General features: G+C 65.6%; 102 protein-coding genes and 1 other RNA gene (2 of these 103 running past the window's edge). 48 read left to right on the top strand and 55 right to left on the bottom strand.

The genetic code is table 11. The features are described 5' to 3' along the window. From AC07PE_RS04885 to AC07PE_RS04875, 3 genes are all read right to left on the bottom strand, one after another. Nucleotides 1-73, bottom strand: partial view of an ABC transporter ATP-binding protein gene (locus tag AC07PE_RS04885; protein ID WP_498762115.1) — the beginning only. Its footprint begins 1,724 nt before the window's first position; 73 of the gene's 1,797 nt are visible here — the first part of the coding sequence; the start codon lies at nt 71-73; its stop codon lies beyond the left edge, outside the window. Further along, a complete protein-coding gene (locus AC07PE_RS04880) occupies nt 63-1,814 on the bottom strand; it encodes an ABC transporter ATP-binding protein (RefSeq protein ID WP_498762113.1) in 1,752 nt (583 codons plus the stop codon). The genes AC07PE_RS04885 and AC07PE_RS04880 overlap by 11 nt, the downstream gene beginning before the upstream one ends. Nucleotides 1,815-1,917: 103 nt before the next feature. Next, nucleotides 1,918-2,700 (bottom strand): phasin family protein, encoded by a 783-nt coding sequence (locus AC07PE_RS04875; protein ID WP_498762111.1) that lies wholly within the window; start codon nt 2,698-2,700, stop codon nt 1,918-1,920. A gap of 174 nt (nt 2,701-2,874) precedes the next feature. On the opposite strand from AC07PE_RS04875, the gene AC07PE_RS04870 reads away from it, so the two are divergent. The 3 genes from AC07PE_RS04870 to AC07PE_RS04860 all read left to right on the top strand — a co-directional run bounded on the left by AC07PE_RS04870 (nt 2,875) and on the right by AC07PE_RS04860 (nt 5,401). Next, nucleotides 2,875-4,155 carry an amidohydrolase family protein gene (locus AC07PE_RS04870; RefSeq protein WP_498762110.1) on the top strand — a complete coding sequence of 427 codons (1,281 nt, stop codon included), beginning with the start codon at nt 2,875-2,877 and terminating at the stop codon, nt 4,153-4,155. A gap of 202 nt (nt 4,156-4,357) precedes the next feature. Beyond that, nucleotides 4,358-4,888, top strand: coding sequence for a GNAT family N-acetyltransferase (locus AC07PE_RS04865; protein ID WP_498762108.1), 531 nt, complete (start codon nt 4,358-4,360; stop codon nt 4,886-4,888). Between the two features lie 6 nt (nt 4,889-4,894). Continuing rightward, nucleotides 4,895-5,401, top strand: coding sequence for a GNAT family N-acetyltransferase (locus AC07PE_RS04860; RefSeq protein ID WP_498762106.1), 507 nt, complete (start codon nt 4,895-4,897; stop codon nt 5,399-5,401). A gap of 29 nt (nt 5,402-5,430) precedes the next feature. On the opposite strand, the gene AC07PE_RS04855 is transcribed toward AC07PE_RS04860, so the two are convergent. From AC07PE_RS04855 to AC07PE_RS04845, 3 genes are read right to left on the bottom strand one after another with little or no spacing between them, the layout of a single operon-like run. Further along, on the bottom strand, nt 5,431-6,501 hold the full coding sequence (locus AC07PE_RS04855; RefSeq protein WP_498762104.1) for an alpha/beta hydrolase: 1,071 nt from the start codon (nt 6,499-6,501) through the stop codon (nt 5,431-5,433). A gap of 24 nt (nt 6,502-6,525) precedes the next feature. Further along, nucleotides 6,526-9,441, bottom strand: a complete 2,916-nt coding sequence (locus AC07PE_RS04850) for an alpha-L-rhamnosidase-related protein (protein ID WP_498762103.1) — start codon at nt 9,439-9,441, stop codon at nt 6,526-6,528. Nucleotides 9,442-9,482: 41 nt separating this feature from the next. Continuing rightward, the gene (locus tag AC07PE_RS04845) at nt 9,483-11,357 is read right to left on the bottom strand and encodes a glycoside hydrolase family 13 protein (protein WP_498762101.1); all 1,875 of its coding nucleotides are present in this window, start codon (nt 11,355-11,357) and stop codon (nt 9,483-9,485) included. Nucleotides 11,358-11,884: 527 nt separating this feature from the next. Between AC07PE_RS04845 and AC07PE_RS04840 the strand changes: the two genes are divergently transcribed. Together AC07PE_RS04840 and AC07PE_RS04835 are read left to right on the top strand one after the other, a co-directional pair. Beyond that, nucleotides 11,885-14,653, top strand: a complete 2,769-nt coding sequence (locus AC07PE_RS04840; RefSeq protein WP_498762099.1) for a TonB-dependent receptor — start codon at nt 11,885-11,887, stop codon at nt 14,651-14,653. An 86-nt stretch (nt 14,654-14,739) separates the two neighbouring features. Continuing rightward, nucleotides 14,740-16,272: a tryptophan halogenase family protein gene (locus tag AC07PE_RS04835; protein ID WP_498762097.1), complete on the top strand. Its 1,533-nt coding sequence runs from the start codon at nt 14,740-14,742 to the stop codon at nt 16,270-16,272. On the opposite strand, the gene AC07PE_RS04830 is transcribed toward AC07PE_RS04835, so the two are convergent. The 4 genes from AC07PE_RS04830 to AC07PE_RS04815 form a co-directional block, all read right to left on the bottom strand. Next, nucleotides 16,223-16,642: a (R)-mandelonitrile lyase gene (locus AC07PE_RS04830; protein ID WP_498762095.1), complete on the bottom strand. Its 420-nt coding sequence runs from the start codon at nt 16,640-16,642 to the stop codon at nt 16,223-16,225. The genes AC07PE_RS04835 and AC07PE_RS04830 overlap by 50 nt on opposite strands. A gap of 2 nt (nt 16,643-16,644) precedes the next feature. After that, nucleotides 16,645-17,400: a carboxymuconolactone decarboxylase family protein gene (locus tag AC07PE_RS04825; protein WP_498762093.1), complete on the bottom strand. Its 756-nt coding sequence runs from the start codon at nt 17,398-17,400 to the stop codon at nt 16,645-16,647. Then, the gene (locus AC07PE_RS04820) at nt 17,381-17,857 is read right to left on the bottom strand and encodes a (R)-mandelonitrile lyase (RefSeq protein ID WP_498762977.1); all 477 of its coding nucleotides are present in this window, start codon (nt 17,855-17,857) and stop codon (nt 17,381-17,383) included. Before AC07PE_RS04820 ends, AC07PE_RS04825 begins: the two co-directional genes overlap by 20 nt. 90 nt (nt 17,858-17,947) lie before the next feature. Continuing rightward, nucleotides 17,948-18,847, bottom strand: a complete 900-nt coding sequence (locus AC07PE_RS04815; protein ID WP_498762091.1) for a LysR family transcriptional regulator — start codon at nt 18,845-18,847, stop codon at nt 17,948-17,950. Nucleotides 18,848-18,963: 116 nt separating this feature from the next. Between AC07PE_RS04815 and AC07PE_RS04810 the strand changes: the two genes are divergently transcribed. From AC07PE_RS04810 to AC07PE_RS04780, 7 genes are all read left to right on the top strand, one after another. Beyond that, the gene (locus tag AC07PE_RS04810) at nt 18,964-20,772 is read left to right on the top strand and encodes a DEAD/DEAH box helicase (RefSeq protein ID WP_498762089.1); all 1,809 of its coding nucleotides are present in this window, start codon (nt 18,964-18,966) and stop codon (nt 20,770-20,772) included. Nucleotides 20,773-20,919: 147 nt separating this feature from the next. After that, nucleotides 20,920-22,239, top strand: a complete 1,320-nt coding sequence (locus AC07PE_RS04805; protein ID WP_498762975.1) for an MFS transporter — start codon at nt 20,920-20,922, stop codon at nt 22,237-22,239. 84 nt (nt 22,240-22,323) lie between these two features. Further along, a complete protein-coding gene (locus AC07PE_RS04800) occupies nt 22,324-23,955 on the top strand; it encodes an alpha-D-glucose phosphate-specific phosphoglucomutase (RefSeq protein ID WP_498762087.1) in 1,632 nt (543 codons plus the stop codon). 24 nt (nt 23,956-23,979) lie between these two features. Then, complete coding sequence (locus AC07PE_RS04795; RefSeq protein ID WP_498762085.1) at nt 23,980-25,653, top strand: alpha-amylase family glycosyl hydrolase; 1,674 nt, start codon at nt 23,980-23,982, stop codon at nt 25,651-25,653. A 97-nt stretch (nt 25,654-25,750) separates the two neighbouring features. After that, complete coding sequence (locus AC07PE_RS04790; protein ID WP_498762083.1) at nt 25,751-26,437, top strand: hypothetical protein; 687 nt, start codon at nt 25,751-25,753, stop codon at nt 26,435-26,437. Between the two features lie 102 nt (nt 26,438-26,539). Then, nucleotides 26,540-27,541 (top strand): alpha/beta fold hydrolase, encoded by a 1,002-nt coding sequence (locus AC07PE_RS04785; protein ID WP_498762081.1) that lies wholly within the window; start codon nt 26,540-26,542, stop codon nt 27,539-27,541. 2 nt (nt 27,542-27,543) lie between these two features. Next, nucleotides 27,544-28,212, top strand: a complete 669-nt coding sequence (locus tag AC07PE_RS04780) for a cupin domain-containing protein (RefSeq protein ID WP_498762080.1) — start codon at nt 27,544-27,546, stop codon at nt 28,210-28,212. A 1-nt stretch (nt 28,213) separates the two neighbouring features. On the opposite strand, the gene AC07PE_RS04775 is transcribed toward AC07PE_RS04780, so the two are convergent. Continuing rightward, the gene (locus AC07PE_RS04775; protein ID WP_498762078.1) at nt 28,214-29,431 is read right to left on the bottom strand and encodes a YeeE/YedE family protein; all 1,218 of its coding nucleotides are present in this window, start codon (nt 29,429-29,431) and stop codon (nt 28,214-28,216) included. Between the two features lie 160 nt (nt 29,432-29,591). On the opposite strand from AC07PE_RS04775, the gene AC07PE_RS04770 reads away from it, so the two are divergent. The 6 genes from AC07PE_RS04770 (at nt 29,592) to AC07PE_RS04745 (ending at nt 37,723) form a co-directional block, all read left to right on the top strand. Beyond that, entirely contained in the window at nt 29,592-30,038 is a 447-nt protein-coding gene (locus AC07PE_RS04770) for a MarR family winged helix-turn-helix transcriptional regulator (protein WP_498762077.1), read from the top strand. Then, entirely contained in the window at nt 30,035-31,534 is a 1,500-nt protein-coding gene (locus tag AC07PE_RS04765) for an MDR family MFS transporter (protein WP_498762075.1), read from the top strand. Before AC07PE_RS04770 ends, AC07PE_RS04765 begins: the two co-directional genes overlap by 4 nt. Nucleotides 31,535-31,576: 42 nt before the next feature. After that, nucleotides 31,577-33,439, top strand: coding sequence for a glucokinase (locus AC07PE_RS04760; protein WP_498762074.1), 1,863 nt, complete (start codon nt 31,577-31,579; stop codon nt 33,437-33,439). Nucleotides 33,440-33,447: 8 nt separating this feature from the next. Further along, nucleotides 33,448-34,176 carry a hypothetical protein gene (locus AC07PE_RS04755; RefSeq protein ID WP_498762073.1) on the top strand — a complete coding sequence of 243 codons (729 nt, stop codon included), beginning with the start codon at nt 33,448-33,450 and terminating at the stop codon, nt 34,174-34,176. 292 nt (nt 34,177-34,468) lie between these two features. Continuing rightward, nucleotides 34,469-36,268, top strand: a complete 1,800-nt coding sequence (locus AC07PE_RS04750) for an FAD-dependent oxidoreductase (protein ID WP_498762071.1) — start codon at nt 34,469-34,471, stop codon at nt 36,266-36,268. A 9-nt stretch (nt 36,269-36,277) separates the two neighbouring features. Continuing rightward, nucleotides 36,278-37,723, top strand: a complete 1,446-nt coding sequence (locus AC07PE_RS04745; RefSeq protein WP_498762069.1) for a nitrilase-related carbon-nitrogen hydrolase — start codon at nt 36,278-36,280, stop codon at nt 37,721-37,723. Nucleotides 37,724-37,771: 48 nt separating this feature from the next. On the opposite strand, the gene AC07PE_RS04740 is transcribed toward AC07PE_RS04745, so the two are convergent. Both AC07PE_RS04740 and AC07PE_RS04735 read right to left on the bottom strand, forming a co-directional pair. Next, complete coding sequence (locus AC07PE_RS04740; RefSeq protein WP_498762067.1) at nt 37,772-40,495, bottom strand: alpha-1,6-glucosidase domain-containing protein; 2,724 nt, start codon at nt 40,493-40,495, stop codon at nt 37,772-37,774. A gap of 21 nt (nt 40,496-40,516) precedes the next feature. Beyond that, nucleotides 40,517-42,070 (bottom strand): POT-type proton-dependent oligopeptide transporter, encoded by a 1,554-nt coding sequence (locus tag AC07PE_RS04735; protein ID WP_498762973.1) that lies wholly within the window; start codon nt 42,068-42,070, stop codon nt 40,517-40,519. Between the two features lie 303 nt (nt 42,071-42,373). On the opposite strand from AC07PE_RS04735, the gene AC07PE_RS04730 reads away from it, so the two are divergent. Both AC07PE_RS04730 and glk read left to right on the top strand, forming a co-directional pair. Further along, the gene (locus AC07PE_RS04730) at nt 42,374-44,011 is read left to right on the top strand and encodes an alpha-amylase family glycosyl hydrolase (protein ID WP_498762065.1); all 1,638 of its coding nucleotides are present in this window, start codon (nt 42,374-42,376) and stop codon (nt 44,009-44,011) included. A gap of 3 nt (nt 44,012-44,014) precedes the next feature. Beyond that, the gene (gene glk, locus AC07PE_RS04725; protein ID WP_498762063.1) at nt 44,015-45,862 is read left to right on the top strand and encodes a glucokinase; all 1,848 of its coding nucleotides are present in this window, start codon (nt 44,015-44,017) and stop codon (nt 45,860-45,862) included. Nucleotides 45,863-46,147: 285 nt separating this feature from the next. Here the strand turns inward: glk and AC07PE_RS04720 are convergent, their stop codons facing one another. The 8 genes from AC07PE_RS04720 to garD all read right to left on the bottom strand — a co-directional run bounded on the left by AC07PE_RS04720 (nt 46,148) and on the right by garD (nt 55,635). After that, on the bottom strand, nt 46,148-47,410 hold the full coding sequence (locus AC07PE_RS04720) for a glycerate kinase type-2 family protein (RefSeq protein ID WP_498762061.1): 1,263 nt from the start codon (nt 47,408-47,410) through the stop codon (nt 46,148-46,150). A 29-nt stretch (nt 47,411-47,439) separates the two neighbouring features. After that, the gene (gene glxR / locus AC07PE_RS04715; RefSeq protein WP_498762059.1) at nt 47,440-48,333 is read right to left on the bottom strand and encodes a 2-hydroxy-3-oxopropionate reductase; all 894 of its coding nucleotides are present in this window, start codon (nt 48,331-48,333) and stop codon (nt 47,440-47,442) included. A gap of 25 nt (nt 48,334-48,358) precedes the next feature. After that, complete coding sequence (garL, locus tag AC07PE_RS04710) at nt 48,359-49,153, bottom strand: 2-dehydro-3-deoxyglucarate aldolase (RefSeq protein ID WP_498762057.1); 795 nt, start codon at nt 49,151-49,153, stop codon at nt 48,359-48,361. Nucleotides 49,154-49,174: 21 nt separating this feature from the next. Then, entirely contained in the window at nt 49,175-50,515 is a 1,341-nt protein-coding gene (gudD, locus tag AC07PE_RS04705) for a glucarate dehydratase (RefSeq protein ID WP_498762055.1), read from the bottom strand. A 10-nt stretch (nt 50,516-50,525) separates the two neighbouring features. Continuing rightward, a complete protein-coding gene (locus AC07PE_RS04700; RefSeq protein ID WP_498762971.1) occupies nt 50,526-51,818 on the bottom strand; it encodes an MFS transporter in 1,293 nt (430 codons plus the stop codon). 158 nt (nt 51,819-51,976) lie between these two features. After that, on the bottom strand, nt 51,977-52,894 hold the full coding sequence (locus AC07PE_RS04695; protein ID WP_498762053.1) for a LysR family transcriptional regulator: 918 nt from the start codon (nt 52,892-52,894) through the stop codon (nt 51,977-51,979). Nucleotides 52,895-52,904: 10 nt separating this feature from the next. Continuing rightward, complete coding sequence (locus AC07PE_RS04690; protein ID WP_498762052.1) at nt 52,905-53,984, bottom strand: porin; 1,080 nt, start codon at nt 53,982-53,984, stop codon at nt 52,905-52,907. A 94-nt stretch (nt 53,985-54,078) separates the two neighbouring features. Continuing rightward, complete coding sequence (gene garD, locus AC07PE_RS04685; protein ID WP_498762050.1) at nt 54,079-55,635, bottom strand: galactarate dehydratase; 1,557 nt, start codon at nt 55,633-55,635, stop codon at nt 54,079-54,081. 91 nt (nt 55,636-55,726) lie between these two features. On the opposite strand from garD, the gene AC07PE_RS04680 reads away from it, so the two are divergent. Continuing rightward, nucleotides 55,727-56,485, top strand: a complete 759-nt coding sequence (locus AC07PE_RS04680) for a FadR/GntR family transcriptional regulator (protein ID WP_498762048.1) — start codon at nt 55,727-55,729, stop codon at nt 56,483-56,485. A gap of 30 nt (nt 56,486-56,515) precedes the next feature. Here AC07PE_RS04680 and AC07PE_RS04675 read toward each other — a convergent pair whose 3' ends face one another. From AC07PE_RS04675 to AC07PE_RS04660, 4 genes are all read right to left on the bottom strand, one after another. Continuing rightward, entirely contained in the window at nt 56,516-56,983 is a 468-nt protein-coding gene (locus tag AC07PE_RS04675) for a hypothetical protein (RefSeq protein ID WP_498762046.1), read from the bottom strand. Between the two features lie 71 nt (nt 56,984-57,054). Next, entirely contained in the window at nt 57,055-57,888 is an 834-nt protein-coding gene (locus AC07PE_RS04670) for an alpha/beta fold hydrolase (protein ID WP_498762044.1), read from the bottom strand. A 37-nt stretch (nt 57,889-57,925) separates the two neighbouring features. Then, nucleotides 57,926-58,903 (bottom strand): acetoacetate decarboxylase (ADC), encoded by a 978-nt coding sequence (locus tag AC07PE_RS04665; RefSeq protein ID WP_498762042.1) that lies wholly within the window; start codon nt 58,901-58,903, stop codon nt 57,926-57,928. Nucleotides 58,904-58,976: 73 nt separating this feature from the next. Continuing rightward, a complete protein-coding gene (locus AC07PE_RS04660; protein WP_498762040.1) occupies nt 58,977-59,420 on the bottom strand; it encodes a MerR family transcriptional regulator in 444 nt (147 codons plus the stop codon). Between the two features lie 124 nt (nt 59,421-59,544). Here AC07PE_RS04660 and AC07PE_RS04655 point away from each other — a divergent pair, with 124 nt between their 5' ends. From AC07PE_RS04655 to AC07PE_RS04645, 3 genes are read left to right on the top strand one after another with little or no spacing between them, the layout of a single operon-like run. Continuing rightward, the gene (locus AC07PE_RS04655; RefSeq protein WP_498762039.1) at nt 59,545-60,780 is read left to right on the top strand and encodes an NADH:flavin oxidoreductase/NADH oxidase family protein; all 1,236 of its coding nucleotides are present in this window, start codon (nt 59,545-59,547) and stop codon (nt 60,778-60,780) included. A gap of 20 nt (nt 60,781-60,800) precedes the next feature. After that, complete coding sequence (locus AC07PE_RS04650; RefSeq protein WP_498762037.1) at nt 60,801-62,231, top strand: coniferyl aldehyde dehydrogenase; 1,431 nt, start codon at nt 60,801-60,803, stop codon at nt 62,229-62,231. Nucleotides 62,232-62,240: 9 nt separating this feature from the next. Then, nucleotides 62,241-62,591, top strand: coding sequence for a DUF3147 family protein (locus tag AC07PE_RS04645; RefSeq protein WP_498762035.1), 351 nt, complete (start codon nt 62,241-62,243; stop codon nt 62,589-62,591). Between the two features lie 21 nt (nt 62,592-62,612). On the opposite strand, the gene AC07PE_RS04640 is transcribed toward AC07PE_RS04645, so the two are convergent. The 4 genes from AC07PE_RS04640 to AC07PE_RS04625 form a co-directional block, all read right to left on the bottom strand. Beyond that, a complete protein-coding gene (locus AC07PE_RS04640; protein ID WP_498762033.1) occupies nt 62,613-63,473 on the bottom strand; it encodes a hypothetical protein in 861 nt (286 codons plus the stop codon). Nucleotides 63,474-63,647: 174 nt separating this feature from the next. Next, complete coding sequence (locus AC07PE_RS04635) at nt 63,648-65,735, bottom strand: putative bifunctional diguanylate cyclase/phosphodiesterase (protein WP_498762031.1); 2,088 nt, start codon at nt 65,733-65,735, stop codon at nt 63,648-63,650. A gap of 113 nt (nt 65,736-65,848) precedes the next feature. After that, nucleotides 65,849-67,996: an NHL repeat-containing protein gene (locus tag AC07PE_RS04630; RefSeq protein ID WP_498762029.1), complete on the bottom strand. Its 2,148-nt coding sequence runs from the start codon at nt 67,994-67,996 to the stop codon at nt 65,849-65,851. 38 nt (nt 67,997-68,034) lie between these two features. After that, nucleotides 68,035-69,240 (bottom strand): MFS transporter, encoded by a 1,206-nt coding sequence (locus AC07PE_RS04625; RefSeq protein WP_498762027.1) that lies wholly within the window; start codon nt 69,238-69,240, stop codon nt 68,035-68,037. A gap of 55 nt (nt 69,241-69,295) precedes the next feature. Here AC07PE_RS04625 and AC07PE_RS04620 point away from each other — a divergent pair, with 55 nt between their 5' ends. After that, entirely contained in the window at nt 69,296-70,084 is a 789-nt protein-coding gene (locus AC07PE_RS04620) for an AraC family transcriptional regulator (RefSeq protein ID WP_498762025.1), read from the top strand. Between the two features lie 123 nt (nt 70,085-70,207). On the opposite strand, the gene AC07PE_RS04615 is transcribed toward AC07PE_RS04620, so the two are convergent. Further along, a complete protein-coding gene (locus AC07PE_RS04615) occupies nt 70,208-70,654 on the bottom strand; it encodes a hypothetical protein (RefSeq protein ID WP_498762023.1) in 447 nt (148 codons plus the stop codon). A 57-nt stretch (nt 70,655-70,711) separates the two neighbouring features. Then, nucleotides 70,712-70,864, bottom strand: a complete 153-nt coding sequence (locus tag AC07PE_RS04610) for a hypothetical protein (protein WP_498762021.1) — start codon at nt 70,862-70,864, stop codon at nt 70,712-70,714. 202 nt (nt 70,865-71,066) lie between these two features. Here AC07PE_RS04610 and AC07PE_RS04605 point away from each other — a divergent pair, with 202 nt between their 5' ends. Then, the gene (locus AC07PE_RS04605) at nt 71,067-71,276 is read left to right on the top strand and encodes a hypothetical protein (RefSeq protein WP_498762019.1); all 210 of its coding nucleotides are present in this window, start codon (nt 71,067-71,069) and stop codon (nt 71,274-71,276) included. Here the strand turns inward: AC07PE_RS04605 and AC07PE_RS04600 are convergent. The 3 genes from AC07PE_RS04600 to groES form a co-directional block, all read right to left on the bottom strand. After that, nucleotides 71,266-71,688 (bottom strand): hypothetical protein, encoded by a 423-nt coding sequence (locus AC07PE_RS04600; protein WP_498762018.1) that lies wholly within the window; start codon nt 71,686-71,688, stop codon nt 71,266-71,268. The genes AC07PE_RS04605 and AC07PE_RS04600 overlap by 11 nt on opposite strands. A gap of 92 nt (nt 71,689-71,780) precedes the next feature. After that, nucleotides 71,781-73,427: a chaperonin GroEL gene (gene groL / locus AC07PE_RS04595; protein WP_498762016.1), complete on the bottom strand. Its 1,647-nt coding sequence runs from the start codon at nt 73,425-73,427 to the stop codon at nt 71,781-71,783. A gap of 38 nt (nt 73,428-73,465) precedes the next feature. After that, complete coding sequence (groES, locus tag AC07PE_RS04590; protein WP_498762014.1) at nt 73,466-73,756, bottom strand: co-chaperone GroES; 291 nt, start codon at nt 73,754-73,756, stop codon at nt 73,466-73,468. 263 nt (nt 73,757-74,019) lie between these two features. On the opposite strand from groES, the gene AC07PE_RS04585 reads away from it, so the two are divergent. From AC07PE_RS04585 to AC07PE_RS04570, 4 genes are all read left to right on the top strand, one after another. Continuing rightward, nucleotides 74,020-74,271 (top strand): hypothetical protein, encoded by a 252-nt coding sequence (locus AC07PE_RS04585; protein WP_498762012.1) that lies wholly within the window; start codon nt 74,020-74,022, stop codon nt 74,269-74,271. Further along, complete coding sequence (locus tag AC07PE_RS04580; RefSeq protein ID WP_498762010.1) at nt 74,268-74,579, top strand: cell division protein ZapA; 312 nt, start codon at nt 74,268-74,270, stop codon at nt 74,577-74,579. Before AC07PE_RS04585 ends, AC07PE_RS04580 begins: the two co-directional genes overlap by 4 nt. A 44-nt stretch (nt 74,580-74,623) precedes the next feature. Continuing rightward, nucleotides 74,624-74,805: non-coding RNA, 6S RNA (ssrS, locus tag AC07PE_RS04575), on the top strand. Between the two features lie 60 nt (nt 74,806-74,865). After that, on the top strand, nt 74,866-75,330 hold the full coding sequence (locus AC07PE_RS04570) for an EVE domain-containing protein (RefSeq protein ID WP_498762008.1): 465 nt from the start codon (nt 74,866-74,868) through the stop codon (nt 75,328-75,330). Here AC07PE_RS04570 and AC07PE_RS04565 read toward each other — a convergent pair. The 5 genes from AC07PE_RS04565 to AC07PE_RS04545 all read right to left on the bottom strand — a co-directional run bounded on the left by AC07PE_RS04565 (nt 75,323) and on the right by AC07PE_RS04545 (nt 78,953). Continuing rightward, nucleotides 75,323-75,526 (bottom strand): hypothetical protein, encoded by a 204-nt coding sequence (locus AC07PE_RS04565; RefSeq protein ID WP_498762006.1) that lies wholly within the window; start codon nt 75,524-75,526, stop codon nt 75,323-75,325. The genes AC07PE_RS04570 and AC07PE_RS04565 overlap by 8 nt on opposite strands. Nucleotides 75,527-75,645: 119 nt before the next feature. Further along, nucleotides 75,646-76,722 carry a serine hydrolase domain-containing protein gene (locus tag AC07PE_RS04560; RefSeq protein WP_498762005.1) on the bottom strand — a complete coding sequence of 359 codons (1,077 nt, stop codon included), beginning with the start codon at nt 76,720-76,722 and terminating at the stop codon, nt 75,646-75,648. A gap of 16 nt (nt 76,723-76,738) precedes the next feature. Beyond that, nucleotides 76,739-77,560 carry a prolipoprotein diacylglyceryl transferase gene (gene lgt / locus AC07PE_RS04555; RefSeq protein WP_498762003.1) on the bottom strand — a complete coding sequence of 274 codons (822 nt, stop codon included), beginning with the start codon at nt 77,558-77,560 and terminating at the stop codon, nt 76,739-76,741. Nucleotides 77,561-77,562: 2 nt separating this feature from the next. Then, nucleotides 77,563-78,447 (bottom strand): LysR family transcriptional regulator, encoded by an 885-nt coding sequence (locus AC07PE_RS04550; protein WP_498762001.1) that lies wholly within the window; start codon nt 78,445-78,447, stop codon nt 77,563-77,565. Between the two features lie 281 nt (nt 78,448-78,728). Continuing rightward, on the bottom strand, nt 78,729-78,953 hold the full coding sequence (locus tag AC07PE_RS04545) for a TIGR04438 family Trp-rich protein (protein ID WP_498761999.1): 225 nt from the start codon (nt 78,951-78,953) through the stop codon (nt 78,729-78,731). Between the two features lie 139 nt (nt 78,954-79,092). Here AC07PE_RS04545 and AC07PE_RS04540 point away from each other — a divergent pair, with 139 nt between their 5' ends. Next, on the top strand, nt 79,093-79,401 hold the full coding sequence (locus tag AC07PE_RS04540) for a c-type cytochrome (RefSeq protein WP_498761997.1): 309 nt from the start codon (nt 79,093-79,095) through the stop codon (nt 79,399-79,401). 68 nt (nt 79,402-79,469) lie between these two features. Here AC07PE_RS04540 and AC07PE_RS04535 read toward each other — a convergent pair whose 3' ends face one another. From AC07PE_RS04535 to folD, 6 genes are all read right to left on the bottom strand, one after another. Beyond that, the gene (locus AC07PE_RS04535) at nt 79,470-80,612 is read right to left on the bottom strand and encodes a branched-chain amino acid ABC transporter substrate-binding protein (protein WP_498761995.1); all 1,143 of its coding nucleotides are present in this window, start codon (nt 80,610-80,612) and stop codon (nt 79,470-79,472) included. A gap of 134 nt (nt 80,613-80,746) precedes the next feature. After that, a complete protein-coding gene (locus tag AC07PE_RS04530) occupies nt 80,747-81,214 on the bottom strand; it encodes a DUF2486 family protein (protein WP_498761993.1) in 468 nt (155 codons plus the stop codon). Continuing rightward, nucleotides 81,211-81,636, bottom strand: a complete 426-nt coding sequence (locus tag AC07PE_RS04525) for a DNA polymerase III subunit chi (RefSeq protein ID WP_498761991.1) — start codon at nt 81,634-81,636, stop codon at nt 81,211-81,213. The genes AC07PE_RS04530 and AC07PE_RS04525 overlap by 4 nt, the downstream gene beginning before the upstream one ends. A gap of 14 nt (nt 81,637-81,650) precedes the next feature. After that, nucleotides 81,651-82,343, bottom strand: coding sequence for a glutaredoxin family protein (locus tag AC07PE_RS04520; protein WP_498761989.1), 693 nt, complete (start codon nt 82,341-82,343; stop codon nt 81,651-81,653). Between the two features lie 20 nt (nt 82,344-82,363). Then, a complete protein-coding gene (locus AC07PE_RS04515; RefSeq protein ID WP_498761987.1) occupies nt 82,364-84,448 on the bottom strand; it encodes a M3 family metallopeptidase in 2,085 nt (694 codons plus the stop codon). A gap of 18 nt (nt 84,449-84,466) precedes the next feature. Beyond that, nucleotides 84,467-85,375, bottom strand: a complete 909-nt coding sequence (folD, locus tag AC07PE_RS04510) for a bifunctional methylenetetrahydrofolate dehydrogenase/methenyltetrahydrofolate cyclohydrolase FolD (protein WP_498761985.1) — start codon at nt 85,373-85,375, stop codon at nt 84,467-84,469. A 337-nt stretch (nt 85,376-85,712) separates the two neighbouring features. On the opposite strand from folD, the gene aceE reads away from it, so the two are divergent. From aceE to AC07PE_RS04485, 5 genes are all read left to right on the top strand, one after another. Continuing rightward, a complete protein-coding gene (gene aceE / locus AC07PE_RS04505; protein ID WP_498761983.1) occupies nt 85,713-88,409 on the top strand; it encodes a pyruvate dehydrogenase (acetyl-transferring), homodimeric type in 2,697 nt (898 codons plus the stop codon). Between the two features lie 115 nt (nt 88,410-88,524). Then, nucleotides 88,525-89,859, top strand: coding sequence for a dihydrolipoyllysine-residue acetyltransferase (gene aceF, locus AC07PE_RS04500; protein WP_498761981.1), 1,335 nt, complete (start codon nt 88,525-88,527; stop codon nt 89,857-89,859). 12 nt (nt 89,860-89,871) lie between these two features. Beyond that, the gene (gene lpdA / locus AC07PE_RS04495; RefSeq protein ID WP_498761979.1) at nt 89,872-91,707 is read left to right on the top strand and encodes a dihydrolipoyl dehydrogenase; all 1,836 of its coding nucleotides are present in this window, start codon (nt 89,872-89,874) and stop codon (nt 91,705-91,707) included. Nucleotides 91,708-91,797: 90 nt separating this feature from the next. Continuing rightward, nucleotides 91,798-92,514 carry a hypothetical protein gene (locus tag AC07PE_RS04490; RefSeq protein ID WP_498761977.1) on the top strand — a complete coding sequence of 239 codons (717 nt, stop codon included), beginning with the start codon at nt 91,798-91,800 and terminating at the stop codon, nt 92,512-92,514. Between the two features lie 40 nt (nt 92,515-92,554). Then, nucleotides 92,555-93,793: a vanadium-dependent haloperoxidase gene (locus AC07PE_RS04485; protein ID WP_498761976.1), complete on the top strand. Its 1,239-nt coding sequence runs from the start codon at nt 92,555-92,557 to the stop codon at nt 93,791-93,793. 17 nt (nt 93,794-93,810) lie between these two features. Here the strand turns inward: AC07PE_RS04485 and AC07PE_RS04480 are convergent, their stop codons facing one another. Together AC07PE_RS04480 and AC07PE_RS04475 are read right to left on the bottom strand one after the other, a co-directional pair. Further along, nucleotides 93,811-94,095: a hypothetical protein gene (locus AC07PE_RS04480; protein WP_498761974.1), complete on the bottom strand. Its 285-nt coding sequence runs from the start codon at nt 94,093-94,095 to the stop codon at nt 93,811-93,813. Between the two features lie 129 nt (nt 94,096-94,224). Beyond that, nucleotides 94,225-94,980: an SDR family NAD(P)-dependent oxidoreductase gene (locus tag AC07PE_RS04475; RefSeq protein ID WP_498761971.1), complete on the bottom strand. Its 756-nt coding sequence runs from the start codon at nt 94,978-94,980 to the stop codon at nt 94,225-94,227. A 155-nt stretch (nt 94,981-95,135) separates the two neighbouring features. Between AC07PE_RS04475 and AC07PE_RS04470 the strand changes: the two genes are divergently transcribed. Then, a complete protein-coding gene (locus tag AC07PE_RS04470) occupies nt 95,136-96,020 on the top strand; it encodes a LysR family transcriptional regulator (RefSeq protein ID WP_498761969.1) in 885 nt (294 codons plus the stop codon). Nucleotides 96,021-96,022: 2 nt separating this feature from the next. Here AC07PE_RS04470 and AC07PE_RS04465 read toward each other — a convergent pair whose 3' ends face one another. After that, complete coding sequence (locus AC07PE_RS04465; RefSeq protein WP_498761967.1) at nt 96,023-96,457, bottom strand: potassium channel family protein; 435 nt, start codon at nt 96,455-96,457, stop codon at nt 96,023-96,025. Nucleotides 96,458-96,721: 264 nt separating this feature from the next. Here AC07PE_RS04465 and AC07PE_RS04460 point away from each other — a divergent pair, with 264 nt between their 5' ends. The 6 genes from AC07PE_RS04460 (at nt 96,722) to AC07PE_RS04435 (ending at nt 102,467) form a co-directional block, all read left to right on the top strand. After that, nucleotides 96,722-98,275, top strand: coding sequence for an ATPase domain-containing protein (locus AC07PE_RS04460; protein ID WP_498761965.1), 1,554 nt, complete (start codon nt 96,722-96,724; stop codon nt 98,273-98,275). Next, nucleotides 98,272-99,507, top strand: a complete 1,236-nt coding sequence (locus AC07PE_RS04455) for a sensor histidine kinase (RefSeq protein ID WP_498761963.1) — start codon at nt 98,272-98,274, stop codon at nt 99,505-99,507. The genes AC07PE_RS04460 and AC07PE_RS04455 overlap by 4 nt, the downstream gene beginning before the upstream one ends. A gap of 87 nt (nt 99,508-99,594) precedes the next feature. Further along, nucleotides 99,595-100,473, top strand: a complete 879-nt coding sequence (locus tag AC07PE_RS04450; RefSeq protein ID WP_498761961.1) for an NAD(P)-dependent oxidoreductase — start codon at nt 99,595-99,597, stop codon at nt 100,471-100,473. Nucleotides 100,474-100,481: 8 nt separating this feature from the next. Next, the gene (locus AC07PE_RS04445) at nt 100,482-101,303 is read left to right on the top strand and encodes a hypothetical protein (RefSeq protein WP_498761960.1); all 822 of its coding nucleotides are present in this window, start codon (nt 100,482-100,484) and stop codon (nt 101,301-101,303) included. Nucleotides 101,304-101,312: 9 nt separating this feature from the next. After that, nucleotides 101,313-101,828 carry a DUF1993 domain-containing protein gene (locus AC07PE_RS04440; protein WP_498761959.1) on the top strand — a complete coding sequence of 172 codons (516 nt, stop codon included), beginning with the start codon at nt 101,313-101,315 and terminating at the stop codon, nt 101,826-101,828. A 222-nt stretch (nt 101,829-102,050) separates the two neighbouring features. Further along, nucleotides 102,051-102,467: a VOC family protein gene (locus AC07PE_RS04435; protein WP_498761957.1), complete on the top strand. Its 417-nt coding sequence runs from the start codon at nt 102,051-102,053 to the stop codon at nt 102,465-102,467. On the opposite strand, the gene AC07PE_RS04430 is transcribed toward AC07PE_RS04435, so the two are convergent. The 6 genes from AC07PE_RS04430 to AC07PE_RS04405 all read right to left on the bottom strand — a co-directional run bounded on the left by AC07PE_RS04430 (nt 102,464) and on the right by AC07PE_RS04405 (nt 107,295). Beyond that, on the bottom strand, nt 102,464-103,678 hold the full coding sequence (locus AC07PE_RS04430; RefSeq protein WP_498761955.1) for a diguanylate cyclase domain-containing protein: 1,215 nt from the start codon (nt 103,676-103,678) through the stop codon (nt 102,464-102,466). The genes AC07PE_RS04435 and AC07PE_RS04430 overlap by 4 nt on opposite strands. Before the next feature lie 82 nt (nt 103,679-103,760). Next, the gene (locus AC07PE_RS04425; protein ID WP_498761954.1) at nt 103,761-104,579 is read right to left on the bottom strand and encodes a LytR/AlgR family response regulator transcription factor; all 819 of its coding nucleotides are present in this window, start codon (nt 104,577-104,579) and stop codon (nt 103,761-103,763) included. Continuing rightward, nucleotides 104,576-105,709, bottom strand: a complete 1,134-nt coding sequence (locus AC07PE_RS04420; RefSeq protein WP_498761952.1) for a sensor histidine kinase — start codon at nt 105,707-105,709, stop codon at nt 104,576-104,578. Before AC07PE_RS04420 ends, AC07PE_RS04425 begins: the two co-directional genes overlap by 4 nt. A 38-nt stretch (nt 105,710-105,747) precedes the next feature. Then, nucleotides 105,748-106,161: a DUF2141 domain-containing protein gene (locus tag AC07PE_RS04415; RefSeq protein ID WP_498761950.1), complete on the bottom strand. Its 414-nt coding sequence runs from the start codon at nt 106,159-106,161 to the stop codon at nt 105,748-105,750. A gap of 187 nt (nt 106,162-106,348) precedes the next feature. Then, nucleotides 106,349-106,534, bottom strand: coding sequence for a hypothetical protein (locus AC07PE_RS04410; protein WP_230019913.1), 186 nt, complete (start codon nt 106,532-106,534; stop codon nt 106,349-106,351). Nucleotides 106,535-106,629: 95 nt separating this feature from the next. Beyond that, nucleotides 106,630-107,295, bottom strand: a complete 666-nt coding sequence (locus AC07PE_RS04405; protein ID WP_498761948.1) for a TetR/AcrR family transcriptional regulator — start codon at nt 107,293-107,295, stop codon at nt 106,630-106,632. A 116-nt stretch (nt 107,296-107,411) separates the two neighbouring features. On the opposite strand from AC07PE_RS04405, the gene AC07PE_RS04400 reads away from it, so the two are divergent. The 4 genes from AC07PE_RS04400 (at nt 107,412) to AC07PE_RS04385 (ending at nt 112,271) form a co-directional block, all read left to right on the top strand. Continuing rightward, on the top strand, nt 107,412-108,605 hold the full coding sequence (locus AC07PE_RS04400; protein ID WP_498761947.1) for an HlyD family secretion protein: 1,194 nt from the start codon (nt 107,412-107,414) through the stop codon (nt 108,603-108,605). A 9-nt stretch (nt 108,606-108,614) separates the two neighbouring features. Continuing rightward, nucleotides 108,615-110,204: a DHA2 family efflux MFS transporter permease subunit gene (locus AC07PE_RS04395; RefSeq protein WP_498761945.1), complete on the top strand. Its 1,590-nt coding sequence runs from the start codon at nt 108,615-108,617 to the stop codon at nt 110,202-110,204. Nucleotides 110,205-110,341: 137 nt separating this feature from the next. Next, nucleotides 110,342-111,817 (top strand): efflux transporter outer membrane subunit, encoded by a 1,476-nt coding sequence (locus AC07PE_RS04390; protein ID WP_498761944.1) that lies wholly within the window; start codon nt 110,342-110,344, stop codon nt 111,815-111,817. 124 nt (nt 111,818-111,941) lie between these two features. Continuing rightward, nucleotides 111,942-112,271, top strand: coding sequence for a TM2 domain-containing protein (locus tag AC07PE_RS04385; protein WP_498761942.1), 330 nt, complete (start codon nt 111,942-111,944; stop codon nt 112,269-112,271). Between the two features lie 12 nt (nt 112,272-112,283). Here the strand turns inward: AC07PE_RS04385 and AC07PE_RS04380 are convergent, their stop codons facing one another. Next, nucleotides 112,284-112,550 (bottom strand): hypothetical protein, encoded by a 267-nt coding sequence (locus AC07PE_RS04380; protein WP_498761940.1) that lies wholly within the window; start codon nt 112,548-112,550, stop codon nt 112,284-112,286. A 72-nt stretch (nt 112,551-112,622) separates the two neighbouring features. Here AC07PE_RS04380 and AC07PE_RS04375 point away from each other — a divergent pair, with 72 nt between their 5' ends. Continuing rightward, nucleotides 112,623-113,231, top strand: the 5' portion of a protein-coding gene (locus AC07PE_RS04375) for a WD40/YVTN/BNR-like repeat-containing protein (protein ID WP_498761938.1). The gene runs 450 nt beyond the window's last position; 609 of the gene's 1,059 nt are visible here — the first part of the coding sequence; it begins with the start codon at nt 112,623-112,625; the stop codon falls past the right edge of the window.

Raw genomic sequence — 113,231 nt, 5'->3', positions numbered from 1 at the left:
GCTGCGCGGCGCGGCGCAGCAGGCCGGCGGCCTGTTTCGCCTGGGCCGGCGTCGTTTTTTCTTTAGACTGCATCGAGGCTGGCCTCCAGTTGTTGATAGCGCCACTGGCTGGCGTACCAGCCGTCCAGCTCGAGCAGGGCGTCGTGGCTGCCCGATTCGACGATTCGGCCGTCCTTCAGCACGATGATCAGGTCGGCCTTGACCACGGCCGACAGACGGTGGCTGGCGATCACCGCGGACAGTTCGGGACGCGAGGCGCGCAGTTCGTCGAGGTGCTCGAGGATGCGGGTCTCGGTGCCGGTATCGACCGCGGATAAGGCATCGTCGAGCAGCAGCAGCGGGCTTTGCGCCAGCAGCGAGCGCGCGATCGCCACGCGCTGGCGCTGGCCGCCGGACAAGGTGATGCCCTTTTCGCCGACCGGGGTGTCGTAGCCGTCCGGGAAGCGCAGGATGTCGTCGTGGATGTCGGCCATGGTCGCTGCATGCTCGATCTCCGTGCGCGAGGCGCCGGGCTTGCCGAGGGCGATGTTCTCGGCAATCGAGGCCGAGAAGAGGAAGGATTCCTGCGGCACCCAGCTGATGCCGGCGCGCAGCGTCGCCAGTGTGTATTCGTCGAGGGCGTGGCCGCCCCAGCTCACGCGCCCGTGCTGGGGCTCGGCCTGGCGCAGCAGCACGCGCAGCAAAGTGGACTTGCCGGCGCCGGTGGGGCCGACCAGGCCCAGGGTCTGGCCGGGCTCGAGGCGCACCGACACCTGCTTCAGCGCGGGCGTCTGCTGGCCGGTATAAGCGAAGCTGAGGTCCCGCAGCTCCAGCGGACCGCGCCGCAGCTGCTCGAGGGTGCCGTGGTCGTCGATTGTCAGCGGCGCCTCCAGCAGCGGCTGCAGGCGCGCCAGTGCGGCGCGTCCGCGTTCGATCAGGGACAGTACCCAGCCGGCCGCGAACATCGGCCAGATCAGCTGCCCGAGGTACATCGTGAAGCTGGTGAGCGAGCCGATGGTGAGCTGGTTGTTCCACACCAGGTAGCCGCCCAGGCCGAGCGTGAGGCCGGTGGCGGCCGTCAGGGTCAGGCCCACCGCCGGCTCGTAGGCCGCTTCCCATTTCTGCGCGGTCAGGCTGGCCCTGGCGGCGTTCGCGGCCAGTTCGCCGAACTGCTTGGCGCTGCGCTGCTCCAGGCCGAGGGCGCGCAGGGTGCGCACGCCGGACAGGGTCTCCTGCACGTGATCGTTCAGCGCGGAGAAGCGTTTCAGCGAATCGCTGGACGCGGTGTGGATATGGCTCGAGATGCGCCAGAAGGCCAGCGCCATCAGCGGGAAGGGCAGCAGGGCGATTAGGGTCAGGCGCCAGTCGACGCCGAGGAACATGATGCCGAGGACCATGACCAGGGTCAGGGTGCCGTCGAAGCCGGCCAGCATCGCTTCGCCGGCGGCCTGCTCGATGGCGTCGATGTCGTTGGTGGCGAGCGCCATCAGGTCGCCGGTGCGCTGGCGCTGGTAGAAGGCCGGGCCCTGGCTTGAGAGCCTCGCGTACAGGCGGGTGCGCAGCTCGACCCCGAGACGGTAGGCGGCGGAATACAGGCGCAGGCGCCAGGCCACGCGCAGCACGTAGATGGCCAGGCCGAGGCCGAGCAGCTGCAGCAGCTGGATGGTGAGGTCGTGGCCTTGCAGGCGATGCGCCGCAAGGGCGTCGATGGTGGCGCCGACCTTGCGCGGCACCAGCACCGAGCACAGGGCGACGCCGAACAGCATCACCGCCGACGACGCGTACGAACGCCAATGCCGGCGTACGAAGCCGCCGATCAGCCTAGCCAAACCCATTGCGTGTCCTGTTCTTCGATCGTGTTGCGAGGACCGCTAATGTACTATTTTTGCCAGGCTCCTGCAGATCGGCAGTGCTTTGAAGCTACGCGTTCGCTTTCGCTCACTTCCTGCGCGAAGAGCGCGATGCTTTCGGCGGCGGCGCGATGACCGGTGCGATGCTGTCCGGCGGCGTCACCGGCGGCAGTTCGACCTGGCCTTCCGCTGCCTCCAGCGGCACGGTGGAGGCGAGCGGATGCCCGGCGCCGGCAGGCTTCGGCGACACCTCGTTCAAGGCCTTGGCCAGCGCGGTGGGTTCCGCGGGCGGGACGTCGTCGGCGATGGCGGTTTCGATGGCGGCTTCGAATTCCGCTACCTTGGCGTCGGCTTGTGCGTCCGCCGGAGCGGCGTCCACGCGCGCCACGGTGCCGGCATCGATCGCGGCTTCGGCATGCGCGGCGCCGATGTCCACGGCTGCGGCGGCGATCTCGCTGGTGATGGTGGCGGCGGCATCGGTGGCGATCGAGGCCTGCTCGATCACCTGGGTATAGCTGGTCGGGACGTTGGCGGTGGTCGCCGGGGCGGCCAGCAGCGGCATCGCGGCGGCGGGCAGGGTGCGCACGCCGGCGGCAATGCCGGCCAGTTCGCGGCCGTAGGAGAACAGGGCCTGCCACTGTCCCTGGGTGGCGGAGCCGAGGGCGAACAGGTCGCGCGGGTCGCGCACCTCGAGCAGCTGCTTGACGGTGCCGGCGGCCTGCTCGACGGAGGCGCGCGAGGCGCGCACGTTCAGCGCGGCCAGCTGGCCGGCGCTGTCGAGCGCGCGGGAGGTGAAAGTGCGGAAGAAATCGAGCTGGGCTTCGAACTGCGCCTGGCGGACGGCGGACAACTGGTCGGAAAATTGAGTCATCGGTATCCCTTTATATTCAGTTATGACGCACTGCAATAAGATCTAGTGTAAAGGCGTTCCCTGGTGTTGGAAAGTGATATTTGTGTTGTTTTTGCAAGGAAATCTTGCGATGCAGCATGAGTTATTGCTGCATCGTTCGCAGTACAATGAGTCGTCCTCATCAGGAGAATGTGTATGGATCTCGTCATCCGCAACGCCGCCCTGGCCGATGGCCGCCATGGAATCGACATCGCCATCGAGGGCGAGCGCATCGCCGCCGTCGGCACGCAGCTCCCGCAGCGGGGCGCACGCGAGATCGACGCCGGCGGCGACCTGGTCAGCCCGCCTTTCGTCGACGCCCACTTCCACATGGACGCCACCCTCAGCTACGGCCTGCCGCGCGTGAACGAATCCGGCACGCTGCTGGAGGGGATCGCGCTGTGGGGCGAGCTCAAACCCCAGCTGGCGCAGGAGGCGCTGATCGAACGCGCGATGCAGTACTGCGACTGGGCGGTGGCGCGCGGCCTGCTGGCGATCCGCACCCACGTCGACGTCTGCGACGACCGGCTGCTGGCGGTCAAGGCCCTGCTCGAGGTGAAGCGCCGCGTCGCGCCGTACATCGACCTGCAGCTGGTGGCCTTCCCGCAGGACGGCCTGTTGCGCAGCCCCAGGGCCTTCGACAACCTGAAGCGCGCGATCGCGATGGGCGTGGACGTGGTCGGCGGCATTCCGCACTTCGAGCGCACCATGGCGCAAGGCGCCGAATCGGTGCGCCTGCTGTGCGAGTTCGCCGCGGAGAAGGGGCTGATGGTCGACATGCACTGCGACGAGACCGACGACCCGCTGTCGCGCCACATCGAGACCCTGGCCTTCGAGACGCAGCGGCTGGGGATGCAGGGCAGGGTGACCGGCTCGCACCTGACCTCGATGCATTCGATGGACAACTACTACGCCAGCAAGCTGATTCCCCTGATTGCCGAATCGGGCGTGGCGGCGATCGCGAACCCGCTCATCAACATCACCCTGCAGGGCCGCCACGACAGCTATCCGAAGCGGCGTGGCATGACGCGGGTGCCGGAGCTGCTGGCGGCCGGGGTGCCGGTCGCCTTCGGCCACGATTGCGTGATGGACCCGTGGTACGGGCTCGGCTCCGGCGACATGCTGGAGGTGGCGCACATGGGCCTGCACGTGGCCCAGATGACAGGGCAGGCCGCGATGCGCCAATGCTTCCTGGCCGTGACCGAGACCCCGGCGCGCATCCTCGGCCTGCAGGGCTACGGCATCGAAGCGGGCTGCAATGCCGACCTCGTCCTGCTCGACGCCGGCGGTCCGGTCGAAGCGATCCGCCTGCGCGCCGCACGCCGCCTGGTGTTGCGGCGCGGCAAAGTGCTGAGCGAGGCGCCGCCTGCGCGCGCGACCCTGCAACTGCCGGGCAGGCCGCAGAGCGTCGATTTCCGCCTGACCCGCAAAGAGTAGGAATGTTTGCCGAGTCCTGCCTATACAAGTGAACACAGGAGAAAATCAGTAAACGTGGCGCATGGACGTGCTAAATCTTCGGGAAAAGTTGCGCACCGTAACTCAATTTCCATGTGTAAATGCAGTTACATTTTTCCCTGGCCGTTTGCTCAGTTCCCGGTTTAGAATCTTGCGCTTTCGTTACACTCCAGCGGGCTCAGCAGTGAGAGATATCCAGATTCGACCAGCGCGCGACGCCGACTTCAACGCCATGTGGGCCATCTTCCAGGCCCACGTCGCCACAGGCGAAACCGTCGTCCATGGCGGCTCGACCAGCCGTGAAGACAGCCGCGAGTACTGGTTCGCGCCCAGCGCGACAACCTTCGTGGCCGTCAAGGGCGAGGAGCGGGTACTCGGCATGTACAAGCTGCAGCCGAACCACTTCGGACGCGGCAACCACGTCGCCAACGCCTCCTACATGGTGAGTCCGAACGCGCAGGGCGTGGGCGTGGGCCGCATGCTGGGGGAGCACAGCATCGAGGAAGCGCGCCGCCAGCGTTACCTGGCAATGCAGTTCAACTACGTCGTCAGCACCAACAGTCCTGCGATCACCTTGTGGAAGCGGCTGGGCTTTTCGATCGTCGGCACCCTGCCCAAGGCTTATCGGCACCGGCGCCTGGGTTTTGTCGACGCCTATGTGATGTACAAATTACTGGAAGACCCGGCGCGCTGGGACCTTCCCGAGGAAGACTGACAGTTCATGGAGATCGTCCGTACCGAACGCCTGCGGCTGCGCACTGCGACGCCCGACGACGTCGAGTTCTATCACGCGCTGGTCAACGACCCCGCCTTCATCGAGCATATCGGCGACCGCGGCATCCGCACGCTGGACGACGCCTTGCAGGCCTTGCTGGTCGGACCGATCGCAATGCAGGAAGAGCGTGGTCATTCGCTGTACGTGGTCGAGTTGAGCGAGGACGGATCGCCGATCGGCATGTGCGGCCTGATCAAGCGCGACACGCTGGACGAGATCGACATCGGCTACGCCTACCTGCCCGACTGGCGCGGCCAGGGCTATGCCTACGAGGCGGCGCGGGCGGTGCTGGACTATGCGCCGACGCTGGGCATCCGCAAGCTGGTGGCGATCGCCAAGCCCAGCAACATCGCCTCGAACGGGCTGCTGCGCAAGCTGGGCATGCGTTTCGTGGAGTTCAAGCACCTGGTGCCGGACGATGCCGGCACCAATCTGTACAGCATCGAGTTCTGACGTCGTCCCCGCGCAGGCGGGGATCCAGGTTACTGTTTGCTGCTACCCCAGGGGAAGAACCAGGTCAGGGGCTTTTCCACCCGCGCCGCCCACGAAGCCTCGTTGTGCTTCGCACCCTCGGCCTTGAAGAACAGCAGGTCTTCGTTGTCGCGGTAGCCCTTGGCGCGCATGGCTTCCAGCATCTTCGTCGTGTCGTCGAGGCCATCGTCGACGGTGCCGGCGTCGAGGTAGAACTTGACCGGCAGGTGCGCCGGCAGTTTGCTGATCAGGGCGCCCTTGTTCCACCAGAAGGAACTGGACACGCCGCCCGCTTTCGAGAAGGTCTCCGGATAACGCTGCGCGATCGCAACCGAGGCGATGCCGCCGAGGGACGAGCCCATGATCGCGGTATTCTCCTTGCCCGGCAGCGTGCGGTAAGTGCGGTCGACCCAAGGTTTCACCGTCTCGACGATGAAGGCGCCGTAGGCATCGAGCTTGCCGCCGCCGTATTTCGGGTCGCAGCAGGGCGTGTACTCGGGAATGCGGTCCGGCGTGTTGTCGATACCGACCACGATCACTTCCTCGGTGATGCCCATCGCGATCAGGTGGTTCATGGTCTCGTCGATGCCCCATTCGACGCCGTAGGCCGCGGTCTTCGCGTCGAACAGGTTCTGGCCATCGTGCATGTAGAGCACCGGATAGCGCTTGGCCGGATTCTCCGCATAGCTGGGCGGCAGCCAGATGCGCAGCGCGCGCTTGTTGTTCAGCTGCTTTGATTCGAAGTCCTTCACGATCGTCAGCTTGCCGAAGGGTGCGCCGAAGAAGGGGTAGATGTCGACGGTACTGCCGGCCGCCAGTTTGTAGGCGCCGCCGATCGAGACCTTGTCCTCGCCAAGCGTCGGTTTCATCTGCACGTCGCCCAGCGCGTCAGGCCAGGTGTAGGTCCAGATGTTGACCGGGGCATCGGGGCGCTGCGCGGGCACGCCCTTCGACCAGCTCATCGGCCCCTTGTCGCCGATGACGCGGATTTCTTCCTTGCCGGCCGGGTAGTGGATGCGTACCGTGGTGGCGCCGGCCTGCTGGGCGGCCAGGGCCAGCATCGCAAGTACAGCCGTCTTCATGAGTCGTTTCATACGTTTCCCGTGTCAGTGCACGCGCAGCAGGCGCACGCCATAGATGTCGAAGCGGTTGGATGGTCCTTCTACGCCGCCGGCCGCGCTGAACGTGCTGTTGCTCTGCAGGTAGCTCATGTTGTAGAAGTCGCTCATCTCGATCCGATAGGCGCGGCCCGGTGTCAGGCGCGCCGCCAGCGGCGTCGAATACACGATGGGCGTATGCGCCTTCTCGATGCGCGCGTGCGGCAGCTGCACCACGCCCTGCGCGACGATGGCGCCCGACTCATCCTTTACCGCCAGCCATTTTACGCCACCGCTGATGCCCAGGTTCACCTGGTTGGCGCCGTTGTGGTAGCGGACCTGGACGGCGTAGTCGCCGGCATGCGGCACCTTGACATCCCTGACGCCGAAGCGGTCCTGGGGCTTGCCCCAGTTGGCCAGGTGCGGCTCGTCGAAGCGCGGCGAGGGAGCTGCGAGCGGCACGCCGGCGCTCACGCGCGGATCACTTGCAGGGATCTCGACGCCCGCATCGAGGCAGCGCGGGCGGCTGTGGTGGCTGCGGTTGCCCGAGCCCTCGAATGCCGCTTCGATCGCGTAGCAGGCGGTGGCCGTGGCGTGCCTGTCGGTCCAGGCGCCGGCCGGCAGCCCGGCGGCCACCAGCTTGCCGTCGCGGTAGACGTTATAGTGAACCTTGCCTGTATCCTTGGCTTCGATCCTCAGCGTCGCGTTGCCGCCGGCGTCGCGCTTGAGGTCCGCGATGACCGGTTCGTGCGGTCCGAACACAGTGGGCGTCTCGACATAGGGATCGGCGTTCACGCGGCGGATCGCCTGCTCGCCGGCTTCCAGTTTGCCCAGCACGATCTCGATCTGGTTGTCGGCCGCCAGTTCGCTCCACTTGATGCTGGCGCCGGCCGGCTTGCCGTTCAGGAGGATGCGTTCGACCGCATACACGCCGTTGTCCGCTGTACCGGCTGCCGGCAGGCGCAGCTTGATATTCAGCGCGCGGTCCTGCAGGCGCAGGTTGTACAGGGCGATCTCATTGGTGGCCGCGAACACGCCGCCACGCAGTTTCGCCGTCACGAAGGGCTGCAGGGCGATGCCCTCGTTCGTCGCCGAGACCCCGAACACATTGCGCACCACCATGCCGATATAGGCGCCGACGGACCACAGCTGGCGCTTCGAGTTGATGACGGGACCGATCAGCTTCGGATGGGCATCAATCAGCAGCAGCGGCTGGCCGGACAGCCACTCCAGGTTCTCCATGTTCGACAGGTTCAGCGCCGCGCCGCGCATCAGCGAATCGTAGGCAGCGTCGGCCACGGCCACGTTGCGGCCAGCGACCGCGGCGCGCAAGCCGTAGGCCGTCACGAAGGGCCACATGGCGCGGTTGTGATAGACCGGCATGTCGAGCTGCTGCGGCCAGATCACCGGCGCGCCCATGGGGCCGTGCGGATAGCTGGCCAGGATGCGGCGCGCGCGCTTGTCGTCGGCGATGCCGGTGACGATGGCCAGCGACTGCCCCAGCCAGTCGAACTTGTGCATGGGCGCGCCGTCGAAGTGGGCAGCGGTGAGGCTGCTGTACATGCCGGCGTCTTCCAGCCACAGGCGGGCGTTGATCGCGCGCTTGAGATCGCGTGCCCAGGCCTCGTAACGCTTTGCACGGGCGGCGTCTTTCTGTTCGCGCGCCAGCATGGCCGCCAGCGTGAGGGCCTTGTAGTGGCCGACGTTGGTGGACAGGGCCTTGGCGCTGGCCATCGAGGCCAGGTCGTCCGGGATCCACGACGCGTAGCTCTGGTCGCGCCAGTCGAGGAAGGATTCCTCGCCCGTGTACAGGCCGCTCGCCTTGTCAAAGGCGGCGATGCGGTCGTTGTCTATGGTATTGGATAAGGCCTTCAGCGCGGTGGCGGCGAAGGCCGGGCGCTCTGCGGCCGGCAGGGACTTCAGCACTTCCTCGGCGGCGAAAGCCCAGGTGATGCGGTCGGTGCTGACCGGCCAGCTGCCGCCGCTGCCGGTGTCCTGTGCGATTTGCAGGCCGTCCGGCGTACCGGCGACTTGCGCTGCCTTGGTAATGCCATCGCGCCAGCCGGACAGTTTGAACAGCAGCGAATTGCGCACCCGCTGCGGATCCAGCATGGCGAGGCCCAGGTCGGCCGCATACGACAGGTCGCGGGTCCAGACGTAGTGCCACTTCTCGCCGGTCTCGAAGCAGTCGCAGGGGATGGCGTTGTTGCCGTTGTAGTTACCGTCGCGGATTTCCTTGACCGAGTCCAGGCGCATCTCGTGGGCCGCCAGCGCGAACAGGGCGTCGAAGCCCAGGTTGCCGCTGCGGACCTGGGGCAGGGTGGCGTCCTCCTTATAAGTAGTAGATTGCGGGCCGGGATCGCGCAGCTGCATGGTGGTCGAGTGCGCGTAGTTGCGCAGCGGCGCCTGCGGGTCCCGCACCGAGAAGCGCGCCGTCTCCTGCTTGCCATCCCAGGTCGGGAAGCTCAGGGACGCCGTCGCGCCCGCACCAGCGTGCGGATCGACGGCCGGGCCGGAGGCTGGTGTCTCGACGCGGCTCACGCTCAGCACCGGTTTCGAAGGATCGCTCACGTCGACGCGGAAGCGGAAGCTCGCGGTCTGCTTCGTGAACAGGTAGTCTTCGGGACCTGCCTCGGTGGCCAACGGATAGCTTGTGCCAAGTGCGACGGCCACGCTGGCCGAAGGGTTCGCGACCCACTCGGCGTTCCAGTCCTTGCTGCCGATCTTGAAGGCGTGGTTGCCCGGGCTGACCAGGATGTCGGTCTGGTAGACGCCCTTGCCTTGATAGGCGAGCTGGTTGTCGGTGCCCCAGCCGTTGAAGGCGCCGCGCACGTAGATGTCGTAGCGCAGCGGCGGCGCCTCGGCGGCGATGGCGGGGACAGATTGCGCGACCAGGGCCGCGATCAGAAGAGCAGATGATTTCATGAGTAGGGTGGGCACCACGTGCCCACGCGTGACGGTTGCGGTCAGATTTCCAGAATCAGCGTGGCCTTGGCCGGCAGTCGAATCTCATCCTTCAGCGAATAGGTCTTGCCGCTCAGGACGTCAACACCGGACGACACCCCCGACAGCATCTCACGGAAACGCCCCGCATCCAGCACGGTTTCCTTGTCGTTCGCATTGAAGGCCACCATCACCTTCCTGGCCCCATCGTAGCGGAAGTAGACATAGGTATTGTTCTCCGGCCCATAGTGCATCAGCTTCCCATGATGGATGACCGGATTGTTCTTCCGCCAGTTCACCAGCTTCTTCACGAAAGCCTGCGCCTCGCGCTGGCGCGGCGTGAGGCCGGCGCCGGTGAAGGCATTGACCTTGTCGCCGGCCCAGCCGCCGGGGAAGTCGCGGCGGTAGCTGTTGTCGTCGCGCTCCTTGGTGGCGCTGGTCATCAGGAGTTCGTCGCCGGTGTAGAACTGCGGGATGCGCGGCATCGTCATGACGAAGGCGAGATCCATCTTCCAGCGGTCGAGATCCTCGCCGACCACGCTGTAGAGGCGTGCGATGTCGTGGTTGGCCTCGAACAGCACCAGGCGGCTCGGGTCCGGGTACAGGTAGTCGAGCGACAGGGTCTCGTAGACGTCGTGGAAGATGTTCTTGCCTTCATGGTCCGCCAGCGCGTTGCGCATCGCCTCGGTCAGCGGGAAGTCCATCATGCTGGGCATGGAGCTGACGTAGCCGTCGAAGTTGGCCTTGCCGCGCTGCCAGTGCGCGACCACGGCCGGCAGCTTGCTCCATTCCTCGCCCACCATGTTCAGCTGCGGGTACTCGGCCATCAGGCGCTTCGTGTATTCGGTCAGGAAGGCGCCGTCGGAATAGCCGAAGGTGTCGATCCGTAGTCCGCTCAAGCCGGCGTACTCGATCCACCAGATATTGTTCTGGATGAGGTAGTTGGCGACCAGCGGGTTGGTCTGGTTCATGTCCGGCATGCCCGGGCTGAACCAGCCGGTGGTGAAGTTGCTGGCGTCTTCTTTCGACGCATACGGGTCCTGCACGGCGGTGCGGTGGTGATTCGTGCCCACGAACTTGCCGGCGTGGTTGACCCAGTCCGGCGTCGGCAGGTCCTTCATCCACCAGTGGCCCTTGCCGATGTGCGAGAGCACCACGTCCTGGATCAGGCCGATGCCATGCTTGCGCGCTTCTTTCGACAGGCGCACGTAATCCTCGTTGCTGCCGTAGCGCGGGTCGATCTTGTAGTGGTCGGTGGCGGCGTAGCCGTGGTAGGAGGCGGCCGGCATGTCGTTCTCGACCAGCGGCGTCGGCCACAGCTGGGTAAAGCCCATGCCGGCGATGTAGTCGAGGTGGTCGATCATGCCCTGGATGTCGCCGCCGTGGCGGCCGTGGCCCAGCTTGCGGTCCAGTTTGTCGGCCAGGCCGGCGACGCTGTCGTTTTTCGGATCGCCGTTGGCAAAGCGGTCCGGCATCACCTGATAGATCGCATCCTGGGTATCGAAGCCCTTGCGCTGGGCGGAGCCGTTCTCGCGCGCCAGCAGGCGGTAGGTATAGCTGGTGCTGCGCGCGGCAGTGTCTCCCTTGCCGCGGAAATCGATGCGCACGTCCCCCGGCACCGCCTTGCTGTCCACGACCAGGTCGATGAACACATAGTTGCGGTTGGCGACCCGCGTCACCTGGGCGATGCGCACACCGGGATAGTCGAGCGCCGGCTCGAGCTCGGCGATGGCGGGGCCGTGCACCATCAGCTGCAGGCGCTGGTCGTGCATGCCGGCCCACCAGAAGGGCGGCTCGACGTGGTCGATCGCGGGCGCCTGGGCGTGGACCGCGCCGGTGGCGAACAGGGCGGCGCCGATGAGGATGCTGGAAAGGGTGAGTCGGAAGGGGGCGGGCATGGAAAGCGTCTCCGTAAGTAGTGCAACTACATCGGCAAGCGGACAGAAGTGTCCTGATAAATATGCCGGATTTGCATTGTTGCCCCGAGAATACTACAGCGATGAACTAGCTTCAACGACAGTGAGCAGTTGCAGGTCTAGTTTTGCTACAGCATTTCAGCGGCATACATACACGCTGCAGAGCAAACACCTTGACATAAACTGAAAATCTACTACGAAAATTTGCACCATGATGGTGCAAAAGCAAGCATTATTGGTGCAAAGTAAGCAATTTGTAGTACGACTACATCGTCTGTATAAGCTCTTTGTAGCTCGAATACAACGATATACGCCTTCACTCTCAGAAATCTACGTAAAAATCCGAGATTCCCGTAGTCCCGGACAAGTGTCGTTGACAGTGCATCTAGTTTTAGTACAGAATCCTTGGCAGAACGTCTAAGAAACGTTTGCTTCTGGCTCCCGTAGTGATGGCTCTCCGGCTAGTGTTTTCGGGAAAAAACATAGATTTGTACGATTTGAGGGGACACATGAACCTGATCAATAAGCGCACGGCGCGCACTGTGCCGGGCAGCATCGCATTTAAGCTCAGCCCGGTTGCAGCGGGCTGCGCCGTCTTTATGGCCCTGACCAGCCATGCCGCACTCGCGCAGGAAACCAGCACCCAGGACGCAGCCGCCACCGGCGCGACCAATTCGGGTGTGTCGACCGTGACCGTGACCGGTATCCGCCGCGGTATCGAGGCGGCCATCTCGGTCAAGAAGAACAACGACTCCATCGTGGAAGCGATTTCGGCTGAAGACATCGGCAAGCTGCCGGACCAGTCGATCGCCGAGTCGATCGCCCGTCTGCCGGGCGTGACCGCCCAGCGCACCAACGGCCAGGCGGCCGTGATCTCGATCCGCGGCATGTCCCCGGACTTCTCGACCGGCCTGCTGAACGGCCGCGAGCAAGTCTCGACCGGCGACTCGCGCGGCGTCGAATTCGACCAGTACCCGTCCGAGCTGCTGTCGGGCGTGGTGATCTACAAGACCCCGGACGGCGCACTGGTCGGCCAGGGCCTGTCGGGCACCGTCGACCTGCAGACCGTGCGTCCGCTGGACTTTAACAAGCGCACCATCGCCCTGAATTACCGCCGCGACAAGACCGGCCTGGGCATGGATAACGACAAGGGCCACGGCAACCGCTTCACCTTCTCGTACATCGACCAGTTCGCGAACCGCCAGGTCGGCGTGGCCTTCGGCTTCGCGCGCCTGCAGGGCAAGAGCGGCGACACCACCCGCTTCGAATCCTGGGGCAGCGGCACCGCCAACTACAACGGCACCAAGGTCAACGTCCCGTACAACGGCTTCAATGCCTGGACCGACGGTTACTCGCAGTCGCGCAACGGCCTGATGGGCGTGGTCCAGTACCGTCCGAGCAAGGACTTCACTTCGACGGTCGACATGTTCTACACCGTCTACGACCGTAACAACAAGACCCGCGGCATCCAGATGCCGCTGAACGACGACTACACCAGCACCACCAGCAAGTACGACCAGCCGGGCCACCTGATCAACGCGACCCTGTCGGGCAACAACGTCACTGCCGGCTCCTTCGACAACGTCAAGGCCGTGGTCCGTAACGACGCCGTGGCGTGGAAAGACACCACCAAGTCGATCGGCTGGAACAACAAGCTGCGCGTCAACCAGGACTGGACCGCCAACCTCGACCTGTCGTTCAACTCGGCCGAGCGTAACGGCACCAACATCGAAACCTACGGCGGCGCAGGCCTCGACACCGTCAAGTTCACCGCAGGCAGCCAGACCTTCGTGCCGGGCCTGAACTACGGCGACACCAGCGTCGTCAAGCTGACCGACCCGCAGGGCTGGGGCGGCGCCGACATCCAGGCCGGTTACGTCAAGTTCCCGCACGTCTACGACAAGATCAATGCGCAGCGCCTGGACTTCTCGCGTGACCTGCCGGACGGAATGTTCTTCAGCAAGCTGACCACCGGCGTGAACGTATCGAGCCGTTCGAAGACCCGCGAGTACACCGAGAACCTGCTGTCGGTGAAGGGCAGCAGCAACCCGTTCGCCACCGAGGCTTATCCTTCGGGCAGCGGTTCGGCAGCGGCTGGTCCGACCGGCATCAACGTCGTCACCTTCGACCCGGTCGCCAACCTGACGGCGCTGTACGACCTGAAGCAGAAGATGCACCCGGACATCACGAACAAGGACTGGATCGTGAACGAGAAGGTCACCACCGCCTTCGCCAAGCTGGGTATCGATACGCAAGTCGGCGTTCTGCCGGTGCGCGGCTCCCTGGGCCTGCAGATGGTGCACACCAAGCAGGATTCGACCGCGTACTCGGTCGACAAGAACGGCGGCACCAGCGACGCGACCCGTCCGACCGCACCGGTCACGGATGGCACCAGCTACAACGACTTCCTGCCGAGCCTGAACCTGATCGGCGACCTGGGCAACCAGCAATCGCTGCGCTTCTCGCTGTCGAAGATCATGGCTCGTCCGACCCTGAACGACATGCGCGCCAGCGGTAACTTCGGCTACGACGCGACCCGCGGCATCTACAGCGGCAGCGGCGGCAATGCGAAACTGGATCCGTTCCGCGCCAAGGGCATCGACCTGTCGTACGAGAAGTACTGGGACAGCAAGGCCTACGTCAGCGCCGCGGTGTTCTACAAGAAGCTGGACACCTACATCGTGAACGTCCCGCGCTCGGTCGACTTCACCCCGTACCTGCAGCCGACCACCGTCAAGGCGCCGACCAACATCGGCGAGTTCACTGCGCCGGTCAACGGCCACGGCGGCAACATCAAGGGCGTGGAACTGGCAGCGTCGATGCCGCTGAACGTGTTCACCCGCTACCTGGATGGTTTCGGCGTGGTGGCCAACGCGTCGCAGACGGCCAGCGCAGTCAACCTGCCTGACACGGCCGAAGGCGGCTCGGGCACCATGGGCCTGCCGGGTCTGTCGAAGCGCGTTGCCAGCCTGACGCTGTACTACGAGAAGGCAGGCTTCTCGGCACGTGCGGCTGAGCGCTACCGCTCGGACTTCATCGGTGACGTCACCACCAACACCGGCGACCGTCAGCTCACCTATATCAACGGCGAGAAGATCCTGGACCTGCAGTTCGGCTACGAGATCCAGAGCGGCCCGATGAAAGGCCTGTCCTTCCTGCTCGAGATGAACAACGTGAACGACGCGCACTTCAAGCGTTATCGCAAGACCAAGGATAACGTCATCGAAGACACCCGCTACGGCCGCACCGTGCTGTTCGGTCTGAACTACAAGCTGTAATTCATTTGTCGGCGCAAGCCGGTATCTGAAAAAAACCCCCTGCACGGTTTGACCGGACAGGGGGTTTTTCATATCCTGTACAGACAATGAAAAACGAGACACCAACCCTCATCAAGAACATCGTGATCGTCGGCGGCGGCACTGCCGGCTGGATGGCCGCGGCCTCGCTGTCGGCGCTGCTGCAGAAGCGCTACGCGATCCGCCTGATCGAATCCGACGAGATCTCCACCGTCGGCGTCGGCGAATCGACGATCCCGATGATCCGCCTGTTCAACACCGCCCTCGGCATCAACGAGGACGAGTTCATGCGCGAGACCAAGGCCACCTTCAAGCTCGGCATCGAGTTTAAGGACTGGGGCAAACTGGGTGAGCGCTACATGCATGGCTTCGGCACCTTCGGCCAGCCTTTGTGGACGCTCGAATTCTTCCAGTACTGGCTGCGCGCCTGGCAGATGGGCAAAGCGCCGGACCTCGAGCGCTATTCGCTCAACCGCATGGCCGCGAACGCCGGCAAGTTCATGCGCCCGAATCCGGAGATGCCGAATTCGCCGCTGGCCGACATCCCCTACGCCTTCCACCTCGACGCGGGCCTGTACGCAGGCTACCTGCGAAAGTACGCCGAGAGCCATGGCGTGGTGCGCACCGAAGGCAAGGTCGTCGACGTGCGCCAGCGCGTCGATGGCTTCATCGACTCGGTCGTGATGGAGAACGGCGCCGCCATCGAGGGCGACCTGTTCATCGACTGCTCGGGCTTCCGCGCCCTGCTGATCGAGCAGACCCTAAAAACCGGCTTCGAGGACTGGAGCCACTGGCTGCCCTGCGACCGCGCCTGGGCGGTGCCCTGCGAATTGTCGGGCAAGCTGCTGCCCTACACGCGCGCGACCGCGCGTCCGGCCGGCTGGCAATGGCGCATCGGCCTGCAGCACCGCACCGGCAACGGTCACGTGTATTCGAGCCGCCATATGAGCGACGACGAGGCGGCATCCATCCTGATGGACAACCTGGACGGCAAGGCGCTGGCCGAGCCGCGCATGCTGCGCTTCACGGCGGGCAAGCGCAAGAAGGTGTGGAACAAGAACGTGGTGGCGGTGGGCCTGTCCTCGGGCTTCCTGGAGCCGCTGGAATCGACCTCCATCCACCTGGTCCAGTCGACGATCTCGCGCCTGGTCGGCTTCTTCCCGGATGCCGGCTTCCACCAGGCCGACATCGACGAGTTCAACCTGCAGTGCGACTTCGAGATCGAGCGCATCCGCGACTTCATCATGCTGCACTATGTCGCGACCGAGCGGAACGACACGCCGTTCTGGGACTTCTGCCGCACCATGGACATCCCGGATACCCTGCGCCGCAAGATCGACCTGTACAAGGCCCACGGCCGCGTGGTGCGCGAGAACAACGAGCTGTTCGCGGAGATCGGCTGGCAGCAGGTGCTGCACGGGCAGGGCGTGCGCCCACAGGGCCACCACCCGCTGGCGGCCCTGCTGGAGGAAAAGGACTTGCTCGCCTTCCTCGGCAATATCGAGGCGGTGATCGGCAAGTGCGTCGACGTGATGCCGACGCACGATGACTTCATTGCTGCGGTCGTGAAGGCGGGCCAGCAAGGTAGTGCTCGTCGCTGACCTTCTCCAGCCACACCACGTTCACGCCATCCAGCGCTTCCTGGATGGCGATGTGCGTCATCGACGTGGTGGGCGAGGCGCCGTGCCAGTGCTTGTGGCCCGGCGGGCACCAGATCACGTCGCCGGCGCGGATCTCGACGATGGGTTCCCCTTCGCACTGGGTCCAGCCGCAGCCGCTTGTGACGATGAGCGTCTGGCCCAGCGGGTGGGTATGCCAGGCCGAGCGCGCGCCCGGTTCGAAAGTGACGCTGGCGCACGAGACGCGCGAGGGTTCGGGCGCGCTGTTGAGCGGGTCGATCCGCACGGTGCCGGTGAAGTACTGCTCCGGGCCCTTCATCGAAGGCTGGGAGCCGACGCGTTTGAGCTGCATGTCTATTCCTTTCGTTTTGCGAACACGTCCTTGAAGACCGGCATGGCCGAGAACACGTTCGGCCAGCCGGCGTAGAAGGCCAGCTGGGTCAGCGCTTCGGACGCCTGCGTTTCGGTCAGGCCATTGTCCATCGCGCGGTTGAGGTGATAGGTGATCTGGGCTGTCTGCCCGGATGCCACCAGCGCGCTGACGGTGACCAGGCTGCGGTCGCACGGCGCCAGGCCGGGACGCAGCCAGAGGTCACGGAACAGCGCGTCGGTCGTGTACTTGACGACGCCGGGCGCGGTCTTGCCGAAGTTCTCCTCGACGTTCTTTGCACGGGCGGCTTCCGCTTTCTCGTCCAGCGGCAGCAAGGCCGGTTTCGCCGGCGGCAGCTGAGCGGTCTCTATCTTCCGTTCGTCAAATACGGCGCGCATTGCGGCATCGGCGGCGGTGGCGTTCGGCCAACCCGCATAAAAGGCCAGCTGGGTAATCAGCTCGGCGATCTCGCCCGGCCTGACGCCGCTGTCGAGCGCGCGGTTCAGGTAGAAGGGCAGGTCGTGGGCCTGGTTCTTCGCCACCAGCACGGACAGCGTGACGATGCTGCGGTCGCGCGGCGACAGGCCCGGACGCTGCCACAGCTCGCCCAGCGCCAGCGTTTGCGTATAGTGTTCGAGCGCGGGTGTCATCATCGGTTTCTCCTTCTTGAGTGGCGCGGCCTGCGCATAGGCGCAGCACAGCAGGGCCGCCAGGGCGATCTTATTTGCCGTACTGTTCATCGCTGACCTTTTCCATCCAGTCGACGTTCCTGCCCTCGACGCTGTCCTGGATCGCAATGTGGGTGAGCGAGGTCGTGGGCGCGGCGCCGTGCCAGTGCTTGACCCCGGGCGGGGTCCAGATCACGTCACCGGGACGGATCTCCTGGACCGGCCCGCCCCAGCGCTGCACGCGGCCGGCGCCGGCCGTCACGATCAATACCTGGCCGGCGGGATGCGTGTGCCAGGCCGAGCGCGCGCCCGGCTCAAATGTCACGTAGGCGCCCGAGGTGTTCATCGGCGGGTGTACCGGGAAGAGCGGATCGACGCGCGCGCTGCCGGTGAAATACTGGGCCGGGCCTTTGCTGGAAGGCTGGCTGCCGGCGCGGGCGATGCTCATATCGGGTGCGGCTGCCTGGACCTGCGCGAAGGTGGGGGCGGCGAACAGCAGCGCGAATGCAGTTGCGGCTAAGCGTCTCATCATTGGCATCTCGTGGCTGAAAAAGCCACTATAGCCAGCCCTCGATCATGAGAGTAGCCGTGTTTTATTCAATGCCGATATGAGGAATTTTCACGAATCGCTACGCCAGCGCAGCGCCTCGACCACCAGCGCGAAGGCGGGCGAGGCCTGGCGCCGGCTCGGATAATAAAGGTGGTAGCCGGGGTAGGTAGGGCACCAGTCTTCCAGCACCCGCTGCAATCTGCCGGCGGCCACGTGTTCTTCGACCATGTCGTCCGGCAGCGAGGCCAGGCCGGCGCCGTCCAGCGCCGCCTGCAGTTTCTGCGGCGTGGTATTGAAGATGGCCTGGCCATCCACCTGCACCTGCAGCTCCTTGCCGTCCCGCGCGAACTCCCATGGCGCCAGGCCGCCGTGGGTCGCCAGGCGCAGGTTGATGCAGTTGTGGCGCACCAGGTCCTGCGGCGTCCGGGGCAGCGGCCTTACGGCCAGATAGGCGGGGCTGCCGACCACGGCGCGCTTCATGTCCGGCGAGATGCGCACGGCGATCATGTCCTTCGCCACCTGGTCTCCCAGGCGCACGCCGGCGTCGAAGCGCTCGGCGACGATGTCGATCAGGCCGTAGTTGATGCTGATCTCGAGCTTGATGTCGGGGTAGGCCGCCAGCACTGTCGACAGTTTCGGCCACAGCACCGTGCCGGCCGCGTGGTCGTGGGTGGTGATGCGGATGGTGCCGGCCGGCTTGCCGCGCGCTTCGTCCAGCGCGCTCAAGCCGGCTTCGATGGCCTCGTAGTGCGGCTCCAGCGAGGCATACAGTTTTTCGCCGGCCTCGGTGGGCGAGACGCCGCGCGTGGTGCGGGTCAGCAGGCGCACGCCCAGCCGCGTTTCGAGTCCGCGAATGGTGTGGCTGAGCGCCGATTGCGACACGCCCAGCTGCGCCGCGGCGCGCGTGAAGCTGCGCTCGCGCGCGACGAGGATGAAGGCTTGCAGGTGGTTGAAGTCGGGGCGGGGCATGGAAGAGGAGTGTAACAGCGTCGTTTTCCGGGTGCGCCGCAGCAAATAATCGAGCCCCGCGTCCCGCGAAAGAGTAAACTGTAGGATTGCCTTGAATTTTTAAGAGAATTTCCTACATGCATGACACCCAGCTCCCGACGTTTGCCGACCTGAACCTCCCCGCACCGATCCTGAAGGCGCTGAAAGACGTCGGCTACGAGACGCCGTCGCCGATCCAGGCCGCCACGATTCCCCTCCTGATGGAAGGCCGCGACATCCTCGGGCAGGCCCAGACCGGTACCGGCAAGACCGCCGCCTTCGCGCTGCCGGTCCTGTCGCGCATCGACGTCAAGAACCCCGCCGTGCAGGCGCTGGTGCTGGCGCCCACGCGTGAGCTGGCAATCCAGGTGGCCGAGGCCTTCCAGAGCTACGCCGCGCACCTGAAGAATTTCCACGTGCTGCCGATCTACGGCGGCCAGGCCTATGGCCCGCAGCTGTCGGCACTGCGCCGCGGCGCGCAGGTCGTGGTCGGCACCCCGGGCCGCGTGATCGACCACCTGGACAAAGGCACGCTTGACCTCTCGCAGCTGAAGACCCTGGTGCTGGACGAAGCCGACGAGATGCTGCGCATGGGCTTCATCGACGACGTCGAGCGCATCCTGCAGGAGACGCCGGAATCGCGCCAGACCGCGCTGTTCTCGGCCACCATGCCGCCGCAGATCAAGCGCATCGCCAATACCTACCTGAACGAGCCGAAGGAAGTGACGGTGGCCGCCAAGACCACCACCGCCGTCAACATCACCCAGCGTTACTGGCTGGTGGCCGGCCTGCAGAAGCTGGAAGCGCTGACCCGCATCCTGGAAGCCGAGCCCTTCGACGGCATGATCATCTTCGCCCGCACCAAGCTGGGCACCGAGGAGCTGGCATCCAAGCTGCAGGCGCGCGGCTTCGCGGCCGCCGCCATCAACGGCGACCTCGCCCAGCAGCAGCGCGAGCGCACCATCGAGCAGCTCAAGAACGGCAAGATCGACATCCTGGTCGCCACCGACGTCGCCGCGCGCGGCCTGGACGTCGAACGCATCACCCACGTGATCAACTACGACGTGCCGTCGGACCCGGAAAGCTACACCCACCGCATCGGCCGCACCGGCCGCGCGGGCCGCAGCGGCGACGCGATCCTGTTCGTGACCCCGCGCGAGCGCGGCCTGCTGAAGGCGATCGAGCGCGCCACGCGCCAGCCGGTCGCGCCGCTGACCCTGCCGACCATCAAGGCCGTCAACGACGTCCGCATCGCGAAGTTCAAGGACCAGATCGGCGAAGCCCTGGCCGCCGGCGGCCTGGACATGTTCCGCTCCCTGATCGAAGAATACGAGCGTGACCACAACGTGCCGGCGATCGACATCGCCGCCGCCCTGGCCAAGCTGAATCGCGGCGACGAGCCGCTGCTGCTGGAGAAGCCGGACCGCGAAGCGAAGCCGGTGCCTGAGTGGCAGGACCGCGAAGCGCGCCCGGCCCGCGCCGGCCGCGAAGGCTTCACACGGGAAGCCTTCGGTGGCGCCGAAGACCGCCCGGCGCGCCCGACGCGCGAAGGCTTCGCCCAGCCGCGCGAGAGCTACAAGAAGGAGCGCGTGATGCGCGCGCCGGAACCGGGCATGGCCACCTACCGCATCGAAGTCGGCCACGCCAACAGCGTCAAGCCGGGCAACATCGTCGGCGCCATCGCCAACGAAGGCGGCATCCCGTCCAAGGAAATCGGCCGCATCGAGATCTATGACGATTACTCGACCCTGGACATGCCGGCCGACCTGCCGCAGGACCTGCTGCAGCATCTGCAGAAGGTGTGGGTGGCGGGGCGCCAGCTGAACATCACCCGCGACGGCGAGGAGCCGATCAAGGCCGCGCCGAAGAAGAAGTTCGGCGAGAAGAAGCCTTATAAGAAGTCGTAATTCGACTACAAAACGCCCGCGAAATGCGGGCGTTCTTCTTTTATTCCTAGGTGTTGGGCGGATTGACACTCTACAATGCCCATGTTACTTTGCTACATGGAGGTAGTTCGGCGCCAGCCCGGACACCGTTAGGGGACACAGATGGAAATGCATACTCACTCGCTCAAGCCGCGCCTGTCGTTCTGGCAGCTGTGGAACATGAGTTTCGGCTTCTTCGGCATCCAGTTCGGCTTTGCGCTGCAGAACGTGAACACCAGCCGGATCTTCGCCACCCTCGGCGCCTCGGCGGACGACCTGCCGCTCGGCTGGCTGGCCGCTCCCGTCACCGGCCTGCTGGTCCAGCCCATCATCGGCTACCTCAGCGACAACACCTGGCACCCGACCTGGGGCCGCCGCCGTCCCTTCTTCTTCCTCGGCGCCATCCTGGCCGCGATCGCCCTGTTCCTGATGCCGAATTCCTCGGCCGTCTGGATGGCGGTGGCCATGCTGTGGATGATGGACGCCGCGATCAACGTCTCGATGGAGCCCTTCCGCGCCTTCGTCGGCGACAAGCTGGACACCTCGCAGCAGACCGCCGGCTTCGCGATGCAGACCTTCTTCATCGGCTGCGGCGCCGTCATCGCCTCGCTGCTGCCGATGATCTTCTCGGACTACCTTGGCGTCTCCAACGTGCCGGTGAACGGCGCGATTCCGGATACCGTGCGCTACTCCTTCTACGTGGGCGGCGCCGTGTTCCTGGCCGCCGTCAGCTGGACCGTGTTCACCGCCACCGAACTGCCGCCGCCGGACCTCGACAGCTTCAAGGCCCAGCGCCAGCATGCGCGCAGCTTCGGCGTGGCGCTGCGCGAGATCGTCGGCGGCTTCGGCCAGATGCCGAAGACCATGGTGCAGCTGGCCTTCGTCCAGTTCTTCACCTGGATCGCGCTGTTCGCGATGTGGATCTATACCGGCACCTCGATCGCCGACAACGTCTACGGCACCACCGATGCACAGTCGGCCGCCTACCAGGAAGCCGGCAACTACGTCGGCGTGATGTTCGCGATCTACAGCGGCGTGTCGGCCCTGGCGGCCTTCCTGCTGCCGGTACTGGCACGCGCCACCAGCCGCAAGTTCTGCCACGCGCTGTCGCTGGCGATCGGCGGCCTGTCGCTGGCCAGCATGTTCTTCATCCACGACAAAGCCATGTTGACCCTGCCGATGATCGGCGTCGGCATCGCCTGGGCCAGCATCCTGACCATGCCCTACGCGATCCTGGCCGGCTCGCTGCCCGCCAACCGCATGGGCTACTACATGGGCCTGTTTAACTTCTTCATCGTGATCCCGCAGATCGTCAGCGGCCTGCTGCTCGGCTTCTTCACCAAGCACCTGTTCGGCGGCCATACCGTGCTGACCCTGGTGCTGGGCGGCGCCTGCATGGTGCTGGCGGCCGTATTGACGCTGTTCGTGACCGACAAGGCAGAGAAGTAAGCTGCGCCATCAAATCCGCTCCTGTCGTATCGTAATGGTTTGACAACAAACCCATGCATTAACGAATACGACAGGAGCGCGACAATGACGATTCAAGCAGTAGCGACCACGCCGTTCGCCGGACAGCGTCCCGGCACCTCCGGTCTGCGCAAGAAGGTGACCGAGTTCCAGCAGCCCGGCTACCTCGAAAACTTCGTCGAGGCGATTTTCCTGACCCTGGGCGACTGCAGCGGCCGCACCCTCGTGCTCGGGGGCGACGGCCGTTTCTACAACCGCACTGCAGTCCAGACCATCCTGCGCATGGCCGCCGCCCACAAGGTGGCCAGGGTGCTGGTCGGGCGCGGCGGCATCCTCTCCACGCCCGCAGTCAGCTGCGTGATCCGCAAGCACGGCGCCTTCGGCGGCATCGTGCTCTCGGCCAGCCATAATCCCGGCGGCCCGGACGGCGACTTCGGCATCAAGTACAACATCGAGAACGGCGGCCCGGCCCCCGAAAAGATCACCGAGGCGATCTTCGCGCACACGCAGACGCTGAGCGAATACCGCATCAGCGATGCCGGCCCGGTCGACCTCGACCGCATCGGCAGCACGCAGCTCGAGGACATGGCGGTCGAGGTGATCGACCCGGTCGCCGACTACGCCGAGCTGATGGCGCGCCTGTTCGATTTCGACGCCATCCGCGCCCTGTTCCAGCGCGGCTTCACGATGCGCTTCGACGGCATGAGCGCCGTCTCCGGCCCCTATGCGAAAGCCATCATCGAACGCATATTGAAAGCGCCCGCGGGCACCGTCATCAATGCCGAGCCGATGGAAGACTTCGGCGGCCATCACCCGGACCCGAACCCCGTCAACGCCGCCGAACTGGTGGCGCTGATGAACGGCGCCGATGCGCCTGAATTCGGCGCCGCTTCCGACGGCGACGGCGACCGCAACATGATCGTCGGCCGCAATCTGGCCGTGGCGCCTTCGGACAGCCTGGCCATCATCGCCGCCAACGCGACCCTGGCGCCAGGCTACCGCGACGGCATCAAAGGCATCGCGCGCTCGATGCCGACCTCGCAGGCGGCCGACCGCGTGGCCGCCGCGCTGGGCATCTCCTGTTTCGAGACCCCGACCGGCTGGAAGTACTTCGGCAACCTGCTCGACGCCAACCTGGCGACCCTGTGCGGCGAGGAGAGCTATGGCACCGGCTCGAACCACATCCGCGAAAAGGATGGCGTGTGGGCCGTGCTGTTCTGGCTGAACCTGATCGCCGCCAGCGGCAAACCGGTCAACCAGATCGTGCAGGAGCACTGGGCCCGCTTCGGCCGCAACTACTATTCGCGCCACGACTACGAAGCCGTCGATGCTGCAAGCGCCGACAAGATGATGGTCGACCTGCGCGCGAAGCTGGCATCGCTGGCCGGCCAGAGCTTCGGCGAGTTCCGCGTCGCGCAGGCCGACGATTTCGTCTACACCGACCCGGTCGACCAGTCCGTCGCCACCAAACAAGGCATCCGCATCATCATGACGGACGGCTCGCGCATCGTGCTGCGCCTGTCCGGCACCGGCACCGAAGGCGCGACCGTGCGGGTCTACCTCGAACGCTACGAGGCCGACCCGTCCCGCCACAATCTCGACACCCAGGAAGCGCTAGCGCCGCTGATCGCTATCGCCGAGCAGGTGTCGGAACTGAAGCAGCGCACTGGACGCACCGAACCGAGCGTCATCACTTAACCAACCCAACCTCGAGGACCCTGAATGAAATTTTCTGCCCTTGCCGTTTCCCTGATGCTGGCCTTCGGCTCCGCGTCCGCCGCCCCGGACCTGACGCCCGTTAAAGCCAAGCCCTTCACCTGGGAGAACGCGACCGTCTACTTCCTGCTGACGGACCGCTTCAACAACGGCAACCCGGCCAATGACCATGCCTATGGCCGCAAGGACGACGCGGCCGTCGCCCGCGGCTTCATGGGCGGCGACCTGGCCGGGGTCACGCAGAAGATCAAGGAAGGGTACTTCGACGACCTGGGCGTGGACGCAATCTGGATCACGCCGCCGGTGGAGCAGATCCACGCGCCGACCGACGAAGGCACGGGCAAGACCTACGGCTTCCACGGCTACTGGGCGCGCGACTTCACGGCCGTCGACGCCAATCTCGGCACCGAGAAGGACCTCCATGAGCTGGTGGACGCGGCCCATGCGCGCGGCATTCGCGTGCTGCTGGACGTGGTGATGAACCAGACCGGCCCGGTGACGGAGCAGGATCCGGTGTGGCCGGCCGAGTGGGTGCGTACCTCGCCGGCCTGCACCTACAAGGACATGGCAAGCACCATCAGCTGCACGCTGGTGAAGAACCTGCCGGACTTCCGCACCGACAGCAACGAGAAGGTGGAGGTACCGCCGGCGCTGGCGGCCAAGTGGAAGAAGGAAGGGCGCTACGAGCGCGAGACGGCGGAGCTGAACGAGTTCTTCAAGCGTACCGGCTACCCGCGCGCGCCGCGCTACTACCTGATGAAATGGCATAGCGACTGGGTGCGCAAGTACGGCTTCGACGGCTTCCGCGCGGACACCGTCAAGCACGTCGAGCCGGGCGCATGGAAGGACCTCAAGAAGGTCGCAAGCCAAGCCTACGAGGACTGGAAGAAGGCCAATCCCGCCAAGCGCGTGGCGGGCGACCTGCCGTTCTTCATGACCGCGGAAACCTACGGTTACTCGGTCAAGGCCGGCCGCGAGTTCACCTACGATGGCGGCAGCAAGGTCGATTATTACGACAACGGCTTCGACAGCATGATCAACTTCAGCATGGCGGGCGACGCGCGCCAGGGCTACGAGCAGCTGTTCTCCTCGTATTCGGCAGCGCTGCAAGGCCCGCTCAAGGGCCGCTCGGTGCTGAACTACCTGGACTCCCACGACGACGGCAATCCCTTCGACGCGCTGCGCCAGCATCCGATGGAAGCGGCGAATAAACTGCTGCTGGCGCCGGGCCAGGCCCAGATCTACTACGGCGACGAAACCGCGCGCGTGCTGAAGATCGAGGGCGCGGAAGGCGACGCCAACCTGCGCTCCTTCATGAACTGGGACCAGCTGAAGAACAACACCCGCGTCGGCCTGTTCGGCGTGGCCGAAGTGCGCGAGCACTGGGCGCGCCTGGGCCGCTTCCGCCATGCGCATCCGGCGGTGGGCGCGGGCGTGCACCAGATGCTGCAGGCCAGCCCCTACGTGTTCAAGCGCACCTATGAGAAGAACGGCGTGACGGACCGCGTGGTGGTCGCGCTCGACCTGCCGCAGGACCGCACGGTGGCGATTCCGGTGGCCGGCGTGTTCATGGATGGCCAGACCGTGCGCGATGCGTACACCGGCAAGACCGCCGTGGTTGCGAAAGGCAAGGTGCAGTTCGAGCTGCGGGCGCCGGTGGCGCTGATTTCGCTGGACTGATCCGCTTCGTTCCTGCTACCCGCAGTTGGGGGCACAAAAGCCGCACTTCGTTCCGCGCTTCTTGTGTCCCCTTCATGCTTTCCCTACCGTGGAAAGCATGACTACCCCACACCTGCTGAACATCCTCGTTCACATCCTGGCCGGCAGCGCCGCCATCGTCCTCGGCCTGGTGCTGCTGGCCAAGCCGAAGGACGCCATTCATCACCGCCGGCGCGGGCGCGTGTTCGTGCTGCTGACCTTTGTCGTCTGCCTGAGCGCCGCCATCGGCAATGCGGTCTTCCGCTTCCTGCCGCTGTTCGCCATGCTGACCGTGCTGGTGTCCTACCAGCTGCTGAGCGGCTGGCACGTCATCCATACACGGGCCGCAGGACCGGACAGGCTCGATGCCGGCTTGCTGCTGGGGGCTATGGCCATCGCCGTCGTGCTGGTGCGCCGCCTGTTCGCCGACGGCGCCATGCTGGGGGCTTCGGCCTCGGTGATGTATTCGACGCTGGCGGCGATCGCGATCCTGCTGGCCTACGACGCCGCACGCTGGCTGTTCCCGCGGCGCTGGCATGCGGCACTTTGGCGCTACGAGCATATCTATAAAATCCTCGGCTGCCTGTTCGGGATGCTGTCGGCGGCGGTCGGCAATACGGTCAGGGCAGGGCAGCCCTGGTCGCAGCTGGCGCCGTCCACGCTGGGCATGATCGTGATCCTGTGGTGCTGGGTGCGTACCTATCGCGCGCAACGGGGCCGTATCGACGCAATCTCCGTTCCGGCTTTTCGGCATTCTGGGCCATGAAAATAGCATTCTGTCCACATCGGCGTTGAGACGGTTCCTGGCTTTCTCCTATTTCGCAGATCGTCTAGACTCGCAGGCATCACCATCCGATGAGGAAGCATGATGCCTGCCTATCTCCGCTATGCCGCACTGCTGTCGGGTCTCGCCCTGGGCGTGGCCCGTGCCGCCGAGCCGTCCTACGGCCCCGAACTCGAAGGCTTCGGCTATCCGCACCCGGTGCAGCAATACCGCTTCACCTCGCAAGGCGTCCAGCTCCACATGGCCTATATGGACGTCAAGCCGGCCAAGCCGAACGGCCGCACCGTGGTTCTCCTGCACGGCAAGAACTTCTGCGCCGCTACCTGGCAGGACAGCATCGCCGCGCTGAGCAAGGCCGGCTACCGCGTGGTGGCGCCCGACCAGATCGGCTTCTGCAAATCGAGCAAGCCGGAGCACTATCAATACAGCTTCCAGCAACTGGCCGCCAACACGCATGCGCTGCTCGAATCGATCGGCGTGAAGAACGCGACCGTGATGGGCCACTCGACCGGCGGCATGCTGGCGGTGCGCTACGGCCTGCTGTACCCGGAGCAGACCGAGCAACTGGTGCTGGCGAACCCGATCGGGCTGGAAGACTGGAAGGCGCTGGGCGTGCCCTCGCAGGGCGTCGACAAATGGTACGAGCGCGAGCTGGGCCAGAGCGCCGACAAGATCCGCGCCTACGAAAAATCGACGTATTACGTGAACCAGTGGAAGCCCGAGTACGAGCCCTGGGTGCAGATGCTGGCCGGGATGTACCGCGGGCCGGGCAAACAGATCGTGGCCTGGAACTCGGCCCTGCTGTACGACATGATCTACACGCAGCCGGTGGTCTACGAGTTCCCGCTGCTGAAGATGCCGGTGCTGCTGCTGATCGGCACCAGGGACAACACGGCCATCGGCAAGGATGCCGCGCCGGCCGAGCTGCGGCCGAAGCTTGGCAATTATGCGGAGCTGGGCAAGCGCGCCGCCAAGGCGATCCCGCATGCGACGCTGGTGGAGTTCGATAACATGGGCCACGCGCCGCAGATGCAGGATCCGGCCGCCTTCCATGCGGCGCTGCTCAAGGGACTCGCGGGGAAATGAGCATGTTGATCAACGCAGACTTTTCGCAGACCGTCATCGTCGAGCCGAGCCAGTACCAGTGGGCCGCTTCGCCGCAGGCCGGCGTCGAGCGGATGATGCTGGACCGGATCGGCACCGAGAAAGCGCGCGCCACCAGCATCGTGCGCTACGCCCCCGACTCCCGTTTTCCGCCGCACGAACACCCGGGCGGCGAGGAAATCCTGGTCCTGGACGGCACCTTTTCCGACGAGACCGGGGACTTCCCGGCCGGCTGGTATCTGCGCAATCCGGACGGCACCTCGCACCAGCCTTCGAGCGCCGAGGGCGCCCTCATCTTCGTCAAGCTGCGGCAGATGGCGGCGGATGACGATCGTGTCGTGCGCATCGATACGCGCCAGGCGTCTGCCTGGCAGCGTCACGAGGACCGGGTGGTTTGCCCGCTGTTTTCAAGTCCTGCCGAGCAGGTGTGCCTGCAGCGCGTGCAAGCAGGAGCCAGCATCCTGATGGACGCTGCCGGCGGTGCGGAACTGCTGGTGCTCGAAGGCCGGATCGTCGATGGCGACCGGCGCTACAAGCCCGGCACCTGGATACGCCTGCCGGCCGGTAGCCGGCCCGGTTTCACGGCAGGTGAGAAGGGCGTGCGCTTTTATCTGAAGACCGGACACCTGGCGCATCCGGTCGTGGCGGATTAGTTCAGCAGCCGGTCTGCTTGATACGCTCGACTTCCAGGCCGAACAGCGGACGCAGACGCGTGCCGAATACGTTGCCGGCAAACGCGGCCACCAGCCACAGCCAGCCGTGCAGGCTGCCCGACACGATGCCGCTGAAGTAGGCGCCGATGTTGCAGCCATAGGCCAGGCGGGCGCCGTAGCCGAGCATCAGGCCGCCGACCACGGCCGCGATGAAGGAGCGCAGCGGCAGCTTCCACACCGGCGCGTAGCGGCCCGCCAGCGCCGCCGCCAGCATCGCGCCCAGCACGATGCCGATGTCCATCACCGAGGTCACGTCCTTCCACACCGGTGCGGCCAGCGCGGCGGCATTCGCCTTGGTCGACCAGTAGGTCCAGCTGGCGGTGTCGATGCCGATGGCCGATGCCGCTTTCGCGCCCCACAGCGCGAAGGCCGAGGTCACGCCCCACGGGCGGCCCGACAGTGCCAGCGTGGCGAAGTTGAGCACGACCAGCGCAATGGCGCCAGCCACCAGCGGCCACGGGCCGTGCAGCCAGGTCGACGCGCGCTCCGCCGGCAGCTTCGGGGCGACCAGCTTGCCGTGGCGGCGCTTCTCGACGACTACCGTGATGGCGGCAATCGCCGCGAACACCAGCCAGTTGAGCAGCAGCGCCGGCGCCAGGCCCAGCGTCTTCACAAGCGAGATCGGCTGCAACTGCGGCAGCGAGGTCCAGAAGGGCATGTGCGCGGTGGCGATCACGGAGCCGGCGATGAAGGCGACGAGCGTGACGATCATGCGCGTGCTGCCGCCGCCGACCGTGTACAGCGTGCCGGAGGCGCAGCCGCCGCCCAGCTGCATGCCGATGCCGAACAGGAAGGCGCCGATGACCACCGAGGTGCCGGCGGGCGAGACCAGGCCGGTGACCGGATTGCCGAACAGGGTGCCGGCGGACAGCGCCGGGAAGAACAGGGCCACGCCGACGGCGAGCATGATCATCTGTGCACGCAGGCCGGCACCGCGGCCGTCCGCGATGAACACGCGCCACGAGGACGTGAAGCCGAACGCGGCGTGGTAGAGCGCGAGGCCGAGCAGGGCGCCGACCACGAACAGCGCGGCCTGTTTGACGCTGACGGCCTGCGCCAGCAAGATGGCGCCGATCAGGATGAGCAGCAGGGAGACGCCGAGCGGCTTCGGATTGCTGTCGACACGGCGCGGGAGCGGCAAAGTTGCAGAATCGGACATGATAAGTGTTTGAATTTGAAACGGAATCCGCTATTTTCGCGCTTTTTCGGTTTTCCTGCTGAGGACGGCTGCCCAGCCTGGTGCATACGGCGCGCACGATAGCGCTTGAATCCCGGCGGCTTGTGGCGTAATATGGTTAGGTAGCCTACCTAACCTAATCATGAAGACACCACAAGCCGACCGTAGCACCAAGCTGGCCGAAGACCTGCGCGACGCGCTCAAGCTCCTGATGCGCGAAATCCGCCGCGATGTCGACCGCCATACCTCCGGCCTGTCGCTGACGCAAGCCATGCTGCTGGGCGCCGTCAGCCACCAGCCGGGCATCGGCGTGGCCGAACTGGCGCGCATGAAGGACGTGCGCACGCCGACCATGAGCGCCCAGGTCAAGGCCCTGGAAGAAGCGGGCCTGCTCGAACGCGGCGCCCCCGATCCCGAGGACAGGCGCCGTACCGGCCTGCAGCTCACCGCCGCCGGCCAGGCCATCACCGACGAGATGCATGCGCAGCGCCTGGACTGGCTGGTCCAGCGCGTCAACCGCCTTGACGCTGCCCAGCTGGATGCGCTTGCCGCCGCCATCGAACCCCTCAAGCTGATCGCCCGCCCATGACCCAGACTCCGCACACTACCGCTCCCGCCCCCGCGCCGGTCACCGAAAAGGAGATCCGCGCCGTCTACTTCGCCCTGATGGCCGTGCTCGGCCTGGGCGCGCTCGACCAGAGCATCGTCGCCACGGCCTTGCCGCGCATCGTCTCCGACCTGGGCGGCATGGCGCACCTGTCCTGGGTCGTGACCGCCTACGTGCTGGCCTCGACCGCCACCATGCCCCTGTACGGCAAGATGGCCGACCAGTACGGCCGCCGGCCGATGATCTTCACCGCGCTCGCCACCTTCCTGCTTGGCTCGGTGCTGTGCGGCCTGGCCGGCAGCATGACGCAGCTGATCGTGTTCCGCGCCATCCAGGGCATGGGCGCCGGCGGCTTCATGCCGCTGGCCCAGATCATCATCTCCGACCTGGTGGCGCCGCAGGACCGCGCCAAGCGCCAGGGCTCGATCGCCATCGTGTTCGCCGTGACCAGCGTGCTCGGGCCGGTGCTGGGCGGCTTCATGACGGACCTGCTGTCCTGGCACTGGATCTTCTTCATCAACCTGCCGGTCGGCGCCTTCGCCTGCTGGGCCATCGCGCGCTCGCTGCGCAAACCCGTCATCACGCACGCTCACCGCATCGACTACCTGGGCTCGGTCCTGCTCACCACCAGCATCGTCTCGCTGCTGCTGATCCTGGCGCTGGGCGGCACCGAATGGCCGTGGGATGCGCTCGAGATCAAGGTCTGCGCGGTGCTCACCGTGGTGCTGGGCGCCTGGCTGGTAGTGCACCTGCGCCGCGCCGCCGAGCCGGTGCTGCCGCCCGATTTGTTCGGCAACCGCGTGTTCAACCTGGCCAGCCTGGTGATGGCGCTGAGCTTCGTCGGCCTGATGGGATCGAGCGTGTTCTTCCCACTGTACTTCCAGCTGGTGATGGGCGCCAGCCCGGCCCATTCCGGCATGCTGACGGTGCCGATGATGGTGGGGATGATCATTGCCTCGAGCCTGATCGGCCGCGCGGTGGCGCGCGCCAACAAGTACAAGGAAGTGCAGGTGGCGGGCCTGGCGGTGGCGGTGGCCGCCTTCGGCGCGCTGACCTGGGCCATGGCCAGCGGCCGCGGCTACCTGTTCATCGAGCCGCCGATCTTCTTCCTCGGCGCCGGCCTGGGCCTGGTGATGCCGAACATGACCATCGTCGTGCAGAGCGCGCTGCCGCCGGCGCGGCGCGGCGTCGGCACCGCCATGCTGACCTTCTTCCGCTCGCTGGGCGGCCTGCTCGGCGTGACCGGTTCCGGCGCGATCCTGGCGCACCAGCTGCACGCCCACGGCATTGCCGCCGCGGCCAGCGCCGGCACCGGCACGGTGCTCGCGCCGGCCATGCGCGAAGTCTACCGCCAGGCCATTGCCAGCATCTTCGGCGCCGGCACCGTCATCGTGCTGGCGGCGCTGCTGATCCTGCTGTTCATGCCGCACGTGCAGGTGGAAGGAGCGAGGGCGCCGCAGCCTCCGCAGGCCGAGTAAAAGCCGGTTTTGGTGTCAATCAATCAATGGTATCCTAGCGCAATGACCATCGAGCTCGACACCACCGAACACAAGCAAACCCGCGCCGCCTACGCCGACGGCCCGCGCCTGCTGGCCGACATCGGCGCCACCCATGCGCGCTTTGCGCTGGAGAGCGCGCCCGGCGTGCTGCGCAATGTCGCCGTGCTGCTGTGCGACGATTACCCAGGCATCGTCCCGCTGCTGAACGCCTACCTGGAACAGACCAACGGCGTGCGCATCAGCCACGCCGCCTTCGCGCTGGCGAATCCGATCAGCGGCGATTTCATCCGCATGACCAACCGCGACTGGCAGTTCTCGACCGACGAGGTGCGGCGCACCCTCGGCCTGACCACGCTGCTGATCGTGAACGACTTCACGGCGCTGGCCATGGCGCTGCCGGGCTTCAAGCCGGAAGACCTGCTGCAGATCGGCGGCGGCAAGCCGCAGCCGCATGCGGTGTCCGGCGTGCTGGGCCCGGGCACGGGCCTCGGCGTATCGGGCGTGATCCCGACCGTGGACGGTTTCGTCACCCTCGGCAGCGAGGGCGGCCACGTCAACTTCGCTCCGGCCGACGAGCGCGAGTTCGCGATCCTGCAGTACGCCTGGCGCGAATGGCAGCACGTGTCGAACGAGCGCCTGATCTCCGGCCCTGGCATGGAGATCATCTACCGCGCGCTGGCGCAGCGGAACAAGGTGCAGGCGCCAGCCCGCAATGCCGCCGACATCGTCAACTGCGCGCTCGAACAGAACGATCCGCTGTGCCTGGAAGTGCTGGAATGCTTCGCCGGCATGCTGGGCGGCGCCGCCGCGAATCTCGCGGTCACGCTGGGCGCCTTCGGCGGCATCTTCATCGGCGGCGGCATCGTGCCGCGCGTGGCGCAGTGGTTCGCGACCTCGCCGTTCCGCGCGCGCTTCGAAGCCAAGGGCCGCTTCTCCGACTACCTGGCGCAGATCCCGACCTATGTGATCATGACGCCGAATCCGGCGCTGTACGGCGTGGCGAGCATCCTGTCCGAGCACCTGCGCGGCCGCACCGGCGCGAATACGCTGATGGAGCGCGTGCAGCATCTGCAGCACGAGCTGTCGCCGGCCGAGCAGCGCGTCGCGACCCTGGTGCTGGAGCATCCGCGCAAGGTGCTGTCCGAGCCGATCGCCGAGATCGCGAAACTGGCGGACGTCAGCCAGCCGACCGTGATCCGCTTCTGCCGCTCGCTGGGCTTCTCCGGCTTGGCCGACTTCAAGCTGAAGTTCGCGGGCAGCCTGACCGGCACCATCCCCGTGCGCCACAGCCAGGTGCGCATGACCGACAGCACCCACGATCTGTCGGCCAAAGTCATCGACAACACGGTGTCGGCGATCCTGAAGTTCCGCGACCAGCTGGACGTGAACTCGATCGACCGCGCCATCGAGATCCTGCGCAAAGCCAAGCGCGTCGAGTTCTACGCGATGGGGAATTCGCGCGTGGTGGCGTTGGACGGCCAGCATAAATTCTTCCGCTTCCGCATCCCGACCTCGTCCTACGGCGACTCGCACCTGTTCTCGCTGGCGGCCGAGCTGCTGGGCCCAGGCGACGTCGTGATCGTGATCTCGACCACGGGCCAGATGCCCGAGCTGCTGTCCGCGGTCGATACCGCGCGCGCAGCCGGCGCCGACGTCATCGCCATCACCAGCAGCAAGTCCGCGCTGGCGAGGAAGGCCAGCATCTGCCTGGCGGTCGACCACAGCGAAGACAGCACGACCTTCCTGTCGATGATCTCGCGCATCCTGCAGCTGCTCCTCATCGACATCATGGCGGTCGGGATCTCGCTGGGCCAGGAGAATGGCGAGAACGGTGAGGGCGACAGCGAGCGCCGACGCTTGCTGATTTCCCACCTCGATATATGACGATAAGAATGAAACGCCTTTTGCTTCCGCTGATGCTGCTGGCATGCGGCGCCATGCCCGCGCACGCCGACGACACCGATGCCAATGCCGACAAGGCGCCCGCCGTCGTCACCGTCTCCTCGGTGCGCGATCCGGAGCTCAAGTCCTACCGCACGATGTTGAAGAGCTACGGCGTGGTCGACGAGTTCAAGGCCCTGGCGCCGGGCGCGGACTTCCGCTTCGTGCTGTTGCCGCCGCCCGGCACGGCCTCTAAAGACCTGAGCCTGCGCATTGCGAACGCCGATGACTCGGTGACGGTGCCGGTCGGCCAGGACAACAGCTTCACGCTGCCGCGCCTGCCGGCCTTCGAGAACACCGACGCCGAGCTGCTGCTGAACGTGAAGAAGGGCCAGGCGCGCTGGCGCCCGCAGGTGATCACGCCCGGCCTGCCGCCGGATACCCGCCGCCTTGGTGACCTGCGGCTGGAGTGCGAGATCCGCTGGGTGGTCGAGCGCGACGAGCTGTCCTTCGCGAAGCGCACCCTGTTCCGCACGCTGGGCGGGCCCTGCCACTCGAAGAACGTGCTGACCCACTTCATCACGCGCCGCCCGCTGGCCTCGGCCACCTTGGTGGACGGAGAGCGCCGCCACCCGCTGCTGCTCGATAACGGCGGCTACACCTTCATCCCGCCGCTGCACGACACCGCCATCGGCAATGATGCGCTGGTACAACTGGTCTACAAGGACGCGGCACAGTAGGCGAGCTGGATCAATAAACGTTTCCGTACGGCACCACACAATGGAGGACCCAGGTCCCCCATTGGAGAGCATCATGATGCACCCGGATGACGTCAAAAGCCTGGCGATCATGGCCACGCTGATCATGCTGTGCGCCTTGTCTTCGACCCTGGCCCGGCCGGTCATCGGTTAAGTTCGCGCCTTCCAGGCCCCGGTTCGCCCCCGTACTATCCCGTTTCGCCACAAAGCCTTTGCCCGCGCATCGGGCTTGATTCATCCTTGTTATGAACCAACCAATAACAAGGGGTGAAGGATGAAACGACGCGAGGTATTGAAGGCTTCCCTGGGCGCGGCGCTGGCGGCGGGCGGGCTGCCCGGGCTGTCCGGACCTGCCGCTGCGAAGGCGCTGCGTGCGCGCGTGCGTCCCGGCGCCGCCGGCTGGCCCAGCGCCGCCGAGTGGGATGGCCTGCGCCGTGCGACATCCGGGCGGCTGCTGAAGCTGGCGTCGCCGTTCGCCGGCTGCGCCAGCGACGCCGCAAGCTGCGCCGCGATGCGCGAGGAGCTGAAGAACCCCTACGCCGTCGGCGACAATCCCGCGCTGACCCAGACCAGCGGCTGGCAGGATGCCTGGCTGTCACAGCCCAGCGCCTACGCGGTGGCGGCGCGCGAGACGGCCGACATCGTCGCCGCCGTCGATTTCGCCCGCACCCACAATCTGCGCCTGGTGGTCAAGGGCGGCGGCCATAGCTACAAGGGCGGCTCGAACGCGCCGGATTCGCTGCTGGTGTGGCCGCGCGCCATGAACGAAGTCACCGTGCTCGATGCCTTCGTACCGCAAGGCGGCACGCAGGCGGATGCCATGCCTGCCGTGCGCATCGGCGCCGGCGCCATGTGGATCGACGCCTACACTGCCGTGACGACGAAAGCCGGCCGCTACGTACAGGGCGGCGGCTGCACCACCGTCGGCGTGCCGGGGCTGGTGCAGGGCGGCGGCTTCGGCAGCTTCTCGAAACGCTGGGGCACCGCGGCGGCCAGCCTGCTGGAAGCGGAAATCGTCACCGCCGATGGACGGGTAGCCATCGCCAACGCGTACACGAACCCTGACCTGTTCTGGGCCATCAAGGGCGGTGGCGGCGGGACCTTCGGCGTGGTCACGCGCATGACCCTGCGCACCCACGAGCTGCCGGAGTACTTCGGCGGCGTGTTCGGCGATATCGAGGCCAACAGCGACGCCGCGTTCAGGGCCCTGGTCGCGCGCTTCATCGCCTTCTACCGCGAGCGCCTGTTCAACCAGCACTGGGGCGAACAGGTGTCCCTGCGCGAGGGCAGGCAGCTGCACCTGTCCATGGTGTTCCAGGGACTCGACCGCGCCCAGGCGCAGGCGACGTGGGCGCCCTTCCTCGACTGGGTGCGCGCCAGCGGCGACTACAGTTTCAAGGAGCCGACCATCATGGCGGTGCCGGCGAAGCGTTTCTGGGACGCCGATTTCTGGAGCAAGACTGCGCCCGGCATCATGGCGAAGGACGAGCGCGAGGGTGCACCAAGCCACCACGCCGTGTGGCAGGGCGACCGCGGCCAGGTCGGCTGGACCATCCACGGCTACGAATCCACCTGGCTGCCGGCCGCGCTGCTGGAAGAGGGCGCGCAGGCGCGGCTGGTGGACAGCCTGTGCGCCGCCTCCAAAAAATGGTGGGTCGAGCTGCACTTCAACAAGGGCATCGCCGGCGCGCCGCAGGAGGCCCTGGACAGGACCCGGAATACCGCCACCAACCCCAAGGTGGTCGATGCCTTTGCGCTGGCGATCATCGCCGGCGGCGGTGACCCGGCCTGGCCGGGCATGCCGGGTGCGCAGCCCGACGAAGCCGCGGCCCGCCGCCGCGCCGCCAGCATCCACGGCGCGATGGATGAGCTGCGCAAGGTGGCACCGAACGCCGGCGCCTACGTGTCGGAAAGCGACTTCTTCCAGCAGCGCTGGCAGGACACCTATTGGGGACCCAACTACGCGAAGCTCCTGAAGATCAAGCAGCGCTACGATCCGGACGGCTTGTTCACGGTCCGTCATGGCGTCGGCAGCGAGGCCTGGAGCGCCGACGGTTTTACACGCAAGGGCTGAATCATGCGCATGACGAGAGACGATGCAATCAACCTGGGCCTGGCCATCCTCGGCGGGCTGCTGATGCGCTGGAGTTTCGGCCTGCATCCGCTGTGGTGGCTGGCCTGGGTGGCGCCGGCGCCGCTACTGGCGGCGGTCCTGCGCAGCGGCGCCCGCATGGCCTTCATGTGTTCGCTGCTGGCCGGGCTGATCGCCGCCAGCGCCAGCCTGCACTACTTTTCCACCGTGATGCCACTGCCGGCCGCCCTCTTGTCGGTGCTGCTGCTGGCCCTGTTGTGGGCCTTCGTGGTGGGCCAGGCGCGCCGCGTGATGACGGCGTGGGGATCGCCATGGGCAGTGCTGGCCTATCCGCTGCTGTGGTGCGCCCTCGATACGCTGCTGGCCCACCTGCACCCGGACGGCAACTGGCCGAGCCTCGCCTATTCGCAGGCCGGCTTTGCGCCTGCGCTGCAGATCGTGTCGCTGATGGGCGTGGCAGGGCTGGTGTTCGTGCTGTCTCTGGTGCCGGCGGCGTTGGCCTTGGCAGCGGTGCGAGGCTGGCGTATGGCGCGCTGGCCTTTGGGCCTGGCGGCGGCTCTGACGCTCGCCTGTTTCGGCTTCGGTTTCGCGCGTATCCCGGCCCAGACGGCGCCGCAGGGGGACCTGGTCGGCATGGCGGTTATCGACGACTTCATCGGCCCGCGCGTGCCGGCAACCCAGGTGGAACGCATCTGGTCGCAGTACGAGCGCCACGTGGAAACGCTGGCGGGGCAGGGCGCGCGCATGGTGCTGCTGCCGGAGAAGATCGCGGTGCTGGCGCCGGATGCCGCCGCGGCGCTGCGCCAACGGATGGCGAAGCTGGCTGTGCGCACCCACGTTTGGCTGACGCTGGGCGTCGGCATCGTCGACGGCGGCACGACCAACCACCAGTGGCTGTTCGCGCCGGACGGCAGGCTGGCCGCAGACTACGTCAAGCACCACCTTGCGCCGCCCGAGCGCGATTACCTGGCGGGATCCGCCTTCAACGTGCAAGTCATCGACGGCACGCGCTACGGCCTGGCGATCTGCAAGGACGCGCACTTTGCCGAGATGGGCCGCGCCTATGCGGGGCTGGGTGCGCAGGCGCTGCTGGTGCCGGCCTGGGACTTCGGCGAGGATGGTGAATATGCGGCGCGCCTGTCCGCCGTGCGCAACGTGGAAAGCGGCGTGGCCATGGTGCGGGCATCGCGCGAAGGTCTGCTGACGATCAGCGATGCGTATGGGCGCGTGGTATTGGAAAAGGCGTCGGCGCCCATGCCCGGCGCGACGATGCTGGGACGTGTGCCGGTTGCGGAGCCGATCGTGACCTTGTACAGCCGGATGGGCGACGTCTTTGGCTGGCTGTGCACGGCGGCTGCTGCTGCAATGGCCCTGATATTCCGGCTCCGTAGGTGGGGCAATTCAGGCCAGAAGCCTGAATTGCGCGCCCACGCATGACAGTTGCATGAACTTGCTACCGCGTGGGCACGGTGTGCCCACCCTACGTCACTCTTCCACGAACACCACCGCCGTGCGGGGCGGAATACTGTACGACCCGGTCGCCGGATCGAACGTCGCCTGCGTCGCACGCTTGTCGGCCACGCCCGGCGACAGGAACACCGGATGCAGGCGCATCGCCTTGCCGGCGGCCTGTTCGTCGGTGACGGTGTGGCCGACCTTGTCGACGTTGATGAAGTAGCTGATGCCCTTGAACCCCGCGCCCGGATAGCCTTCGCCATTCAGGTGGGCGGCGACCACGGTCGGGCTCTGGGTCGAGCCGGTGTTGAAGAAGCGCAGGCGGCGGCGGACCTCGGCGGCGCTCGGCATCCGGAACAGGGTCGAGCTGGCGCGGATGGCGAGCAGGTCGCGGAAGGCATCGCGCGCGAAGGCGATGTCGGCAGGCGCGGGCTTGAATGCGGCGTTCGCCAGCAGGGGCTTGATCAGCGCGTAGTCCTTGCCGTTGTCCTCCGCCGGCGGCAGGCCGGTGCCGAAGTAGTTATCCTTGTAGGTCCAGTCGAGGCGGTTGAACCAGTCGCCCGAATTGAAGCTGTTGCGGTCCAAAGACTTCGAGCGCAGCACGTCGATGCCGGCGTGGTAGTAGGCGATGCCTTGGGCGAAGGCGTCGACGGCCATGCCCAGCACCTGTACGCGGGCGCGGTCCTGGCTCGAGGTCGATGCCGGCAGCTTGAACACGTTGATGTCGTACAGGGTCTGGTTGTCGTGGTTCTCGACGTAGTTCACCACCTCCGACGGCTCGCTCGCATAGCCGGCCGGCTGGCCGCCGTAGTCGATGCGCTCCAGGGGCACCACCTTGTCGTCGAAGGTCTGCAGCTGGTAGCTGCGCAGCGAGCCGGCCAGGCCGGCGCGCACCATGTCGGCGGCGCGCAGCAGCTCGGCTTCGTCGTGCCTGGCGGCGTGGCCGTTCGGGTCATACACCAGGCCGTTGATCCAGCCCTGGCGCGCGAACAGCGCCTCGCCGGAATCGCCGGCCGAACCGCCGCGCACGGCGTCGCGGGTGCGGTCGTTGAAGGTGCCGATGCCGCTGCCGTTCAGGGACAGCTGGGATGCCTGCACGAAGCGCGCGCCGTTGGCGACTTCGCCGAAGTTCCAGCCTTCGCCCAGCAGCTGCACTTGCCGGCCGGCGGCCGCATTCACTTTCCGCTGCAGCTGTTCCATCGTGGCGCGCGGCTGGTGGCCCATCAGGTCGAAGCGGAAGGAATCGATCTTGTACTGGGTCGCCCACAGGGCCACCGAGTCGATCATCAGCTTGCCCATCATGAGGTTCTCGGTGGCCGTGTTATCGCAGCAGGTCGAACGCTCGATGCCGCCCGTCGCATTCAGGCGGTGGTAGTAACCCGGCACCACGCGGTCCAGCACCGATTTTTCGTTCTGGCCGGCGATGAAGGTGTGGTTGAACACCACGTCCATGCCCACGCGCAGGCCGATCTTGTGCAGGCTGTCGACCATCTCGCGGAATTCGATCACGCGGCGCGCACCGTCGGCGGGATTGGTCGCGTAGCTGCCTTCCGGCGCGTTGTAGTGGTAGGGGTCGTAGCCCCAGTTGAAGCAGTCGGTTTCCGCCGTCTTCTTCACGAGGGCCTGCTGGGCATCGCTGTCCGGTGCGCCGGATGGCTTGGGCATCGCACAGCCCACTTCCGGCACGCTGCCGAGGTCGTACACGGGCAGCAGGTGGACGTCGGTCAGGCCACTCTTGGCCAGCGCCGCCAGGTGGCGCATGCCGTTCGACTCGGCGCGCATGAAGGCCGCGTACTTGCCGCGCAGGTGTTCGGGCACGCTGCTGTCGTTGATCGAGAAGTCACGCACGTGCAGCTCGTAGACCACCATGTCGGTCGGGGTCCTGACCGTCTGCGGAGCCGGCGCCGCATCCCAGCCCGCGGGCTTCAGCTTCGGCGCATCCAGGCGCGCGATGTAGCTGCGCTTCGAATCCGCGGTCAGGCTGACGGAGTAGGGATCGGTGACCAGGTTGCGCACGATGCCAGCGCCGTCGACCGGCACGTCGACCGCATATTTATAGTACTTGCCGCTCAGGTCGCCCGGCACCTGCGCGCTCCAGGCGCCGGTGGCCGGATCGAAGCGCATCTGGTAGACCGCGCGCGCCGTGGCGGTGCCGGTGTTGTAGATGCACACTGCGGCCTGCTGGGCGGTCGGCGCCCAGACCGTAAAGCCGGTGCGCTTGTCGGCGATGTCCACGCCCAGCTTGTCGAGATTGGCGGCCGCCGCATACAGGTCGTCCAGCGCGCCCGCCACCTGCACGCGCGTGGCCGCGCGCACGATGCCTTGCGCATCTTCCTGCACCAGCACCAGCTGTTGGCGGTGCAGCTCGCTCATCTTTGCGGCGTCGGCATCGTTCAGCTGCAGCACCGGACCTGCGGCTACCCACTTGAAGCGTTCCGCCAGCGCCTGCGGCACGCTGCCCGTGAAGGTGGCGAGGCTCAGCGCGCCCATGCTGCCGGTGACCTTGCCGCCCACCGGTGCGGCGATTGAGCCGGCTGGGGAGTGGTAAAGCTTGAACACGCCATCCGCGGCGGCGCCGGGGAAGGCGAGCAGGCGGCGGTCGAGCCAGACGGCGCGCGCGTCGAAGCTGGCGGCCGAAGGATTCAGCACAATCTGGAAGGACTTGCTGTCGCAGGCTTCAGGTGTGATGGCGGCGTGGGCGCCGGCGGATGCCAGCAGGGCCAGCAAGCCGGCAGTGGTCGTGGTTCTTGTCATCGAATAGCTAGTTTCAAAAAATCAGGCGGTCAGGTCGGACCGATAGTTATTTACCATGCGGTAGCGGGTGGCGTACCAGCCGAATACCAAGGCCGCGATAAAGGCGAAGGCCGCGAAGAAGTACATCTGGAAGGCCATCACGCCCAGGCCGGTGTTGGCGATATGGCCGAGCACCGCTTCGTTCTTGACGCTGGCGTTCACGATCAGCACCCACAGGCTGCCCACCGTCACGGCCAGGTACCAGAAGGCCATGATCACGCCCTTCATCGACGCAGGCGCCTGGCTGTAGGCGAATTCGAGGCCGCTGGCCGAGACCAGCACCTCGCCCATGGTCAGCAGGGCGTAGGGCAGGATCTGCCAGGCCATCGAGACCGGCGTGCCGCCATCCATCGCCACCTGGATGCTGCCGATCGCGACCCAGGACAGGGCGGACAGCGCGATCCCGGCGGTCATGCGGCGCAGGGCGGTGGGCTCCCAGCCGAGTTTGCGCAGCAGCGGGAAGATGGCGAAGTTATTGAAGGGGATGAGCAGCATCACCAGCAGCGGATTCAGGGCCTGCATCTGCGCCGGCTCGAAGCGGAACTCGCTGCCGAACAGGGACAGGGTGGGGCGCAGCATCGAATTGGCCTGCACGATCCAGGTCGAAGCCTTCTGGTCGAACAGGGACCAGAAGGGCGTCACCAGCGCGAACACGATCAGTACGCGCAGCACGCCGCGCACGCCGTCGACGGCATCTTCCGGATGCAGGCCGCGCGCACGCTCCAGCTGCATGGACACGCCGATGCCGCCGAAGGCCAGCAGCAGCACCAGCGCCGTGCAGGCGGCGATCACGAAGCCCCAGCTCGGCGTCATGGCCAGCGAGACCACCGCGCCCAGCGCGCCGACGCTGGCCACCGCAAGGCCCGGACGGCCTTCGCCCTCGCGCTTGGCCAGCAGGGCGCTTTTCGCCACGTTGAGGAAGGAGTGCGGATTGGCGGCGCTCGGCGGCACGTGCACGTACTTCTTGCGGCCGCTCCAGAACACCAGGGTGGCGATGAACATCAGGATGCCCGGGATGCCGAAGGCCACCGCGGCGCCGTAATCGCGCAGGAAGATCGGCATCAGCAGCGAGGCGAAGAAGGAGCCGAAGTTGATGATCCAGTAGAAGGCGTCGAACACCACCTTGGCCTTGTCCTTGTTGGTGTGGTCGAACTGGTCGCCGACGAAGGAAGCGACCAGGGGCTTGATGCCGCCCGAGCCGAGCGCGATCAGGAACAGGCCGAGGTAGAAGCCCTGCACATTGCTCTCAAAAGCAGCCAGGCAGGCATGGCCCGCGCAGTAGACGAGGCTGAGCCAGAACACGGTGTTGTACTTGCCGAAGAAGCGGTCGGCCAGCCAGCCGCCCAGCAGCGGGAAGAAGTAGACGCCGATGACGAAGGTGTGGAATACGTGCTTCGCCTCGCCGGCGCGCTCGGACTCGGGCAGGAACAGCAGCAGCGAGGAGATCAGGAAGGGCGTCAGGATGTTGCGCATGCCGTAAAAGCTGAAACGCTCGCAGCCTTCGTTGGCGATGATGAAGGGGATTTGGCGCGGCATGCGGCCGGTTCGGGCCGGCGCTGGGTTCTTGGTCATCGGGGTCTCTCTCGTGCTTGTTGTACAGCTGTGCCCGCGATGCTATGCAAGCCAGCCGAGCTTGGCAACAAGAACTTCTTTGGCAAGTTCGCCACCCTAACATCGAATCTGTAGTTTGACTACTACACCGCCAATTATTCTTCAGTCATGAAATTCATAAGGTAATGATTTGAAAGGATATTTACGATAAATTCCTGTTCCGGCCCTGATTGTCATCGCAGTATTGATGCTGTATATTGCGTAAAAATTTACTAATCGGACATCATCATGAAGAACCCTTCCGACGCTCAGAATCCGTGGTGGAAAGAAGCCATCATTTACCAGGTCTATCCGCGCAGCTATCTCGACACGAATGGCGACGGCGTCGGCGACCTGCCGGGCATCACCGCCAAGCTCGATTACATCGCCAGCCTGGGCGTGGACATCGTCTGGCTGTCCCCCTTCTTCAAGTCGCCGCAGAAGGACTTCGGCTACGACATCTCCGATTACTGCGACGTCGATCCGCTCTTCGGCAGCCTGGCCGACTTCGACGCCCTGATCGCCAAGGCGCATAGCGTCGGCCTGAAGATCATGATCGACCAGGTCATGTCGCACACTGCCGATGCACACCCATGGTTCATCGAGAGCCGTTCGAGCCGCGACAATCCGAAGAGCGACTGGTACGTGTGGTCCGAGCCGCTCGCGGACGGCAACCCGCCGAACAACTGGCTGTCGGTGTTCGGCGGCTCGGCGTGGCAGTGGGACACGCGCCGCAAGCAGTACTACATGCACAACTTCCTGGTCAGCCAGCCGCAGCTCAACTTCCACAATCCGGAAGTGCAGCAGGCCCACCTCGATGCGCTGCGTTTCTGGCTCGAGCGCGGCGTCGACGGCGTGCGCATGGACGCCTGCGTCTTCCACTTCCACGACCGGCAGCTGCGCAGCAATCCGCCGGCCCTGGTGCGCGACACCTCGACCGTCACGGACGTGAACCCCTACGGCATGCAGGCCCACATCTATGACAAGACCCAGCCGGAAAACATCGCCTTCCTGCAGAAGGTGCGCGCGCTGCTGAACGAATTCGGCGCGGTGTCGATCGGCGAAGTCTCGTCCGACGATGCGCTGGCCCAGATGGCCGAGTACACCGAGGGCGGCGACAAGCTGCACATGGCCTACAGCTTCAACCTGCTGACGCCGCAGTTCAGCGCATCCCACATCCGCAAGCAGGTCGAGGAATTCAACGCGCGTGTAAAAGATGGCTGGGCTTCCTGGTCGGTCGGCAACCACGATGCGATCCGCGTGGCGACGCGCTGGTCCAGCGGAGAATTCACGCCCGCGCTGTCCAAGCTGGTGCTGGCCATGCAGCTGTCGCTGAAGGGCACGCCCTGCCTGTACCAGGGCGACGAGCTGGCGCTGCCGGAAGCCGACGTTCCCTACGAACTGCTGCAGGACCCCTACGGCATCACCTTCTGGCCCGAGTTCAAGGGCCGCGACGGCTGCCGCACGCCGATGCCGTGGAATGCTTCAGATGCGAACGGCGGCTTCACCACCGGCAAGCCCTGGCTGCCGGTGCCGGCCGAGCACCTGGCGCTGGCGGAAGACGTGCAGGACCGCGACCCGCAATCGATGCTGAACTTCCAGCGCCAGATCATCCACTGGCGCCGCACCATGCCGCAGATCACGCGCGGCGAGATCGTCTTCTTCGACGTGCCGGAACAGGCACTGGCGCTGCGCCGCGACCTGCCGGGCCACCCGTCGGTGATGGCCGTGTTCAACGTGACCAATGCGCCGTTGAGCTTCGAGTGGCTGGAAGCGGCCGGCGCCACCAAGCTGGAAGGCCATGGCCTGCAAGGCGAAGTGCTTGGTACCAGCGTGACACTGCCGCCTTACGGTGGCTGGTTCGGCAGCATCGCCGAAAAAGGATAAGCGATGCAGGAGCAGGTGGCGACCGACAGCAAACACGCCCGCACCGCCTTTGCCGACGGCCCGCGCCTGCTGGCCGACATCGGCGCGACCCATGCGCGCTTCGCACTGCAGACCGCGCCCGGCGCCTACCGCTCGGTGCGGGTGCTGAGGTGCGACGAGTTCGACGGCATCGTCCCGCTGCTCCGTTTTTATCTGTCCGAACATGAGGACCTGCGCCTGAACCATGCAGCGCTGGCGCTGGCCAATCCGGTCGACGGCGACTACGTCCGCATGACCAACCGGCCCTGGGCCTTCTCCACCGACGAAGTGCGGCGCGAGCTGGGCCTGACGACGCTCCTGATCGTCAACGATTTCACGGCGCTCGCGATGGCGATTCCCGGCCTGAAGTCGGAAGACCTGATGCAGGTAGGGCCGGGCAAGCCGGTGCCGCATGCGGTGCTGGGCGTGCTGGGGCCGGGCACGGGCCTGGGCGTGTCGGGCGGGATCCCCACCGTGGACGGCTTCGTCACCCTCGGCAGCGAGGGCGGCCACGTCAACTTCGCGCCCAGCGACGAGCGCGAGTTCGCGATCCTGCAGACCGCCTGGCGCGAATGGACTCACGTGTCCAACGAACGCCTGATCTCCGGCCCGGGCATGGAAATCATCCATCGCGCGCTGGCCGAGCGCAACGGCGTCGATGCGCCGCCGCGCGACTCCGCCGCCATCATCGCCGCCGCGCTGGAAGACAAGGACCCGCTGTGCCTGGAAGTGCTGGAATGCTTCTGCGGCATGCTGGGCGGCGCCGCGGCCAACCTGGCGGTGACCCTGGGCGCCTTCGGCGGCATCTTCATCGGCGGCGGCATCGTGCCGCGCCTGGGCGAGTGGTTCCGCACTTCGCCTTTCCGCACCCGCTTCGAAGCCAAGGGCCGCTTCTCGGGCTACATCGCCGACATTCCGACCTATGTCATCAGCACGCCGCACGTGGCCTTCGACGGCGTCGCCAACATCCTGTCCGAGCACCTGCGCGGCCGCAGCGGCGACAACACGCTGATGGACCGCATTCGCCAGCTGCAGACCGAGCTGACCCCGGCCGAGCAGCGCGTTGCCACGCTGGTACTGGAGCAGCCGCGCCTGGTGCTGAACGAGCCGATCGCCGGCATTGCGAAACTGGCGGACGTCAGCCAGCCGACCGTGATCCGCTTCTGTCGCTCGCTGGGCTTCCTGGGCCTGGCCGACTTCAAACTGAAGTTCGCGAGCTCGCTGACCGGCTCGATCCCGGTGCGCCACAGCCAGGTGCGCCACAGCGACAGCACCCACGACCTGTCGGCGAAAGTCATCGACAACACCGTGTCGGCCATCCTGAAATTCCGCGACCAGCTGGACGTGCGCGCGATCGACCGTGCGATCGAGCTGGTGAGCCGCGCGCGCCGCATCGAGTTCTACGCGATGGGCAATGCGCGCGTGGTGGCGCTGGACGGCCAGCACAAGTTCTTCCGCTTCCGCATCCCGACCGCGCTGTATGGCGATTCGCACCTGTTCAGCCTTGCGGCCGACCTGCTGGGACCGGGCGACGTGGTGGTTGCGATCTCGAATTCGGGCCGCCTGCCCGAGCTGCTGGCGGCCGTCGACAAGGCGCGCGCCGCCGGCGCCGATGTCATCGCGATCAGCAGCAGCCAGTCGCCGCTGGCCAAGCGCGCCAGCGTGGTGCTGGCGGTCGATCACGCCGAGGACAATACGAGCTTCCTGTCGATGATCTCGCGGGTGCTGCAGCTTCTCCTCATCGACATCATGGCGGTGGGGGTGTCGGTGGACGTGCACCATGCGCGCTCATCATCGCCGCCGCAGGCACTCATTTCCCATCTTGATAGCTGAGATTCAGGGGAGAAGCCGGCCATTCGCGTGCGTGATGGCCGGCATCAGAACATATCATTGGACGATATATCGGCGGATATCTAACATGGTCACCATTCCAGATATTCTTCGAAAGGTGCATCATGTCCAACCAGTCCAGCGCAGCCGTTCAAATGCAATCCATGGATACCCCGGCTTTCCGCGAGCCAGGCGTGGGCTTCTGGCGTAGCCTGTTCAATGCCTGGGTGGCTTCCTACGGCAACCGCATCGACCCGGAAGGCAGCGTCATGATCGAAGGCTGAGCGGCTAGCTGACCAGCACCGCCCTGAAGTCATTCACATTGGTCAGCGTCGGCCCGGTCACCACCGAATCTCCCAGCGCCCCAAAGAAGCCGTGCCCATCGTTGTTCTGCAGCGAATCGGCCGGCTTGATCCCCAGCGCCCACGCGCGCTCCAGCGTGTCCGGCCCCAGCACCGCTCCGGCGATCTCTTCCTGCCCGTCGACGCCGTCGGTATCCCCGGCCAGCGCATGAATGCCGGCGCGGCCTTCCAGCGTCAGGCCCAGCGATAACAGGAACTCCACATTGCGCCCGCCGCGGCCCTGGCCGCGCACCGTTACGGTGGTCTCGCCGCCGGACAGCATCACGCAGGGTTTCGCGAATGGCTGGCCATACTCGGCCACCTGGCGCGCAATGCCCGCCATCGCCTTGCCGACGTCGCGCGCCTCGCCCTCGATCGCATTGCCGAGGATGTAGGGCGTGATGCCAGCGTCGCGCGCCACGGTAGCCGCTGCTTCCAGCGCCATCTGCGGCGTCGCGATCATCCGGGTTTCACAGCGTGACAACCTGAGATCGCCCGGTTTGACCGATTCTCCGCGCCCACTCTCCAGCACTTCGCGCACGGCCGCCGGCAGGGCGATACCGTAGCGTTTCACGATTGCCAGCGCGTCCGCGCAGGTGGTCGGGTCGCCGACCGTCGGGCCGGAAGCGATGTCGCAGGGCTGGTCGCCCGGCACGTCGGATATGAGAAGCGTGACCACGCGCGCCGGATGGCAGGCGGCAGCAAGACGGCCGCCCTTGATCGCCGAGAGATGGCGGCGCACGGTGTTCATTTCGCCGATGGTGGCGCCGGAAGCGAGCAGGGCGCGGTTCACGGCCTGCTTGTCTTCCAGCGTAATCCCACCCAGGGGCAGAGGCAGCAGCGAGGAGCCGCCGCCCGAGATCAGGCAGATCACGGTGTCGTCGGCAGACAGGCCGCTCACCAGATCCATGATGCGCTTTGCCGCGTCCAGGCCGGCCTGGTCCGGCACCGGGTGTGCCGCCTCGGCGATCTCGATGCGCTCGCAAGGCACAGCATAGCCGTAACGCGTGACGACCAGGCCGGACAGCGGCCCGGTCCAGTTCTTTTCCAGCGCCTGCGCCATCGCGGCCGAGGCCTTGCCGGCCCCGATCACGATGGTCCTGCCTTTGCCGGGCTCGGGAAGGTGCCTGGGTATGCAATGCTCGGGCTGGGCGGACTCGATGGCCGCCTCGAACATCTTCACCAACAGCTCGCGTGGACTGGCTTGCATAAAATCTCCGGAAAATTCAGGCCGCGGGTTTAAGCTTGACCTTGGCCGATTTCGAAGTTTGCCATCTTTTCCAGCGCGCGTACCATCGCCGAGTGGTCCCAGCCTTTGCCGCCATGGGCCGCGCAGCTGTTGAACAGTTCCTGGGCGGTGGCGGTGTTCGGCAGCGAGACGCCAACCGCGCGCGCGCTCGACAGCGCCAGGTTCAAGTCCTTCTGGTGCAGCTCGATGCGGAAGCCCGGGTCGAAGGTGCGCTTGACCATGCGCTCGCCGTGCACCTCCAGGATACGCGAGGCCGCAAAGCCGCCCATCAGCGCCTGGCGCACCTTGGCCGGATCGGCGCCCATCTTCGATGCGAACAGCAGGGCTTCGCCCACCGCTTCGATGTTCAGCGCGACGATGATCTGGTTGGCCACCTTGCAGGTCTGGCCGGCGCCGTTTTCGCCCACCAGGGTGATGTTCTTGCCCATCAGTTCGAACAGCGGCTTGACGCGGTCGAAAGCCGCTTCCGAGCCGCCCACCATGATGGTGAGGCTGGCCGCCTTGGCGCCGACTTCGCCGCCGGACACCGGGGCGTCAACGTATTCGCAGCCCAGGGCCTTGATGCGCTCGGCGAATGCCTTGGTCTCGACCGGCGAGATCGAGCTCATGTCGACCACCACCTTGCCCGGCGTGAGACCGGCGGCCACGCCATTCTCGTCGAACAAAGCGGAAGCCACGTGCGGGGTATCCGGCACCATGGTGATGATCACGTCGGCGTTCTGCGCGACTTCCTTGCTCGAGCCGCAGGCCTTGCCGCCGGCGTCGACCAGTTCGGCCGGCACGCTGCCGTGGGTGTACAGGAAGACTTCGTGGCCGGCCTTGATCAGGTGGCCCGCCATCGGGGTGCCCATGATGCCGAGGCCGATGAATCCGATTTTGCTCATTGTCGTATCTCCTAACTTCGTATTTTCAGAATGCGTACTTGTCGCGCAGCGCCTGGGTGGCGGCGCGGAACAGGCCCTGGTCGCTGCCCACGGCCACCATGGTCGCGCCCATCTCGATGTAGCGGCGCGCGTCGGCTTCGACCGGCGCCAGGATCCCGACCGGCACGCCGGCAGCCTTGGCGGCGGCGAACACCTGCTGCATGGCTTCCTGCACTTCCGGGTGATTCGCGTTGCCCAGGTAGCCGTAGCCGGCCGCCAGGTCCGAGGGGCCGATGAAGACGCAGTCGACGCCGTCCACCGCGCAGATGGCCTCGATGTTGGCGACCGCCTGGCGGCTCTCGATCTGCAGCGCCACCGTGATGTGCTGGTTGCTGATCTTGTGGTAGTCGGCGATGGTGCCGAAGCGGTTGCCGCGCATCGACACCGACACGCCGCGCACGCCTTCCGGCGCGTAGCGGGTGGCGGCGACGGCGCTCGCCGCTTCTTCCGCGGTCTCGACGAAGGGGACCAGGAAGTTGTAGAAGCCGGCGTCGAGCAGGCGCTTGATCTGCACAGTGTCGTTCGACTGCGGACGCACCACCGGCGCGCTCGGGCTGTCCTTCAGCGCCATCAGCTGGAAGATGAAGCCGTTCAGGTCATTCGGCGAATGTTCGCCGTCCAGCAGCAGCCAGTCGAAGCCGGCGAGGCCCAGGATCTCGGTGGTGAAGGGGTTGGCCAGCGAGGACCAGCAGCCGATCTGCACTTTGCCGGCGCGCAGGTCCTGTTTGAAGCGGTTGGGGATGCCGCTGTAGGGGCGCATTTCTTTCTCCTTGTAGCTCATTCTTGTCTCCACTCGTCTTGTTTATCGCACCAGGCAGGGGCGCTTGTTATCGAAGGTCCAGTTCGGGACCAGGAACTGCATGGCGGCGGCATCGTCGCGCGCGCCCAGGCCCATGTTCCTGTAGGCCTGGTGGGCCTTCTCCAGCTCCGCTTCATCGATCTCGATGCCCAGGCCCGGCTTCGAAGGAATGCGGATCATGCCGCCTTCGATCTTCAGCGGATCCTTCGTGAGGCGCTGGCCGTCCTGCCAGATCCAGTGGGTGTCGATGGCGGTGACCTTGCCCGGCGCGGCCGCGCCGACGTGGGTGAACATGGCCAGCGAGATGTCGAAGTGGTTGTTCGAGTGCGAGCCCCAGGTCAGGCCGAACATCTCGCACAACTGGGCCACGCGCACCGAGCCCTGCATGGTCCAGAAGTGCGGGTCGGCCAGCGGGATGTCGACCGACTGCAGCTGGATCGAGTGGGCCATCTGGCGCCAGTCGGTAGCGATCATGTTGGTGGCGGTCGGCAGGCCGGTGGCGCGGCGGAACTCGGCCATCACTTCGCGGCCGGAGAAGCCGTTCTCCGCGCCGCAGGGGTCTTCGGCATAGGCCAGCACGCCGTGCTTGTCGCGGCACACGCGGATCGCTTCCTGCAGCGACCAGGCGCCGTTCGGGTCCAGGGTGATGCGCGCATCCGGGAAGCGCTCGTGCATGGCATTGACCGCTTCCATCTCTTCGTCGGCGGAGAGCACGCCGCCTTTCAGCTTGAAGTCGTTGAAGCCGTAGCGCTCGCGCGCCGCTTCGCACAGGCGCACCACGGCTTCCGGCGTGAGCGCTTCCTCGTTACGCAGGCGGAACCAGGCGTTGCCGGCATCCGGTTCGCTGCGGTAGTCCAGCGGCGTCTTCCTGCGGTCTCCTACGTAGAAGAGGTAGCCCAGCATCTCGACGGCGTCGCGCTGCATGCCTTCGCCCAGCAGGGCGGCAACCGGCACGTTCATGAACTGGCCCAGCAGGTCGAGCAGGGCCGACTCCACCGCGGTGACGGCGTGGATGGTGGTGCGCAGGTCGAAGGTCTGGTTGCCGCGGCCGCCCGCATCGCGGTCGGCGAAGGTCTTGCGCATCGCATTCAGGATGTTGTTGTACTCGCCCAGGGTCTTGCCGACGATGAGGGGAGCGGCATCGGCGATGGTCTGGCGGATCTTTTCGCCACCCGGGACTTCGCCCAAGCCGGTGTTGCCGGCGCTGTCCTTGATCAGGACGATGTTGCGGGTAAACCAGGGGCCGTGCGCGCCGCTCAGGTTCAGCAGCATGCTGTCCTGGCCGGCCACGGGAACGACGCGCAGTTCGGTGACGACGGGGGCGCCGGAGACGTAGTTGTTCATGGGTGCTTCCTTATTGCTTGATCAGGGATGTCGAGAGGCTGACGCGCTTGATGTCGCCGACGATGAACAGGTAGCAGAAGATCGCCAGTGCGGCGTTGGCGCCAACGTAGACCAGCGCGCCGGCAAAGGAACCGGTGCCCTGCACGATGTAGCCGATGACGATGGGCGTCGTGATACCGGCGGTGTTGCCGAAGGTGTTGAACAGCGCGCCACTCAGGCCGCCGGCTTCCTTCGGCGAGGTGTCCGACACCACCGCCCAGCCCAGCGCGCCGACGCCCTTGCCGAAGAAGGCCAGCGACATCACGGCGACCACCACCATGTCGGTCTCGATGTAGTTACAGGCGATCATGCTCATCGACATCAGCATGCCGATCACGATCGGCACCTTGCGCGACACCGACAGCGAATGGCCGGACTTGGCCAGGCGGTCCGACAGCCAGCCGCCGGCGACGCCGCCGAGGAAGCCCGCGATGGCCGGCAGCGAGGCCACGAAGCCGGCCTTCAGGATGGTCATGTGGCGCTCCTGCACCAGGTAGACGGGGAACCAGGTCAGGAAGAAGTAGGTGAGGGTGGTGATGCAGTACTGGCCGATGTACACGCCCAGCAGCATGCGGTTGCCCAGCAGCTCCTTGATGCAGGCGAGGGTGTTGACCTGGGCCGGCGCCTTTTGCGCGCCGTCGAGGTCGACCAGGGCGCCGCCTTCCTGGATGTATTTCAGTTCGCTCGGGCTGACCGAGGGATGGTCTTTCGGCGCGTAGATGGTCTTGAGCCAGACGAAGGCCATCAGGATGCCGAGGCTGCCCATCACGTAGAACACGCTCTGCCAGCCGTAGGAATGCACCAGCCAGCCCATGATCGGTGCGAACAGCACGGTGGCGAAGTACTGCGCCGAGTTGAAGATGGCCGCCGCCAGCCCGCGCTCGTTGGTCGGGAACCAGGCCGAGGTAATGCGGCTGTTGCCCGGGAAGGAGGGCGCTTCGGCGGCGCCGACCAGCAGGCGCAAGGCGAACAGCAGGGCGACCGCGGCGCCGCCGGTCACGAAGCCGGCCGCGCCAGTGAACAGCGTGAACAGCGACCACAGGAAGATGCTGAAGAAGTAGGTGATCTTGGAACCGAAGCGGTCCAGCAGCCAGCCGCCCGGCAGCTGGGCCAGCACATAGGACCAGGCGAAGGCCGAGAACACGAAGCCCATCTGCACGGCGTCGAGGCCGAGCGCCTTCTTGATTTCCGGACCGGCGATCGAGATGGTGGCGCGGTCGGCGTAGTTGATGGTGGTAACGGCGAACAGGATGGCGAGCATCATCCAGCGCGTGCGGGTCTGCACTTTGGCCGCGGCTGCGGACCTGATGGCTTGTGTTTGTTCCACAAGTGTCTCCTGAAGGTTAGTCATTTACTGTTCTTATGACAGGTATAGTAGTCCGCCCTACATGCTCAACCAAACCAATGAATGATTCGATCGATTCAGGAATTGGATCGCTCGCTGTCGAGCGCAGGCATGAAGGCGGGCAGGATGTCGTGTTTGAAGACGTCGAGGATGGGATTGCCGTTGTCGCGGCGGTAGGCGCACACGGTCTGCACCGGCGCCGGAGGGTCGGTCTGCATCGTGCGCAGCACCACGCCGCGCAGCTGCAGGCGCGCCGCCGCGGTGGGGATGAGCGCGACGCCGACGCCCGAGCTCACCAATGCCAGCATGGTGTGGATCTGGCCGATGTGCTCGACCACGTCCGGCACCACGCCGGCGGCGTCGAAGCAGTTGTTCAGCAGCTGGTAGAAGTAGCGCGCCTCGTAGGGCGAGTACATCAGGAAGGGCTTGCCGTGCACGCAGGAAAGTAGCGGCTGCTCGGGCCAGTCGTGGGCCTCGCGCTCGGGAATCGCCAGCATCAGCGGCTCGGTGGCCAGCAGCACGGTCTCGAGCTCGCCGTGGCGCGCATGCGGGCGCATCAGGCCGATGTCGAGCTGGCCGCTGTCCAGCCCCTCAAGCTGCGACGTGGTCACGAGTTCCTTCAGGGTGAGCGAGATGCCGGGCGCGCGCTCGCGCAGGCGCCGCACCAGGTCGGGCAGCAGGCCGTAGCCGAAGGCGGCGGTGAAGCCGATCGCCAGCGCCCCTTGCTCGCCCTTGGCGACCCGGCGCGCCGTCACCACGGCCTCGTCGGCCATGCGCAGGATCCGCGCCGCCTCCGGAAAGAAGGCCTTGCCGGCCGCCGTCAGGCGCACGCCGCGGCTGCTGCGGTCGAGCAGGCGGGTGCCCACATGATGTTCGAGCAGCTGGATCTGCCGGCTCAACGGCGGCTGGGTCATGTTCAGGCGCTCGGCTGCGCGCCCGAAGTGCAGTTCTTCCGCCACTGCGACGAAGCAGCGTACCTGGCTGATCTCGAACATCGTATCCCCTTTAGAACGTGTGTCGGATACCGAGGTTGTAGCCGCTGTTCCCGGTACCCGATTCTGTATTGTTGGCGACAGTGTAGCCTGCGCCGTTCCTGTTATCGATATGGCCGTAGGCCGCGTACAGGCCCGTGCGCTTCGACACCTCATACAGGTAGCCGATGCCCCAGGCTGTGGCGTCCTGGTTGAAGGCGGTGCGGTCGTCCTTGTGCATCACCGAGAACATCAGCTTGCCCGGGCCGACCGGCGCAGTAAGGCCGAGCAGGACGTCGCGGCCGTCGGTGGACGGGGTCGGCTTGACGCCGCCGTAGGGATTGTTCGCGTTGCCCAGGGTGGCGCTGTTGAAGCCCTTGTCGACGCCGTAGATGGCGTGCAGCTTGAAGGCGGGGAACTGCCAGGTGGCGGCCAGCAGCGTGTTGCGCCCCAGCGTGCGGCTGACGGCCGGCACCGTCGCGGTGGCGGCGGCGTCCGTGTTCTTGGCGTTGTAGGCCAGGCGCAGCGCCAGCGGCCCTTGCGCATAGCCGACCGCGCCGCCGAACTGGCGCCCGGTCGCAAAGCTGGTCTGCTCGCCCATGGCATAGGCCAGCTCGCCGTCGAAGCCGTTCAGCTTCGGCGATTTATACGTGATCGTATTGCTGGTGCGGACGTTGCTGCCGTTATCGGGGAACAGGTTCTTGGAGCTGCCCGCATAGCCGGTGCCGAAGGGATCGAAGGCGACCATGGCCAGGTGCCAGGGCGTGTACTGGCGGCCCAGCGCCACCTCGCCGAAGCCGCCTTTCAGGCCGACGAAGGCCTGGCGGTTGAAGATGGTGTTGCTGGCATCGAGCTCGCCGGTGTCGATCTTGGCGCCGGTCTCCAGCGTGAAGAAGGCGGACAGGCCATTCCCCAGGTCTTCGGTGCCGCGGAAGCCGATGCGCGAGGCCGAGGCCGCGCCGCTGGTCAGCTTGGTGGACGGGCTGGCGGTCCCGCCATGTTCGCCGACGATGGCGGCGTCCATGATGCCGTAGATTTGGACCTGGGTCTGGGCCTGGGCTGCCGTTGCTGCTGCCGCGCCGGCAAGGCCGACGATCAGTGCTGCCTTTTTCATGCTTGTCTCCTGTCTGTTGTTGGCGTAGGGGCGTGCGCCGGCCGCGCCGGCCTTTCGAAGGCAAGCGCAGTCGGTGTCGTTCGGGATGCGGGGGTTACGTGACCGGGGCCGGATTGAACAGCGCCAGCGCGTTATGCAGGCGCCAGTGCTCGGCCCAGGTTTTCTTGCGGCCGCTGGCGACGTCGAGGATGAACTGGAACAGCTCCCAGCCGACATCCGGGATCGTCGCCTCGCCGGTGGCGATGCGGCCGGCGTTGATGTCCATGAGGTCGTGCCAGCGCCGCGCCAGATCGTCGCGGGTGGCGACCTTCACGACCGGCACCGCCGCCAGGCCGTAGGGCGTGCCGCGGCCGGTGGTGAACACGTGGACGTTCATGCCGGCCGCCAGCTGCAGCGTGCCGCAGATGAAATCGCTGGCCGGCGTGGCGGCGTAGATCAGGCCCTTCTGCTCCAGCTTCTGGCCCGGCGACAGCACGCCCGAGATGGGGGCAGTGCCGGACTTGATGATCGAGCCCATCGCCTTTTCGACGATGTTGGCCAGTCCGCCTTTTTTATTCCCTGGCGTGGTGTTGGCGCTGCGGTCGACGCCGCCGCGTTTGAGGTATTCGTCGTACCAGGCCATCTCGCGGATCATGGCCTGGGCCACCTCCTCGTCGGCGGCGCGTGCGGTCAGCTGGTCGATGCCGTCGCGGACCTCGGTCACTTCCGAGAACATCACGGCGGCGCCGGCGCGCACCAGCAGGTCGCTGGCAAAGCCGACCGCCGGGTTCGCGGTCACGCCCGAGAAGGCGTCGCTGCCGCCGCACTGCACGCCCACCACCAGGTCGGAGGCAGGGCAGGTCTCGCGGCGGCGCGCATTCAGTTCCATCAGATGGCGCTCGGCGGTGTCCATGATGGATTCGATCATCGAGCCGAAGCCGACGTGGGCGTTGTCCTGCAGGCAGACGTGGTCCGGGCCCGCGACATCCTTGATCGGCAGCGCGCCAGCCGGGAACAGGCGCGCCGGCTGCAGCTTTTCGCAGCCCAGGCTGACCAGCATGGCGCGGCCGCCGAAGTTCGGGTTTTTCGCGATGTTGCGCAGGGTGCGGATCGGGATCTCGGCGCCGGGCGCTTCGATGGCGACGCCGCAGCCGTAGGTGTGGTCGATGCTGACGACGCCGTCGACGTTCGGGTACTTGGGCAGCAGCTCGTCCTTGATGCGCTTGACGGCGAATTCGACCACGCCGGACACGCACTGCACCGTGGTGCTGATGGCGAGGATGTTGCGGGTGCCGACCGAGCCGTCCGGGTTGCGATAGCCTTCGAAGGTATAGCCCTCGAGCGGGGGCAGGGGATCGGGGCGGATGGTGGCGATAGGCAGGTTGTCGAGCTCGCGCGCCGGCGGCATGCCGACCAGCGATTCCTCGATCCAGCTGCCCGGCTCGATGTCCCGCAGCGCGTAGCCGATGGTGACGTTGTAGCGCAGGATGGCTTCGCCTTGCGCGATGGGCCGCAGCGCCAGCTTGTGCCCCTGCGGGACCTTGTCCTTCAATACCAGCCCGTCGGGGAAGACGGTGCCGGCAGGCAGGCCGCCGTCGTTCCCGACGATGGCGACGTTATCCTTGTCGTGCATCCGGATGCTGCGTGGCGTGACGGTGTTTTGCGAATCCATCTGATGTCTCCTGCCCGTTCTAGGTTGTCTGATGTCTTACAACGTTCGGGCCAGTATAATCCAGACATTCCTGAAATAGCAATCGCGCGAGATGCTCACACCACCCAAAAAACATCGCAATCTGGCCGAGCTCGTCGTCGCGCAGCTCAGTGAGCGCATCCGCGATGGCGCGTTGCAGCCGGGCGACAAACTGCCGACCGAAACGGAAATCGTGGTGGAGCAGGGCGTCAGCCGCAGCGTGGTGCGCGAGGCGATCTCGCGCATGCAGGCGGCCGGCCTGGTCGAGACGCGCCACGGCATCGGCACCTTCGTGCTGCCGCCCCCGCCGTCGGCCATCATGGGCATCGACCCGGCCACGGTGATGACGGTGCGCGACGTGATCGCCCTGCTGGAATTGCGGATCGGCCTGGAGACCGAAGCGGCCGGCCTGGCGGCGGCGCGCCGCAGCGAGGCGCAGCTGGCGGAGATACGCGCCGCGCTGGCGGCCCTGCAGCAGGGCGCGCGCCTGGGCCATGACACCGTCGAGCTGGACCGGCGCTTCCACCTGGCGATCGCCCAGGCGTCCGGCAACCAGTATTTCCACGCCATCCTGCAGCACCTGGGCGAGAACATCATCCCGCGTGCGCGCATCAACTCGGCGCGGCTGACGCATGCCGATCCGGTCAGCTATATGGAACAGGTGGGGCGCGAGCACGAGCAGATCGTCGATGCCATCGCGCGCGGGGATACCGAGTCGGCGCGGGCGGCGATGCGCCTGCATCTCGGTAACAGCCGGGAGCGGCTGCGCAGGGCGCAGGAAGCGCTGGAAGCCGCCCAGCTCACGCCGGCGGCTTCAACGCAGGTTGTCTGACAACAGCGGGCGGCGAGGCCTGTCGTCTGCTCAGGAAGTCCGGTCGTCCGTGTCGAGATGGACGCGGTTCCAGCCGTGCTTCACCGCATCCTTGAACCTTTCCCAAGGTGACAGCTGCCCCGGGTGCCGCGCTTCCCAGTCCGATTTCAAGTGCGGCTCGGCTGCGTCCCAATCGTGGCTACGGTATTTTTCGAGGCGGCGTGCTTCGTCGCCGAAGAGGTAGGCCGGCGCATGTTCGTCGTAGTCGCCATTGCCGGCTTCGTTCGAATAACGCGCATTCCAGTGCGTACGGTAGTAGGTGTCGGCGGTGATGTCCGGCGCGACGCTGTCCCAGCCCTGGCGCACATCGATCCTGGACGCCTCCCAGGACGAAGCCCCGGCGCCGCCGCTTTCCCAGTCCCTCTTCAGATCCGTTTCGACTTCGTCCCACGAACGATTGCGGTACTTGTCGCTGGCATGCATTTGCTGGCCGTAGCGGTAGGCGGTGTTGTCGTTCATCGCTTCCTCGAGTGTAAAACGTGGATGGGCAGAGCATACGACGAATGACAACAGAGCGCCCACACGCCGGGCTATGCGCCGCGTATGAAGGCCAGCAGGTCGGCGTTCAATTCGTCGGCGTGGGTGGTGGGAATGCCGTGCGGCGCGCCCTTGTAGGTCTTGAGCGTGCCGTTTCGCACCAGCTCGGCCGAGCGCGGTCCCGAGGCCTTGTAGGGCACGACCTGGTCGTCGTCGCCGTGAATGACCAGGACCGGGATGCCGATGCCCTGCAGGTCGGCCGTGAAGTCGGTCTGCGAGAAGGCGACGATGCCGTCGTAATGCGCTTTGGCGCCGCCCATCATGCCCTGGCGCCACCAGTTCAGGATGACGGGTTCCGATGCCTTGGTCAGCAGCCGGTTGTAGCCATAGAAGGGACCGGCCGGGATGTCGTGGTAAAACTTCGCCCGGTTCGCCGCCAGCTGCGCCTGGAAGTCGTCGAAGACCTCTTTCGGCGTGCCGTCCGGATTGTTCTCGGTCTTCAGCATCAGCGGCGGCACGGCGCTGACGAGAACGGCCTTGGCAACTCGGTCCTCGCCATGCCGGGCGATGTAGCGGACGACTTCGCCGCCGCCGGTCGAGTGCCCGACATGCACGGCGCCGCGAACGCCGAGATGCTCGACCACGGCCGCCACGTCGTCGGCGTAGTGGTCCATGTCATGACCGTCCCATACCTGGCTGGAGCGCCCGTGCCCGCGCCGGTCGTGCGCGACGACCCGGAAACCCTGGTTCAGGAAGAACAGCATCTGCGTGTCCCAGTCGTCCGCGCTGAGCGGCCAGCCGTGATGGAAAAAGATGGTCTGCGCATCCCGCGGGCCCCAATCCTTGTAAAAAATATCCACGCCGTCTTTCGTTTTCACAAATTCCATGGTCGATACTCCTTTGGTTGGATGAAACACTGGAAAGTCATCGGCTCCCGAGCCTGGATAATGGCTGCGGTGCATACAAGGCACTCTGGAACTCGGGAACATATTCGTATTTCAGGAGCTTCCCGAGTTTCAGCGATTTTATATAGGTGGACAGGCTGCCGTCGCCGAGTTTGAGATTCGCCGCATCGGCGTCGGTCGTGGAGCCGTGGCGCAGCTGGCGCGATACGGCATACCCGTAATTCAGCGCTCCCTGTCGGTCGACATTCGTGAAACTGTTGGTGACGATCTCGGGTTCGGTCGAGAGATCGGACAGCTTGCGTCCTTCGAGAACCACGTCGACTTTTCCCGTGTCCTTGTCGCTGATTTCAACGGTGATGGTGTTGTCGTTTTCCTTGAAGCGGATGTCGGTCAGCCATTTCGGCAGGTTGTAGCCGACCACGCCCCGCACTCTTGCCAATTCCGTGTTCACCGGCAATTTGAGGACATAAGCCCAGAAGGATTTCGACCTGGATTGGCCGAGCAGGGACAGCGGCCCGAAACTCCGGGAGCCGGGCGCATTCGTCACGATGGCCAGGGAAATTTCGTTATAGCTATCGTTGTCGCAATAATGGTAGGCATACGCGGTCAGGGCGATCACGCCTCTGCCGGGCCATACCTGGAGCGGCTGGACCTTGTCCCTGACCCCGGCCGGGATCAAGCCGCGCAAGGTCGCGAGGTCGGCGGTAAAGATGGCCGTCATCCTGCTGTCTTTGTAATAGAAATTCGGCGAATACGTTTCGAAGCCGATGTCCACCTTCGTCTTGTTCAGGGTCTTGAACCAGCTCAGATCGACATCGGGCGCTTCGTTTCGAATCACCTCCAATGGCGGATTGGAACGGTAGCGATCATAGAGGCCGCCCGCGACCACCGGTACCGGATGACCGGCGATATCGATGATGCTGTTGTCCGCCCTGGTGTCCATCGTTATCGATCCCAGAATGCATGTTGCCAGTGCTGCGATAGTCCTGATATTCATTGTTTCCCTCATGCCGGATTGAACCGATTAAGTTGCGATCCAGGGCATGCTAACTTTCAAGCCAGCTTGAGAGTCAAGGGGTCTTTTTTCTGGGGCGGAGGCCAACGGTTTCCAGCACGCGGACGGCATTGTCCTGGCAGGCCATGCCTTCCGGCTTGGCGTCGATCAGACCGATCAGGGACAGGATATTCGCCTTGTTTTCCGCAAGACGGCGCTCCATCGATTCGATGTCGCCCAGTTTCCTGTAAAGCGTGGCGACCAGTTCATCGTGCTGCCAGCCCGCGGAATTTGCCGGCAGAATTCCCTTGATTTCGTCGAGTGTGAAGCCGGTCTGTTGGGCATTGATCACGATCTTCAATATCGCGGCCGCTTCCGGCGGGTATTCGCGGTAGCCGTTCGACGAACGGCCTACCGATTTCAGCAGCCCCTTGGATTCATAAAACCGGATCGCGGACGGCGCCAGGCCAGTCTGCTTTGCAAGTTCGCCTATCTTCATATGCTTCTCGTGTTGGTCCATGGGGCCACTCTACACATGAAGTCAACTTGAAGGTCAATCGCCATGTGGCGTTTCCAACTTTGTTGTTGACCTTAAAGCGAACTTGAATCTTAGGATCCCATCCATCGACACCAAGGAGCCCGATTTGAGCCCGTTCACTGCACTGACTTTGCCTAACGGCACACTGCTTCCCAACCGCCTGGCCAAGGCCGCCATGGAAGAAAACCTGGCGGATGCCGATCATGCGCCATCCGATGAGCTGATCCGCCTTTACCAGACTTGGGCGGAAGGCGAGGCGGGCCTCATGATCACCGGGAATGTCATGATCGATCGCCGCGCCATGACGGGACCTGCCGGCGTCGTTCTCGAGTCGACGCAACACATGGCGCGCTTCGAGCAATGGGCGCGCGCCGCACGTACACGCGGCGCGCAGATCTGGATGCAGATCAACCATCCGGGCCGCCAGATGCCGGCATCGCTCGGGCAGGATACGCTCGCGCCATCGGCGGTTGCCATGGACATGGGACGGTTTTCGAAGCAGTTCACTGCGCCGAAAGAGATGTCCGAGGAAGACATCGCCGAGGTCAAGCGCCGCTTCGTCAACACGGCCGTGCTTGCCGAACAAGCCGGTTTCAATGGCGTGCAAATCCATGCCGCGCATGGTTATCTGATCAGCCAGTTCCTGTCGCCGATCACCAACAAGCGCAGCGACCGCTGGGGCGGCACGATCGGGAACAGGGCCCGTATCCTGCTCGACGTCGTGAGCGAAGTCCGGGCCCGCGTCGGCGCCGGCTTTGCCGTGTCGGTCAAGCTCAACTCGGCGGACTTCCAGCGCGGCGGCTTCAGCCCGGAAGATGCGAAGGATGTGGTGGCCATGTTGAACCACCTGAACATCGACGTCCTCGAACTGTCCGGCGGCAGTTACGAAGCGCCGGCCATGCACGGCCAGACCAGGGATGGACGGACGCTGGCGCGCGAAGCGTATTTTCTCGAATTCGCGCAGGACATCGCTTCCGTCGCGAGCATGCCCATCATGGTCACCGGCGGCATTCGCCGCCTGCCCGTTGCCGAGCAGGTGCTGGCTGGCGGTATCGACGTCGTCGGCATCGGCACGGCACTGGCCTTGAATCCCGGACTGCCGAAAGAATGGAAATCGGGGAAAGCCAGTGCGCCCGTGCTGCGTGCGATCGGCTGGAAAAACAAGGTGCTGGCGTCGATCGCTTACATGTCGATGGTCAAGCATCAGTTGCGCAGGCTCAGCAGCGGCAGGAAGCCCAATCCGGGCGTCATGCCCGTCTTCGCCTTCATCGAGCAGCAGCTCGACACGGCGATCAAGACCCGGCGTTACCGCCGCTGGATGAGCCGCCAGGCTTCCGTCTGACCCGATACAGGATACCGGCAATGACTTCATTCGATATGCCCTGCAAGGAACAAATGGCCATGATGCTGCAGCGGCAGCGCAAAGCCTTCCTCGACGATGGCGCGCCAGGCTTGAAGGAACGCAAGGACCGCTTGAAGCGGCTTCGTGCGGCCGTGCTCGAGCATCGTGCGGAACTGGAGAGCGCGATCGGCGCGGATTTCGGCAAGCGCTCCCGCTACGAAACCGGCATCATGGAACTGATGGGGACCGTGCAGGCGATCGACTACCTGACGCGCAATCTGCGCCGCTTCATGCAGCGCGAACGGCGGCACGTCGGCCTGTCTTATCGGACGGGACGCGCCTATGTCGAATACCAGCCGTTGGGTGTGGTCGGCATTATGGCGCCCTGGAATTATCCGTTTTCCCTGACGATCATTCCGCTTGCAACGGCCTTCGCAGCCGGGAACCGGGCGATGATCAAGCCTTCCGAGCTCACGCCGCGCACCAGCGAAACGATCCGGCGCATGCTGGCCGGCGCCTTCGCGGCGGAGGAAGTGGCGGTGGTGCTGGGCGGCGTGGAAACCGGCGCGGCATTCAGTGCGCTGGCCTTCGACCATCTGCTGTTCACTGGAAGTACCGCGGTCGGACGCAAGGTGATGAAGGCCGCCAGCGAGAACCTGGTGCCGCTCACCCTGGAATTGGGCGGCAAGAGTCCGGCGATCGTCGCGCGCGGCCATGCCGATGCGCGGACCATGAAAAGCCTCGTGTACGGCAAACTGTCGAATGCGGGACAAACCTGTGTGGCCCCGGATTACGCCTTCGTGCACGAGGACGACCTGGAGCGCTTCATATCCCTCTACAAGGAGACGGTCGCGGCCTTCTATCCCGGCGGGCCGACCGATCCGGACTACACGTCCATCATCAGCGAGCGGCATCATGAGCGCCTGAGCGGACTGTTGGCGGATGCGCTGGCCAAGGGTGCGCGGGTGATCGAAGCGGGCAGGCATCCCGGGCATGCAGCGAAGCGCACCCGCACGTTCGCGCCGGTCCTGGTCGTCGATGTGAGCGACGACATGGCGCTGATGCAGGAAGAGATTTTCGGTCCCATCCTGCCGGTGCTGGTCTACCGCGAGGTTGTGGAAGTCATCGGGTACGTGAATGCGAGGCCACGTCCACTTGCCCTGTATTACTTTGGGCCGGACGGCGCCGACCGCCGCCTGCTGCTCGCGCGCACCACCTCAGGCAATGTCGGCATCAACAATACGCTCATGCACGTGGCGCAGGACGACCTGCCCTTCGGCGGCGTTGGCGCCAGTGGCATGGGCGCCTATCACGGGATCGAAGGCTTCAGGGTGATGAGCCATGCCAAGGGTGTCTATGTGCAGGGGAGGTGGAGCCTGCCCCGTCTGCTGCATGCGCCCTTCGGACGCTTCGCGGACCTGGTGCTGGCCTTTGCGCTTGGGCGTCTATAATCGCAGGCCATGAGCTGGATAATTACCAAATACCTGATCACGGCCGCCCTCGTCGTCGCCGTCTCGGAATTCGCCAAGCGCAGCGACAAGCTGGGCGCGCTGATTGCCGCCCTGCCGATGGTGACCGTGCTGACCCTGATCTGGCTGCACGTGGAAAAGCAGCCGGCGGCCAAGCTGGCGAATCATGCCTGGTACACCTTCTGGTACGTGGTCCCGACCTTGCCCATGTTCCTGGTCTTCCCGGCGCTGCTGGCGCGCTGGGGCTTCTGGCCGGCGCTCGGCATCTGCGTGGTCCTGACCGCTGGCTGCTTCGCGCTGTTCGCCCTTTTCGTCAGGCGCTTCGGCATCGCGCTCATGTAAATTGACGGCCGGCGGCATGCCTCAGTGCGGCCTGCTGTCCTTGTCGAGATCGATGCGGTTCCAGCCATGCTGTACAGCATCCTTGAAGCGTTCCCAAGGCCTTGGCTGTCCGGCATGCCGCGCTTCCCAGCGCGCCGCCAGCTCGTTCTCCACCTGGTCCCAGTGGTGGTTGCGGTAGGCTTCGCTGCGGCGGGCTTCGCTGCCGTACATATAGGCAGGCAAATAATCCTCATACAGACCATCGCCGGGATCGTTCTCGTACCTGGCGTTCCAGTGGGTACGGAAGTATTCGTCATTGTCGATGTCCGGCGAGGTACCGCCATAGGCGTCCATCCGGACCGGATACCTGTCCTCTTCAGCAAAATCCCAACGACCAATCGTCCCCATCGACTCCTCGAAGGTGTTGCCGATGGGCGGCGAGTCGATGCGTTGGATGCCGAAGTAGCGGCTGTCGTCGTGCGGCCGATGCTGCAGGGCGCCAGGCGCGGTGCCGGGCGGGTAGGCTGGGTGCAGGCCGCCGGGCTTCCCTAAGGGGGCCTGCATGTCCGTACCGGCATCGTCCTGGCCGGATTCGTCCAGGTGGTCCTCGACACCAACCGGGGCGAAGCGTTCGATGATGCCGATGGCCCGTTCGGCGTCCGGATCGGATGCCGCCATCAGCGTGACGACGTGACGGCCGCGCATGAAGGCGCCGTGGCCCTCCGGCTGGCCCGGCTGCGGACGGGCGAACAGCCGCGCCAGGGTTTGCCGGACCGAGGCGCCCAGCCCTTCCGGAGCCGACAGCGCCGTGTCGGCGCCCGAATAGCCCGAAGCCAGCAATTCATCCAGCACATGCTGGGCATCGCTTCGGTAATCGAAAACTGCTTTCAAAGTGTGACGCATGATGTCCTCCCGACGTCGTCGTTCCAGGCAGGGACCGTCGACTCCGGCGGCGAGTTTGCACGGTGCCCTGTGCCGTTTGCGCCGTGCCGGCAAATGGCCGTGCAGGTCGGCGCTCGAACATCTTGAGCATACGCCGAATCCAGACAGGGTGAACCTTATTTCGAGGGCGGGCGGTCAAGTGCAGACGCCGGCACCCAGCATGGCCTGCATCTGGACCGCGTTGACCGGGTGGCTGAACCAGTAGCCCTGGGCTTCGTTGCATTCATGGGCCTTGAGAAAGACAAGCTGCGACTCTTCCTCCACGCCTTCGGCGATGACACGCTGCTGCAGGTTCTTGCCCATGCTGATCACGGCGCCGACTATCGCCCCGTTGCTCCCGGCGCCGGCGTCGATCGCCCTGACGAATGACTGGTCGATCTTGAGTACATCGATGGGAAACTGGTTCAGGTAGCTCAGGCTGGAGTAGCCGGTGCCGAAATCGTCGACGGCGATCTGCACGCCCATGGCCTTGAGTTTTGCCAGCAGGCCGGCACTGGCGGCCACATCGCGCATCAGGACGCTTTCGGTCAGCTCGAGTTGCAGGCACATCGGGTCTGCGCCGGTTTCCTGGAATACCGCCAGCAAGTGGTCGAAAAATTCACGATGGCGGAATTCGAGGGCCGATACGTTGACGGCGATCGACACCGGCGAAATGCCGGCCGCGCGCCAGCGCACCGTCTGCGTACAGGCTTCGCGCAATACCCAGCGCCCGATCGGAATGATCAGGCCGCATTCCTCGGCAATCGAAATGAAGCGCTCCGGCAGGACCAGTCCCCATTCCGGATGCTGCCAGCGCAGCAGGGCTTCGACGCCGCTGATGCGCCCGCTTTCCAGATCGACCTTGGGCTGGTAATGCAGCACGAATTCGCGGCTTTCGAGCGCCCGCCGCAGATTGCTTTCGACCAGTTGGCGCTCCATGGCACGCGTGTTCATGTCGTGGCGGAAGAACTGGAAATTATTGCGTCCGCGTTCCTTGGCATGGTACATCGCCGTGTCAGCGTTCTTGATCAAGGTGGCGGCATCCGTACCATCGGCCGGGAAGACGCTGATGCCGATACTGGTCGAAGTATGCAGTTCCTGCCCGTCGACCAGGAAGGGCGTCGACAGCGCAAGCAGGATTTTTTCGGCGGTCAGCATGGCATCTTCCGGCCGCCGTTCGTCGGCCAGCAGGATCACGAATTCGTCGCCGCCATGGCGGCTGACCGTGTCGGAGCTGCGCACGCAGGTGAGCAAGCGGGCCGAGACGCTTTGCAGCAGGTGGTCGCCGACGGCATGGCCCAGCGAGTCGTTGATGTGCTTGAATTTGTCCAGGTCGAGGAACAGGAGCACCGGGTAATTGCCGCTGCGCCTGGCCAGCGAAATGGACTGGGCGATCCGATCGTTCAGGAGGACGCGGTTGGGCAGGTTGGTAAGAAAGTCGTGATGCGCCTGGTGCCGCATTTTCGATGTCAGGGCCACGGTGGCGGAGATGTCGCGGAACACCATCACGGCACCCACCAGCCGTCCATCCCAATCGTGAATCGGCGCTGCCGAGTCTTCGATCGGAAAGTGCTTGCCGTCGCGCCCGATCAGGACGACCTCACTGGTCATATCCAGGGACCGGTCGCTTTGCAGGACGTATTCGACAGGATTGATCACCAGCTTCCCGGTGGTGCCGTCGACGATATTGAGTACTTCCGCAATGGGCCGTCCGCGTGCTTCCTGGCGCGGCCATCCGGTGATCAGTTCGGCCGCGATGTTCAGATAATCCACGCGGCCGTCCAGGTCTGCCGAAATGACGGCATCGCCGATCGAGTTGAGCGTGATTTCCGCACGTGCCTGGACGACGTACAGGCCTTGCTCCACCTTCATGCGTTCAATTATGTTGCGCAGGGACTGGGGGACGAGGTAGTTGTCGAAATAACCCTTCGACAGCCAGCCTTGCGCCCCGCGCCGGACCGCTTCCTTGGCGTTGCCCTCATCGTCCAGCTCGCACAGCGTGAGGATGGGCGTATGGCGCGCCGCCAGGTATAAATGGTCGAAGGAAGCCAGACCCTGGCTGTCCGGCAGCATCAAATCGACCAGGATCGCATCGATGCCCCCCTGGCCGATGCGGCGCACGCCGTCCGTCAAGGTCGATGCGGTTTCCACATCGAAGGGGCCGTCGTGGGCGGTGCCCAGGGCCTGTTCGAGCCTGCGGGTATCGTCCGCACTGGGGGAAATGATGAGGACTCGATAGGCCACGGTGCCTCCGGCTGTGTTCTGCTCGGCCAGGCGCGTCGCTTCGCCTGACCCCGTCTGCGTTAGATATCGATAGCGATTGGCAGTTCCTCGGAACATGCTTTTCAGCCCGCGCCTTACTCGACCGTGATTGCCAGGTCGCGTCCTTCCAGCGCCACCTGCCCGGCGTAGTCAGCGGCATGGATGCGCAGCAGGTAGTCGCCCGGCACCAGGCTGTCCACCTGCCAGCTGCCGGGCAGGGCCATGCCACCCTGCAGCGTATTATTCACCGCATAGGCAAAGCGCGTCGCCTTGCTGCCGTACACCGTGATGCCGCTGCTGTCGGCATACGCCAGCTTCACCGCGTCATGCTCGCGCGGCAGCCGGTCGTAGACCTGGGTAATGCGCGGGGTTTCGAAGCCCGCAACCGGGCTGCCGTCAGCATGCAGCAGCTGGTAGCCCAGCTTGTACACGCCGAGGCGGCGCCGCGCCAGGTTGCCGTCCATCTGGTCGAAGACGTCGGCAACGATCGCCACCTGGCCGAGCGAACGCGCGACGCGCAGGCGCTGGCCTTTTTTCGCCGGCAGGCGCCGGCCGCCGGCGTCGTACAGGGCAATGCTGCGGATACGCGGCGGCACCGTGTCGCGCAGGCCGGGGAAGGGCAGGGTCAGGGGATTGATCACGGCGCCGTCCGGGTGGTACTCCAGGTGCACGTGCGCCATCGGATTGATCGTGCCGAGCGCGTCGCCGACGGCGAAGCGGGCGCCGCGCCGCACGCGCACGCGCGTCACGCGGCCGCGCGCGTCCGCCAGCAGCTGGAAGCGCGGATCGAGCGCCTTGCCGGCAGCGTCGCGGCCGACGCGCATGTGGATGTAGGACAGCGGGCCGAGGCTCATGCCTTCGCCGAGTTCGCCGAAGGCCCAGTTCGGATAAGGATCGCTGACCGTCGACGGCTGGATTGCCAGCACGCGCGTGCCGATGTCGGCGCGGATGTCCAGGCCCGCATGGAAGTGGTCGCGGCTGTCGCCGCCGTAGCTGCCGCGCACCTCGCCCATCACGCCGACCACTTCGTGCGGCGCCATCTGCGGGGCCACCGGCCAGGGCATCGGCGCCGCCGGTGCCGCCGCCGATGCCATGGCCGGCGCAGGTATGGCCTTCCTTGCCGGCGCGCCGGGCCGGGGCGGCGCCAGTGCGAACACCTGCAGCGCCTCGCCATCGGCCACCGCCAGCGAACCGTCGCGCCTTACCGCGATGCCGCGCGGTGCGTACAGGCGCACGCTGCCGTCGCCGCCTTGGCCCGCGTCCCGGGGGCGGTCGGCGTCCGCGATCGTGCGGTACTGACCGTCGGGGCTGCGCTGGAAGATGCGCCCGCCCGCGCCGCCGATGTACAGCCAGCCGTCATGGGTCAGCGCCAGCGCCACCGGGCGCCGCAGCAGCGCGCGCGGCTCGTCCGCGGGAGGCGGCGCGAGCGTCGTCACGGCGCCGGTTCTGTCGATGCGCCGGATCGCATCGTTGCCGGTATCGGCGACGAACAGCACGCCGTCCTTGTCCACCGCGATGGCGCTCGGCGTGTCGAATTGCGCCGCTGTGCCGAGGCCGTCCAGGCTGCCGGGCGCGCCGCTGCCGGCCACGGTCGTCACGGCGCCGTCCTTGCCGATGCGGCGGATGCGGTCATTGTAGGTGTCGGCGACGTACACGTTGCCCTGGCGGTCGACGGCCACGCCGACCGGCCCGTTGAAGCGGGCGGCACGGCCGATGCCGTCCAGGTATCCGGGTTCGCCGCCGCCTGCGAGCGTACTGACGCTGCCGCCGGGCGCCAGCTTGCGGATCGCGTTGTTGCCGGTATCCGCCACGTAGAGGTTGCCCAGGCGGTCGATGGCCAGCGCGGACGGCGTGTCGAAGGCGGCCGTCGCTGCGGGGCCGTCCGCAAAGCCGGCGCGGCCGCCGGCGACGCTGGCAACCAGGCCGTCGGGCCCGATGCGGCGGATGCGGTTGCCGGCGCCGCCCTCGGCCATGAAGAGGTTGCCGTGGGCATCGGCGACCGCCCCGAATGGGTCGCTGAAGCGGCTCGCAAGCCCCGCGCCGTCGAGGACGCCGGCTAGGCCGTCGCCCGCCAGCACCGTCACGCGAGCGGTCCAGCCGGGCCGCGTCGGCGCCTCGGCCGACAACCAGACCGGGCGGCCCGGCGTGGCCGCATCGCGCGCGTCGAAGACAACATAAAGTGCCGCAGCGGCGGCCAGGATAGCGGCGACAGCTCCCGCCACGAGGATCGTTTTTCGGTTCACACCGCAAGTCTAACCGATAGGCCTGCCGGGACAGGCGCTCAAGCTGCCGCTTTGTCCATCTTCGGCAGCAGCGCCGCCAGGATGCCCAGCAGCGGCAGGAAGGAGGCGATGCGGTAGACCTGCTCGATGCCGGCCACGTCCGCGATATGCCCCATGGCGGCGGCGCCGATGCCGCTGACGCCGAACATCAGGCCGAAGAAGATCCCGGCGATCATGCCGACCTTGCCCGGCACCAGCTCCTGGGCGAACACCACGATGGCCGAGAAGGCCGAGGACATCACCAGGCCGATCACCACCGACAGCACCGCGGTCCAGCCCAGGCTGGCGTAGGGCAGGGCCAGCGTGAACGGCGCCGCGCCCAGGATCGAGGCCCAGATCACGCGCTTGCGGCCGATGCGGTCGCCGATCGGGCCGCCGGCGAAGGTGCCGACAGCAACCGAGGCCAGGAACAGGAACAGATACATCTGCGCGGTGCCGACCGGGACGTGGAATTTTTCAATGAGGAAGAAGGTGTAGTAGCTCGACAGGCTGGCCATGTAGATGTACTTCGAGAACACCAGCATCGCCAGCACCGCAAGCGCCTGGATCACGCGCTTGCGCGGCAGCGGCGGGCCGGCGTGCACGGCCGCCTTCTTCGTCATGCTCTTCAAGTGGCTGCCGTACCAGCGGCTCACGCCCACCAGCACCAGTACCGCCAGCACCACCAGGATCGCGCACCAGGCAAACTTGCCATGGCCGCGGCCGACCAGGATCGCCGCCGCCAGCAGCGGGCCAAGCGCCGAGCCGAGATTGCCGCCGACCTGGAACAGCGACTGCGCGAAGCCGAAGCGGCCGCCCGAGGCCAGGCGCGCCACGCGCGACGCCTCCGGGTGGAAGGTCGAGGAGCCGACGCCGATCATGCCGGCGCCCAGCAGCAGCATGCCGAAGCTGCCCGCCATCGACAGCAGCGCCACGCCCAGCAGGGTCATGCACATCCCCATCGGCAGCAGGAAGGGAATCGGGTGCTTGTCCGTGTACAGGCCGATCCAGGGCTGCAGCAGCGAAGCCGTGCACTGGAAGGTAAGGGTGATCAAACCCACCTGCGCGAAGCTGAGCGCGAACTCCTGCTTGAGCAGCGGGTAGATCGCCGGCAGCGCGGCCTGTACGCAGTCGTTGAGCAGGTGGACGAAGGCGACCGAGAACAGGATCTGCAGAACGGTGCCGGATTGCGCGGCTTTGATGGGGGTGGCGGTAGATGTACTCATGGCAGGAAGTGTAATATGGGCAATCCGAACGCATATTCCATTTATCGTCGCCCAAGTGACACTCACACTTTCTCCCGACTACCGCCAGCGCTTCGACGCTCTGCCGCGCAGCGTGACCGCGGTGCGCAACGATGCCAGCCACGGGCACACGATCGAAGCCCACAGCCATCCCTGGGTGCAGCTGTTGTACGCCAGCGATGGCGTCATGCGCGTGCGGACCGATGCCGGCGTCTGGATCATCCCGCCGCGCCGCGCGCTATTGATCGCGCCCGGCGTGCTGCATGAGGTGACCATGCTCAGCCAGGTCAACATGCGCGCCCTCTACATCGACGCGCAGGCGGCCGGCGCCATGAGCGAGGATTGCAAGGTGCTGGAAGTGAGCCCGCTGCTGCGCGAGCTGATCCTGGCGCTGGCGGCGGAGCCGGTCGACTATCCGCCGGACGGCCGCGGCGCCGACCTGGCGCGCCTGATCCTGTCGGAACTCGCAGCGATGGAGACGGTGCCGATCGCCGTGCCCTGGCCGCGCGACCGCCGCTTGCAGGCGCTGTGCACGGAGATCATGGCGCGGCCCGGCAGCCCGCGCCGGCTGGACGACCTGGCCCTGGATGCCGGCGCCAGCGCACGCACGCTGATCCGCCTGTTCCCGAAGGAGACCGGGCTGCATTACCGCCAGTGGGTGCAGCAGGTGCACCTGGCACATGCCTTCGAGATGCTGGCGCGTGGTGAAAGCGTGGGGGCGGTGGCGCGCACGCTGGGCTATGCCAGCCCGAGCGCGTTCACGAGCATGTTCAGGCGCCTGCTGGGAAGGACGCCACAGCATTACCTGGCGGAGTGGAAGAAGTAGGGAGCCGCCGGCCGGGGGAGGAGTGGCACTGTCGCACTCGCATGCGGCAGCACCTCGCGGCCAGCGGCGCTGTTACGATAAGCGCGTCACCGCGCAGCAGGTTTGCGACGGATCAATTCGAAGTCAGTTGGACTTCAATTCGACGCGCCTGATATTCCGGCGCCACTCAGCCAGCGACTGCAGGGTGTCGGTTTCCGCGTCCTCGACCAGGATATCGTCGCCGGTCTTCGCGACCAGGAAGCTGGCGCGGCGGTGCACGTTCTGCTTGCGGTTTTCCACGAAGCTGAGCTGGTAATAGGGCTTGCCATCGATCAGGCGCGGCGCCGTATCGTCCTCGATCACGGCGCCGTGCACCTTGCCGTGCGAGTCCTTTTCGATCTGCTCCGACCACGCCTTTAGCTCCGGCAGCGCCATCAGCTGGGCAATGGCCTGGTCGCGCGTGCGCGCAGGCGCGGCGGGCGCTTCGGCGGCGGCCGGCTTGGGCGGCGGTGGGGCTTCGCGCTTGCAGGCGGCAAGCGCGCACAGGGCGAGGGCAGTGACGCCAAGCAGGCGGGCAGGATAGATAGACATGGCAAAGCGAAAGTGGACCAAGGAACCAGTCTACACCCAGCATATTCTCCCGGCAACTTATCGCCAGAACACGTCGAGCGTCGGGATGGCCGCCTGCGCGCGGATGCAGTCCCACAGGTAGATGGCAAAGCCCGGATCGCCGGTCCACAGCGAATAGCGTCCCTGGCCGTAGTGGACGGCGTCGCGTTCCACCTGGGCTATGCCCGGCATCGGGCTCGCGCGCGATGGCCATCATCCGGATCGGCGTGTCGCCCATCAGCCAGGAAGCGCGCTCGCCGTTCAGGCCCTGGTCCGTGAGCCAGCCGCGGTTGGCCGCCAGCAGGCTTTCGCAAGCGGCCAGGTAATCGCGCGAGAGCCGCACCGCGCCGCAATCCTGCAGATAGTGCAAGGCCCAGATGACGCCGGCGGCGCCGTGGTACATCGGGGTCTCGATCGCCTCGGGATCGTCGCCTTCCTGGTCGAGCGGATGCACGGGCCAGTAGCGGTCGGCATCGAAGCGGGCTTCGGTGTCGGCGGCGATGGCTTGGATGGCGCGCCTGGCGCGGGTTTCGTCCCAGTCGACCTGGATCAGGGCTTCGTGGCGGGAGGGATCGTGGAGCATGGGCGCAATTCTACGTGCTGAATTCCAGCCCGTGCTGCCTGCACCAGGCTTCCAGCGCGGTGCGCGTTTCGTGCTCCCGGAAACGGTACCAGGCGTCCACCAACCCGCGCTCCTCGAGCAGGCGGGAAAAGCGCTCGTAGGGATCCTGCCGGGCGAAGATTTCCTGCAGCCGCTGCTGGTCGCCCGCCAGATGGCCGGCGCCGAAGCGCTGCATCAGCGCCCGGCCCAGGCCCAGCTCGCTGGCTCCCGGCACCGACACATAGTTCCCGCTGACCTCGATATCGCCCGGCAGCGGCGCTTCCTCGTCCATGTACTCGTCGTTGAGCAGGTGGATCATGCCGGTGTCGCGCGCAACGAGCGCTTTCGCGCTGCCTTCGCCGTCGTCGACCAGGATGGCCGCGTTCTCCAGTTCGTCCAGTTTGATTGCCCTCATCGCCCGCCTCCCGGAATGAAAAAAGCCCGCGGGGCGCAAACCCCGCGGGCCTTACTTTACTACTCGGCTGGCTGTGAAGCCGTCCGGCTTGATTACATCATGCCGTCCATGCCCATGCCGCCCATACCGCCCATGCCGCCGCCCATGCCGCCGGCCGGCTTGTCTTCGACGATCTCGGAGACCATGCAGTCGGTGGTCAGCATCAGGCCGGCGATCGACGCTGCGTTCTGCAGAGCCGAGCGGGTGACCTTGGCCGGATCCAGCACGCCCATTTCGACCATGTCGCCGTAGGTGCCGTTGGCGGCGTTGTAGCCGTAGTTGCCGGTGCCGTTCAGGACAGCCGAGACGACGACCGACGGCTCTTCACCGGCGTTCTGGACGATCATGCGCAGCGGCTCTTCCATTGCGCGCAGGACGATCTTGATGCCGGCTTCCTGGTCCGGGTTGTCACCCTTCACCTGCAGGGCAGCGCGGGCGCGCAGCAGAGCGACGCCGCCGCCCGGGACGATGCCTTCTTCCACGGCAGCGCGGGTAGCGTGCAGCGCGTCTTCCACGCGTGCTTTCTTCTCTTTCATCTCGACTTCGGTAGCGGCACCGACGCGGATCACGGCAACGCCGCCGGCCAGCTTGGCCACGCGCTCTTGCAGTTTTTCGCGGTCGTAGTCCGAGGTCGCTTCTTCGATCTGAACACGGATCATCTTGACGCGTGCTTCGATGCCTTCAGCGGCGCCGGCGCCATCGATGATGATGGTGTTTTCCTTGCCGACTTCGATGCGCTTGGCCTGGCCCAGTTCGTTCAGGGTGACTTTTTCCAGGGTCAGGCCGACTTCTTCGGCGATGACCTGGCCACCGGTCAGGATGGCGATGTCTTCCAGCATGGCCTTGCGGCGGTCGCCGAAGCCCGGGGCCTTGACGGCGACGGTCTTCAGGATGCCACGGATGTTGTTGACCACCAGGGTCGCCAGCGCTTCGCCTTCGATGTCTTCGGCGACGATGACCAGCGGACGGCCAGCCTTGGCGACTTGCTCCAGCACCGGCAGCAGGTCACGGATGTTCGAGATCTTCTTGTCGCACAGCAGGACGAACGGGTTCTCGTGAACGGCAACCTGCTTGTCCGGGTTGTTGATGAAGTACGGCGACAGGTAGCCGCGGTCGAACTGCATACCTTCGACGATGTCCAGCTCGTCGTTCAGCGACTTGCCGTCTTCGACGGTGATGACGCCTTCCTTGCCGACCTTTTCCATCGCCTCGGCGATGCGCTCGCCAACGGACGAATCCGAGTTGGCCGAGATGGTGCCGACCTGGGCGATCTCTTTCGAGGTGGTGGTCGGCTTGGCGATCTTCTTCAGTTCTTCGACGGTGGCGGTGACGGCCTTGTCGATGCCGCGCTTCAGGTCCATCGGGTTCATGCCGGCGGCAACGAACTTCATGCCTTCGCGCACGATGGCTTGTGCCAGCACGGTCGCGGTGGTGGTGCCGTCACCGGCGTTGTCGCTGGTCTTCGAAGCGACTTCCTTCACCATCTGCGCGCCCATGTTCATGAGCTTGTCTTTCAGCTCGATCTCTTTCGCGACCGAGACGCCGTCCTTGGTGACGGTCGGGGCGCCGAACGAACGGTCCAGCACCACGTTGCGGCCTTTCGGGCCCAGGGTGACTTTGACTGCGTTGGCCAGGATGTTCACACCCTCGACCATCTTGGCGCGTGCCACATCGCCGAAAATTACGTCTTTAGCTGCCATGTTATTAATTCTCCGTATTCAGGAAAGTGTTGGACTGATTACTGGGCCACGACGGCCATGATGTCTTCTTCGCGCATGACCAGCAGCTCTTCGCCGTTGACCTTGACGGCCTGGCCCGAGTACTTGCCGAACAGAACGCGGTCGCCGACTTTCACTTCCAGCGGACGGACGTTGCCGTTTTCTTGCACTTTGCCGTTGCCCACGGCGAGAATCTCACCCTGGTCCGGTTTCTCTGCCGCCGCATCGGGGATGATCAGGCCGGACGCAGTTTTGGTTTCCTGGTCGAGACGCTTCACGATCACGCGATCGTGCAATGGGCGAAGGTTCATGCAAAACTCCTTTGACTGTTGATTGATTATTCGTTGGTGGTGAGGGGCTGTTAGCACTCCTCACTAACGAGTGCTAATTATAGGGACGATAATTCGCTATTTCAAGCAGCGATGTTGGCGATTTGGTAGACTTTTTTGTGGTTTCTCAAGCGGATGGGCCAGTCTGGCGCAAGGAAGCGCAGAAGCCTACCACCCATTTTTTAAAACCTGCGCACGGAACGCCGCCTGTTGACGAAGAATCGCTCCCGATCCTATAGTTATGGATGATTTCCGAATTCCAAGAACTGTCCGATAAAATCGATCGGCTCGCCCAGCTGACCCAGTCGCTGCGTAGCGAGAACTACCTGCTGCGCCAGGCCAACGCCTTGCTGAGCGCCGAAAACGTCGATTTCAAGAACCGGCTGCTGCAGGCCCAGCAACGCGTCGAAGCGATGCTGGCCCAGCTCGAACCCGCCGACGACGTCGCCGACGAAGACGCATCCTCCAACCCTGACGACGCCGAGGCCGCGCAATGATCCACCTTGACGTTTTGATCATGGGCCAGTCCTATCGCCTGGCCTGCCGCGAAGGCGAGCAGCAGACGCTGCGCGAAGCCGTTCATTACCTCGACAGCAAGATGTGCGCGCTGCGCGACTCCGGCAAGGTGAAGGGCACCGACCGCATCGCCGTCATGGCCGCGCTGTCGGTGGCCGCCGAACTCCTGTCCGTCAAGTCGCCGCAAGGCCCGCTGGGCGACCAGTCCATGCTCGAAGTCAAGCGAAAACTGGAAGCCATGCATTCGGTGTTGGATCAGGCTCTGTCGCCGCAAGAAAATCTTCTCTGAGCCGGAATTCGTTTGACATGGCAGTTCATCGTAGTAAACTGCCGTCTACCCTGCGGTGTTCGAGATTTGCCATATATTCCTTGAACCATTCATTCGCATAGGTTGCGGAATATGCTTGGTGGGCGTGATCGTCACTAGTTTGACGAACCCGAAATTGAGCTGACTGTGACCACCTTGAGCCTTTTAGGTTCGGGATGCCGGCAAAAACGGCACAGGCGGGGCTACAATCCTGAGCGGCTGCGGCACATAAGTGCGCAGCCGCTTTTTTTATTATTGGAGTCTGCGCATGGCGTACTGGTTGATGAAATCCGAACCCGATGAAGTCAGTTTCGGCGAGGTCCTGAAAGCGAAGGACAAGACGGTCGCCTGGTTCGGCGTTCGCAATTACCAGGCCCGCAATTTCATGCGCGACCAGATGCAGGTCGGCGACGGCGTGCTGTTCTACCACTCCAGCTGCGCGGTGCCGGGCGTGGCGGGCTTTGCGCGGGTTGCGAGCGGGGCCTATCCGGATGCCTCGCAATTCGATCCCAAGAGCCACTATCACGATCCGAAGGCGACGCAGGAAAACCCGCGCTGGATCTCGGTCGACGTGCAGGCGGTGGCGCAGGGACGCTACTTGCCGCTGACGGAGTTGCGCGCGGTACCGGAACTGGAAGACATGGTGCTGCTGCAGAAAGGCAGCCGGCTGTCGATCTCTCCGGTCACGCCGGGACAGTGGAAGAAGATCCAGGAACTGGCCGGCGTCAGCTGACCCCGATCAGGGTATCGCGCCGTATGCGCAGGCGTGTGTGCGGCGCGCGGATGCCGGCGAACATGCCCCAGGCCGCGGCCCAGCGCAGGGCCTGGTCCGTGGCCGCGCCGAAAGGACGGGCCGCGGCGGCGCGCTTCAAGGCGATCGACATGCGCTGCATCGCGTACAGCTTTTTGGGTGAGAGGGCGTGCTTCATGGGACTACCATAGATTCCCATGCGGCCACGAACGGTGCTCCACCTAACTCACGGCGACAATCGAGCTGCTTTGTTTTGCCGGCCAGCGGAGAGGGCCGCCGGCGCTTGCAGGAGAACGCCTAGCGCGCCTGTAAGAACTCGCCCAGCACCGCTTCTGCGAACTTCGTCTGCTCGGCTTGGTCGATATCGGTGTTATTCAGCAGGACCAGCGCGGCGCCGTCCGCCGGCGCATACACCAGCAGGGTTTTGTAACCGCCGATGACGCCGCCATTCCAGATGACCGTGCGCCGGGACGCGCCGCCGCCGATGTCGCGGACTCTGCCGCCCAGCGCATAGTTTTCGGCCGCGTACTGCACCGTCAGCAGTTCGGCGCGCGACTTCTTCGACAGCAGATCGCCCGCGTACACGGTATCGGCAATGGCGACCAGGTCGGCCGCCGTGCTGTACATGGTGCCGCTGGCCGCGACCATCGGCGGCATCGCGCTCATCTTGCGTGTCGATTTGTCCTTGGCATAGGCCAGGGCCGCATGTGGCAGGGCCTCGTAGTCCGGATCGGCGAAGCCGGAGTCGTCTGCGCCGGCGGGCTCCAGCACCAGGTTTTTTATCGCCTGCTGGAAGTCCAGGCCAGTGACGGTTTCGACGATGGCGCCGACCAGCACCCAGTTGGTGAAGGAGTAGTCGAACCGGGTGCCGGGCTCGAAGCTCGGGCGTCCCGAACCAAAGCGCGCTGCAGCCTGGGACGGCGTGAGCGTCGAGCGTTCGGTCGCGGCGCGGTCTTCCTTCAATGCCTGCGCCAGGCCGTTCGGGATGCCGCTGGTATTCGACAGCAGGTGGCGCACGGTCACGGCGCCGCTCGTGGGCGGCAGTTCGTGCAGGTAGGCGGTAACGGGTTTGTCGAGATCGATGCGGCCCTGGTCCGCCAGGCGCAGTACCGCCACCGTGGTGATCCACTTGGAGATCGAGCCGACCAGGAAGCGCGTATGCGCCGCGTTGGCGAGCGGCTGTTCGATGCGCGCCTGGCCCTGGGCGGCGACGACAGGCATGGCGCCGCGCGCAGGCCGCAGCAGGAACACGCCGTCCTGCTGCGAGGCCGTGAACTTGCCGGCGGCGAGCGCGCCGGCCCGGTCGTGCTGCGGCGTGCTCGCGCAGCCGCCCAGTGCCAGGACGGCTGCGGCGATCAGGATGCGGCGGCGCATGCGTCGTCGCTGCCGCTTAGGCGTGGACTGCGCGCGTGCCGTTGCCCTTGCGGGAATATGCCCAGCCCAGCATCAGCAGGCCGGCCACGATCATCGGCAGCGACAATACCTGGCCGGAGGTGATCGGCATGCCGAGGAAGGTGGTCTCCCAGTCCGGCACGCGGAAGTACTCGGTGAAGAATCGCGCGCAGCCGTACAGCAGGGTGTAGAGGGCGCCGACCGCCAGGCGCGGGCGCGGCTTGCGCGCGAAGATCCACATGATCGCGAACACCAGCACGCCGTCGACCAGCATCTGGTACAGCGGCGACGGATGGACCAGGTGGTCCGTGATGCCCGGCCACTGCATGGCCCAGGGCAGGGACGGATCGGCCAGGCGGCCCGGCAGCTCGTGGTTGATGAAGTTGCCGAGGCGTCCGCAGGCATAGCCGATCGGGACCATCGGCGCGATGAAGTCGTAGACGTCGAGCAGGTTGCGCTTGCGCTTGCGGGCCCACAGCGCCATGGCCACCAGCACGCCGATGAAGCCGCCGTGGTAGGACATGCCGCCCTGCCAGGTCTTGAAGATGTCGACCGGGTGCGCGAGGAAGTGGGCCGGCTGGTAGAACAGCACCTCGCCCAGGCGCCCGCCGATCACCACGCCGAGCATCCCGTAGAACAGCATGTCGTCGAGGTCCTCTTTCGTCCAGCCCTGCGCCTGGATGTGCGGCTGCGTCCTGATGCGCACGCGGCCGAGGATGATGAAGAGGGCGAAGGCGACCACGTACATGATCCCGTACCAATGGATGGGCAGGGGACCGATGTGAAAGGCAACGGGGTCCGGATTCGGGTGGACGAGCATGATCAGTGATTCCTCAGTAGTTCCAGAAAGCCCTGCAGCACGGGCGACGGATTGTCGCGGCGCCAGGCGATGCCGGTCTCGACCAGCGGGGTCGGGTCCGCGAGGGCACGGTATTCTACGCCGGGCCGCATCAGGTTAGACACGGATTGTGGCACAAGTGCCAAGCCCATGCCGCCGGACACCAGGCTGACGATGGTCTGCATCTGGATCGCCAGCTGGCCGATCACGGGCGTGATGCCTGCCGCGCGGAAGCAGGACAGGATGGCGTCGTGCAGGGCCGGCGAGATCTCGCGCGGGAAGATGATCAGGGGGAGGCGGGGGAGGTCCTGCAGGCGGACCGGCTCATTTTTCAAGAGGCCCGCCGGTGCGCACAGGATCAGGGGCTCGTCGAGCACCTTCATGTAATCGAGTTCGTCCAGCGCCTTGTCGGGTAGCGGGGGAATCAGGAGGCCGGCGTCGATGCGGCCGCGCAGCAGTTCCTCGGCCTGCACGTCGGAGGTGGCTTCGATGAGGTTCAGGTGGACCGCCGGGTAGCGTTCGCTGTAGCGGCGCAGGAAGGACGGCAGCACGCTGTAGTCGCAGGAGGTGACGAAGGCCAGCGCGAGCCGGCCCGCTTCGCCGGCGGCGGCGCGGCGTGCCAGTTCCGGCAGCGCATCGGCCTCGAGCAGCAGGCGCCGCGCCTCGGGCAGCAAGGCCGAGCCGGCCGGCGCCAGTTCGACGGTCCGCCGGTTACGCACGAACAGCGGCGCCCCCAGTAAATCCTCGAGCGCCGCGATCGCCTGCGACAGCGGCGGCTGGGTCATGTGCAAGCGCGCCGCCGCCCGCCCGAAATGCAGCTCTTCGGCGACGGTGACGAAGTAGCGCAGCTGACGGAGCTCCAGATTCATGTGATATGCATTTCCCGCGATTTTTGACTCATCTATTCGCGGAATGTATCACAGCAGCCTAGCGTAAATTCGGGGTCAGAGCACTTTTTCGCCTTAATTCGGGGTCAGAGCACTTTTTTGGGCAACTGCTTCTCACGATAGTTCGGAGGCTTCAGCCTGACGGCGCAAGGGCACCAGTATTCTGCCCCACGTTGGAAACGCAGCACATGGGCGCAAAACAATGTTTCGGAAATGTGCTCTGACCCCGAATTCAAAGCAAAAAGTGCTCTGACCCCGAATTTTTATTTACGTTTGTCGAAGGTTTGCTTGACGCGTTCCTTGCGGCGCTGTTCATCTACCTTGTGGGCTTTCTTCTTGTCCAGGCCGAGCATCTTTTCGATGAACTCGAACCAGATGAAGGCGAGCACCGCCAGGCCGACGATCCACCACCAGGAGAGTTCGGCGAATTTCCAGACTTCGAAGAAGCGCAGCGCGACCAGGGCGGCGAGCAGGAGAATGAGGGGCATGATGGGTCCTTTTTCAGCAGCAACAATCCTACCATTTGGTCAACCGAAATGTGTATCAGCCGTTACGGTATGTATCCCTGGCCCCTACACAATGGAAACAGGATAGAATTTGCACAGAGTTCACTTTGGAGAGTACGGAATGAAATGGTCCCTGATGATGTTGATGGCGGTCTCCGCCCTGGTGTCGACCAGCGCCTTCGCGCAGGCGGACCTGGCAAAGGCCAAGAACTGCATGGCGTGCCACGCTATCGGCAACAAGCTGGTCGGCCCCGCGTACAAGGACGTCGCCGCGAAATACGCCGGCCAGAAGGGCGCCGAGGACAAGCTGGTGGCCAAGGTCATGAAGGGTGGTTCGGGCGTCTGGGGTCCGGTGCCGATGCCGGCCAACCCGCAGGTGAGCGAGGCCGAAGCCCGCAGCCTGGTCAAGTGGGTCCTGTCGCAGAAATAATCGACGGCCTCGAATAAAAAAAGCGCCCATCGAACAGGGCGCTTTTTTCATGGCCGATCGAAAATCGCTCAGCGCACCACGTCGAGCTTGGTCCGCTTGCCGCCCTTGTAGGTGAACAGGGTCAGCGCGCCATCCTTGATGTCGCCGGCCTGGTCGAACTGGATGGTGCCGGTCACGCCTTCATACTTGATGGCCTTCAGCGCCGGCAGGTACTTGGCCGGATCGGCCGACTTCGCGTTCTGCATCGCGGTCGCCATCACCATCACCGAGTCGTACACGTAGGGCGCGTACAACTGCACGTCCTGGTTGAACTTCTTCTTGTAGCGCGCGCGGAAGTCGTCCATCACCTTCTCCTGCGGGCCTTTCACGCCGCCCGCTTCGGCGCAGTACACCTTGCCCTCGCCGAGGCCATCGCCGGCCAGGCGGCCCAGCGCTTCGGTGCACATGCCGTCGCCGCCCATGAAGGTGGCAGGGATGCCCAGCGCCTTGACCTGCTTGAGCATCGGGCCGGCCACCGAGTCCATCCCGCCGAAGAAGATCAGGTCCGGCTTCTTGGCCTTGATCGAGGTGAGGATGGCGGTGTAGTCGGTCGCCTTGTCGTTGGTGAACTCGCGGCCCACGACCTTCATGCCGGCCGCCTTGGCGCCCTTCACGAATTCGTCGGCCACGCCCTGGCCGTAGGTGGTGCGGTCGTCGATGATGGCGATGTTCTTCACCTTCAGCGTATCCGCCGCATACTTGGCCAGCGTGCCGCCCAGTTTGGCGTCGCTGGCGACCGTACGGAAGGCGCCCGGGAAGCGCTGGCGGGTGTAGGCAGGGGCCGTGGTGGCCGGCGAGATCTGCACGATGCCGGCATCGTTGTAGATCTTCGAGGCGGGCACCGTGGTGCCCGAATTCAGGTGGCCGATCACGCCGTTGACCTTGGCGTCGACCAGCTTCTGCGCCACCGCCGTGCCCTGCTTGGGATCGGCGCCGTCGTCTTCCGAGACCAGCTGCAGCGTGACCTTCTGGCCGTTGATGGTGAAGGGCTTGGCATTCAGTTCGTCGATCGCCATGCGCGCGGCATTCTCGTTGTCCTTGCCGAGGTGGGCGCTGGGGCCGGAGATCGGCGCCACGTGGCCGATCTTGACGACTTGCTGGGCCCAGGCGGAACCGGCGAAGGCCAGCGCGATGGCGGCCGGGATCAGGGTGAATTTCATAGAAACCTGCATATCCTCTCCAAGTGATTGCGTGCTTACGCCAGGAAAAGGTACAGCAATTTCCTTCGTTGGAAAAGCAAAAGCTGAGAGGTGCACAGGGCGGGTGCGCTTGCGCCCCGCCGCAGGTCGAAAAACGCGCGAAACGCTCAGGTTTGGCGCGTGATCAGGTGGGCCAGTTCCTGCTGCACGGCGCGCGCGACGACGTGCTCGATCGACTGCTGCAGGGCCGAGCGCAGCTCCAGGCCGAGGCGGGCGGCCACATGGTCGAGCACGACCGCCATCTGGTCGCGCACCTGGTCTTCCAGCACCACGTCGATGCGCGGCTGCAGGCGGTCCAGCACGCGCGTGACCAGGCGCTCTTCCAGCGCGCGCCAGGCCTCGTCGTCGAGGGCGGCGGACTGCGCCGGCGCGGCTTCCGCGGCGACGTCGAGCACCGGGATCGCATCGGCTTCGTCGGCGGCCGGTTCGGCAGGCGGCGCAGCCTCGGCGCCGGCATCCGAGGTGGCATCGGCCGCGGCGGACGGCGCACCGGGCACGATGGCCGGCACCGGCGCCTTGTCGGCCACCACCTCGGTCAGCACCGGGATCTCGTCGAAGGATGGGGTATCGGTCATGACTGGCCTGCGACGAAGTGGGTCAGCGGGTATTCCTGCTTGCGGTAGGCGGCGTAGCGGGCGCGCCCGGCGGCGGCGTCTTCCTCGTCGGTCGAGATGATCTCGAACACGCGCGCGAACTGGTCGAAGCCTTCGGGCGTGCGGCGCGTCAGGTTGACCAGCATGTCGTGGTGCGGCAGGACGGCGCGCTCGTCGAAGGTGACGATTACCGGGGTCTCCGGCGCCAGCGGGTCGCCCGCCATCACGTGCGGCACGAAGTCGGTGCCGGACAGGGTCCACAGCGCTTCGTTCAGCTGGTCGGCCTGGTCGCTGGTCTCGGCCAGCAGCACGACCTTGCCGCGCGCGGCATAGGCCTTGCGCGCCAGCCGGCATGCGTAACCGAGCTTGTCGGGGATATTGGTATGGAAGTCGATCCGGGTCATGGGCATTCGATGCGTCAGAATTGGAAACCGGGCGGCGCATTGCCTGATTTTTTTTGGGCCGGGCGGCGCGGCTGCTGTTCCGCAGCCTGGGCCGCGGCTTCGTCCGGCGGCGCGGCGTCCTTCGCGCGCGCGGGCGGCGTCGGCACGCTGGCGGCGGCGGGCGCCGCAGCTTCGGGCGCCGCGTACTGGTAGCCGCGCGGCAGCTGTGCCGAGCGCGGATAGGCCGCCGCATTCAAGGCATCCTGCCAGGCGGCGTCCTGGAAGCCGGCGATCTTGCGGCTGCCGACCACCAGCAGCGGCAGTTCCAGCTTGCCGGCGAGCTTGCGCAGCTGTTCCTTGTCGTCGTCGGTGTTGACGGTCTTTTCGGTGAAGGGGACGCCGCGTGCGCGCAGCAGGACGCGGCCCTGCTCGCAGCCGGCGCATGCCGATTGCGTGGTGGTGTACAGCGTGACCGGGCTGGCTTTCACGGCGCGCGCCAGCTCGTAGGGCAGGGGAGTCCGGGCAGTCTCTCCCGCGGACGGGGTCTTGATCTGGCTGGCCTGCCGCGAAGGCGGCGGCGTATCGGTGTAGTGGACCGTGCCCTGGGCATCGGTCCATTTATACATCTGGGCGAAAGCAGGCAGGCAGACAAGCAGGCATAGCAAACCCAGGCCCGGCAGCATCCGCCACCCGTTCCGCACGCCGCTCTTGTCCTGCCTGTCCTTCATGCTCGCTCCAGATACGGCTGTCAGGCCGCCTGCATGCCGTTGTGGCGCAGCAGGGCGTCGATCTGCGGTTCGCGGCCGCGGAAGGCCTTGAACGATTCCAGCGCCGGGCGCGAACCGCCCACCGACAGGATCTCGCGGTGGAAGCGCTTGCCGGTTTCATCCAGCGCGCCGCCGCCGGCTTCGACCGCTTCTTCGAAGGCCGCATACGCATCGGCCGACAGCACCTCCGCCCACTTGTAGCTATAGTAACCCGCTGCATAGCCGCCGGCAAAGATGTGGCCGAAGCTGTGCTGGAAGCGGTTGAAGGAAGGCGGAATCAGCACCGAGAACTTGTTGCGCACTTCGTTGACCAGGTCCTGCACCGTCTTCTGGCTGTTCGGGTCGAAGTCGTAGTGCAGGTGCATGTCGATCAGCGAGAACTCGACCTGGCGCAGCGTCTGCATCCCGGACTGGAAGTTCTTCGCCGCCAGCATCTTCTCGTAGAGTTCCTTCGGCAGCGGCTCGCCCGTCTTCACGTGCGCCGTCATGCCTTGCAGGACGTCCCACTCCCAGCAGAAGTTTTCCATGAACTGGGACGGCAGCTCGACCGCATCCCATTCCACGCCCGAGATGCCGGACACGGACAGCTCATCGACTTCGGTCAGCATGTGGTGCAGGCCGTGGCCGAATTCGTGGAACAGAGTGGTCACTTCGTCGTGCGTGAACAGCGACGGCTGCGGCTGGCCGTCGACTTCCGCCGGCGGCGTGAAGTTGCAGGTCAGGTAGGCGATCGGGGTCTGCACGATGCCGCCGGTGGTGAGCCTGCGGCCGCGCGCGTCGTCCATCCACGCGCCCTGGCCCTTGCCGGGACGTGCATACAGGTCGAGGTAGAACTGGCCGATCATTTGGCCCTTCTTCTCGATGCGGAAGAAGCGCACGTCCGGATGCCAGACCGGCGCCTGGTCCGGTGCGATCGTCACGTCGAACAGCTTCGAAATCACGCCGAACAGGCCGGCCACGACTTTCGGCTCGGGGAAGTACTGTTTCACTTCCTGGGCCGAGAAGGCGTAGCGCTTCTCGCGCAGCTTTTCGGAGACGTAGGTGGCGTCCCAGGCCTGCATCTCGGCGATGCCCAGTTCGTCCTTGGCAAACGCGCGCAGCTCGGCCAGGTCTTTCTCCGCATACGGGCGGGCGCGGCGGGCCAGGTCTTCCAGGAACTCGATCACGCGCTCCGGGCTCTCGGCCATCTTCGGCTCCAGCGAGACGTCTGCAAAGCTGCGGAAGTCGAGCAGCTTGGCTTCCTCGTCGCGCAGCCTCAAGAGCTGGGCGATATTGCTGGTGTTGTCCCACTTCTCGACTTCCGAGAACACCGCGCCCATCTCGGAGGCCTTGGTGGCGTTGGCGCGGTAGATCTTTTCGCGCAGCTCGCGGTTGTCCGCGAACTGCAGCACCGGAAAGTAGGAAGGGAAGTGCAGCGAGAACTGCCAGCCCGTCTTCCCATCGCGCTCGGCGGCAGCGCGGGCGGCGGCCTTCGCATCGTCCGGCAGGCCGGCCAGCTCGGCTTCGTTCTCGACCAGCAGCTTGAAGTCGTTGGTCGCGTCCAGCACGTTTTCCGAGAAGCGGGTCGACAGTTTTGCCTGCTCTTCCTGGATCTCGGCGAAGCGTTCCTTCTGCTTTTCCGGCAGCTCGGCGCCGCCCAGGCGGAAGTCGCGCAGCGCGTTCTCGACGATGCGCTTGCGCGCCGGCGCCAGGTTCACGAACTCGGTGCTGCCGCGCAGCTGCTTGTATTTGCCGAACAGGGCCTCGTTCTGGCCAAGCTCGGTCCAGAACTCGGTCACCTTCGGCTGGTTCTCGTTGTAGGTGGCGCGCAGCTCGGGCGTGTCCATCACGTGGTTCAGGTGGTTGACCACGCCCCAGGCGCGGCCCAGGCGTTCGGTCGCTTCCTCGAGCGGGACCACGAAGCTGTCCCAGCTCACGCTATCGGCTGGCGCTTCCAGCTGCTGGACGACGGCGCGGGCGTCCGCGATCAGCTGCTCGATCGCCGGCGTCACGTGGTCCGGCTTGATCAGGTCGAAGCGGGGCAGGCCCGTAAAGTCGAGGAGGGGATTGCTGGTGGTATCGCTCATCGTGTTTCCTTCCAGGGTTCAAACCAGGCCGGGCTTCGGGATCATGCCTGCATCCTGGCCTGGCTGTTGTTGGTGTTTGGCAAGGCCGCGTTCCGCGGACTCGAGGGTGTTCATCAACAGCATGGTAATCGTCATCGGGCCGACCCCGCCCGGGACCGGCGTAATGTGCGCGGCCACCTCGCTGACGCTGGCGAAATCGACGTCGCCGCACAGCTTGCCTTCATCGTCGCGGTTGATGCCGACGTCGATCACGATCGCGCCCGGCTTGACCATGTCGCCGGTGAGCGTGTTGCGGCGGCCGACCGCGGCGACGACGATGTCGGCCTGGCGGGTGTGGTAGCCCAGGTCCGGGGTCGCGCTATGGCATATGGTCACGGTGGCGTTCTGTTGCAAGAGCAGCAGCGCCATTGGCTTGCCGACCGTGTTCGAGCGGCCGATCACGACCGCGTGCTTGCCGCGCAGGTTCACGCCGGTGGTCTCGATCAGCTTCATGCAGCCATACGGCGTGCACGGGCGGAAGCCGGGCAGGTTGGCGACCAGTTCGCCGGCGGACAGCACCGAGTAGCCGTCGACGTCCTTGGTGGTGGCGATCGCTTCGATCACTTTCGACGAATCGATGTGCTTGGGCAGCGGCATCTGCACGAGGATACCGTGGATGCTGGGCTCGGCATTCAGGGCGGCGATGCGGTCCAGCAGGGCCTGCTCGCTAAAGTCGGCATCGTACTTTTCCAGCACCGAGTGGAAGCCCGCTTCGCCGCAGGCCTTGACCTTGTTGCGCACGTAGACGTGGCTGGCCGGATCGTCGCCGACGATGATCACGGCCAGCCCGGGCTGGTGGCCCTTGGCGGTGAGTTCGGCGGCGCGGCGGGCGATGTCGGCGCGCAGTTGGTGGGAAAGTTTGACTCCGTCGATCAGTTGGGCAGGCATGGCGGGACTCGAGGCTGGACAAAAACGAAATTATACGTGCCAGTCCGATATCGCGCGCCGCGCGGCTGCGTTCATTGTCATATTTATGGACGTGCCTGTATTTGACTGCAGGTTAGTGTTCCTGGCCGTAATTTCCGTCATTTCCGTCATCGTGCGCTCTTCACGCATGTATAGCGCATGGGCAATTTTCATATTATGAAATCGAATATCGTATTTTGAAAAATAGCTGCTCCACTGGTAGAATCGACAGGCTTTAATTTAGGGATAGTCTTTTCGCCACCATGCGTCCAGCCGATTCTGGAATCGAGTGGGGCACCAAACTCAAGGAGACGTAGTAATGTCAGCTCAACTCGATCAGTTGACGGCCCAGGCCGCCAATGACCCGGATTCGCTCGAAACCAAGGAATGGCTCGACGCTCTCGAAGCAGTCATCGAATTCGAAGGCACCGATCGCGCCCACTACCTGCTGGAGCGCCTGGTCGACCTGGCCCGCCGCCGCGGCGCGCAGATGCCCTTCTCCAGCAATACCGCTTACGTCAACACCATCCCCGCGCACCTCGAAGAGCACTGCCCGGGCAACCTCGAATATGAAGAGCGCCTGCGCTCGTGGATGCGCTGGAACGCCATGGCGATGGTCGTCAAGGCCAACCGCGCCGACGGCGACCTGGGCGGTCACCTGTCGTCCTTCGCCTCGCTGGCCAACATGCTGGGCATCGGCTTCAACCACTTCTGGAAAGCCCCGAGCGAAAACCACGGCGGCGACCTGCTGTACATCCAGGGCCACTCCTCGCCGGGCGTGTATGCGCGCGCCTTCCTGGAAGGCCGCATCAGCGAAGAACAGCTGCTGAACTTCCGCCGCGAAGTCGACGGCAAGGGCCTGTCTTCCTACCCGCACCCGAAACTGATGCCCAACTTCTGGCAGTTCCCGACCGTGTCGATGGGCCTGGGCCCGCTGATGGCGATCTACCAGGCGCGCTTCCTGAAGTACCTGAACGCGCGCAGCATTGCCGACACCGACAACCGCAAGGTCTGGGTCTTCTGCGGCGACGGCGAGATGGACGAGCCGGAATCGATGGGCGCGATCGGCATGGCCGCGCGCGAGAAGCTCGACAACCTGGTCATGGTCGTCAACTGCAACCTGCAGCGCCTGGACGGTCCGGTGCGCGGCAACGGCAAGATCATCCAGGAACTGGAAGCGGACTTCCGCGGCGCCGGCTGGAACGTCGTCAAGGTCATCTGGGGCCCGGGCTGGGACGCCCTGCTGGCCAAGGACAAGGACGGCATCCTGCAGCGCGTGATGATGGAAACCGTCGACGGCGAATACCAGAACTACAAAGCGAAAGACGGCGCCTACGTGCGCAAGCACTTCTTCGGCAAGCACCCGGAGCTGCTGAAGATGGTTGCCAACATGACCGACGACGACATCTGGCGCCTGACCCGCGGCGGCCACGATCCGCACAAGATCTACGCCGCCTTCAAGAACGCGCAAGAGAACAAGGGTTCGCCGACCGTCCTGCTGGTCAAGACCGTCAAGGGCTTTGGCATGGGCAAGTCGGGCGAGGCGCGCAACACCGCGCACCAGACCAAGAAGCTGGACGACGAAGCCATCCGCGAAATGCGCGACCGCTTCGCCATTCCGATCCCGGACGACAAGCTGGCCGAGATCCCGTTCTTCAAGCCGTCCGACGACGCGCCTGAAATCAAGTACCTGCACGAGCGCCGCGCGGCCCTCGGCGGCTACCTGCCGTCGCGCCGCGAACAGGCCGACGAGAAGCTGCCGGTTCCGCCGCTGGAAACCTTCAAGGCCGTGCTGGAGCCGACCGCTCCCGGCCGCGAAATCTCGACCACCCAGGCCTATGTGCGCGTGATCACCGCGCTGCTGAAGGACAAGGAAATCGGCCAGCGCATCGTGCCGATCCTGGTCGACGAATCGCGTACCTTCGGCATGGAAGGCCTGTTCCGCCAGATCGGTATCTTCAACCAGCAGGGCCAGCTGTACGAACCGGTCGACAAGGACCAGGTGATGTACTACCGCGAAGACAAGGCGGGCCAGATTCTGCAGGAAGGCATTAACGAAGCGGGCGGCATGTGCTCGTGGATCGCAGCGGCGACGTCCTACTCGTCGAACAACCGCGTGATGATCCCGTTCTACACCTTCTACTCGATGTTCGGCATGCAGCGCGTCGGCGACCTGGTCTGGCTGGCAGGCGACATTCGCGCCCGCGGCTTCCTGATGGGCGGCACCGCCGGCCGCACCACGCTGAACGGCGAAGGCCTGCAGCACGAGGACGGCCACAGCCACGTCATCGCGGCCACGGTCCCGAACTGCATTCCTTACGACCCGACCTACGGCCACGAAGTGGCGGTGATCATCCAGGACGGCCTGAAGCGCATGGTGGAGAAGCAGGAAGACGTCTTCTACTACATCACCATCATGAACGAGAACTACGAGCAGCCGGGCCTGAAGCCGGGTACCGAAGAGGGCATCCTCAAGGGTATGTACCTGCTGAAGGAAGGCGACAAGAACGCCGCCAACCGCGTCCAGCTGATGGGCTCCGGCACCATCCTGCGCGAGTCGGAGTTCGCCGCCGAGCTGCTGAAGAACGACTGGAACGTGGCCGCCGACGTCTGGTCCTGCCCGTCGCTGACCCTGCTGGCCCGTGACGGCCAGGATGCCGACCGCTGGAACCTGACGCACCCGCTCGAGGCGCCGCGCCTGCCGTACGTGACCCAGCTGCTGAAGGACACCACCGGCCCGATCGTCGCGACCACCGACTACATGCGCCTGTTCGCCGAGCAGATCCGCGCCTACATCCCGAACGGCCGCACCTACAAGGTGCTGGGCACCGACGGCTTCGGCCGCTCGGATTCGCGCGTCAAGCTGCGCGAGTTCTTCGAGGTGAACCGCTACTACATCACGGTCGCCGCGCTGAAGTCCCTGGCCGAGGAAGGCAAGATCCCGGCGCAAGTCGTGCAGGACGCGATCGCGAAGTACGGCATCGATCCGAACAAGCCGAATCCTGTGACCCAGTAATGCCCCACCGTCGTACCCGCGAAGGCGGGTACCCAAGTTTTGTTGGTGCGCCACGAACTTGGGTCCCCGCCTTCGCGGGGACGACGCGCTGACACATAAAACGGAGCTAACAAACATGAGCATTGTGGAAGTCAAAGTCCCCGATATCGGCGACTTCAAGGAAGTGGAAGTGATCGAGCTGATGGTCAAGCCGGGCGACACCATCAAGGTCGACCAGTCGCTGATCACGGTGGAATCGGACAAGGCCAGCATGGAGATCCCGTCCAGCCATGCCGGCGTCGTCAAGGAAATCAAGGTCAAGGTGGGCGACAAGGTTGCCGAAGGTTCGGTGGTGCTGATGCTGGAAGAAGCTGCCGGCGCTGCCGCAGCTCCCGCCGCCGCCGCACCCGCACCCGCACCTGCAGCCGCCGCACCGGCGCCAGCCGCTGCGCCGGCGCCTGCCGCAGCACCTGCACCGGCACCCGCTGCCGCACCGGCACCGGCTGCCGCGCCGTCCGCCGCCTCGGGTCCGGCGCCGTCCTTCGCCAGCGCCCACGCCTCGCCGTCGGTGCGCAAGTTCGCCCGCGAACTGGGCGTGGACCTCGGCAAGGTCAAGGGTTCCGGTCCGAAGGGCCGTATCACCCAGCAGGACGTACAGGGCTTCGTCAAGGGCGTGATGGCCGCCGGCCCGACCGCCGCGCCAAGCGCCGCCGGTGGTGGCATGGGCATGAACCTGCTGCCATGGCCGTCGCTCGACTTCAGCAAGTTCGGCCCGACCGAAGTACAGCCGCTGTCGCGCATCAAGAAGATCTCCGGCCCGAACCTGCACCGCAACTGGGTCATGATCCCGCACGTCACGCACTTCGAAGAAGCCGACGTGACCGACCTGGAGCAGTTCCGCGTCGATTCCAACGCCGCCTATGCGAAAGCCAAGTCGACGGTCAAGCTGACCATGCTGGCCTTCGTGATCAAGGCGTCGGTCGCCGCACTGAAGAAGTTCCCGGCCTTTAACGCATCGCTGGACGAGCCGAACGGCGCGCTGATCCTCAAGCAGTACTACAACATCGGCTTCGCGGCCGATACCCCGAACGGCCTGGTGGTCCCGGTCATCAAGGACGCCGACAAGAAATCGGTGTCGCAGATCGCCACCGAAATGGGCGAGCTGTCCGCGCAGGCGCGCGAAGGCAAGCTGTCGCCGGCCAACATGCAGGGTGCGACCTTCACCATCTCGTCGCTGGGCGGCATCGGCGGCACCAACTTCACGCCGATCATCAACGCACCGGAAGTGGCCATCCTGGGCCTGTCCAAGTCGGCGATGAAGCCGGTGTGGGACGGCTCGACCTTCCAGCCGCGCCTGATGCAGCCGCTGGCACTGTCCTACGACCACCGCGTGATCGACGGCGCCGGCGCCGCACGCTTCGCCGCCTACCTGGCCGACGTGCTGGCCGACCTGCGCAAGACGCTGCTGTAAGGAGCCGACAAGATGAGCATCGAAGTCAAAGTCCCGAATATCGGCGATTTCAAGGAAGTCGAAATCATCGAGCTGATGGTCAAGCCGGGCGACACCATCAAGGTCGATCAGTCGCTGATCACGGTGGAGTCCGACAAGGCCAGCATGGAGATCCCGTCGAGCCACGCCGGCGTCGTCAAGGAACTGAAGGTCAAGGTCGGCGACAAGGTGGGCGAAGGCTCGCTGCTGCTGATCCTCGAGGAATCGGCGAACGCCGATTCCGCCGGCGCTAGTGCAGCGCCAGCTGCACCGGCTGCTGCTCCGGCAGCAGCTGCGTCGGACAAGCCGGCCGCCCCGACCGAGTCCTACGCCCCGGCCCACAAGGCTGATGCAGCCGCACCGAACACCGTGCCGGCGCCGAACGCCTCGAGCTACAGCGGCCAGGTCGACGTCGAATGCGAAATGATGGTGCTGGGCGCGGGCCCTGGCGGCTACTCGGCCGCCTTCCGCTCCGCCGACCTCGGCATGAACACCGTGCTGGTCGAGAAGTACGCGACCCTGGGCGGCGTCTGCCTGAACGTGGGCTGCATCCCGTCCAAGGCGCTGCTGCACGTGGCGCACATCATGGACGAGACCGCGCACATGGCCGACCTCGGCGTCAGCTTCGCCAAGCCGCAAGTCGACATCGACAAGCTGCGCGCCTACAAGGACAAGGTCATCAAGACCATGACCGGCGGCCTGGCCGGCATGGCCAAGGCACGCAAGGTCAACGTGGTGCAGGGCGTCGGTAAATTCCTCAGCCCGAATCACATCGAAGTGACCGGTCCGGACGGCGGCAAGAAGGTCGTCCAGTTCCAGAAGGCGATCATTGCAGCCGGTTCGGCGGTCGTGAAGCTGCCTTTCGTGCCGGAAGATCCGCGCATCGTCGATTCGACCGGCGCGCTGGAGCTGCGCCAGGTGCCGAAGCGCATGCTGGTCATCGGCGGCGGCATCATCGGCCTGGAAATGGCGACCGTGTACTCGACCCTGGGTGCGCGCATCGACGTGGTCGAAATGATGGACGGCCTGATGCAGGGCGCAGACCGCGAGGCCGTCAAGGTCTGGCAGAAGTTCAATGCGGCCCGCTTCGACAACATCATGTTGAAGACCAAGACCGTCGGCGTGGAAGCGCTGCCGGAGGGTATCAAGGTGAGCTTCGAAGCCGCCGAAGCCGGCCAGCCGGCGCCGGAAGCGCAAGTCTACGACCTGGTGCTGGTGGCCGTGGGCCGCAGCCCGAACGGCAAGAAGATCGGCGCCGAAGCTGCCGGCGTGGCTGTCACCGACCGCGGCTTCATCCCGGTCGACGGCCAGATGCGCACCAACGTGCCGCACATTTTCGCGATCGGCGACCTGGTGGGCCAGCCCATGCTGGCGCACAAGGCCGTGCACGAAGCCCACGTGGCTGCGGAAGCAGCGCACGGCGAGAAGGCCTTCTTCGACGCCAAAGTGATCCCGTCGGTGGCTTACACCGATCCGGAAGTGGCATGGGTCGGCCTGACCGAAGACGAAGCCAAGGCCAAGGGCATCAAGGTCGAGAAGGGCCACTTCCCGTGGGCCGCAAGTGGACGCGCGGTCGCCAACGGCCGTTCGGAAGGCTTCACCAAGCTGCTGTTCGACGCTGAAACCCACCGCATCGTCGGCGGCACCATCGTCGGCACCAACGCCGGCGACATGATCGGCGAGATCGCCCTGGCGATCGAGATGGGCGCGGACGGCGTGGACATCGGCAAGACCATCCACCCGCACCCGACCCTGGGCGAGTCGATCGGTATGGCGGCCGAGGCTTATGAGGGTGTTTGCACGGACTTGCCGCCGCCGCGCAAGCGTTAATCGGCTGTTGGAAGTATCGAAAACCGGGACTGCGTATCCCGGTTTTTTTTCGTGCTATTGTGCGCTTGGGGATACAGCCGGGGAGGCCAAATGGCACGCAGGAAGGGTATCGATCAGGCAGTTCGTCAAGCCGCGCTGGCTGGCCTCATGGTCGCTGCCGGCACATCGTCCGCCCTGGCGCAAGCTACGTCGCGCACCTGCGTGGCTGGCGCGGACGAACATCCTGGCCCGGCATGCCTGATGGCGCATCTGCCGCTCGGCAAGCTGCAGGGGCCATCGGTCTACTGGCAGTTGTACACCTATCCCGATCTGGCCTCGGCGCGGCGCGAACAGCCGGCCAATGGGGTGGTCACGGCCGCGTTCGGGCAGGTCTGGCTGTTCGTAGTTGGCCCCAAGGGCTCTGTCCACGCGCATGGCGAGCGCGTTGGCGAGGTAGGACCGATCCCTGTCGACAGTGACGCAGCCTATGCGGCCGAGTTCCTCAAATCGACCTTCAGCCCAGGCATGGACGCACCTGTCCATGTCCATTCCGGACCAGAGGCTTTCTATGCGATCAGCGGCGACACCTGCCTCGAAACGCCCGAGGGCGTCCAGTTCGGACGCGGGCCGGGCAACAGCCTGGTGGTGCGTGGCGGCCCGCCGATGCTCCTGATGGCGCCCGGCCCGGCGCCGCGCAAAGGCTTTGCCATGATCCTGCATGACAGCGCGCTCGCTCCCACGACTCTGGTGAAGCACTGGACGCCGAAGGGCTTGTGCCGCATGCAGCCAAGAGGCGACGCCGAGACCATGAGCGAAGCGGGGCGCTAGCGGTCGGTCGAAAGAGCTGGCCCCGTCGAATTGCGAGGATATGATGAAGCTGCGTTGGGTGCTCCTTGTTGTCTTATCGGTCCTGTCCCAGTCGTCACGGGCGGACGTGATCGCGGACTGGAACCGCCATGCGAACGATGCGATGGCGGGCGAAGGACCAAGAATTGCCGGCAACCCGATTGCGATGGCCCGCACGCTGGCGATCATGCACATTGCGATGGCCGATGCGATCAACGCCTGCGAACCGCGGTTCAAGCCTTATCTGGGCGCTTTGCCGCGTGCCGGCGGCGCCTCGCCGCGGGCCGCGGCGAATGCGGCGGCATCGACCGTGCTTGCGGCACTGTATCCGGCGCAGGCCAGGATGATGGCGCAATACGAGGCCGACGCCCTGGGCGCGGTCCCGGATGGCGATGCGAAAGCTGCCGGTATCGAGATTGGCAAAAAGGCGGCGCAGCTGCTGCTTGCCCAGCGCGACGACGACAAGACTTTCGACGGCGCCGACACGTATCGGCCTGTGACGGCCCCGGGTATGTATGTCCCGACCGGACTGCCTGTTGTCAGCAATGTCGCTTTGCGCAGGCCGTTTGCGCTCAAGAGCATCTCCCAGTTCCGGCCTGGCCCGCCGCCGGCACTGACGAGCGCATTGTGGGCCAGGGATTTCAACGAAACCAGGCAATGGGGCGCGGCAAAAAGTTCGCTACGCGATGCCCACCAGACCGAAACCGCGCGATTCTGGCAGCAGCTCGGTCCGCCGGCATGGAACCAGGTGGCGCGGAGCCTGTCCGAGACCCGCCCCCTGCCGCTGGCAGAGAGCGCGCGCATGTCCGCGCTGGTGAATGCCGCCATGTTCGACGCTTACCTCGCGGTCTTCGACGCCAAGTACCACTACCATTTCTGGCGCCCGATTACCGCGATTCGCAATGCCGACCAGGACGGCAACGACGCAACCGCGCGCGATGCAGGCTGGACACCCTTGATCGATACCCCGCCGCATCCGGAATACCCATGTGCGCACTGCGCGGCGGATGGGGCGGCGGCGGCGGTCCTGCAATCGGCGTTTGGCAGCGGCGCCGTGCCGCCCTTCAAGCTGAGCTATTCCGCGATGCCGAGCGCGGTGCGCGAATACACCAGCATCAAGCAGTTACAAGACGAAATCTTCGTGGCGCGCATCTGGGGCGGCGTGCACTACCGCAACAGCAATGAGGTCGGCGAAGAACTTGGAATGAAAATCGGCAAATACCTTTTGCAAACGACATTGCAAAGCCAGGCGGGCCCTTAGGGCAGCGCCGCCGCAGCTCAGGTTCCGCGGCGCCGGCGCCCGGCGTAAGCACGCGCAAAACCCTCGCTGACCTGTGCGGGCAGCAGTTTCACCATGCTGTGCAGGATGAGCGGCACGAGCACGAGCTCGTCGACCGCGCCGAGCACGGGCAGCGCAAAATTCGCCGGCTCGAGCGCGAACAATGCTAGGCCAGCAAGTCCCGGCAACAACCACCCGGGACGTTGCTCATGCCGGACGGCAAACCATAGCTGGCGCAAGTCCTGGCCGGCGACCATGCGCCACAGTGCAAAGATGCGTTTCAATGCGTTCTCCTCCGTGGCTTACGAGGTTTCGTGCCCCCTACATGGGTCGCCCGGGCCTGAACGCAATAGACAAATGACCAAGCCGCCGGAAAACCTGCGAAGGCAGGCTCGCCGGCGACGAGCCGATGCTCAGATCTGGGCGATCCCGCCATCGACGAACAATTCGATGCCGTTCACGAAACTGGCGTCGTCGGAAGCTAGGAACACGGCGGCTTTGGCGATCTCGTCGGGATCGCCCACGCGCCCCATCGGAATCTGCGACGCGAGGTGATCCAGCAGGCCCTGCTGGCTGGCCGCGTCGGGGCCCGCCAGTTCGACCAGTCCGGGCGTCTTGATCGGACCCGGGCTGAGGGTATTGATACGGATACCGCGGCCCTTCAGGTCGAGGATCCAGTTGCGTGCGAAGGCGCGCACGGCGGCTTTCGAGGCGGCATAGACGCTGAAGGCTTCGGTGCCGCTGCTGCCCGCGGTCGAACCCGTCAGGATGACCGAGGAGCCGGCGCCGAGCAAGGGCAGTGCGGCTTGCACGGTGAACAGCGTGCCTTTGACGTTGCGCGAGAAGGTGTCGTCGAAATGTTCTTCGGTGATCTGGCCCAGCGGAACCATCGAGCCGCCGCCGGCGTTCGCCATCAGGATGTCGAGCTTGCCATGATCGGACTGGATACGGCCGAACAGGCCCTGCAGTTCGTCGAGCCTGGACGAGTCCACCTGCACGGCAACCGCACCGGCGCCGATAGCCTGGGCGGCGGCGTTCAGTTCGGCCTGGCGGCGGCCGGTGATGTAGACGATGGCGCCCTCGGCGGCAAAGCGCTTGGCGACGGCGAGGCCGATACCGGTGCTGCCGCCGGTGACGACGGCGATTTTTCCTTCGAGCTTGCGGGACATGATCTTCCTTTCGGTAGTGGGGCATTTGAATGCCGGGACAGATGCAGTCTGCGCCTGCAAACCATTTCCGATAAGAGGACTTGAGCGCATAATATCCATGCAAAATTTGCATAGGTGTGGCGCGCGCCAGGTAAATAATGAATAAGTTGAGTGCAATGACCTGTTTTGTCCGGGCAGTCGAAACCGGCAGTTTCTCGGCTGTCGGGCGTGAGCTCGGGATCGGTCAGCCGAATGTCAGCCGGCAGATCGCCGCGCTCGAACAGGCCTTGGGCACGCAGCTGCTGTACCGCTCCACCCGCAGCCTGAGCGTCACGCCCGAAGGCCAGCGCTACTACGAACAGGCACGCCTGGCACTGGATGTAATTGCCCAGGCCGAGTCGGATGCACGGGGACAGCAGAACCCGCAAGGCCTGTTGCGCGTCGCTTGTTCGCAGGCGCTCGGCGCCGAGAAGCTGGTCGGCGCCATGCCGGCATTCATGGCGCGTTATCCGGACGTCCAGCTCGACCTGCGCCTGAGCGACGCCTATGCCGACCTGGTCACCGAGGGCATGGACCTGGCGATTCGCGGCGGCGTGCTGGCCGACAGTGCGCTGCGGGCGCGCCGCGTGGGCAGCTCGGAGCGCGTGGTGCTTGCCAGCGCGGCTTACCTGGATGCCTGGGGTGTGCCGGAAACGCCCGCCGATCTCGCCCGCCATCAGTGCATCCTCTACACCTACATGGCGCGCGGCGACACCTGGCCGTTCAGCGGCGGCGACATGCAGGTCCGCGGGCGCATGCGGATCAACAATCTCGAAGGCATACGGCGCGCGCTACTCGACGGCATCGGCATCGCTTACCTGCCCAGCTGGATGGTCTGGGACCAGGTGCGGGATGGCAGCTTGCGCGTCCTGCTGGCCGACCATGCGGCCGAGCCGACGCCCATTTACGCCGTGTACGCAGCCCAGCGCCTGCTGCCGCAGCGCGCCGTCGTTTTCATCGACTACATCGCCGCCGTATTTGCCGGCACGCCCGGCTTGAACGGCGTATCGGTCATGGCTTGAGCTCAGGCATCCGGCTCGCGCCCCCAGAAGCGCTCCATGGACAGGAAAGTGTACGAAGCCGTCCACCCGATCAGCAGCATCCCGTTCAGCGCCTCCAGTCCCGCCAGCAAGCGCAAGTCCCCATGCGGCAGTACATCCCCATAACCCAGCGTCGTATAAGTCTCGGCAGAAAAGTAGAGGCAGCGCGAAAACGGCAAGGGCCCGGGCTGGCCCATGCTGCCGATGTCGAACCAGGTGGCCAGCACGTAGTAGGCAGCGCCATACAGCAGGATCTCGAGAAAGTGCGCCCCGAACGCGCCGACGATCACGAAGATCAGTTGCACGCGCGGCCGGATCCGCAGCACGGGCAGGGTGCTGGTGAGCAGGCGCAGCACTTCGTAGTGGATGAAGGTCGTGGCGACCAGCAGGAACAGGCAGGTGGCGGCGGCGATTTCCATGGCAAGCAGCTTACCCCAAACGAAAGCCGGAACCTCCCGTGCAAGCCACATGGCGGACACGTCCATTGTTTCAATCGTGCAAACAAAAGACGAAGGGGGACATTACAATTCTTGACTATCTTTGCCGAAGCGACTGACCGGATGTTCCCCTCATTGCACTGACTGGCAGCATGTGCGCGCCCAGCGCCGGCAGCCGGCTCGTCGCAGTTCCAAGACTGTTGCATCGCCGCATGTTAAGCTGACACAATTCCAAAGGACAAATCGATGAACGCACTAGTCAAGACGGGTATCGCCGGGCTCGACGAGGTATTGCGCGGAGGTATTCCTCGCAACAACAACCTGATCGTCGAAGGTCCGCCCGGTTCGGGCAAGACCACTTTCGGCCTGGGCTTCATCTATCACGGCGCCCGGGACTACGACGAGCCGGGCGCCATCGTGTCCTTCGAGCTCGACCCCGCCAAGCTGCTGCGCGACGCCGCCGGCTTCAACTGGGACCTGCAAGGCATGATCGACCAGGGCAAGATCAGGATCATCCAGACCAGCCCGGCTGTGCTCTTGAGCGAATTCCGCAGCGGCGACGGCGCCTTTGCCGCGTCGCTGACCGAGATGGGCGCCAAGCGCCTGCTGATCGACGGCCTGACGCCGCTGCGCCTGTACGCCGACGTGCACGACATGCCTTTCCGCGAGGACGTGCACCTGCTGATCGAGGGCCTCACGCGCCTGGGCGTGACGACCATGGTCACGGCCGAGCGGGATGAAACGCTGACCGGCATCCTGGCGCACGAGCGCTTCGTGTTCGACACCATCGTCTCGCTGTCGCTCGGCGAGGTGCGGCGCCGGGCGCACCGCCACTTGACGGTGACGAAATCGCGCGGCCAGGATTTCATCGGCGGCAGCCATACGATGCGCATCGAGCCGGAGGTGGGCGTGCACGTGTACCGCCGCGCCCAGTCGCGCCCGGTCGCCTCGCCCGACCAGCCGACCTCGGAACGGCGCCTGTCGACAGGCTCGCCGGCCATCGACAAGATGATGGACGGCGGCATCTATGAAGGCTCGGTCACGCTGGTGAGCGGCATTTCCGGCACCGGCAAGACCGTGTTCAGCGTCCAGTTCCTGACCGACGTCATCAAGAACGGCCACAAGGCCCTGCTGGTGAGCCTGGACGAACATCCGCGCCAGTTGATCCGCAATGCCAAGTCGCTCGGTTTCGACCTGCAGGCCCTGGTCGATGCGGGCAAGCTGTTCATCCATTACGAATCGCCGCTCGAACTCGAGCTGGACGTGCACTTTGACCGCATCGTCAAGCTGGTCGAGCGGGAAAACATCGACTGCATCGCGCTCGATTCGGTGGCCGTGTATGAAATGACCAGCGCCGACGAAGTGGCCGATTACCTGTACGCGCTGGCCAGCTTTTTCAAGAACCGCCTGGCCACGACCCTGTTCAACTACGAAAGCCCGGAACTGCTGGGGGTATCGCAGATCAGCGAAGAACTCAAGGGTTCGCACCTGGTCGACAACATCATCCTGCTCAATTACGTGGAAATCTCGACCGTGTTGCGCCGGGCACTGGCCGTGCCGAAGGTCCGCGGCAGCCGCAACGTGCAGGTCACGCGCGAATACGAAATCGGACCGGGCGGCCTGGTGCTGATCGACGAACGCGGCAGCGACACCCAGGCCGTGCCGCAACTGCCGTTCTCGTCCTATTACGGCCTGCTGTCCCGCTCGCCGTCGCGCCAGAGCCTGGCCATCGAAGAAGCCGTGGCCAGCGGCGCTCCCTTGCCCGACTCGGCGCGCATGCCGACCGAACAGCCCAGGTGATCACGGCCGAACTGCCAGACAAGCCGCCGGTCGACTGGGACGACTGGCGCACGCCGCTGCGGCAGTTCACGGAAGCGACGGGACTTGTCACGTCCGCGTATGACACCGCAGGCGTGCGCCACATCGGGCCGCTGACGAACTCGCGCATGGCCACACTGCTGGCGGAACGTTCGACCCTGTGGGCCGAGGATGGCCCCGGCACGGCGTTCGAGCGCACGCTGGTGCAGTCCGTGCGTGCGCAGGGGAGTTCCGCGTCCGGGCAGTTCAGCGACGGTTTCCGCGTCTGCGCCCAGCCGCTCCTGTTGCGCGGCCGGGTCTACGGCGTGCTGGTGTTCGGCTGGCGCTTCGCCGACTTCAGCTCGCCGCTGGCCTGCGAGCGGATCGCCAAGCAGATCGGGCTGGCCGGCCATCTGCTGTGGAACGAGGCGCGGCTCGATGCGCCGGTGTCCGATCAGCGCATGAGCACCTATGCAGCCTTGTTGGCCACGCTGTCGAACACGCTCGACCGCCAGCGCGAAACCATCGACGACCTGACGCGGGTCAACCGCACGCGCGAACTGTTCCTGGCGACGGTCTCGCATGAGATGCGCACGCCGCTGTCGGCGATCTCGATGCGCATCGAGCTGCTGTTGCGCACGATGCCCGACCTGCCGCCGAAAGCGGTCAGCGGGCTCGAAGCGATGCGCGTGCACGTGCGCCAGGAAGTGGGCATGGTGGAAGACCTGATCGATGCGGCGCGCACGCTGACCGGCCAGATGTCGATCGTGCGCAAGCCCATCGTGCTGGGGCAGGTGCTGCGCGACGCCATCTCGACGGTGGAAACCCACGCGCACGCCAAGAACATCCTGATGCAGGTGACGCCGACCGATTACGGCGAGCATATCCGCCTGGAAGCGGATGGGCAGCGCCTGCAGCAGGTCGTCTGGAACCTGCTGTTCAACGCAGTGAAATTCACGCCGGAGGGCGGCGTCATCCGCATTCGTATCCGGCGGCTCGACAGCATGGTCGAGATCGACATCACCGACTCGGGCCAGGGCATCGAAGCGGAAGACCTGCCGCACGTGTTTGGCGCCTTCAGGCTGCAACAGGATAACAATGCCGCCGGACTCGGGCTGGGCCTCTACATCGCGCGGCGCATCGTCGAGCTGCACGAGGGCACGCTCAGCGTCAGCAGCGCCGGCCGCGGCCAGGGCGCCACCTTTACCATCCGGCTGCCCGTGCTTGCCGGCTGAGCGGCCCTCGGCGGGCGGCGTCCTGCGGGTGTCGGGAATTGCTGGTCTAATACGGTTTTCGTTCCACCTACCTGAAGGAGACCGGCAATGACCATCGCATTCATCGGCTTGGGCGCCATGGGCCAGCACATGGCCACGAACCTGCTGCGCTCCGGCCAGATCGTCCACGTCTGGAACCGCAATCCCGACCCCGTGCAGGCGCTTGCGGCCAAGGGCGCCAAGCCGGCCGCCACCGCCGCCGAGTGCGGCATTGCCGACGTCGTCTTCACCATGCTGGCCGACGACAATGCCACGCGTCAGGTGCTGATCGAAGGCGGTGTGCTGGACGCGATGGCGCCCGGCAGCATCCACGTCAACATGGCCACCGTCTCGGTCGCGTTCGCGCGCGAGATGGCGGCGCTGCACGTGGAGAAGGGCGTCGGCTATGTGGCCGCGCCGGTGCTGGGCCGCGTGGACGTGGCCGAAGCCGGCAAGCTGAACATCCTGGCCGGCGGCAGCGACGAACTGATCGCCCGCGTGCAGCCGCTGCTGGACCTGATGGGCCAGAAGACCTGGCGCTTCGGCGAGACGCCGGAACAGGCCAACGCCGTCAAGCTGGCCTGCAACCTGAGCCTGGCCTGCGCGATCGAAGCGATGGGAGAAGGTTCGGCGCTGGCGCGTGCCTACGGCATCCCGGCCGAGAACTTCATCGACCTGATCACGAGCACCCTGTTCGCCGGCTCGCCCGTGTATAAAGGCTATGGCGGCATGATCGCGCGGCAAGCATACAGCCCGGCCGGTTTCAAGCTCTCGCTGGGCCAGAAGGACGTGCGCCTGGCGGTGGAAGCGGGGCAGGCCAGGAACCTGCCGCTGGCCTTCGGCGAAGCGCTGCAGGGCGTGCTGAAGGAAGCCATCGACAAAGGCGACGCCGATCTCGACCTGGCGGCGCTGGGCAAGAACGCGGCGCGCAGAGGCGGGATGATTTGAAAGAGACCATGGAAAAACTGATTGCAGAACTGACGCGGCTCTACCTCGCGCCCGAGGCCGTGACCCGCGAGGCGCTGGCCGCCCACATCGCCGGCAAGACCACCCTCGCCATCAAGCTGACGACGGCCGACGGTCTGACGCGCGCGCTGGCCATCCCCTTCCGCAAGATCTTCGGCGATGGCGAAGCGGGGCATTGGGACCGCCTGTGCCTGGTCGCGAACGCCCTGCAGGCCGACCTTGGCCTGCCGGCGCCGGCGGTGAGCATCGACGGCGCCAGCGCCTACCGTCTGTGGCTGTCGCTGGAGACACCGGTGCCGGCCGGCGAGGCCCAGGAATTCCTGGAGCTGCTGCAGCAATCCTACTTTCCGCAAACCGAGCTGGCGCCGGACGCCGCCACCGCGCCGGTCTACCTGCCGCCCTGCCTGAACCCGCGCAGTGGCAAGTGGGCGGCCTTCATCCACCCCGGCATGGGCGCGTCCTTCGCCGAGGAATCGGGGCTGGACGTGTCGCCGCCGCTGTCGGGGCAGGCGGCCTTCCTGGATGGCCTGGACAGCATCGCCGACGAGCAGTTCCGCGAAGCCCTGCACAAGCTGGAGCAGCGGCACGCGCCTGCACCGGCGCCGGCCGAAGCGGCCTCCAGCGCGGCGGCCGATGCGCTGGCGGCCGAGGCCTTCGCGCTGCAGCCGCAAACCCAGGCGCCGGCCAGGGCGCTTGCCAAGCCCAAACCCGCCACGTCTGACGGCCTTCTGCTGAAAGACGCCACGCTCGAAGACATCGTGCGCCACCTGCACGCGATGAACATCGAGCCCACCTTCCGATTCATAAAATAAGGAATTGCCATGTCCCTGACAATGTCCAAAGCATCCGTGCCCGCTTTCGTGCGCGGCCTGACCGTCCTGTCGAATCTGCTGAAGAAAGGCGAGGAGCACGCCGCGCAGGCCGGCATCGCCCCCGAGGCGCTGCTCGGCGCCCGCCTGGCCGAGGACATGCTGCCGCTGTCCGCCCAGATTCAGCGCGCGAGCGACGCGTCGAAGTTCGCGGTGCAGCGCCTGAGCGGCGGCGAAGCCCCCAAATTCGCCGACGACGAGACGAGCTTCGCCCAGCTGCAGGAGCGCATCGCCAACACGATCGCGTATCTGGAGGGCGTCGAAACGGCGCAGGTCGACGCCGGCGCCGATCGGGAGGTCAGCCTGAAGTTCGGCAGCTTCGGCGCGAGCTTCAGCGGCGAGAGCTACCTGCTCACTTTCGCACTACCGAACTTTTATTTCCACGTCGTGACGGCTTACGACATCCTGCGCAACCAGGGCGTCAAGATCGGCAAGCTCGATTACCTGGGGGCCTTCGAGCCGCAATGACAGTGCGCGACGGCAGGCCTTGCACCAGCCTGTTTTTCCGTGCTAGGCTAGCGCCGTCGCTTTTCTTGCGGCCGTAAGCGTTTACGTCAACCAACGCCCATACATGGACCACGTTCGTCGCGGATGAACGGAGGTGTCTGGGCGTCCGGCTGTCCGTCTCCGGCTCTTGCGCATCCTCCCTCCCGCGTGTACGTGCTTCCAATTCCATCCATTGGAGCCAGCATGACTTCCGTAACACGCAGCATGAAGTTCAACCATATCAGCTTCCCGTCCCGCGACGTGGATGCCACCGCCGCATTCTTCGAGCACTATCTGGGATGTTCCTCATCCTCTTTCGGCGGCAGCAAGATCCTGAAGCGCCACGATTTCGACATCGTGATCGAAGACGCGGCGGATCGCCCGGTCGATTGGCCGGCGAATTTCCACATCGGTTTCGAAGTGCCGACCGCGCTCGATGTCGACGCCCTGTACGCGCAGTTCAAGCAAGAGGGCGTGCAGCTTGCCACCGGCATCCTCCGGCATGCGCGGGGCTCGCGCTTCTTCGCCGCGATCCCCGGCGGCGTGCATGTCGAAATCAATACCCGCGAGGATGCGGCCGAGGCTTATCGGGCGTCCTTCGGGCGGGACGCGGCCGTTTAAGCCTGGTTGTCCGGCCGCGCCTTGATGATGTCGTTGCTGCCGATGTGGGCGAAGGACACCATGCCGCGGCCGCCTTGCTTGGACTGGTACAGGGCGCCGTCGGCCGCCTCGGTCAGGGCGTCGACGTCGCTGCCGTTATGCGGAAAGAAGGAGACCCCGATGCTGGCGCCGACCGCGCCGTCCGCAAGCCGGTCGTGCAGCCTCGGGGTCAGTGAATCGATGAGCCGGCGTGCCAGCTTTTCCAGGTCCGCACGGGCGACATTCCCTTCGATGATCAGGCCGAATTCGTCGCCGCCCAGGCGGGCAAGGAGTTCGCCGCCGCGCAGGGTCGCCTGGAGCCGTTGGGCGGCCTCCTTGAGGACCTCGTCGCCGACCGGGTGGCCGAGCGTGTCGTTGACCTTCTTGAAGCCGTCGAGGTCGATCAGCAGCAGCGTGAAGGCCGCGCGCTCGCGCCGGCTCTTGTTGACCAGCTGACGCGCCCAGCGGTCGAAGAAGCGCCGGTTCGGCAAGCCCGTCAGGGCGTCATTCGATGCTTCCCGTCCCAGCGTCTGGGCCAGGCTGTTGTTGACGGCGACCGCCTTCGACAGCGATCGCCAGGCATGCGCCGCCAGCGCCGCCACCGTGGACAGGATCAGGACCAGCAGGATGGCCGAGTTCCTGAGCCGCGCATCCAGCCGGTCGATGGTCTGGTCCCGCTGCCGCCGCAACTCCTCGATATTGCGCTGGATGAGCAGGCGCGCCTCGTCCATGGTGGCTTTGCCGTAGCCGCCCATCACGACCGCCAGCGCGCCGGCGGCATCGCCCTGCCTCTTCAGCACCACGGTACGATCGAGCTCTTCCAGCTTTCGTTCCGCCAACAGCAGGATCTTCGGGAAATCCGCGACGTGCTCATCCCTCGCACCCTGCGATTGCTGGGCCCTGCGGATGCTTTCCCTGATATGGTTCTTGCCCCTGTAGTAGGGCGTGAGATAGGTTTCGTCCCCGGTCAGGATGAAACCCCGCTGCCCGGTTTCCGCATCGAGCAGATCGACCAGCACACTGCGTACTTCGACACGGGACAGGTCGTTGTCGCGCAGTGTTTCGATGGCCGCCTGCAGTTTGACGACTTCACGCACGAAGAAAATGCCCAGCGCAGCGACCAGGAACAGGGCGATGGTCAGTGTAAGGTTGGTACGGCGGAGATTCGAAGTAGGTACGTGAAACGCGGACATCCTGAACCTTGCTTAATGGCAACGCCGCCATGGTAACGCAATGTGCGGCCAGCCCCTGTTCCGATTGAATGGTCCGGCCATGCTACATCTGCCGGAACAGGTCCGCAAAGTTCCGGCTCACCACCAGCTCCTCTGCACGCCCCTTGAGTTTGACCAGCAGGCGTCCGCGGAAGTCGGTGCGGGTGCCGGCCACGTGGCGGGCGGCGACGATGACGCCGCGGTGGATCTGCCAGAATTTATCGGCGTCCAGCTGCTCGCGCAGCTGGCGCAGCGGGGTGCGGATCAGGTGTTCGGCATCGGGCGTGAAGACGCTGGTGTACTTGTCGTTGCTCTGGAAGTAGATCACTTCGTCGACCGCGATCAGGCGCGTTTCCTGGCCCTGGGCCGCGCGGATCCACTGCAACGGCGCGCCGGACGGCGCCGCGGCTGCCGGTGCGCCGGGCACGGGCACGCCGAGCTGGCGCAGCATGGCGGCCAGCTGCGCGGCGGTCTCCGGATTCGCCGCGGGCGCGGGCGCGGGCGCCGGTGTGCGCTCGGCCAGCGTCTCCTTCAGGCGCGCCACGGTGCGCTGCAGGCGCTCAAGGCGGATCGGTTTCAGCAGATAGTCGAAGGCTTCGCTGTCGAAGGCCTGCAGCGCGTACTGCTCGTGCGCGGTGGTGAATACCACGTGCGGGGCGCTGCCGCCAGCCTGTAGCCGGCTGGCCAGCTGCAGGCCGTTCAGGCCGGGCATCTGGATGTCGAGGAAGACCACGTCCGGCGCCAGTTCGTCGATCAGGCGCAGCGCCTCGACGCCGTTGGGCGCGCGGCCGACTACGTTCAGTTCCGGCCAGGCGCCGGCGAGCTGCTCCTCGAGATAGGACAGCAGATGGGGTTCGTCGTCGGCGAGCAGGGCGGTGGTCACGCTGGGTCTAGGGGCAGTAGCAGGCGCGAAGTCACGCCGGCGGGTTGATTTTCCAGTAATTGTAGCTGAGCCCCGGGCCCGTGCAGACTGCGCAGCCGCTCGCGCAGGTTGGCCAGGCCGACCCCGCCGCCGGGCCGTGGCGGGGCCATCCCCAGGCCCATGCCGTCGTCGCTGACCTCGATGCGCAGTACCCCGCCGTCGCACGCAGCGCGCACCACGATCTCGCCGCCGTCGACCTTGGGCTCGATGCCGTGCATGACCGCGTTCTCGACCAGCGGCTGGATCAGCATCGGCGCGATGTTGACGGCGCGGCAGTCCTGGCCGGCCTCGATGCGCCAGCGCAGGCGTGCGCCCATGCGCACGGCGAGCAGGTCGAGGTAGGCCGCAGCCAGGTCGAGCTCCGCGCCCAGGGTCGCCTGCTCGGCGCGGCTGGCGGACAGGCTGGCGCGCAGGAAGTCGATCAGGCGCTCCAGCATGTGCTTCGCGCGATCCGGCTCGCTGCCGATCAGGCTCACCACATTGGCCAAGGTGTTGTACAGGAAGTGCGGCTCGATCTGGGCCTGCAGCGTGCGCAGGCGGGCCTCGGCCAGCAGCTGGCCGGCTTCGGCGATCTGCTGCTGCTGCAGCGCGGCTGCATTCTCGCGGACCAGGCGGCGTTCGTTGGTGGCCAGAATTGCCATCGTGATGGCGGTGACGATGAGTCCCATCGGCAGCATGGGCGCCAGCGCGCCGTCGCGCAGCAGGGCGGAGACAGGATCGACCTCGCGCAACAGGGCGTCCGGCACCGTGAAGCCGAGCACCGCGCAGGCTTCGATCAGCATCACCTGGCAGGCGCGCATCGTCCAGGACCGGCGCGCGGCGGCGGCGGGGAAGGCCCAGCGCAGGGCGGCCAGCGCAAAGTGGATCAGGAAGCCGATCGTGTTCGAGGTCAGCAGCGTCAGGCCCAGCAGCTTCGGCACGGAGCCGCCGGGGCGGGCGCCCATGAGCATGAAGAGTACCGTCAATCCCAGGCCGATCAGGCTGCTCCACAGGGCGGTATAGACCAGGTTGCGGGTTCGCGACGCGGGCCAGCGCCGGAACAGGGCGAACATGTCGAGCGGGTGTTGGGCGCGGACGGGATTCGTCGGCATCGTGTCTCCTTGTTGAGCAGCCAGAAACCTATCACGGATCAGCGCAGGTTGATAGTCAGGCCGCGGCCCTCGGCGGGCAGCGCCAGCCTGGCGGCGTCGAAGGACGGCGGCCCCATGAAGCCCTGGGCATCGTTGCTGAAGCCGGACATCTCGACCGGCATGCCCATGCGGTTGCGGTCCAGGCGGCCGTTGCCGTTCGCGTCGTGGTACACGGCGACGGCGTAGTCTCCCGGCGCCAGGTCCTTGAACTGGACCGTAGTGCTGCCCGCGACCGCTTCCACGCTGGCGGTCTGCAACGGCTGCTTCATGTAGGCTGCGCGGTCGTACAGGGCGACCATGAGCTGGCCGTCGTTGCTCTCGACATTGTCGATGCGGATCGCGAGGTCGGCGGCCTGGGCGAGGGCGGCGCTGAAGATCGACGCCAGGATGGCGATGCGGATCGCTGCTTGCATGGTGTACTCCCTTGTCGGTGATGAGATGGGAGCACTCTAGCCATGCGCTTGCGCAGGCGCGTGCGCATGCGACGAAACGCCGCCGGGCAGCGCGAACTGCAATCCGGCGGCGCGAAATGGAAACGAGATGGCAAAAAAAATGCCGCCCGGAGGACCGGACGGCATGCCTGGCAAGCAGCTGTAAAGATCAGTTGTAACTGGTCCAGCGCTGCGGAATCTCGATATGGCCCGACTGCGCGGCGTCGGCGTAGGCGCGCATCTCGGCCAGCACGGCTTCCATCTGCTCGCTGTTCGGGTTCGCGAGGAATCCCTTCATGCGCTCCTGCAGCGCGGCCTGCTGGTCTCGCCATTCGTAACGGGACGATTTGCTCATTGTTTTTATCTCCTTGCGGCGAAATACGTAAGGCATTCAGAATGCCCGAACCGGGTGGGGCCGGTCCGTGCGATGCCGCACATTGACTCGGCCGCTTATTGTGCGGAGGGCAGGACGCTGCGGTAGAACAGCTCGAGCCGGCGCTCGAGTTCGCGCCGCGCTTCTTCGGGCGTGGACTTCACTCGCGGGAACACGAAGCGGCACAGCTGGTCGCCGGCGATGCAGCCCATCAGGTGGCCGGGCAGCAGGTCGATCGGCACGTCGGCACGCATCTGCGCACGGATGTCGGGACGCTCGAAAAAGCGCGCCAGCATCTCGCGGGTCTGGCGCGGGCCGCCGTTCCAGAAGGCTTCCGCCAGTTCCGGGTTGGTCGGAGTCTCGGCCAGCACGATGCGCTGCATGTCCATCGCTTCCTGGGACGTGAGCAGTTCGTACATGTTGCGCGAGAACTCGTCCACGATCTCCTTGAACGGGCGCATGTCCGTTTGCATGGGCTGGCTGCGGAAGAAGCGGTCGCGCTTGGCCGCCAGCACGGCATGCAGCAGCCCGGTCTTGCCGCCGAATTTCACATAGATGGTGCGCACCGCCACGTGGGCGGCGCGGGCGATCGATTCCAGGCTGGTCTTGGTATAGCCGTTCTTGAGGAAGAGGGCGCCGGCGGTCTGCAGCAGCTCCTGCATGCGCGCTTCGACATCGGCGGCCTTGGGCCGGCCGGCGGCCTTGCCGGCAGCATCGACGGGTTCTTGCAGTAGTTTGTCCATACCGACACTCTACCCCGGGAAAAAATGAAATGCAACCGTTTCATTTCTTGACTTCGCCAGATCTTTGTCGAATAATGCGATGAACCCATTTCATTTTTTTCTTCGGAGTCGTACTCATGGCAGATTCGCAAACCACGGTCGAGCAGAAACCGTCCGCCGCCGTTCCGCCGGCAGCGCAGACTGCAGGCGCCACCAACGCGCCGGCCAACGGCAGCAAGGGACCGCCCAAGCGCGTGCTGATCGTGGTCGGCATCATCGCGCTGGCCGCTCTCGGCGCCGGCGGCCGCATGTGGTACCGCAGCAGCAACTTCGTCGAAACCGAAAACGCCTACATCACCGGCCACGTGCATCCCGTGTCGGCGCGCATCCCGGGCGTCGTGACCAAGGTCGTGTTCGAGGATAACCAGATCGTCAAGGCCGGCGACGTGCTGGCCGAGCTGGACCCGGCCGATCAGGGCGTGAAGGTCGAGCAGATCCAGGCCCAGATCGCCAGCGTGCAGCAGCAGATCGTGCAGGCCGACGCCTCCGTCGAGCAGGCCAAAGCCCAGGCTTCGGCCGCCGGCGCCCAGGTCGCGCAAGCCCAGGCCAATCTGGTGCGCGCCAAGCAGGACGCCGAGCGCTACGGCCAGCTGTACAACACCAACATGAAAGCTGTCTCGAAGGCCGAGGTCGACGCCGCCACCGCGGCCCGCGCCGGCGCCACCGCCGACGTCACCGCGCGCCGCGACAACGCCAGCGCCGCCAAGGCCCAGATCGCCGCCGCCGCCTCGGCGCGCGACGTGCTCAAGGCTCAGGTCAAGGTGCTGCAGGCCCAGCTCAAGGACGCCCAGCAGCAGCTCGGCTACAACCAGATCGTGGCGCCGGTGTCGGGCCGCATCGGCAAGCGCAGCGTCGAAGTCGGCGCCCGCATCCAGCCGGGCCAGCAGCTGGCCGCCATCGTCCAGGACGACGTCTGGGTGACCGCCAACTTCAAGGAAACCCAGCTGCCGGGCCTGGTGCCGGGCCAGCAAGTCAGGATCGAAGTCGACGCCCTGAAGGACAAAGAGCTCATTGGCCGCGTCGACAGCTTCTCGCCGGCCTCGGGCAACCAGTTCGCGCTGCTGCCGGCCGATAACGCGACCGGCAACTTCACCAAGATCGTCCAGCGCGTGCCGGTCAAGATCACCTTCAAGCCGGAAGACCTCAAGAAGTATGCGGGCCGCCTGGTGCCGGGCATGTCGACCGTGGTCGAGATCGACCTGCGCCAAAAAGCGGAAAAAGGCGCGCAACAACAGCCGCAGCAGCCGCAGCGCACCGCGTCGGCACAGTAAAGGATCGTCATGACGAGTTCCACCCAGACGATGGCGCCGCCCGCGAACAACGTGCGCGTCGATGCGCGCACCTGGATCGCGGTGGCCGCCGGCCTGCTCGGCGCTTTCATGGCGGTGCTCGACATCCAGATTACCAACTCCTCCCTGCGCGACATCCTCGGCACGCTGTCGGCAACGCAGGAAGAGGGCTCGTGGATCTCGACCGCCTACCTGTGCGCCGAGATCGTGGTGATCCCGATGACCGCGCTGTTCGTGCGCGCCCTCGGCCAGCGCCGCTACCTGATGTTCACCACAGCCTTGTTCCTGGTGTTCTCGACCCTGTGCGGCGCGGCCTGGAGCCTGTCGAGCATGATCGTGTTCCGCATGCTGCAGGGCTTCACAGGCGGCGCGCTGATCCCGATGGCGATGACCCTGGTGATGACCCGCCTGCCGCCGGCCAAGCGTGCGGTCGGCATGGCGATGTTCGGCCTGACCGCGACCCTGGCCCCGGCCATGGGACCGACCCTGGGCGGCTACCTCACCGAGCTGTATGGCTGGCCTTCGATCTTCTACCTCAACTGGGTGCCGGGCGTGCTGCTGATCGGCGGTATGTACTGGGGCATCGACAAGGAGCCGATGAACCTGCAGACCTTGATCAAGGCCGACTGGCTGGGCATCGCCTTCATGGCGGTCGGCCTGGCCAGCCTGACCATCTTCCTGGAAGAGGGCAATTCGAAGGACTGGTTCGAGTCGAGCTTCATCATCACCTTCGCCGCGCTGGCGCTGGTCGGCATCCTCGGCTGGATCGTGATCGGCTTCTGGCGCAAGGACCCCTTCGTGAACCTGCAGCTGTACGGCCAGCGTAACTTCCTGGTCGCGACCATGCTGTCGGCGGTGGTCGGGATGGGCCTGTACGGGTCTTCGTACCTGCTGCCGCTGTACCTGGGCCAGATCGCCGGCTACTCGCCGATGCAGATCGGCGAGGTGATCGCCTGGATGGGCCTGCCGCAGCTGTTCGTCATGCCCTTCGTGGCGCGCCTGTCGCAGAAGATCGACAACCGCATCATGTGCATGTTCGGCCTGGCCTGCTTCGGCATTTCCTGCCTGATGAACGCCTACATGGACGCCAGCACCGGCTACGATCAGCTGATGGTCACCCAGGTCATCCGCGCGATCGGCCAGCCCTTCGTGATGCTGACCCTGTCGAACTTCGCGATGAACGGCGTGCAGCCGAAGGACATGCCCTCGGCCTCGAGCCTGTTCAACATGACCCGCAACCTGGGCGGCTCGGTCGGCATCGCGCTGCTGGCGACCTCGCTGACCAACCGCGAGCACTTCCATTCGGCGCGCTTGGGCGAATCGGTGTCGATGTTCTCGAGCGCCACCCAGGCCCGCCTGGACCAGCTGACCCAGGCCTTCATCTCGCACGGTATCGACCCGGCGACGGCCGCCAGCCAGGCCATCGGTGCAATCGACCGCATCGTACGCCGCGAATCCTATGTGATGGCCTACAACGACGGCTTCTTCATCGTCGGGGTGATCCTGCTGGCCGCGATCGTGCCGCTGTGGTTCGCGGACAAGGTCAAGTCCCCGGGTGGGGCGGGTGGCGGCGGCCACTAACTGATGCACGCGGAATAACTTACCCGTCGTTCCCGCGAAAGCGGGAACCCATACCGAGCCGAACGAAGACGCTCAGCATGGATCCCCGCGTTCGCGGGGATGACGGTAGCCGAGGATAACTATCAATGAAAATTACCATGTTCAAACCTGTCATCCACACCGCTGTCGCTGCCGCCGTCGCCGCGCTGCTGTCCGCCTGCAGCACCGTCGGCGCCGACTTCAAGGCGCCGCAGGGCGTCGACACCGCGGCCTACCGCCACGCACCGGCCGGCCAGGAAGCCCAGGCCGCACGCCTGCCGGCCGACTGGTGGACCGTGTTCGGCGACCAGACCCTCAACACCCTCGAGCAGCGCGCACTGCACGACAACCCGAACGTGCGCGCCGCCGCGCAGCGCCTGGTGCAGGCGCAGGCCCAACTGGGCGTGGTGCGCGCCGGCCAGCTGCCGAGCGTGAACGTGCAGGCCGGCGTGTCGAACTCGCGCACCTCGGCCGAGACCTCGCAGGGTCTGGCGCTGGGCCACCGTTCGATCGAGGGTAACAACTACTCGGCCGGCGTCGGCTTCTCGTGGGAGCTGGACCTGTGGGGCCGCGTGCGCCGCATCGTCGAAGCGGCCGATGCCCAGGCCCTGGCGGCCCAGGACGACCGCGACGGCGTACTGCTGATGCTGTCGAGCCAAGTGGCGACCACCTACTGGCAGCTGCGCGGCCTGGACGCCGAGCTGGCGATCCTGCGCAACGCGCTGGCGACCCGCCGCGAATCCCAGGAACTGATCGAGGCCCGCTTCAACGCCGGCCTGTCGAACGAACTGGATGTCTCGCGTACCCGCATCGAGCGCGCCAACGCCGAGGCCGACCTGCACGAAGCCCAGCGCCAGCGCAACACGCTGGAACACGCGCTGGCCGTGCTGGTGGGCGCTTCGCCGAGCGCGCCGGTGGTGGCGGCTCCGCAGGACGCCGCCCTGCAAGGTAGAGCTTTACCTGAGCCGCCGAGCATTCCGGTCGGCCTGCCGGCCAGCCTGCTGGGGCAGCGCCCGGACCTGGCGGCCAGCGTGGCCAACCTGCAGGCCTTCAACGCCCAGGTCGGTGTGGCCCAGGGCGCCTTCTACCCGGCGCTGTCCCTGACCGGCAACTACGGCTATGCATCGGAAAACCTGCGCAACCTGGCCCAGGGCAGCGCGCGCCAGTTCTCCTTCGGTCCGTTGGCCCTGTCGCTGCCCATCTTCGACGCCGGCCGCAACCGCGCCAACCTGAAGCTGGCCCAGGCCCGTTATGACGAAGCCGTCGCCAACCACGAGGGTCGCCTGCTGACGGCGCTGCGTGAAGTGGAAGATGCGCTGTCGGACGTGCAGCAGCGCCAGCAGCAAAGCGAGGTGCAGTCCCAGGCCCAGCAAGCCGCAGCCCGTGCGCTGCTGGTGGCGCAGGCGCGCTACGACCGCGGCGTCTCGACCTACCTCGACGTGACCGACGCCCAGCGCAGCACGCTGGCGGCGGACCGCGCGGCGGCGCAGATCCGTACCCAGCGCCTGCTGGCGGCGGCCTCGGTGGCGCGTGCGCTGGGCGGTGGCTGGACCCAGGGCGAGCCGGTGGCGACGATCGCCAAGGCCGGCCAGTAAGAGCCGCTCCGGCCGCTTCGCGCGGCCGGTCGGAGACGGCAGCCGGGGAGTGATTATTGGTGATCTTCCCGGTGCTTCCTGCGTGCTATGCTCGGCTCATAACAAGTCCAACGGGAGCCGATCGATGAACACCGCCGTCAATTCGCAGATGGTTTATTGCCGCGCCTGCGGTTCGAACATGCACTTCAGCGCGCAAGCCTGCCCGGGCTGCGGCGCTCCCCAGCGAGGCCAGGGATTCAGCGCCTCGCAAAAGCGCATCCTGCCGGCGGCCATCCTGTGCTTCTTCTTCGGCTTCCTCGGCGTGCACCGCTTCTACGTCGGCAAGGTCGGCACCGGCATCCTGCAGCTGCTGACCTTCGGCGGCCTCGGTATCTGGGCCTTCATCGACTTCATCATGATCGTCATCGGGTCCTTCCGCGACAGCGACGACAACCTGATCAATCTCTCGACCTGAGTTACCGGCTGCTTACGGCCGCTTCTTCACCGCCACCCGTTTCTGCTGCTTCTGCTGCGTCTGCACCCGGTTCTGCTTGGCGGTGTACAGGGCCACCGCTTCCGTCTTCGCCTGCTCCAGCGTGCGCAGCTCCGGCTTGTCGTCGTGGACGACGAAGTACTCGGCGTCCTGCGCCTGCATCACCAGCTTAATGGCGGCTTCATCTTCCATGTCGTACATCTCGGTGAGCAGGGTCGTCACTTCGTCGAGGAAGGCTTCGTAGGTCAGGGTGGTGGCCATGGTATTCGTTTCTGAGTGCGGGAAAAGGACCTCATTATAATGTCCGCACCTACACTCTGAAGGCCGATACTTATGTTCGCACGCTCCCTCCTGATCGCCGCACTATTGTCCGCCACCGCCGCTTCCGCGACCACCATGGTCCAGGTCTGGCAACCCACCCCCAGCGGCACCACGGCCGAGCTGCGCGGCCTGTCCGTCGTCAGCAGCACGGTCGCCTGGGCCAGCGGCGCCAAGGGCACGGTCCTGCGCACCGTCGACGGCGCCCACTGGCAGGCGATGCAGGTGCCGGACGCCGACAAGATCGACTTCCGCGACATCCACGCGATCGATGCGAAGACCGCCATCGTGATGGGCGCGGGACCGGGCGCGGCTTCGCGCATCTACCGCACCGATGACGGCGGCGGCACGTGGAAGCTGATGACGACCAACCAGGTGCTTGATGGCTTCTGGGACGCGATGGCGTTCTGGGACAAGGACAACGGCATCCTGTTCGGCGACCCGGTCAAGGGCAGCTTCCAGGTCTACACCACCAGCGACGGCGGCGCTAGCTGGCACGAAGTCGCAGCCAAGGGACTGGAAGCGATGCCGAACGAAGGCGCGTTCGCAGCCAGCGGAACCTGCCTGACCGTGGCCGGATCGAACGACGCCTGGATCGCCACCGGCGGCAGCGCCACCTCGCGC

It is taken from the genome of Telluria sp. GW821-FHT07G12 (assembly GCF_059418525.1).
This window is presented reverse-complemented; position numbering and strand designations above follow the sequence as displayed.

Excerpts from the sequence above, each read along its gene's own strand:
- AC07PE_RS04745 (WP_498762069.1), top strand. The coding sequence starts at position 36,278 with ATGACGAGAGACGATGCAATCAACCTGGGCCTGGCCATCCTCGGCGGG.
- folD (WP_498761985.1), bottom strand. The coding sequence starts at position 85,375 with ATGCCTGCCCAACTGATCGACGGAGTCAAACTTTCCCACCAACTGCGC.
- AC07PE_RS04860 (WP_498762106.1), top strand. The coding sequence starts at position 4,895 with ATGGAGATCGTCCGTACCGAACGCCTGCGGCTGCGCACTGCGACGCCC.
- AC07PE_RS04750 (WP_498762071.1), top strand. The coding sequence starts at position 34,469 with ATGAAACGACGCGAGGTATTGAAGGCTTCCCTGGGCGCGGCGCTGGCG.
- AC07PE_RS04445 (WP_498761960.1), top strand. The coding sequence starts at position 100,482 with ATGGAAAAACTGATTGCAGAACTGACGCGGCTCTACCTCGCGCCCGAG.
- AC07PE_RS04765 (WP_498762075.1), top strand. The coding sequence starts at position 30,035 with ATGACCCAGACTCCGCACACTACCGCTCCCGCCCCCGCGCCGGTCACC.
- AC07PE_RS04790 (WP_498762083.1), top strand. The coding sequence starts at position 25,751 with ATGACTACCCCACACCTGCTGAACATCCTCGTTCACATCCTGGCCGGC.
- AC07PE_RS04615 (WP_498762023.1), bottom strand. The coding sequence starts at position 70,654 with ATGTCTATCTATCCTGCCCGCCTGCTTGGCGTCACTGCCCTCGCCCTG.
- AC07PE_RS04795 (WP_498762085.1), top strand. The coding sequence starts at position 23,980 with ATGAAATTTTCTGCCCTTGCCGTTTCCCTGATGCTGGCCTTCGGCTCC.
- AC07PE_RS04840 (WP_498762099.1), top strand. The coding sequence starts at position 11,885 with ATGAACCTGATCAATAAGCGCACGGCGCGCACTGTGCCGGGCAGCATC.
- AC07PE_RS04755 (WP_498762073.1), top strand. The coding sequence starts at position 33,448 with ATGAAACGCCTTTTGCTTCCGCTGATGCTGCTGGCATGCGGCGCCATG.
- AC07PE_RS04695 (WP_498762053.1), bottom strand. The coding sequence starts at position 52,894 with ATGTTCGAGATCAGCCAGGTACGCTGCTTCGTCGCAGTGGCGGAAGAA.
- AC07PE_RS04815 (WP_498762091.1), bottom strand. The coding sequence starts at position 18,847 with ATGCCCCGCCCCGACTTCAACCACCTGCAAGCCTTCATCCTCGTCGCG.
- AC07PE_RS04650 (WP_498762037.1), top strand. The coding sequence starts at position 60,801 with ATGACTTCATTCGATATGCCCTGCAAGGAACAAATGGCCATGATGCTG.
- AC07PE_RS04810 (WP_498762089.1), top strand. The coding sequence starts at position 18,964 with ATGCATGACACCCAGCTCCCGACGTTTGCCGACCTGAACCTCCCCGCA.
- AC07PE_RS04700 (WP_498762971.1), bottom strand. The coding sequence starts at position 51,818 with ATGATGCTCGCCATCCTGTTCGCCGTTACCACCATCAACTACGCCGAC.
- AC07PE_RS04740 (WP_498762067.1), bottom strand. The coding sequence starts at position 40,495 with ATGACAAGAACCACGACCACTGCCGGCTTGCTGGCCCTGCTGGCATCC.
- AC07PE_RS04585 (WP_498762012.1), top strand. The coding sequence starts at position 74,020 with ATGATTTCCGAATTCCAAGAACTGTCCGATAAAATCGATCGGCTCGCC.
- AC07PE_RS04780 (WP_498762080.1), top strand. The coding sequence starts at position 27,544 with ATGTTGATCAACGCAGACTTTTCGCAGACCGTCATCGTCGAGCCGAGC.
- AC07PE_RS04845 (WP_498762101.1), bottom strand. The coding sequence starts at position 11,357 with ATGCCCGCCCCCTTCCGACTCACCCTTTCCAGCATCCTCATCGGCGCC.
- AC07PE_RS04730 (WP_498762065.1), top strand. The coding sequence starts at position 42,374 with ATGAAGAACCCTTCCGACGCTCAGAATCCGTGGTGGAAAGAAGCCATC.
- AC07PE_RS04580 (WP_498762010.1), top strand. The coding sequence starts at position 74,268 with ATGATCCACCTTGACGTTTTGATCATGGGCCAGTCCTATCGCCTGGCC.
- AC07PE_RS04775 (WP_498762078.1), bottom strand. The coding sequence starts at position 29,431 with ATGTCCGATTCTGCAACTTTGCCGCTCCCGCGCCGTGTCGACAGCAAT.
- AC07PE_RS04565 (WP_498762006.1), bottom strand. The coding sequence starts at position 75,526 with ATGAAGCACGCCCTCTCACCCAAAAAGCTGTACGCGATGCAGCGCATG.
- AC07PE_RS04625 (WP_498762027.1), bottom strand. The coding sequence starts at position 69,240 with ATGAGTACATCTACCGCCACCCCCATCAAAGCCGCGCAATCCGGCACC.
- gudD (WP_498762055.1), bottom strand. The coding sequence starts at position 50,515 with ATGAACAACTACGTCTCCGGCGCCCCCGTCGTCACCGAACTGCGCGTC.
- AC07PE_RS04785 (WP_498762081.1), top strand. The coding sequence starts at position 26,540 with ATGCCTGCCTATCTCCGCTATGCCGCACTGCTGTCGGGTCTCGCCCTG.
- AC07PE_RS04825 (WP_498762093.1), bottom strand. The coding sequence starts at position 17,400 with ATGAACAGTACGGCAAATAAGATCGCCCTGGCGGCCCTGCTGTGCTGC.
- AC07PE_RS04520 (WP_498761989.1), bottom strand. The coding sequence starts at position 82,343 with ATGAAGGACAGGCAGGACAAGAGCGGCGTGCGGAACGGGTGGCGGATG.
- AC07PE_RS04470 (WP_498761969.1), top strand. The coding sequence starts at position 95,136 with ATGACCTGTTTTGTCCGGGCAGTCGAAACCGGCAGTTTCTCGGCTGTC.
- AC07PE_RS04855 (WP_498762104.1), bottom strand. The coding sequence starts at position 6,501 with ATGAAGACGGCTGTACTTGCGATGCTGGCCCTGGCCGCCCAGCAGGCC.
- AC07PE_RS04415 (WP_498761950.1), bottom strand. The coding sequence starts at position 106,161 with ATGCAAGCAGCGATCCGCATCGCCATCCTGGCGTCGATCTTCAGCGCC.
- garL (WP_498762057.1), bottom strand. The coding sequence starts at position 49,153 with ATGAGCTACAAGGAGAAAGAAATGCGCCCCTACAGCGGCATCCCCAAC.
- AC07PE_RS04515 (WP_498761987.1), bottom strand. The coding sequence starts at position 84,448 with ATGAGCGATACCACCAGCAATCCCCTCCTCGACTTTACGGGCCTGCCC.
- AC07PE_RS04410 (WP_230019913.1), bottom strand. The coding sequence starts at position 106,534 with ATGAGCAAATCGTCCCGTTACGAATGGCGAGACCAGCAGGCCGCGCTG.
- aceE (WP_498761983.1), top strand. The coding sequence starts at position 85,713 with ATGTCAGCTCAACTCGATCAGTTGACGGCCCAGGCCGCCAATGACCCG.
- AC07PE_RS04570 (WP_498762008.1), top strand. The coding sequence starts at position 74,866 with ATGGCGTACTGGTTGATGAAATCCGAACCCGATGAAGTCAGTTTCGGC.
- AC07PE_RS04560 (WP_498762005.1), bottom strand. The coding sequence starts at position 76,722 with ATGCGCCGCCGCATCCTGATCGCCGCAGCCGTCCTGGCACTGGGCGGC.
- AC07PE_RS04390 (WP_498761944.1), top strand. The coding sequence starts at position 110,342 with ATGTTCAAACCTGTCATCCACACCGCTGTCGCTGCCGCCGTCGCCGCG.
- AC07PE_RS04805 (WP_498762975.1), top strand. The coding sequence starts at position 20,920 with ATGCATACTCACTCGCTCAAGCCGCGCCTGTCGTTCTGGCAGCTGTGG.
- groES (WP_498762014.1), bottom strand. The coding sequence starts at position 73,756 with ATGAACCTTCGCCCATTGCACGATCGCGTGATCGTGAAGCGTCTCGAC.
- AC07PE_RS04680 (WP_498762048.1), top strand. The coding sequence starts at position 55,727 with ATGCTCACACCACCCAAAAAACATCGCAATCTGGCCGAGCTCGTCGTC.
- groL (WP_498762016.1), bottom strand. The coding sequence starts at position 73,427 with ATGGCAGCTAAAGACGTAATTTTCGGCGATGTGGCACGCGCCAAGATG.
- AC07PE_RS04820 (WP_498762977.1), bottom strand. The coding sequence starts at position 17,857 with ATGAGACGCTTAGCCGCAACTGCATTCGCGCTGCTGTTCGCCGCCCCC.
- AC07PE_RS04440 (WP_498761959.1), top strand. The coding sequence starts at position 101,313 with ATGTCCCTGACAATGTCCAAAGCATCCGTGCCCGCTTTCGTGCGCGGC.
- AC07PE_RS04690 (WP_498762052.1), bottom strand. The coding sequence starts at position 53,984 with ATGAAAAAGGCAGCACTGATCGTCGGCCTTGCCGGCGCGGCAGCAGCA.
- AC07PE_RS04380 (WP_498761940.1), bottom strand. The coding sequence starts at position 112,550 with ATGGCCACCACCCTGACCTACGAAGCCTTCCTCGACGAAGTGACGACC.
- AC07PE_RS04610 (WP_498762021.1), bottom strand. The coding sequence starts at position 70,864 with ATGCCGGGCATAGCCCAGGTGGAACGCGACGCCGTCCACTACGGCCAG.
- AC07PE_RS04835 (WP_498762097.1), top strand. The coding sequence starts at position 14,740 with ATGAAAAACGAGACACCAACCCTCATCAAGAACATCGTGATCGTCGGC.
- AC07PE_RS04735 (WP_498762973.1), bottom strand. The coding sequence starts at position 42,070 with ATGCCGCGCCAAATCCCCTTCATCATCGCCAACGAAGGCTGCGAGCGT.
- AC07PE_RS04670 (WP_498762044.1), bottom strand. The coding sequence starts at position 57,888 with ATGGAATTTGTGAAAACGAAAGACGGCGTGGATATTTTTTACAAGGAT.
- glk (WP_498762063.1), top strand. The coding sequence starts at position 44,015 with ATGCAGGAGCAGGTGGCGACCGACAGCAAACACGCCCGCACCGCCTTT.
- AC07PE_RS04530 (WP_498761993.1), bottom strand. The coding sequence starts at position 81,214 with ATGACCGATACCCCATCCTTCGACGAGATCCCGGTGCTGACCGAGGTG.
- AC07PE_RS04535 (WP_498761995.1), bottom strand. The coding sequence starts at position 80,612 with ATGCAGGTTTCTATGAAATTCACCCTGATCCCGGCCGCCATCGCGCTG.
- AC07PE_RS04770 (WP_498762077.1), top strand. The coding sequence starts at position 29,592 with ATGAAGACACCACAAGCCGACCGTAGCACCAAGCTGGCCGAAGACCTG.
- AC07PE_RS04465 (WP_498761967.1), bottom strand. The coding sequence starts at position 96,457 with ATGGAAATCGCCGCCGCCACCTGCCTGTTCCTGCTGGTCGCCACGACC.
- AC07PE_RS04450 (WP_498761961.1), top strand. The coding sequence starts at position 99,595 with ATGACCATCGCATTCATCGGCTTGGGCGCCATGGGCCAGCACATGGCC.
- AC07PE_RS04405 (WP_498761948.1), bottom strand. The coding sequence starts at position 107,295 with ATGGACAAACTACTGCAAGAACCCGTCGATGCTGCCGGCAAGGCCGCC.
- AC07PE_RS04870 (WP_498762110.1), top strand. The coding sequence starts at position 2,875 with ATGGATCTCGTCATCCGCAACGCCGCCCTGGCCGATGGCCGCCATGGA.
- AC07PE_RS04550 (WP_498762001.1), bottom strand. The coding sequence starts at position 78,447 with ATGAATCTGGAGCTCCGTCAGCTGCGCTACTTCGTCACCGTCGCCGAA.
- AC07PE_RS04400 (WP_498761947.1), top strand. The coding sequence starts at position 107,412 with ATGGCAGATTCGCAAACCACGGTCGAGCAGAAACCGTCCGCCGCCGTT.
- lpdA (WP_498761979.1), top strand. The coding sequence starts at position 89,872 with ATGAGCATCGAAGTCAAAGTCCCGAATATCGGCGATTTCAAGGAAGTC.
- AC07PE_RS04720 (WP_498762061.1), bottom strand. The coding sequence starts at position 47,410 with ATGCAAGCCAGTCCACGCGAGCTGTTGGTGAAGATGTTCGAGGCGGCC.
- AC07PE_RS04640 (WP_498762033.1), bottom strand. The coding sequence starts at position 63,473 with ATGCGTCACACTTTGAAAGCAGTTTTCGATTACCGAAGCGATGCCCAG.
- AC07PE_RS04665 (WP_498762042.1), bottom strand. The coding sequence starts at position 58,903 with ATGAATATCAGGACTATCGCAGCACTGGCAACATGCATTCTGGGATCG.
- AC07PE_RS04800 (WP_498762087.1), top strand. The coding sequence starts at position 22,324 with ATGACGATTCAAGCAGTAGCGACCACGCCGTTCGCCGGACAGCGTCCC.
- AC07PE_RS04490 (WP_498761977.1), top strand. The coding sequence starts at position 91,798 with ATGGCACGCAGGAAGGGTATCGATCAGGCAGTTCGTCAAGCCGCGCTG.
- AC07PE_RS04540 (WP_498761997.1), top strand. The coding sequence starts at position 79,093 with ATGAAATGGTCCCTGATGATGTTGATGGCGGTCTCCGCCCTGGTGTCG.
- lgt (WP_498762003.1), bottom strand. The coding sequence starts at position 77,560 with ATGCTCGTCCACCCGAATCCGGACCCCGTTGCCTTTCACATCGGTCCC.
- AC07PE_RS04880 (WP_498762113.1), bottom strand. The coding sequence starts at position 1,814 with ATGGGTTTGGCTAGGCTGATCGGCGGCTTCGTACGCCGGCATTGGCGT.
- AC07PE_RS04420 (WP_498761952.1), bottom strand. The coding sequence starts at position 105,709 with ATGCCGACGAATCCCGTCCGCGCCCAACACCCGCTCGACATGTTCGCC.
- AC07PE_RS04395 (WP_498761945.1), top strand. The coding sequence starts at position 108,615 with ATGACGAGTTCCACCCAGACGATGGCGCCGCCCGCGAACAACGTGCGC.
- AC07PE_RS04645 (WP_498762035.1), top strand. The coding sequence starts at position 62,241 with ATGAGCTGGATAATTACCAAATACCTGATCACGGCCGCCCTCGTCGTC.
- AC07PE_RS04435 (WP_498761957.1), top strand. The coding sequence starts at position 102,051 with ATGACTTCCGTAACACGCAGCATGAAGTTCAACCATATCAGCTTCCCG.
- AC07PE_RS04600 (WP_498762018.1), bottom strand. The coding sequence starts at position 71,688 with ATGAGGGCAATCAAACTGGACGAACTGGAGAACGCGGCCATCCTGGTC.
- AC07PE_RS04760 (WP_498762074.1), top strand. The coding sequence starts at position 31,577 with ATGACCATCGAGCTCGACACCACCGAACACAAGCAAACCCGCGCCGCC.
- aceF (WP_498761981.1), top strand. The coding sequence starts at position 88,525 with ATGAGCATTGTGGAAGTCAAAGTCCCCGATATCGGCGACTTCAAGGAA.
- AC07PE_RS04430 (WP_498761955.1), bottom strand. The coding sequence starts at position 103,678 with ATGTCCGCGTTTCACGTACCTACTTCGAATCTCCGCCGTACCAACCTT.
- AC07PE_RS04385 (WP_498761942.1), top strand. The coding sequence starts at position 111,942 with ATGAACACCGCCGTCAATTCGCAGATGGTTTATTGCCGCGCCTGCGGT.
- AC07PE_RS04850 (WP_498762103.1), bottom strand. The coding sequence starts at position 9,441 with ATGAAATCATCTGCTCTTCTGATCGCGGCCCTGGTCGCGCAATCTGTC.
- AC07PE_RS04545 (WP_498761999.1), bottom strand. The coding sequence starts at position 78,953 with ATGCCCCTCATTCTCCTGCTCGCCGCCCTGGTCGCGCTGCGCTTCTTC.
- AC07PE_RS04660 (WP_498762040.1), bottom strand. The coding sequence starts at position 59,420 with ATGGACCAACACGAGAAGCATATGAAGATAGGCGAACTTGCAAAGCAG.
- AC07PE_RS04475 (WP_498761971.1), bottom strand. The coding sequence starts at position 94,980 with ATGTCCCGCAAGCTCGAAGGAAAAATCGCCGTCGTCACCGGCGGCAGC.
- AC07PE_RS04875 (WP_498762111.1), bottom strand. The coding sequence starts at position 2,700 with ATGACTCAATTTTCCGACCAGTTGTCCGCCGTCCGCCAGGCGCAGTTC.
- AC07PE_RS04485 (WP_498761976.1), top strand. The coding sequence starts at position 92,555 with ATGATGAAGCTGCGTTGGGTGCTCCTTGTTGTCTTATCGGTCCTGTCC.
- glxR (WP_498762059.1), bottom strand. The coding sequence starts at position 48,333 with ATGAGCAAAATCGGATTCATCGGCCTCGGCATCATGGGCACCCCGATG.
- AC07PE_RS04675 (WP_498762046.1), bottom strand. The coding sequence starts at position 56,983 with ATGAACGACAACACCGCCTACCGCTACGGCCAGCAAATGCATGCCAGC.
- AC07PE_RS04830 (WP_498762095.1), bottom strand. The coding sequence starts at position 16,642 with ATGCAGCTCAAACGCGTCGGCTCCCAGCCTTCGATGAAGGGCCCGGAG.
- AC07PE_RS04460 (WP_498761965.1), top strand. The coding sequence starts at position 96,722 with ATGAACGCACTAGTCAAGACGGGTATCGCCGGGCTCGACGAGGTATTG.
- AC07PE_RS04525 (WP_498761991.1), bottom strand. The coding sequence starts at position 81,636 with ATGACCCGGATCGACTTCCATACCAATATCCCCGACAAGCTCGGTTAC.
- garD (WP_498762050.1), bottom strand. The coding sequence starts at position 55,635 with ATGGATTCGCAAAACACCGTCACGCCACGCAGCATCCGGATGCACGAC.